Source organism: Clostridium vitabionis, from assembly GCF_015351765.1.
GTDB classification, from domain to species: domain Bacteria; phylum Bacillota; class Clostridia; order Lachnospirales; family Lachnospiraceae; genus Clostridium_R; species Clostridium_R vitabionis.
Window position 1 is genome coordinate 152196 of the sequence record NZ_JADKQA010000005.1, and the last position, 115343, is coordinate 267538.

General features: G+C 56.0%; 103 protein-coding genes, 1 tRNA gene, 1 pseudogene and 1 other annotated feature (1 of these 106 only partly in view). Of the genes and pseudogenes, 29 read left to right on the forward strand and 76 right to left on the reverse strand.

Annotated elements, in window-relative coordinates:
• Positions 1-303: 303 nt before the first annotated feature.
• The 15 genes from ISF27_RS10585 to trxA form a co-directional block, all read right to left on the reverse strand.
• A tRNA-Ser gene (locus tag ISF27_RS10585) sits at positions 304-392 on the reverse strand.
• 305 nt (positions 393-697) lie between these two features.
• Positions 698-1684, reverse strand: coding sequence for a glycyl-radical enzyme activating protein (locus ISF27_RS10590; RefSeq protein WP_194611449.1), 987 nt, complete (start codon positions 1682-1684; stop codon positions 698-700).
• Positions 1685-1817: 133 nt separating this feature from the next.
• Positions 1818-4232, reverse strand: coding sequence for a glycyl radical protein (locus tag ISF27_RS10595; protein WP_235986308.1), 2415 nt, complete (start codon positions 4230-4232; stop codon positions 1818-1820).
• A gap of 140 nt (positions 4233-4372) precedes the next feature.
• Positions 4373-4531 carry a hypothetical protein gene (locus ISF27_RS10600; RefSeq protein ID WP_194611450.1) on the reverse strand — a complete coding sequence of 53 codons (159 nt, stop codon included), beginning with the start codon at positions 4529-4531 and terminating at the stop codon, positions 4373-4375.
• A 127-nt stretch (positions 4532-4658) separates the two neighbouring features.
• Entirely contained in the window at positions 4659-5432 is a 774-nt protein-coding gene (locus tag ISF27_RS10605; RefSeq protein ID WP_194611451.1) for an SDR family NAD(P)-dependent oxidoreductase, read from the reverse strand.
• A gap of 100 nt (positions 5433-5532) precedes the next feature.
• Positions 5533-6813: a TRAP transporter large permease gene (locus ISF27_RS10610; protein ID WP_194611452.1), complete on the reverse strand. Its 1281-nt coding sequence runs from the start codon at positions 6811-6813 to the stop codon at positions 5533-5535.
• A complete protein-coding gene (locus ISF27_RS10615; RefSeq protein WP_194611453.1) occupies positions 6810-7307 on the reverse strand; it encodes a TRAP transporter small permease in 498 nt (165 codons plus the stop codon). The genes ISF27_RS10610 and ISF27_RS10615 overlap by 4 nt, the downstream gene beginning before the upstream one ends.
• 62 nt (positions 7308-7369) lie before the next feature.
• Positions 7370-8461 carry a TRAP transporter substrate-binding protein gene (locus ISF27_RS10620; protein WP_194611454.1) on the reverse strand — a complete coding sequence of 364 codons (1092 nt, stop codon included), beginning with the start codon at positions 8459-8461 and terminating at the stop codon, positions 7370-7372.
• Between the two features lie 49 nt (positions 8462-8510).
• Positions 8511-9269 carry an SDR family NAD(P)-dependent oxidoreductase gene (locus tag ISF27_RS10625; protein WP_194611455.1) on the reverse strand — a complete coding sequence of 253 codons (759 nt, stop codon included), beginning with the start codon at positions 9267-9269 and terminating at the stop codon, positions 8511-8513.
• A 4-nt stretch (positions 9270-9273) separates the two neighbouring features.
• Entirely contained in the window at positions 9274-10086 is an 813-nt protein-coding gene (locus tag ISF27_RS10630; protein ID WP_194611456.1) for a sugar phosphate isomerase/epimerase family protein, read from the reverse strand.
• Between the two features lie 301 nt (positions 10087-10387).
• Entirely contained in the window at positions 10388-11335 is a 948-nt protein-coding gene (locus tag ISF27_RS10635) for a LysR family transcriptional regulator (protein ID WP_194611457.1), read from the reverse strand.
• A gap of 78 nt (positions 11336-11413) precedes the next feature.
• Positions 11414-12193 (reverse strand): ZIP family metal transporter, encoded by a 780-nt coding sequence (locus tag ISF27_RS10640; protein ID WP_194611458.1) that lies wholly within the window; start codon positions 12191-12193, stop codon positions 11414-11416.
• A gap of 4 nt (positions 12194-12197) precedes the next feature.
• Positions 12198-12773 (reverse strand): MarR family winged helix-turn-helix transcriptional regulator, encoded by a 576-nt coding sequence (locus ISF27_RS10645; RefSeq protein WP_194611459.1) that lies wholly within the window; start codon positions 12771-12773, stop codon positions 12198-12200.
• Between the two features lie 3 nt (positions 12774-12776).
• On the reverse strand, positions 12777-13322 hold the full coding sequence (locus tag ISF27_RS10650; protein ID WP_194611460.1) for a glutathione peroxidase: 546 nt from the start codon (positions 13320-13322) through the stop codon (positions 12777-12779).
• Between the two features lie 304 nt (positions 13323-13626).
• Positions 13627-13944 carry a thioredoxin gene (gene trxA / locus ISF27_RS10655; RefSeq protein ID WP_194611461.1) on the reverse strand — a complete coding sequence of 106 codons (318 nt, stop codon included), beginning with the start codon at positions 13942-13944 and terminating at the stop codon, positions 13627-13629.
• Between the two features lie 102 nt (positions 13945-14046).
• Between trxA and ISF27_RS10660 the strand changes: the two genes are divergently transcribed.
• The 5 genes from ISF27_RS10660 to ISF27_RS10680 all read left to right on the forward strand — a co-directional run bounded on the left by ISF27_RS10660 (position 14047) and on the right by ISF27_RS10680 (position 17726).
• Complete coding sequence (locus ISF27_RS10660; RefSeq protein WP_235986311.1) at positions 14047-14463, forward strand: winged helix-turn-helix transcriptional regulator; 417 nt, start codon at positions 14047-14049, stop codon at positions 14461-14463.
• A gap of 14 nt (positions 14464-14477) precedes the next feature.
• Complete coding sequence (locus ISF27_RS10665; protein ID WP_407926085.1) at positions 14478-14642, forward strand: GNAT family N-acetyltransferase; 165 nt, start codon at positions 14478-14480, stop codon at positions 14640-14642.
• A 41-nt stretch (positions 14643-14683) separates the two neighbouring features.
• Positions 14684-15358 carry a uracil-DNA glycosylase gene (locus ISF27_RS10670; RefSeq protein ID WP_194611462.1) on the forward strand — a complete coding sequence of 225 codons (675 nt, stop codon included), beginning with the start codon at positions 14684-14686 and terminating at the stop codon, positions 15356-15358.
• A gap of 17 nt (positions 15359-15375) precedes the next feature.
• Positions 15376-16212 carry an undecaprenyl-diphosphate phosphatase gene (locus tag ISF27_RS10675; protein ID WP_194611463.1) on the forward strand — a complete coding sequence of 279 codons (837 nt, stop codon included), beginning with the start codon at positions 15376-15378 and terminating at the stop codon, positions 16210-16212.
• A gap of 185 nt (positions 16213-16397) precedes the next feature.
• Positions 16398-17726: a replication-associated recombination protein A gene (locus tag ISF27_RS10680; RefSeq protein WP_194611561.1), complete on the forward strand. Its 1329-nt coding sequence runs from the start codon at positions 16398-16400 to the stop codon at positions 17724-17726.
• Positions 17727-17910: 184 nt separating this feature from the next.
• Here the strand turns inward: ISF27_RS10680 and ISF27_RS10685 are convergent, their stop codons facing one another.
• The 3 genes from ISF27_RS10685 to ISF27_RS10695 all read right to left on the reverse strand — a co-directional run bounded on the left by ISF27_RS10685 (position 17911) and on the right by ISF27_RS10695 (position 20447).
• Positions 17911-18726 (reverse strand): ABC transporter permease, encoded by an 816-nt coding sequence (locus ISF27_RS10685; protein ID WP_194611464.1) that lies wholly within the window; start codon positions 18724-18726, stop codon positions 17911-17913.
• 15 nt (positions 18727-18741) lie between these two features.
• A complete protein-coding gene (rfbC, locus tag ISF27_RS10690) occupies positions 18742-19302 on the reverse strand; it encodes a dTDP-4-dehydrorhamnose 3,5-epimerase (RefSeq protein ID WP_194611465.1) in 561 nt (186 codons plus the stop codon).
• 197 nt (positions 19303-19499) lie between these two features.
• Positions 19500-20447 (reverse strand): glycosyltransferase family 2 protein, encoded by a 948-nt coding sequence (locus ISF27_RS10695; RefSeq protein ID WP_194611466.1) that lies wholly within the window; start codon positions 20445-20447, stop codon positions 19500-19502.
• Positions 20448-20711: 264 nt separating this feature from the next.
• Here ISF27_RS10695 and hisD point away from each other — a divergent pair, with 264 nt between their 5' ends.
• Both hisD and ISF27_RS10705 read left to right on the forward strand, forming a co-directional pair.
• Complete coding sequence (hisD, locus tag ISF27_RS10700; protein WP_194611467.1) at positions 20712-21980, forward strand: histidinol dehydrogenase; 1269 nt, start codon at positions 20712-20714, stop codon at positions 21978-21980.
• A gap of 150 nt (positions 21981-22130) precedes the next feature.
• Positions 22131-22850 (forward strand): DUF554 domain-containing protein, encoded by a 720-nt coding sequence (locus ISF27_RS10705; RefSeq protein WP_194611468.1) that lies wholly within the window; start codon positions 22131-22133, stop codon positions 22848-22850.
• Positions 22851-22861: 11 nt separating this feature from the next.
• On the opposite strand, the gene ISF27_RS10710 is transcribed toward ISF27_RS10705, so the two are convergent.
• The gene (locus ISF27_RS10710; RefSeq protein WP_194611469.1) at positions 22862-23269 is read right to left on the reverse strand and encodes a C-GCAxxG-C-C family protein; all 408 of its coding nucleotides are present in this window, start codon (positions 23267-23269) and stop codon (positions 22862-22864) included.
• Between the two features lie 223 nt (positions 23270-23492).
• On the opposite strand from ISF27_RS10710, the gene ISF27_RS10715 reads away from it, so the two are divergent.
• Entirely contained in the window at positions 23493-24158 is a 666-nt protein-coding gene (locus ISF27_RS10715; protein ID WP_194611470.1) for an SOS response-associated peptidase, read from the forward strand.
• Here ISF27_RS10715 and ISF27_RS10720 read toward each other — a convergent pair.
• Positions 24136-25326 carry an oxygen-binding di-iron domain-containing protein gene (locus tag ISF27_RS10720; RefSeq protein ID WP_194611471.1) on the reverse strand — a complete coding sequence of 397 codons (1191 nt, stop codon included), beginning with the start codon at positions 25324-25326 and terminating at the stop codon, positions 24136-24138. The two genes, ISF27_RS10715 and ISF27_RS10720, sit on opposite strands and share 23 nt — an antisense overlap.
• 254 nt (positions 25327-25580) lie before the next feature.
• Here ISF27_RS10720 and ISF27_RS10725 point away from each other — a divergent pair.
• Positions 25581-25838, forward strand: a pseudogene (locus ISF27_RS10725) (S24 family peptidase); the annotation flags it as partial.
• 74 nt (positions 25839-25912) lie between these two features.
• Here ISF27_RS10725 and ISF27_RS10730 read toward each other — a convergent pair.
• From ISF27_RS10730 to ISF27_RS10765, 9 genes are all read right to left on the reverse strand, one after another.
• Positions 25913-26437: a hypothetical protein gene (locus ISF27_RS10730; RefSeq protein WP_194611472.1), complete on the reverse strand. Its 525-nt coding sequence runs from the start codon at positions 26435-26437 to the stop codon at positions 25913-25915.
• A 215-nt stretch (positions 26438-26652) separates the two neighbouring features.
• Entirely contained in the window at positions 26653-27831 is a 1179-nt protein-coding gene (locus ISF27_RS10735; RefSeq protein WP_194611473.1) for an AAA family ATPase, read from the reverse strand.
• A gap of 217 nt (positions 27832-28048) precedes the next feature.
• Positions 28049-28408, reverse strand: a complete 360-nt coding sequence (locus tag ISF27_RS10740) for a hypothetical protein (protein WP_194611474.1) — start codon at positions 28406-28408, stop codon at positions 28049-28051.
• Between the two features lie 19 nt (positions 28409-28427).
• On the reverse strand, positions 28428-28562 hold the full coding sequence (locus tag ISF27_RS13465; RefSeq protein ID WP_268904265.1) for a hypothetical protein: 135 nt from the start codon (positions 28560-28562) through the stop codon (positions 28428-28430).
• Positions 28563-28913: 351 nt separating this feature from the next.
• Complete coding sequence (locus ISF27_RS10745) at positions 28914-29966, reverse strand: IS30 family transposase (protein WP_194609583.1); 1053 nt, start codon at positions 29964-29966, stop codon at positions 28914-28916.
• 97 nt (positions 29967-30063) lie between these two features.
• Complete coding sequence (locus ISF27_RS10750) at positions 30064-30717, reverse strand: hypothetical protein (protein ID WP_194611475.1); 654 nt, start codon at positions 30715-30717, stop codon at positions 30064-30066.
• 19 nt (positions 30718-30736) lie between these two features.
• Positions 30737-31138, reverse strand: a complete 402-nt coding sequence (locus ISF27_RS10755; protein ID WP_194611476.1) for a hypothetical protein — start codon at positions 31136-31138, stop codon at positions 30737-30739.
• A gap of 113 nt (positions 31139-31251) precedes the next feature.
• Positions 31252-32598, reverse strand: a complete 1347-nt coding sequence (locus ISF27_RS10760) for an MATE family efflux transporter (RefSeq protein ID WP_194611477.1) — start codon at positions 32596-32598, stop codon at positions 31252-31254.
• A 60-nt stretch (positions 32599-32658) separates the two neighbouring features.
• The gene (locus ISF27_RS10765) at positions 32659-33309 is read right to left on the reverse strand and encodes a trimeric intracellular cation channel family protein (protein WP_194611478.1); all 651 of its coding nucleotides are present in this window, start codon (positions 33307-33309) and stop codon (positions 32659-32661) included.
• A gap of 307 nt (positions 33310-33616) precedes the next feature.
• On the opposite strand from ISF27_RS10765, the gene ISF27_RS10770 reads away from it, so the two are divergent.
• Complete coding sequence (locus ISF27_RS10770; RefSeq protein WP_194611479.1) at positions 33617-34153, forward strand: hypothetical protein; 537 nt, start codon at positions 33617-33619, stop codon at positions 34151-34153.
• Positions 34154-34247: 94 nt separating this feature from the next.
• On the opposite strand, the gene ISF27_RS10775 is transcribed toward ISF27_RS10770, so the two are convergent.
• Positions 34248-35675: an IS5 family transposase gene (locus ISF27_RS10775; RefSeq protein WP_194608004.1), complete on the reverse strand. Its 1428-nt coding sequence runs from the start codon at positions 35673-35675 to the stop codon at positions 34248-34250.
• 239 nt (positions 35676-35914) lie between these two features.
• Between ISF27_RS10775 and ISF27_RS10780 the strand changes: the two genes are divergently transcribed.
• Together ISF27_RS10780 and ISF27_RS10785 are read left to right on the forward strand one after the other, a co-directional pair.
• Positions 35915-37222 (forward strand): hypothetical protein, encoded by a 1308-nt coding sequence (locus tag ISF27_RS10780; protein WP_194611480.1) that lies wholly within the window; start codon positions 35915-35917, stop codon positions 37220-37222.
• Positions 37223-37484: 262 nt separating this feature from the next.
• Positions 37485-38840 (forward strand): MATE family efflux transporter, encoded by a 1356-nt coding sequence (locus ISF27_RS10785; RefSeq protein WP_194611481.1) that lies wholly within the window; start codon positions 37485-37487, stop codon positions 38838-38840.
• On the opposite strand, the gene ISF27_RS10790 is transcribed toward ISF27_RS10785, so the two are convergent.
• Complete coding sequence (locus ISF27_RS10790; RefSeq protein ID WP_207727435.1) at positions 38818-39069, reverse strand: helix-turn-helix domain-containing protein; 252 nt, start codon at positions 39067-39069, stop codon at positions 38818-38820. The two genes, ISF27_RS10785 and ISF27_RS10790, sit on opposite strands and share 23 nt — an antisense overlap.
• A complete protein-coding gene (locus ISF27_RS10795) occupies positions 39014-39247 on the reverse strand; it encodes a sugar diacid recognition domain-containing protein (RefSeq protein ID WP_194611563.1) in 234 nt (77 codons plus the stop codon). Before ISF27_RS10795 ends, ISF27_RS10790 begins: the two co-directional genes overlap by 56 nt.
• A 132-nt stretch (positions 39248-39379) precedes the next feature.
• On the opposite strand from ISF27_RS10795, the gene ISF27_RS10800 reads away from it, so the two are divergent.
• Positions 39380-40528, forward strand: a complete 1149-nt coding sequence (locus ISF27_RS10800) for a glycerate kinase family protein (protein ID WP_194611483.1) — start codon at positions 39380-39382, stop codon at positions 40526-40528.
• 84 nt (positions 40529-40612) lie between these two features.
• Here the strand turns inward: ISF27_RS10800 and ISF27_RS10805 are convergent, their stop codons facing one another.
• A complete protein-coding gene (locus tag ISF27_RS10805; protein WP_194611484.1) occupies positions 40613-40972 on the reverse strand; it encodes a winged helix-turn-helix transcriptional regulator in 360 nt (119 codons plus the stop codon).
• Positions 40973-41165: 193 nt separating this feature from the next.
• Here ISF27_RS10805 and ygiD point away from each other — a divergent pair, with 193 nt between their 5' ends.
• Entirely contained in the window at positions 41166-41951 is a 786-nt protein-coding gene (ygiD, locus tag ISF27_RS10810) for a 4,5-DOPA-extradiol-dioxygenase (protein WP_194611485.1), read from the forward strand.
• A 166-nt stretch (positions 41952-42117) separates the two neighbouring features.
• On the opposite strand, the gene ISF27_RS10815 is transcribed toward ygiD, so the two are convergent.
• From ISF27_RS10815 to ISF27_RS10825, 3 genes are all read right to left on the reverse strand, one after another.
• On the reverse strand, positions 42118-43956 hold the full coding sequence (locus ISF27_RS10815) for a thiamine pyrophosphate-binding protein (RefSeq protein WP_194611486.1): 1839 nt from the start codon (positions 43954-43956) through the stop codon (positions 42118-42120).
• 240 nt (positions 43957-44196) lie between these two features.
• A complete protein-coding gene (locus ISF27_RS10820) occupies positions 44197-45153 on the reverse strand; it encodes a LysR family transcriptional regulator (RefSeq protein WP_194611487.1) in 957 nt (318 codons plus the stop codon).
• On the reverse strand, positions 45150-46064 hold the full coding sequence (locus ISF27_RS10825) for a DMT family transporter (protein ID WP_235986314.1): 915 nt from the start codon (positions 46062-46064) through the stop codon (positions 45150-45152). Before ISF27_RS10825 ends, ISF27_RS10820 begins: the two co-directional genes overlap by 4 nt.
• A gap of 456 nt (positions 46065-46520) precedes the next feature.
• Here ISF27_RS10825 and ISF27_RS10830 point away from each other — a divergent pair, with 456 nt between their 5' ends.
• The 5 genes from ISF27_RS10830 (at position 46521) to ISF27_RS10850 (ending at position 51069) form a co-directional block, all read left to right on the forward strand.
• Positions 46521-47423: a helix-turn-helix domain-containing protein gene (locus tag ISF27_RS10830; RefSeq protein WP_194611488.1), complete on the forward strand. Its 903-nt coding sequence runs from the start codon at positions 46521-46523 to the stop codon at positions 47421-47423.
• 23 nt (positions 47424-47446) lie between these two features.
• Positions 47447-48361, forward strand: coding sequence for a LysR family transcriptional regulator (locus ISF27_RS10835; RefSeq protein ID WP_194611489.1), 915 nt, complete (start codon positions 47447-47449; stop codon positions 48359-48361).
• A gap of 223 nt (positions 48362-48584) precedes the next feature.
• The gene (locus ISF27_RS10840) at positions 48585-49442 is read left to right on the forward strand and encodes a transketolase (protein ID WP_194611490.1); all 858 of its coding nucleotides are present in this window, start codon (positions 48585-48587) and stop codon (positions 49440-49442) included.
• A complete protein-coding gene (locus ISF27_RS10845) occupies positions 49442-50389 on the forward strand; it encodes a transketolase family protein (RefSeq protein ID WP_194611491.1) in 948 nt (315 codons plus the stop codon). Before ISF27_RS10840 ends, ISF27_RS10845 begins: the two co-directional genes overlap by 1 nt.
• A 5-nt stretch (positions 50390-50394) precedes the next feature.
• Positions 50395-51069, forward strand: a complete 675-nt coding sequence (locus ISF27_RS10850; RefSeq protein ID WP_194611492.1) for an aspartate/glutamate racemase family protein — start codon at positions 50395-50397, stop codon at positions 51067-51069.
• A 272-nt stretch (positions 51070-51341) separates the two neighbouring features.
• Here ISF27_RS10850 and ISF27_RS10855 read toward each other — a convergent pair whose 3' ends face one another.
• The 5 genes from ISF27_RS10855 to pruA form a co-directional block, all read right to left on the reverse strand.
• Positions 51342-52649 carry a lipopolysaccharide biosynthesis protein gene (locus ISF27_RS10855; RefSeq protein ID WP_194611493.1) on the reverse strand — a complete coding sequence of 436 codons (1308 nt, stop codon included), beginning with the start codon at positions 52647-52649 and terminating at the stop codon, positions 51342-51344.
• 110 nt (positions 52650-52759) lie between these two features.
• A complete protein-coding gene (gene pgeF, locus ISF27_RS10860; protein WP_235986322.1) occupies positions 52760-53626 on the reverse strand; it encodes a peptidoglycan editing factor PgeF in 867 nt (288 codons plus the stop codon).
• 327 nt (positions 53627-53953) lie between these two features.
• Positions 53954-55633: a 2-isopropylmalate synthase gene (gene leuA / locus ISF27_RS10865; RefSeq protein WP_194611495.1), complete on the reverse strand. Its 1680-nt coding sequence runs from the start codon at positions 55631-55633 to the stop codon at positions 53954-53956.
• A gap of 134 nt (positions 55634-55767) precedes the next feature.
• Complete coding sequence (locus ISF27_RS10870) at positions 55768-57114, reverse strand: MATE family efflux transporter (RefSeq protein ID WP_194611496.1); 1347 nt, start codon at positions 57112-57114, stop codon at positions 55768-55770.
• A 169-nt stretch (positions 57115-57283) separates the two neighbouring features.
• Positions 57284-57565 (reverse strand) — a binding site (T-box leader).
• 82 nt (positions 57566-57647) lie between these two features.
• Entirely contained in the window at positions 57648-59276 is a 1629-nt protein-coding gene (gene pruA / locus ISF27_RS10875; protein WP_194611497.1) for an L-glutamate gamma-semialdehyde dehydrogenase, read from the reverse strand.
• A gap of 233 nt (positions 59277-59509) precedes the next feature.
• On the opposite strand from pruA, the gene ISF27_RS10880 reads away from it, so the two are divergent.
• Positions 59510-60412: a LysR family transcriptional regulator gene (locus ISF27_RS10880; RefSeq protein ID WP_194611498.1), complete on the forward strand. Its 903-nt coding sequence runs from the start codon at positions 59510-59512 to the stop codon at positions 60410-60412.
• A 198-nt stretch (positions 60413-60610) separates the two neighbouring features.
• Here ISF27_RS10880 and rplA read toward each other — a convergent pair whose 3' ends face one another.
• The 12 genes from rplA to rpoB all read right to left on the reverse strand — a co-directional run bounded on the left by rplA (position 60611) and on the right by rpoB (position 77220).
• Positions 60611-61306 carry a 50S ribosomal protein L1 gene (rplA, locus tag ISF27_RS10885; RefSeq protein ID WP_194611499.1) on the reverse strand — a complete coding sequence of 232 codons (696 nt, stop codon included), beginning with the start codon at positions 61304-61306 and terminating at the stop codon, positions 60611-60613.
• Positions 61307-61372: 66 nt separating this feature from the next.
• Positions 61373-61798, reverse strand: coding sequence for a 50S ribosomal protein L11 (rplK, locus tag ISF27_RS10890; RefSeq protein WP_194611500.1), 426 nt, complete (start codon positions 61796-61798; stop codon positions 61373-61375).
• Positions 61799-61839: 41 nt separating this feature from the next.
• Positions 61840-62403, reverse strand: a complete 564-nt coding sequence (nusG, locus tag ISF27_RS10895) for a transcription termination/antitermination protein NusG (RefSeq protein WP_235986327.1) — start codon at positions 62401-62403, stop codon at positions 61840-61842.
• Between the two features lie 53 nt (positions 62404-62456).
• Positions 62457-62663: a preprotein translocase subunit SecE gene (secE, locus tag ISF27_RS10900; RefSeq protein ID WP_194611501.1), complete on the reverse strand. Its 207-nt coding sequence runs from the start codon at positions 62661-62663 to the stop codon at positions 62457-62459.
• Positions 62664-62708: 45 nt separating this feature from the next.
• On the reverse strand, positions 62709-62873 hold the full coding sequence (gene rpmG, locus ISF27_RS10905; protein ID WP_207727438.1) for a 50S ribosomal protein L33: 165 nt from the start codon (positions 62871-62873) through the stop codon (positions 62709-62711).
• Positions 62874-63325: 452 nt separating this feature from the next.
• Positions 63326-64525, reverse strand: coding sequence for an elongation factor Tu (tuf, locus tag ISF27_RS10910; protein WP_194611502.1), 1200 nt, complete (start codon positions 64523-64525; stop codon positions 63326-63328).
• Between the two features lie 140 nt (positions 64526-64665).
• Positions 64666-66783, reverse strand: a complete 2118-nt coding sequence (gene fusA, locus ISF27_RS10915; protein ID WP_194611503.1) for an elongation factor G — start codon at positions 66781-66783, stop codon at positions 64666-64668.
• Between the two features lie 15 nt (positions 66784-66798).
• Positions 66799-67269 carry a 30S ribosomal protein S7 gene (gene rpsG / locus ISF27_RS10920; RefSeq protein ID WP_194611504.1) on the reverse strand — a complete coding sequence of 157 codons (471 nt, stop codon included), beginning with the start codon at positions 67267-67269 and terminating at the stop codon, positions 66799-66801.
• Positions 67270-67461: 192 nt separating this feature from the next.
• Positions 67462-67881, reverse strand: coding sequence for a 30S ribosomal protein S12 (gene rpsL, locus ISF27_RS10925; RefSeq protein ID WP_194611505.1), 420 nt, complete (start codon positions 67879-67881; stop codon positions 67462-67464).
• A gap of 229 nt (positions 67882-68110) precedes the next feature.
• On the reverse strand, positions 68111-69400 hold the full coding sequence (locus ISF27_RS10930; protein ID WP_194611506.1) for an N-acetylmuramoyl-L-alanine amidase: 1290 nt from the start codon (positions 69398-69400) through the stop codon (positions 68111-68113).
• A 155-nt stretch (positions 69401-69555) separates the two neighbouring features.
• The gene (rpoC, locus tag ISF27_RS10935; RefSeq protein WP_194611507.1) at positions 69556-73230 is read right to left on the reverse strand and encodes a DNA-directed RNA polymerase subunit beta'; all 3675 of its coding nucleotides are present in this window, start codon (positions 73228-73230) and stop codon (positions 69556-69558) included.
• Positions 73231-73248: 18 nt separating this feature from the next.
• On the reverse strand, positions 73249-77220 hold the full coding sequence (gene rpoB / locus ISF27_RS10940; RefSeq protein WP_194611508.1) for a DNA-directed RNA polymerase subunit beta: 3972 nt from the start codon (positions 77218-77220) through the stop codon (positions 73249-73251).
• Positions 77221-77466: 246 nt separating this feature from the next.
• On the opposite strand from rpoB, the gene ISF27_RS10945 reads away from it, so the two are divergent.
• Complete coding sequence (locus ISF27_RS10945) at positions 77467-77979, forward strand: hypothetical protein (RefSeq protein WP_194611509.1); 513 nt, start codon at positions 77467-77469, stop codon at positions 77977-77979.
• 105 nt (positions 77980-78084) lie between these two features.
• Here ISF27_RS10945 and ISF27_RS10950 read toward each other — a convergent pair whose 3' ends face one another.
• Positions 78085-80124, reverse strand: a complete 2040-nt coding sequence (locus ISF27_RS10950) for a sigma-54-dependent Fis family transcriptional regulator (RefSeq protein ID WP_194611510.1) — start codon at positions 80122-80124, stop codon at positions 78085-78087.
• 336 nt (positions 80125-80460) lie between these two features.
• Between ISF27_RS10950 and ISF27_RS10955 the strand changes: the two genes are divergently transcribed.
• From ISF27_RS10955 to ISF27_RS10990, 8 genes are all read left to right on the forward strand, one after another.
• Positions 80461-81249 (forward strand): enoyl-CoA hydratase/isomerase family protein, encoded by a 789-nt coding sequence (locus ISF27_RS10955; RefSeq protein ID WP_194611511.1) that lies wholly within the window; start codon positions 80461-80463, stop codon positions 81247-81249.
• Positions 81250-81309: 60 nt separating this feature from the next.
• Positions 81310-82524, forward strand: a complete 1215-nt coding sequence (locus ISF27_RS10960) for a thiolase family protein (protein ID WP_194611512.1) — start codon at positions 81310-81312, stop codon at positions 82522-82524.
• Positions 82525-82562: 38 nt separating this feature from the next.
• Positions 82563-83411: a 3-hydroxyacyl-CoA dehydrogenase family protein gene (locus ISF27_RS10965; protein ID WP_456236840.1), complete on the forward strand. Its 849-nt coding sequence runs from the start codon at positions 82563-82565 to the stop codon at positions 83409-83411.
• A 24-nt stretch (positions 83412-83435) separates the two neighbouring features.
• A complete protein-coding gene (locus ISF27_RS10970) occupies positions 83436-84932 on the forward strand; it encodes a 4-hydroxyphenylacetate 3-hydroxylase family protein (protein ID WP_194611514.1) in 1497 nt (498 codons plus the stop codon).
• 17 nt (positions 84933-84949) lie between these two features.
• Positions 84950-86131 carry a hypothetical protein gene (locus ISF27_RS10975; RefSeq protein WP_194611515.1) on the forward strand — a complete coding sequence of 394 codons (1182 nt, stop codon included), beginning with the start codon at positions 84950-84952 and terminating at the stop codon, positions 86129-86131.
• Between the two features lie 36 nt (positions 86132-86167).
• A complete protein-coding gene (locus ISF27_RS10980; protein WP_194611516.1) occupies positions 86168-87445 on the forward strand; it encodes a 2-hydroxyacyl-CoA dehydratase subunit D in 1278 nt (425 codons plus the stop codon).
• Positions 87442-88560, forward strand: a complete 1119-nt coding sequence (locus ISF27_RS10985; RefSeq protein ID WP_194611517.1) for a 2-hydroxyacyl-CoA dehydratase subunit D — start codon at positions 87442-87444, stop codon at positions 88558-88560. Before ISF27_RS10980 ends, ISF27_RS10985 begins: the two co-directional genes overlap by 4 nt.
• Positions 88561-88686: 126 nt before the next feature.
• A complete protein-coding gene (locus ISF27_RS10990; RefSeq protein WP_194611518.1) occupies positions 88687-90042 on the forward strand; it encodes an acetyl-CoA hydrolase/transferase family protein in 1356 nt (451 codons plus the stop codon).
• A 115-nt stretch (positions 90043-90157) separates the two neighbouring features.
• Here ISF27_RS10990 and ISF27_RS10995 read toward each other — a convergent pair whose 3' ends face one another.
• From ISF27_RS10995 to ISF27_RS11100, 22 genes are all read right to left on the reverse strand, one after another.
• Positions 90158-90589 (reverse strand): DUF1934 domain-containing protein, encoded by a 432-nt coding sequence (locus ISF27_RS10995; RefSeq protein WP_194611519.1) that lies wholly within the window; start codon positions 90587-90589, stop codon positions 90158-90160.
• Entirely contained in the window at positions 90589-91647 is a 1059-nt protein-coding gene (locus ISF27_RS11000; RefSeq protein WP_194611520.1) for a D-alanine--D-alanine ligase family protein, read from the reverse strand. Before ISF27_RS11000 ends, ISF27_RS10995 begins: the two co-directional genes overlap by 1 nt.
• Before the next feature lie 357 nt (positions 91648-92004).
• Positions 92005-93294: a TolC family protein gene (locus ISF27_RS11005; RefSeq protein WP_194611521.1), complete on the reverse strand. Its 1290-nt coding sequence runs from the start codon at positions 93292-93294 to the stop codon at positions 92005-92007.
• A 10-nt stretch (positions 93295-93304) separates the two neighbouring features.
• Complete coding sequence (locus ISF27_RS11010) at positions 93305-94468, reverse strand: TolC family protein (protein WP_194611522.1); 1164 nt, start codon at positions 94466-94468, stop codon at positions 93305-93307.
• Between the two features lie 25 nt (positions 94469-94493).
• Complete coding sequence (locus tag ISF27_RS11015; protein ID WP_194611523.1) at positions 94494-97547, reverse strand: efflux RND transporter permease subunit; 3054 nt, start codon at positions 97545-97547, stop codon at positions 94494-94496.
• Between the two features lie 13 nt (positions 97548-97560).
• The gene (locus tag ISF27_RS11020) at positions 97561-98766 is read right to left on the reverse strand and encodes an efflux RND transporter periplasmic adaptor subunit (RefSeq protein ID WP_194611524.1); all 1206 of its coding nucleotides are present in this window, start codon (positions 98764-98766) and stop codon (positions 97561-97563) included.
• Positions 98763-99413: a TetR/AcrR family transcriptional regulator gene (locus tag ISF27_RS11025; protein WP_194611525.1), complete on the reverse strand. Its 651-nt coding sequence runs from the start codon at positions 99411-99413 to the stop codon at positions 98763-98765. The genes ISF27_RS11020 and ISF27_RS11025 overlap by 4 nt, the downstream gene beginning before the upstream one ends.
• A gap of 328 nt (positions 99414-99741) precedes the next feature.
• Positions 99742-100503, reverse strand: a complete 762-nt coding sequence (locus ISF27_RS11030) for a GntR family transcriptional regulator (protein WP_194611526.1) — start codon at positions 100501-100503, stop codon at positions 99742-99744.
• Positions 100496-101419: a 4-(cytidine 5'-diphospho)-2-C-methyl-D-erythritol kinase gene (gene ispE, locus ISF27_RS11035; RefSeq protein WP_194611527.1), complete on the reverse strand. Its 924-nt coding sequence runs from the start codon at positions 101417-101419 to the stop codon at positions 100496-100498. The genes ISF27_RS11030 and ispE overlap by 8 nt, the downstream gene beginning before the upstream one ends.
• A gap of 253 nt (positions 101420-101672) precedes the next feature.
• On the reverse strand, positions 101673-102479 hold the full coding sequence (locus ISF27_RS11040; protein WP_194611528.1) for a GNAT family N-acetyltransferase: 807 nt from the start codon (positions 102477-102479) through the stop codon (positions 101673-101675).
• Positions 102473-102994, reverse strand: coding sequence for a peptidylprolyl isomerase (locus tag ISF27_RS11045; RefSeq protein ID WP_194611529.1), 522 nt, complete (start codon positions 102992-102994; stop codon positions 102473-102475). The genes ISF27_RS11040 and ISF27_RS11045 overlap by 7 nt, the downstream gene beginning before the upstream one ends.
• 224 nt (positions 102995-103218) lie before the next feature.
• Complete coding sequence (locus tag ISF27_RS11050; RefSeq protein ID WP_194611530.1) at positions 103219-104943, reverse strand: AAA family ATPase; 1725 nt, start codon at positions 104941-104943, stop codon at positions 103219-103221.
• Positions 104940-106061, reverse strand: coding sequence for a metallophosphoesterase family protein (locus tag ISF27_RS11055; RefSeq protein ID WP_194611531.1), 1122 nt, complete (start codon positions 106059-106061; stop codon positions 104940-104942). Before ISF27_RS11055 ends, ISF27_RS11050 begins: the two co-directional genes overlap by 4 nt.
• A gap of 345 nt (positions 106062-106406) precedes the next feature.
• The gene (locus ISF27_RS11060; protein WP_194611532.1) at positions 106407-106967 is read right to left on the reverse strand and encodes a YgdI/YgdR family lipoprotein; all 561 of its coding nucleotides are present in this window, start codon (positions 106965-106967) and stop codon (positions 106407-106409) included.
• Positions 106968-107100: 133 nt separating this feature from the next.
• Positions 107101-108831 carry a serine hydrolase gene (locus tag ISF27_RS11065; RefSeq protein ID WP_194611533.1) on the reverse strand — a complete coding sequence of 577 codons (1731 nt, stop codon included), beginning with the start codon at positions 108829-108831 and terminating at the stop codon, positions 107101-107103.
• The gene (locus tag ISF27_RS11070; RefSeq protein ID WP_194611534.1) at positions 108828-109793 is read right to left on the reverse strand and encodes a glycosyltransferase family 2 protein; all 966 of its coding nucleotides are present in this window, start codon (positions 109791-109793) and stop codon (positions 108828-108830) included. The genes ISF27_RS11065 and ISF27_RS11070 overlap by 4 nt, the downstream gene beginning before the upstream one ends.
• Before the next feature lie 93 nt (positions 109794-109886).
• A complete protein-coding gene (locus tag ISF27_RS11075; protein ID WP_194611535.1) occupies positions 109887-110735 on the reverse strand; it encodes a LicD family protein in 849 nt (282 codons plus the stop codon).
• Between the two features lie 18 nt (positions 110736-110753).
• Entirely contained in the window at positions 110754-112112 is a 1359-nt protein-coding gene (gene rfbH, locus ISF27_RS11080; protein ID WP_235986336.1) for a lipopolysaccharide biosynthesis protein RfbH, read from the reverse strand.
• Complete coding sequence (gene rfbG / locus ISF27_RS11085; RefSeq protein WP_194611568.1) at positions 112109-113191, reverse strand: CDP-glucose 4,6-dehydratase; 1083 nt, start codon at positions 113189-113191, stop codon at positions 112109-112111. Before rfbG ends, rfbH begins: the two co-directional genes overlap by 4 nt.
• Positions 113192-113202: 11 nt before the next feature.
• On the reverse strand, positions 113203-113973 hold the full coding sequence (gene rfbF, locus ISF27_RS11090) for a glucose-1-phosphate cytidylyltransferase (protein WP_194611536.1): 771 nt from the start codon (positions 113971-113973) through the stop codon (positions 113203-113205).
• A 141-nt stretch (positions 113974-114114) separates the two neighbouring features.
• Complete coding sequence (locus ISF27_RS11095) at positions 114115-115167, reverse strand: aldose epimerase family protein (RefSeq protein WP_194611537.1); 1053 nt, start codon at positions 115165-115167, stop codon at positions 114115-114117.
• 8 nt (positions 115168-115175) lie between these two features.
• A protein-coding gene (locus ISF27_RS11100; protein ID WP_194611538.1) for an MATE family efflux transporter crosses the window boundary here: on the reverse strand, positions 115176-115343 show its 3' end. Its footprint extends 1281 nt past the window's final position; 168 of the gene's 1449 nt are visible here — the last part of the coding sequence; its start codon lies beyond the right edge, outside the window — the gene reads right to left on this strand; the stop codon is at positions 115176-115178.

Here is a 115343-nt window from a genome sequence, read left to right on the forward strand (position 1 = left end):
AATCCATCCGAAAACTTCATCAAGCAAACTCCGTTCGACTTGCATGTGTTAGGCACGCCGCCAGCGTTCATCCTGAGCCAGGATCGAACTCTCTCGTTAAAAGTTTGATCCGGTTGAAGATCAACATCTGTCGTTCTTAACCGTAATTACTGTTTTAGGTTTGTTCTTGAAAACTCTTGAACTTTGGCCTTTCGATGAAGGCCGCAGGCTCTACCTTATCGCCTGCTGTTCTTGGAATTTTCAGGGTTCTATATACTGTTCAGTTTTCAATGTCCTGTCGGCCACCCATTAAGGATGAGCCAGCGCAGAAGGAGGGATTTGAACCCTCGCACCGTTACTAGCGACCTACTCCCTTTCCAGGGGAGCCCCTTCAACCACTTGGGTACTTCTGCCTGTGACTGAATTTCTCTCTCGAGTTTTTCTTGCCTCGCCGTCCGATGCTCGGTTGCCCCTTGCAAGTGACGCTCGACTATATTATCAAATCGGGAAGCTCTTGTCAAGAACTTTTTTTGATTCCCGTGTCCCTGCGTATGTGTCCGCCGCAAGGTGCCTTAATAATATAGCGCACTGCGGCGGAAATTGCAAGGGGAATTTTATCGTTTTTATTCATATCCGTCTTTTTCACACGATGCGAATCCTTATATGGGGAGGACAAAATCTTTGCCACCCGCAATGATAACCCGATGCCGTTCCCCCTCTATCTGCCAAGCTCCTCCTCTGTGACAGGGATCTTCCCCCTCCCGGGATCGTAGACTGTCATCCCCGAAATCCGGATCCGGAACGGATATTTCCGGTCGCAGAGAAATCCCATCCTCCGGTAGACGTCCAGCCGGTTCATCGGTTTCCGGCCTTCCATCGGATATTCCCGCATCAGCTGGCGGTAAGCATGGGTTCCCAGCCGGTGATAGGGGAGGAATTCAAGCTCACTGCAGTTTTTCAGCATTCCGCAGAAATCCGCGCTGGCTTCCAGATTCGCGCGGCTGTCATTTACCCCCGCGATCACCGGGATCCGGATATGGATCGCGCCCGGCCTGCAGACCTCATCTGCCAGGCGGATATTTTCCAGAATGATCCGGTTATCCACACCCGTCCAGTGCTGATGCCCGAGCGGATCCATGCACTTGAGATCAATATAGGCCAGGCGCAGCCGGGGAAGGATCCGCCGCACATGCTCCGGCGAAGTGCAGAGATCCATCTCCGCCGCGGTGTCAATGCAGCACTCGTCGCAGGCATCCAGCAGCGCCTCGGCAAAATCCGTCTGACAGAAGATATCCCCGCCGGACAGCGTTACTCCGCCACCCGAATAATAATAGAAAATTTCATCCTTATGGATTTCCTCCATGACCTGGGGAACCGTCATCTGCCGGCCATACACCTGCTGGGCGCGGAAATTGCAGGCATCCACGCATTTCCCGCAGTTTTTGCAGGCGCGGACATCCCGGACCACCGCATTTCCCTCCGGGGAGAATCCGAGTGCTCCTCCCGGACAGGCGGCAATACAGGCACCGCAGAGCCGGCATCTCTCTCTCAGATAGTACACCTCCGGCTCACGCTTCTGGGATTCCGGCGTGGAACACCAGGCGCAGCGCAATGGACAGCCCTTGAGGAAAACGACGGTCCGCATGCCCTCGCCGTCGTTCAGGGAAATTCTCTCGATCCGAAGCACCGTCCCCGCCTTTTCCATAATCTCCTCCCTTCCGGAGCGCCGGCATACACCGCGCGGCAGACATTTCGCATAATGCGGGTCACCTGCCGCGGCCGCTGTCTTGCCTATTCTTCCCGGCAGCCCGGAAGATCCGGCAGAATCCCCCACCAGGTCATGCGATCGCCGAATGATTTGTCCGGGAAATAATATCGTCCTGTACCTCTTTCCCGAGCTCGGTGAAGTACGCGGTGTAGCCGGCGACGCGGACAAGCAGGCCGGTATACTGCTCCGGGTGCCTCTGCGCGTCCAGCAGTGTCTCGGTGTCCACGACATTGAACTGCGCGTGGAAGACGCCCAGGGAGCAGAGACCGCGGAGATAATTCATCATCTGTTTTGTCGAGTCCGGATTATCCCGGAAGGTCGTATCCATTTTCACATTGAGCAGCGTGCCCTGGTTGAATCTCCCGTGCGGGATATGGGAAATGGAATGCAGTACCGCGCTCATGCCCTCGGTGTCCGTCCCCTGGTTCGGGGAGAGGCCGTCAGCCAGCGGCTTCCAGGCATTCCGCCCCGACGGCAGCGCCCCGACCTCGAGGCCGAATGGCGTATTGCCGGAAACCGGGAGAATGCCGGGCGTCATTTTCCCGAACTTGCTGTGGAAGGATTCGATGTAATCCGCGATAAACGTGAAGAGATCCCCAGCCAGCTCGTTGGTCTCCCTGTCGTCGTTGCCATACTTCGGCGCCTCGTCACACATCTTTTTCACATCCTCAAATCCCCGGAAATCCGCATCCAGGGCATCCAGAAGCCGCTGCATGGTGACCTTCTTCTCATCATAGACGAGCCTCTTCACCGCAATCAGGCTGTTCACGAGGTCAGCAACACCGATCGCGTCAATGCCGTTCCCGAGATTGTACTTCGCACCGCCCCAGGCGTAATCCTTCGCCCTGTCCACGCACTCGTCAAAGGACATCGAAAGACACGGGACCACATTCTGGAAGCCGATATCGTCATTGACATTGCTTGACGCGACGGTCGCGCGGATCTCATACCTGATCTGCTCTTTGCAGGCATCCAGAAATTCGTCAAATGTCCGGAAGGTTCTCGGGTCGCCGGTCTTGATGGAAGCCTGTTTATGATATTTGCGGCTCATCCCGTCAAGAAGTGTATATTCCACGGCAGCGCCCAGGTTAAAGTCCGCATAGGCAGTATAGCAGCGCTGTTTTCCCGCGAGATTCGTCTCCACACAACCGCAGGGGTTCCAGTTGTAGGCCTCCTTCAGTGGAATCCCCTTATTGAGCACCATCTGGATGCCGATCTCGTCATTGTGAAATGCCGGGAAGCCGGTGCCGAGCTTGATGACCTCGACGATTTTCTTGAGGAAGCCGGCCGGATTCTGTGCCATATTGTAGCGGACGGAGAGGGACGGCTGATACAGCCGGACCTCCGCGGTTGCCTGCAGGATCATATAGGAGAGGTCATTAACCGCATCCATACCCCGCTCATCGACACCGCCGCAGCAGACATTCTGGAACATCGGATACCCGGCGGAAAATTCCGCAGTCACCCTGTCCTGAAACAGGCACTGCTCGGAGAATTTCACCCAGAGACAGTCCAGAAGCTCCTGTGCCTCATCCGGGGTGATCCTCCCGGCCTCCAGATCCGCCTTGTAATAAGGATACAGGTACTGGTCCATCCGTCCCGGATTGTAGCTGGCGGCATTCTGCTCCATGATCAGGCAGTTCTGGTAAATGTACATGCTCTGGATGGCTTCCCGGAAGGTTCTTGCCGGATACTCCGGAACCCGGTCGCAGGTGGCCGCGATCTCACCCAGCTCCGCGCGGCGCGCCGGATCCTGCTCCAGCGCCGCCTGGCGGCGCGCCTCGGCAGCGTAGCGGTGGCCAAGCTCAGCAACGCCCTGCGCCGCCATATCCAGGGCTTTCAGATACTCCATTTTCTCATAGTCCCCGGCCCTGCAGATATCGAGCGTGGCATAAACCTTCCGAATATGCCCGCGGATTCCCTTCATGCCTTCACGGATCACGGTCTCATATCCGGCAGTGGTCTCACCCCAGCCCCGAACCGCCTTCCGGTTGATATAGACCGCACCGCAGTCGCGGAGCACCGCCGCGAAATCCGGGCACTGCTTAAGCCACTGCTCATAGGTAGAGCGTCCCCTCCAGTACGGGCGGATAATCTCGTTAAATAGCTTTTTGTCCTCATCGGACAGGTCAAAAGGATCATATGGGCGGGTGCTGATGGTATCCAGCTCATCCTCCAGGACACTCCAGCACTTGTCCACGCTGAGCAGCGCGCCTCTCTGCCTGCTGCCCGCATTCCCGACAATCAGCTCATCCGGCCAGATGGGAACTGTCTTCTCCCGGCACTGCTTCCGGAAGGCATACGCCTTCTTCACGCAGAGCGGCTCCCCCTCCGCCTCCTGGAAGCCCCTGGTCAGAATCACCGCATCCTCAAGATCGATGGACGGCCTTGTATCCAGTACCCGCTTTTTCAGGCGGTTCACCCTGGCCATATAGGGCTTTTCCGCCGGTGCCGCCTGCCCCGCCTTCTTCATCGTCATGTTCATCTCTGCCTCCTGTCCGGATACGACCACTTGATCCCGTCTTTCCTATACCTTACCATCTCCTTCGGCGGCATGGTATAGGATACCGGAAAAATTAACAGATCCAGGCCGGCGTGGAAATGTTGCAGTCTGTCCGCTCCATTTCAGTAATCGCGCGGATGGTCGGCTGCAGCCAGGTGAGCAATTCTATCTCGACCTTCTGGAACACCATCGGCTGCGCCCGGCCGCATACCGGAAGCAACTTGTCGAGGCGAAAAATGGCGGCGATACAGAATGGCTTTTTTCATAAAAATGCTTTCCAAAGTCCAAAAAAACAAACGCCAAGTATAAAAACTTCCGCTGCCAAATTTTTCTCCGGCAGCGGATCATTACCAGTCTATGAGAGTTAAATATTCCTCCCGAAAGCAAGCTATGGTAAAAGATTTTCCCTCACAAAAACCACCCCCCAGTGATATTCATCACATCGCCTGTGACATATCCCGCATCCGGGGACGCATAATACAGAAAAGCCATAGCCACCTCCCGTGTCGTCCCAAAACGTTTCATTGGGATCAGTTTGCTGTGAAGCTCATTATAATAGCTGTTATTGGCAGCTGACATCGCCGTGGTGATCCGCCCGCCAGCCACAGCATTCACCGTAATATTATACGGCGCAAGCTCAAACGCAGTTGCCTTTGTCAGCCCGATCGCGCCTCTCTTGGATACAGAATAACAGGCAGAAGCCGGCCCATGCTCACTGTTCGTCAAACCGACAACTGAGCTCATATTGATAATTCTCCCATACTTCTGCCGGATCATTCCAGGAGCGACAGCTTTTTCAAAATAGAACATGGAGTTCAAATTTACGTCTATGACCTGTTGCCACTGGCTGTCTGAAATTTCCCAAAAAGGCAATTTCATCCCGCCTTCTTTTTTCGGGGAAATCCCCGCGACGTTTGCCAGGATATCCACACCGCCGAGAAACTCTTCTGCTTTTCGAACGACTTGCTGGCATTGCTCTGGATATTCGACGTCACATTGTAGTGCCTTAACACGAACGCCTTTTTCAAGCAAGGCTTGCTCTGAATTTGCTAACTTTTCCGCATTTCTGGCACAGATTACCAGATCAGCACCTGCATCCGCATAAACCTCGGCCACCGCGTAACCTATTCCGCTGTCGCCACCAGTGATCAGGGCACGTTTTCCTTTCAAAATTTGTTCCATAAAGCCTCCGTTTGTCGCCGCTATTGTTTGGCACATCTTGCTGCATCTTTCAAATCAACTGCTGAAGACCCCACTATTTTTCGCTTGCAACACTTTCCATCTATAGATAACCGAGAATATGTGGAATCCACGTTGTGAACGGCTCCCAGAGACAGCACAGCAACAGTGACGCAACATTGCACATAAGAAATGGTATGGATGCCTTAAACAGGTCAAAAATATCTTCTTTGGCAATTCCTGCAACAATAAACAGACAGTTACCCACCGGAGGGGTACAAAGCCCGATGCCTAAATTAATCGTCATCATGCATCCGAATTGAATTGGGCTCATCCCATACGCTTCAACAACTGGGAGAAAAATCGGAGCAAACAAGAGCATCGCCGGAACAAGATCCATGACACAGCCGACCATAAAGAGAATCAGATTGATCAGGATAAGAATAACCGCCAGGCTGTTAATATTTTTAGAAAAGAACTCCACGATCAGCATCGGGATCTGTTCCATATTGATAATATACGCAACGACCGTTGCCACGGCAACCGTGAGCAACGCAATTGCTGTTGTCACTGCCGACCGGATCATCAGATCCGGAAGATCTCTCCAACAAAATTCCTTGTAAACGAAAACGCCCAGAAAAAGTGCATACAATACCGCAATACAACCGACTTCCGTCGCCGTCGCCACGCCAAGCCCGCAACCGCCAAGAATAATCAATGGCAGAATCAGGGACATCCAGCTTTCTTTAAAAGCCGACCAGACTTCCCGACGGCTTGCCTTGGGATGCACTGGATATTGTTTTTTTCTGGCAATCCGGTTGACGACAAACATCATGGCAAAACCAACAAATAATCCGGGGAGAAGCCCAGCCATAAACATCGCCCCGATCGAAACCCCCGCCGTCAGAGCATAGAGGCACTGAGGAATAGATGGAGGAATCAGAATCCCGATTGTTGAAGCTGCCGTGGTGATTCCACCGGAATACTTGGTATCATATCCTTCTTCCGACATTGCAGGGATCACCATACCGCCAATCGCCGCAGCATCTGCAACCGCAGATCCACTTATTCCGCCGAAGAACATGCTGGCCATAACATCAACCAATCCGGTTCCACCCGGGATATGTCCGACGAGTGCTGAACAAAATCGGACAAGTCTTTTGGCAAGCCCTGTTTCTCCGCAAAGATTACCAGCAATAATATACAAGGGGACAGCAATCATGCTGAAGGAATTAATGCCACCAAGCATTTTCTGAGGCAGAGTGATCAAATCCAGATATTCCCCTCGCATGATTCCACACACTGCGCCCAATCCAAGAGCAAAAGCAATCGGTGTGCCAACAAACAGGAGCAGAAAAAATACAATCAAAGTTATCGCAGTCATCTGTTCTTCTCCTTTCTTTCCGACCGCTCCAGAAGAACCGAGGTCTGCCCCCAGAGCATCAGGATCCCGGAAATAGGAAGAATACCGTACAATGCGATGTATGGCCACTTCATGACTTCTGACAATGTGCTGCCATTTCTCACTGCAAACTGATAGCCATAAACCAAATAGATCAGTAAAAAAATATATACGGCGACATCAGAAATAAGATGAAACAAGGTCATTACTGGCTTCGGCAGATTCATTTTCTCTATTTCCAGCCGGACATGTCCGGCTTCACGCAATCCCAGTGCAGCCCCGAGAAAAACATCATATACTAGCATAAAGCAGCAAAATTCATTTCCCCACTTAATTGGCATACTGAGAATATACCTCATCAATACCTGCATGGTGGAGACAACCACCATCAGGACAGTGCAGAGAAAAACGATGCTTTTTACGATCCTGAAGATCAGACGGTCTGCCGCGAACCAGCCTCTTTTCCACGCAGCCAAGTTCTTAACCCCCCTTCGATTTCAGTATGTCAAGAATCACTGTCAAATAAGTTCAAATAAACTTATTTTGCAAGAGCCTGAATCTGTCCCACAATTTTTGCTGACAGTTCATCCTTGGTAAATGATGGATATACTTTCTCCTCGACAATCGACTTCATCTTTGCAAGATCTTCTGCTGGCATTTCCGTCACTTCCTCTTTAGTTTTAAGTGTCTCCAGAAGTTCGGCATTCCGTTTATTATTTTCCTCACCAGCCTGATCCGCAGCGTATTTTGCTGCTTCCCGAATGGCATCCTGGACATCCTGAGGGTATTTGTCAAAAACCACTTTTGAAAACTGAATCTCATCTGGAATGGTCGAGTGGTTGGTCACGCAGAGATATGGGCAAACCTCATAATATCCATTCGTCCAGATCAGCTGATACGGGTTTTCCTGAGCATCCACAACCTTTGTCTGCAATGCCGTATACAGATCGTTGATATCCATAGGTGTAGGGCTTGCTCCCCAAGCCTCGAACGAGTCCATCAGTACATCCGTATTTGGAGTGCGGATCACTAATCCGTTGAGATCCTTGAGCCCGGAGATCTTCTTTGTTGAAGTAATCTCCCGATTGCCAGCTTCAAACATTCCCAGCATGTAGATTCCCTGATCTTCGAAGCACTGTGCAATTTCCTCACGGATCTCTTTTCCCTCATCGCCTCGAAGAACTTTCGTCTGCTGCTCATCTGATGTAAAAAGAAACGGCAGGTTCAAGACTTCAAGGCGGGGATCAATCTGGGAATGGCGGCCAAAAGTAACCGCATCAAGCGTCCCCATCTTCAACATGTCGATCATCTCCGTCTGGCTCCCCAGGGTTCCATTTGGAAAGATCTTTACTTCAACACGATCAGTCCCAAGCAGTTCTGTCAGTTTACTCTTGAAAGCTTCCGCGCAATATTGGTAAATGTTCTCCTCCGAACCATTATGACCGAGTCGAATGGTAATCTTTTCTCCAGTAGAACCTCCGCCAGAAGCCGATGCTGCCTCAGCAGAAGAACTTGTGGAGGAGCCTGAAGCAGACGCTGCAGGTTTTACACCGGATCCGCAGCCAACTGTCATTGTTACGATTCCCATAGTGAGCAACAAACTAGTGATTTGCTTTTCAATTCGCTTCATAAATACCCCCTTGATCTTTCCGATCTCCTGTTTTAGTTTTCACATCTTATCAATGCCCATACATTAATCCGCCATTTACATCAAGAACCACGCCAGTTGTCCATCCGGCATCATCGCTCGCCAGATAGGCAATTGCCCCTGCGATATCGTCCATCTCCCCAAGTCTCTGAATCCGAGTTCCCGATTCCAGCCGTTTCACGTCTTCCGGTTTCATCGAGTAAAACATTTTCCCCTTCAGCGGCCCCGGTGCCACGGAATTAACAGTAATATTCCATGGTCCCAATTCGTATGCCATATTCATTGTCATGCCGACAATCCCTGCTTTGGCTGCCGCATAATTAGCGCCAACCCCAGGTCTTCCTGTTCGGCCACCGATTGAGGAAATAAAAATAATCCTCCCGTAATTCTGCTCCCGCATAATATGGGCAACACATTTTGCTGAATGATACACACCCGTAAGATTGATATCAATCACATCCTGCCAATCCTTCTCAGACAACTCTTCCAGTGGATGATGACGCAGAATGCCTGCCGTTGCAACCATGATATCTACCCTTCCATAAGTTTTTCTGGTGAACTCTGCCACGCGGAAGCAGTCATCCATGCTTCGGACATCCCCCGGAATTGTTTTTACCTGATCCTCATAACCAAGCTCATCAAATTCCTGTTTCACTACCTTCAGCCCTTCCTCAGAAAAATCCGTCAGGACAACATTGGCGCCCTCTTTTAAAAAGCGGCTTGTTGTTGCATGAGCGATATCTCCCGCCCCGCCGGTGATGATTGCTGTCTTGTTTTCAAATCGTTTCATGGACTTATTCCTCCCCGAAATATTCTTTTGCTGCGATCAGTGCCCGTCTTGCGTGTTCTGCGACACCATACTCATTTACCCGGACAAGATGGGGAACCTCAATTCCGCGGATCACTCCATCAGGGAGATACTGGAGCACCGACTTCATATCAATCGCCCCTTCTCCGGGATAAAGCCGTTCTTCACGCCCCGTGTGAATCAACGATTCCTTGTCCTCCGGGATTTCTCTTGGAGCATCACACAAATGAACAAAATTAAACCAGCCAATCGGGCATTTCTTCACCTCCTCAATCGTATCTTTTGATCGATAATAGTGTAGAAAATCAATCACAATTCCCGCGTTCGCACAATCCACTGCGTGCAGCAATTCTGCTGCCTCGCGAAGGTTTTTCACACTTGCCCAGGTGACAAATTCCAAATTAACCGTCAACCCATACTTGGCAGCAAGAGTGCATAACTCCCCAAATTTTTCTGTGTAGTATGCCTTGTCATCCGTCCAGATATTACTAAGAATATGATGCAGCCCCAGTTCCGCTGCAGCGGCAAGCGCTGGCTCATAATTTCGGATATCTACCCCGTCAAAAATTCTGGCATTTTCTGTGTCGTTAATCGTAATGCCCGTCTCTTTCGCTGCCCGCACCGTTTCTGAAAACAACTGGTGATCACGAGCGATATCATGAGGAATTTCTCCTGGAAGACCCATCGGAATAGTGCGCAGGCTGACACAATCATAGCCCGCTTTCGCTGCGGCACGAATAAAGTCGGGCGGCGGGCAATCAATCGCGGTCAAATGAACCAGTGAATACTTGTGTTCCATATTTGCCTCCGGATTCGTAAAATGAGTAATATATTTCGTTGTTCAAAGTTGTCTCCGTGAAATATCAAAAGAGAGAAGATGTTTTGTGTGATTTTTATGTATTTTGTCTTTTCTATTTCTATAAATTATTATATTTTGTGGCGTAAAAAATCTAAAGTTCTTTATAAACATACTATTATGTTGAAAAATACTGGCGTTTTCTCCTTATTTTGTAGCAAAAAAGCCATTTTACCCACACAATCTAGCATCATGTGAATAAAATGGCATCATTGTATCTATCCTGTCTTCTATTGTATATATTTCAGCAAAAATTTTGTGGTTCAATCTGGCCAGTTACAAATTTTCGAAATGCCTTTACCGCCGGATCCTGATGGCCACTTCGAAGCCAAACCATATACATCGGACGAAGCAGTTTTCCTCCCTCAAGACTTACCGGCACGACATGGTACATTGCGAGTTCTTCCAGGGCTGGAATAATAGCCACCCCTGCACCCGCCTCAACCTGGCTGATAATCAGTCTCTCCGTTGCTGCCTCAGAGAGTTTCTTCGGATTGATCCCATGGGTACGAAACAGTTCGTCAAGATAGTATCTTGTCCCACAAGTATATGGATAAACAACAATATTTTCCCGTTCTAATTCTCGATAAGAAACCTGTTTCTTTCTTGCCAAGGGGCTATGCTCTGGAACAATAAGTATCATGCTATCTGCCAAAACTTGAACGTACTCCAATGCTTCGTCTTCAATTTTGGCGCAAAACCCCAGATCAATTAATTTATCCTTTAATGCATCATTAACATATTTCGCCGTGAGTTCCTGAAGTTGAAATCGGATATTACCATTGGATGGGGTCGTAGCAAATTTTTTTATCAGCCCTGGTATATAGCTTAGGCTCATTGTACAGGAAAGTCCCAACCTTACCATACCCGTCCCCGGGTTTCGAGCTGCAACGAATTCTTGCTTTGCTTCCTCTAATTCCTCTAAAATTGCAATTACGTGTTTTTCAAAACGGTCTGCATAAGCGGTAGGGCACAGATTTCTATTATCCCACTCAAATAAAGGAAGCCCCAGCTCATTTTCCAAATTAGCGATAGAATGGCTCAGGCTCGATTGTGTAATCATGAGTTTTTTCGCCGCATGAGTATAATTGCAGACTCGATACATCATGTCAAAATAGTACAGTTGCTGTAAATTCATGCTCTGCTCCGTTCCTTTCAGCAGAAAAGGATCAGTTTCATTATTACTGTACATTATTTTTTGCAATACAGCAACTTCACCATATGCAAATTGTATACTATTCGCCCGTATATAGTATGATATTTCAGCAGTTTACCCCAGCGTCACATCAAGAATCATCATAATACTGAACCCGGCAGCGAAAGCGAGCACCCCGATATTGGAATGTTCCCCGTGGGACATCTCCGGGATCAGTTCCTCCACCACGACATACAGCATCGCGCCCGCCGCAAAGCTCAGAAGGTACGGCATCAACGGGATAACCAGCCCGGAAAAGAGGATCGTCAGCACCGCGCCGACAGGCTCGACGGCGCCGGACAGGACGCCGGACCAGAAAGCGCTCTTCTTGCTGCCTCCCTCCGCATGCAGCGGCATCGAGATGATCGCCCCCTCGGGAAAGTTCTGGATAGCGATCCCCAGGGAAAGCGCCAGCGCCGCGGAAGCGGTGAGTCCGGACATTCCGTAAAGATATCCCGCATACACCGCACCGACAGCCATCCCCTCCGGAATATTGTGAATTGTCACCGCCAGCATCATCAGCGTATGATTTTTCAAATGGCTCGCCGGCCCTTCCGGCTCATCAGAAAATTGATGGAGGTGCGGGGTGATGCGGTCCAGAAGCAGCAGGAACAGGATACCGGCCCAGAACCCCACCGCCGCGGGAATAAAGCTCAGCTTTCCCATCGCCCCGGCGCTCTCCAGTGCCGGAATCAGGAGGCTCCAGATGGAAGCCGCTACCATAACGCCTGCGGCAAACCCGGTCAAAAAGCGCTGTACCCGGTCAGAAAGATCGTTTCTCATAAAGAAAACACAGGCGGCGCCCAGGGAAGTCCCGAGAAACGGGATCGCAAGGCCAATTATGGTTTCTCTCATCTCATCAAGCGCTCCTTTCTGTTCCCGCCGGGCCGGTTCCTCTCTCCGACCCGCCCGGTTCTTCTCTCCAGCCGGCCTGGCCGCTCTCCCGCCAGTTTTTTCCGGCCTTCTGGCGTTTTTCCGGTTCTGCGGCTCCCGCGCACCCGTTGTTCAAAATCTCATACAGGATGCGGTAAAGGCTTTGGGCGTCCTCACCGGAGAGGGAAATGCACCCGCCAATCTTGCGGGGAATCTCCTCCGCCTTCTTTTTCAGTTCTTTCCCCTGATCTGTCAGAAATACAGTGACCCGGCGTTCGTCATCCTCGCTGCGCTGCCTCGTGACATAGCCCTCGTGCTCCATCTTCTTGAGCATCGGGGTGACGGTGCCGCTGTCCAGGTAGAGCCTCCGGCAGATTTCCCCGACGGTGATCCCGTCTTTCTCCCAGAGCAGCAGGAACGTAATGTACTGGGTATAGGTAATCCCGAGCGGCCTGAGAAACGGGGTGTAGCTCCCGACAATCCTGCGTGCCGCAGCATAGAGAGGAAAACAGAGCTGGTTATCCAGCTTCAGCGCCTCCCCCGGATCATACGGCTTCTCCATTGCTCAGAGCAGCTCGCGCACGGCTTCGCAGACTTCCTGCATATCCGCGGTCGGCTCAAAGCGGCGGACAACATTGCCCTCCCGGTCAATAAGGAACTTGGTGAAATTCCACTTGATCTCCGCATTATTCTGGTAATCCGGGTCAATCTTCTTCAGCATCACGCCCATGGCGAATGCCTTCGGCCCCTTGCCGAAGCTCTCAAAGGTCTTCTGGCTCTTGAGGTAGCGGTACAGATCCAGCGCATTTTCCCCGTTGACATCGCTCTTCTTCATCTGGTCGAACTTCGTATGATACTTTAATGTGCAGAACTCGTGGACCTCGTCATCAGTCCCCGGGGTCTGGCCGGCGAACTGGTTGCACGGGATGTCCAGGATATCAAAGCCCTGGTCATGGAATTCCTCATAGATACTTTCCAGATCCTTATACTGCGGGGTAAATCCGCAGCCGGTCGCGGTATTGACCACCAGGACTACGCGCCCAGCGAATTCCTTCATGGAAAGCTCAGAACCATCACGCTTTGTCACAGAATAATCATAAAAATTGCTCATCGCAGCCTCCTGCCTCAGTGAAAAAATCCGGCGGCCGATGTGTGCCGGCCGTTGCGGGTTATTTTTATTTGATTCAATTTTATTTTATCAAATATATTCGGGCTTGTCAAGCCATTCCCGCAAATATCATGGAAACAAATGCGAGAGCCGCCCGCTGTTCCGCCGGATCAGGAAAACCAGGCATCACCGCCCTGCCGGATCGCGAAAACCAATGCGGGTACCGCCGGGCGCACGCGCAGAAAACCGGGCTGACGTTTCCGCCGGCCCGGTTTCCCTGTCTGACTATTCGATTTTCCGCTTACGCTCAAAGCAGCTTATTCAGCTTCTCCTCGAGGACTGTCGCCGGCACCGCGCCGATCACGCGGTCCACCACCTCGCCGTTCTTGAAGAAAACCAGGTTGGGGATGCTCGATACGCCGTAGCGGACCGCAATCTCCCCATCGTCATCGGCGTTCACCTTGCCGATCTTCGCCCTGCCGTCATACTGCCCGGCAAGCTTCGAGACAACCGGCCCCATCATCTTGCAGGGACCGCACCAGTCCGCGTAGAAATCCACAAGTACCGGCTTGTCACTCTTTAATACTTCGCTGTCAAAATTTTCCTTCGTAAATTTGTATTCCATCCTTAACCTCCCAGAGATGAACCTCTGAACTTCTTGCTTTCGTGTTCTGATGAGTTTATTATATCTGATAAGGAAAATAGATCAAGTACGCAGATTAAACTTATGTGGTCAGAAAAATCTGAGCGCCGCCTATGGGAGACCACCTGGCGGGACAGTGAAGAGATTTTCCGGCAGGAAGGACAGGCTATGGCGAAGGATATCATCTGTGAGACGGTCGGCGGCGAGGGCTGCGGCCTCCGAAAGGTTCTGGAGATTATCGGCGGAAAATGGAAGATCCTCATCCTCTGCGCGATCAGCAGCCGTACCTCCATGCGCTACGGGGAAATCCGCCGGACCATCGTCGGGATTACCAACACGATGCTGGCGCAGTCTCTCCGGGAGATGGAGGAGGACGGCCTGGTGCTCCGCGAGCAGTACGACGAGATGCCGGTCCGTGTCGTCTACTCTCTGACCGGCAAGGCAAGGAGCCTGCTCCCGATCCTCTTCGAGCTGCGGGATTGGGGCTTAAAGAATATGTGATTTCGGAGGCAGAGATGAGCATAACCATTTGCAAAGTCACCCCCGGGGACGCGGAGAGGCTTCTGGACATTTATTCCTACTATGTAAAAAATACGGCGATCACCTTCGAATGGGAAGTCCCGTCCGTAGAGGAATTCCGGCCGCGCCATCGCACGGCCGGAGCTTTCTGTTTGCAATAAAGCCCTGCTTGCATTACAATATCTCCGGGGAGGGAATCGCTATGGGTGCAATCGCGAATGACTGGCTCGCTCCGCTGAGCCCGGAATTTAAAAAACCTTACTACCGGAAGCTCTACTATACGGTAAAACATGCTTATGAGACCTCGGTGGTCTATCCGCCGCCGGAGGATATTTTCAATGCCTTTGCGTTTACCCCCCTCGCCAAGGTCAAGGTGGTTATTCTCGGGCAGGATCCCTACCATGAGCCTGGTCAGGCGCATGGCCTCTGCTTCTCTGTACAACCGCAGGTGGACATCCCGCCCTCGCTCGTGAATATTTTCCAGGAGCTGCACGACGACCTTGGCTGTGCGATTCCCAATAACGGTTATCTGAAAAAATGGGCCGACCAGGGCGTCCTTCTCCTGAACACAGTGCTGACTGTACAGGCTCACCGGGCGAATTCCCACAAAAATATCGGCTGGGAAGAGTTCACTGACGCAGCGATCCGGATTCTCAACCAGGTGGACCGCCCGATTGTCTTTATCCTCTGGGGACGGCCGGCGCAGATGAAGAAGGCGATGCTCGACAACCCGAAGCATCTGATTCTCGAGTCGCCGCATCCGAGCCCCCTGTCCGCCTACCGCGGTTTCTTCGGGAGCCGCCCGTTCAGCAAGACCAACGAATTCCTCGCGAGGAACGGCCTTGCTCCCATCGACTGGCAGATTGAAAACATCTGAACACGAAGGAGAACTGCATGCTGCTCGAAATATTCAAAGTCATCATCCTCGGTATTGTTGAGGGCTTCACCGAATGGCTGCCCATCAGCTCAACAGGCCACATGATCCTCGTCGACGAGCTGATTCGCCTGAAGGTGAGCGATGCCTTCCGGGAGCTCTTCCTGGTTGTCATCCAGCTCGGAGCCATCCTCGCCGTCTGTGTCCTCTACCGGAACCGGCTGAACCCATTTTCCCCGCGGAAAACTATGCGCCAGAAGCGAAACACGCTGATCCTCTGGGCAAAAATCCTTGTCGCCTGTGTCCCGCCGGCGCTCATCGGCTTTTTCCTCGACGACTATCTGGATAAGCTGATGAACCCCTACGTGGTCGCCGCCATGCTGATCCTCTACGGTATCTTCTTCATCCTGATTGAGCGGAGAAATATCGGGCGGGTCTTCCCCATTACCAAGGTCAGCCAGATGGATTACCGGACCGCCGCCATCATCGGCGCGAGCCAGATTCTCGCGATGATCCCCGGCACCTCCCGCTCCGGCGCAACGATTCTCTGCGCCATGCTGGTCGGCTGCTCCCGCGGCGTCGCAGCAGAATTTTCCTTCTTCCTGGGCATCCCGATCATGTTCGGTGCAAGCTTCCTGAAAATCGTGAAATTTTTTGTTCACGGCAACATGTTCAGCGGCGCGGAGTTTATTTACCTCCTTCTGGGCATGCTGGTCGCGTTCTTCGTCTCCATCCTGTCTATCCGCTTCCTGATGCAGTACGTGAAGAACCACGACTTCACCTTCTTCGGCTACTACCGGATCGTGCTTGGCGTCATCGTGCTCTGCTATTTTGTCATCTCCGCACTTGCCGCCTGAGATGCCGCGCTTTCGTGGAGCAGAAAACCGGGACGCCCGTCCCGCCGGCAATCCCGCGCCGGGGCTGCCCGATTTTGCCGGCAATCCCGCGCTGATGCCGCCCCGGTTCTTAAGCCAATCTCGAACAATCATCTGCCCGGCGCTGGAGCCGGGCTTTTTTTCTTTCGGAGGGACATGCGATGGAGATGGATCTTTTTGACTATATGCGAAAGAATACGATGAAGGATGAGGCACCCCTGGCTTCCCGGATGCGCCCGAGGACGCTCGACGAGGTTGTCGGCCAGGAGCATATCATCGGGAAAGGCTGCCTGCTCTACCGGGCAATCAAGGCCGATCAGCTGGGATCCCTGATTTTCTACGGCCCGCCGGGCACCGGAAAGACCACGCTTGCGAAGGTCATCGCCCACACGACAAAGTCGGAATTTGAACAGATTAACGCCACCACTGCCGGGAAGAAGGACATGGAGGCGGTCATCACCCGGGCGAAGGACCGCCTGGGCATGTATCAGAAGAAAACCATCCTCTTCATCGATGAGATCCACCGCTTCAACAAGGGGCAGCAGGACTATCTCCTCCCCTTCGTCGAGGACGGGACGGTGACGCTCATCGGCGCTACCACGGAAAATCCCTATTTCGAAGTAAACAGCGCGCTGATCTCCCGCTCCCGGGTCTTTGAACTGAAACCCCTCTCCCGGGAAAATGTGGAAACCCTTCTCCGCCGGGCTGTCTCCGACAGGGAGAGGGGTATGGCAAGCTACAACCCCATCCTGGACGATGACGCCGCGTCTTTCCTCGCCGACGCAGCCGGCGGGGACGCAAGAGCCGCGCTGAACGCCCTGGAGCTCGGCATCCTGACGACCGACCCGTCGCCGGATGGGAAGATTCATATCACGCTCCCGGTCGCCGAGCAGTGCATCCAGAAGCGCGCCGTCCGCTATGACAAGGACGGGGACAACCACTACGATACGATCTCCGCTTTCATCAAAAGCATGCGCGGCTCAGACCCCGACGCCGCGGTCTACTACCTGGCAAGAATGCTGTACGCCGGCGAGGATATCAAATTTATCGCGCGCCGCATCATGATCTGTGCGGCTGAGGATGTCGGGCTTGCCGACCCGCAGGCCCTTGTGGTCGCGACGAGCGCTTCCCTTGCCGCCGAGCGCATCGGCCTGCCGGAATCCAACCTGATTCTCGCCGAGGCTGCCGCCTATGTTGCCTGTGCCCCGAAGAGCAACGCCTCGGCAAACGCGATCTGGTCCGCGGAAAGCTCGGTAAAATCCACACCGGCCGGCGATATTCCGCCGTATCTCCGGGATGCCCACTATAAGGCCGCCGGAAAGCTCGGCCATGGGACAGGCTATCTCTACGCCCACGATTTCCCCCACCATTATGTCCGGCAGCAGTATCTTCCGGATAACCTCGCCGGCACGCATTTCTACACGCCCAGTGACAACGGTTACGAGAAAACCATCCGGGAATGGCTGGATTTTCTTCACAGGGAAGCAGAAAAATAAACCGGCTGTCTTCTTCCTCATGCGCCTGTCCACCCGCGCTGGTCACCCCGGTGGCAGGCGCATTCCCCGGAGGTATCGGCTAAGCCGCAAGTCTCCCCTCTTTCGAGGGTTCTCCCCTGAGGTCCAAAAAAGCCTCCTTCCCGGCAGAAATGCCGTCGAAGGAGGTTTTTTGTTTGCCGCGCTCTCAGAGCACATCGGAAAAATGAGGTTTCAGCTTTTGGAAAACGTGCAGCCCGAGAACCAGCAGAATCAGGGTGACTGCCCAGTAATACAGTGTCATCGTCGGCCTGTTCCAGAACCCGGCTCCGGTCAGCATCGAATCGCGGTATCCCGCGGCAATATAGTAGAACGGATTGACCTTAAAGACATATTCAATCCAGGCATGACGGCTGGTGAACATCGACTCATCATACATGATCGGGGTCAGCCACATGCCAAACTGCAGGCAGATGCCGACAATCTGCTGCATATCCTTGAAAAATACCTGGATCGCCGAGGTAAAGTATACAATCGCAAGGCTCAGGACAGACAATGCAAAGGAATAGTACAAAATCTGCAGCCAGGAAATCATCGGTGCCCTGCCGTCCAGCAGGAAGAGGCCGAACATGATCACCAGGAAACAGGCGTGAACCAGGAAACAGGACAGGAGCTTGATCACCGGGAGAAGCTCGATCTTAAAAACGACCTTTTTTACCAGGAAACTGTATTCCTGCAGCGTCCCGGTCCCCATGTTCAATGCCTCGCTGAAATAGAACCAGGGAATAATGCCCGGGGCAAGCCAGATCACATAGGAGGCATTCGGTACCGGCGGCGAGTTCTTCATGCCGTGTTCGCCGAAGATGAAGGCGTAGATCGCGATCGTCACCATCGGCTGGACAAACATCCAGATCACGCCGAAGTACGAACCCACAAAACGCTTCCGGAAGTCTGAGGCGGAAAGCTCCGCCACCATCTTCCGGTTCCGGATGATCTCACGGATCAGGGAAATGAGTGCGCGCATGCTTGTCTCCCTCGATCAGAGCTGAAAATGGAAGGTTTCGGAGAGCCCGCCCCAATTTCTGTCCCTCTCATTGATATTGAGTTCCATCCCCTCCGGGATCGGCCATTTGACTCCAATCTCCGGGTCGTTCCAGCGGAGGCCGCCCTCATCACCCGGATGATAGAAGTCCGTCACCTTATAGGCGAATTCCGCCTCATCCGAAAGAACCAGGAAACCGTGGGCGAATCCCGGGGAAATGTAGAACTGCTTTTTATTCTCTGCAGTCAGTTCTACGCCAAACCATTTTCCATAGGTCTCCGAATTCACCCGGAGGTCAACCGCGACATCAAAGACAGAGCCTCGGATCGCGCGGACAAGCTTGCCCTGCGGGTACTGCTTCTGATAGTGCAGGCCGCGGAGAACTCCCCGGGTGGACATCGACTGATTGTCCTGCACGAAAACCATATCCAGGCCGGCTTCATGGAAATCTCTCTGATTGTAGGTCTCCATGAAGTAGCCCCTCTCATCATAGAACACTTTCGGCTCGATCACATAGAGGCCTTTGATGTCACAGGGTGTCACGGTAATCTTTCCCATAATTCTCCTCGTTTTCTTATCTGCATCGCATTTGTTCTCAAATTTTCTCATTTTCCGGGCAGCTGATCGGAAGGCTGTTTCCGGGCAGCTGATCGGAAGGCTGTTCCCGGGCAGCTGATCGGAAGGCTGTTCCCGAGCAGCTGCCCGAAAAGCCGAAGGCTATTCTAGCATTAACCCTGCCGCGGGTAAAGCCTTTTTCATCCCCTCTCCCAATAGCTCCGATTCATCGTAAGCCTGAGGATAAGCCATCGGGGAAGCTTCCGATAGTCCCGTCCCAGACGGAAGCCCAGATATTTGCACCCGCTCTGCCAGACCAGCTTCGGCAGAAGCAGAATGTCCCCATTTCGGAGGAGCCAGAACGCCGTCTTTCGGACCAGGCGGATTCCCTCCCCCTCGGAGCGGATCCCGCCGAACACCTCCGGGTGATCCACCTGGGAGACCGCAAGGTCAAAATTCCGGTGCAGCTGGGTGATCCCGCTGTAGTTATGAGAGTGGATCACCTCCGCGTCAGCCGCATAGCCAATCCGGAAGCCTGCCTTCACCGCATGCCCGGCATAGATCATATCTTCATTAAATATCGTCCTGGCAGTGAAGCCGCCGAGTTTTTCCCAGATATCCCGCCGGTACATAGCGCAGACATTAGAGCAAAAGTACGTCTTAATGCCAAGCTCCGGGAGATCGGCCTCCGACTTCACCCGGCTTTTCTCCGGGTAATTGAACTGCCTCGTATAGCGCTCGATCGTCCCGCAGCCGCGGCACGGCAGCTGCCGCCCGTAGACCGCCGCGATGTCCTCCGAGGAATCCAAAAGCCTCAGCAGATGCGCCGTCAGGCTCCTGTCCCGCGGGATTGCGTCCATCGTCATGCAGAGGAAAATATCTGCATCTGACAGCCGCACCCCAAGATTCCGCGACCCGCCATGGTCAAACTCGATCTTCCGGATGTGGTGTACACGCAGCCAATCCGGATTCTTTCCCACTTCGGCGATGAGCCTGGAAAAATGTTCCCCGTCCCAGTACTTCTCCTCGGTATTGACGACAACCACCCGGCGCACCGGAACCCTCTGCGCCGCCAGCCGCCGGAGAAGTTCGTCGAACGTCCCGTCCGGCTTGTAGACCGGGATCACCGCATCGATGACATGCCGCATAGCTGCATTTCCTCCTGTACGGACACTTCCGCCCGCAAATTGATCTGTTCCGTGCGCCTCAGCGCTTTTCCGCAGATCAGGGCAACTCAAAAACCGTGCGCAGGCGGTCTTTTGAGAATCACCCAGACACGTGCTGAACAGCTACCATTCTAGCACATATTGCTGCCGGATTCATCCCGAAAGTGCCTTTTCTCTTGCACCTCCAAGGTTTTCTGTTATATTATGGTATCGTTGCTGATCATATCGGCTGGAAAAGAGGTACCTATGGAATATTTAAAAAGAGCGGCTGAACGCCCCGCGGAGGAAACCAGTGCCCGCGACCGGAGCGTTGCCGAGATCATCCGCGCTGTCCGTGAGCGCGGCGATAATGCTGTCCTTGACTACAACACAAAATTTGACGGGAACACAAGAAAGCTTTTCCGCGTGACCCGCGAGGAGATCGACGCTGCCCGCGCGCAGCTGACTGCCGGAGAGCTCTCCGATCTCGAGGAAGCGCACCGCAATATCCGCGCATTTGCCGAGAAGCAGAGAGAATGCCTGAAATCCCTGGAAAATGTCTCCGTGATTCCCGGTGCCTATCTCGGCCACCGGGTGATCCCGCTCGCCGCTGTAGGCTGCTATGTTCCGGGCGGATCTTACCCGCTCTTCTCCACCGCCCTCATGCTAATCACCCCCGCCAAGGTCGCCGGGGTGAAGCGTGTGGTCGCCTGCGCCCCCACGGAAAAGGGGACGCAGCAGATCAATGCAAAGACGCTGGCCGCCATGGATGTCGCCGGCGCCGATGAAATCTACGCCGTCGGCGGCGTTCAGGCCATCGCCGCGATGGCCTGGGGAACGGAACAGATCTCTCCGGTCGATAAGATTGTCGGCCCCGGCAACCAGTACGTCGCCGAGGCCAAGCGCCAGTGCTATGGCCAGGTGGGCATCGACTTCGTCGCCGGCCCGAGCGAGGTGCTCGCCATTTGCGATGACTCCGCGGATCCGGAAATCGTCGCGGCGGACATGCTTGCACAGTCCGAGCATGATAAGCTCGCCAAGGGCATTGTCGTGACGACCAGCCGGAAGCTCGGGGAAGCCGTCATGGCCGCGGTAAAACGGCAGCTGGAAGTCCTCCCGACCCGTGCCATCGCCGAGGCATCCTGGAACACCTACGGCACCGTGATCCTGGCGGATGATCTCGATGAGGCAGCAAAAATCGCGAACGAGATTGCCCCGGAACACCTTGAGGTTGTCACCCGGGATACCTCCGTGGCGGACAAGCTCGTGAACTTCGGTTCGCTCTTTATCGGGGAGGAGACCGGCGAGGTTTTCGGCGATTACGCCTCCGGCACCAACCACTCCCTGCCGACACTCCGCGCTTCCCGGTATACCGGCGGTGTCTGGGTCGGCACCTTCCTTAAAGTCTGCACCTATCAGCACTATACCCGGGAAGCCATGATGGCTACCGCTCCCCTGGTTTCCCGAATGGCCGAGGGCGAGGGACTGATGGCGCATAAGAACGCCGCGGACATCCGGATGAAACGGCTGGGATAATCGTGGTGAGCCCTACCGGACAACCTAACATTTTATCTAAGTGGCGGCGAGGAAAGCGGTATGTCCTACCGTAGGAGATTGGTCTCGCTGACGTGTAAGCCAATGAGCTGTTCTTCGGAGCAGCTCATTTTTGCTTGGAGGAATAAACCTATGCCAGGACTTGGAACGATATTTAATGTGGCGGCGATTATTGCCGGCGGGGTACTCGGCTGCGCTTTCGGGAACCGCGTACCGGAACGTGTCCGCGGGACACTGCTGAACACCAACGCGGTTGCCGTGATCTTTCTGGGCATCAGCGGCGCTCTCGCCAAAATGCTGACGTTCTCCGATGGGCAGTTTGGCACAACAGGCACGATGATGATGATCGGCAGCCTGGCAATCGGCGGCCTGATTGGAGAGATCTTGAATCTGGAGGACAGATTCGAACAGCTCGGGGAATGGCTGAAAAAGAAAACCGGCAACGCGAAGGATCCCCGTTTCGTGGATGCCTTTGTCACGGCATCGCTGACCGTGTGCATCGGCGCGATGGCGATTGTCGGTTCCATTGAGGACGGGCTGTTCGCCAACCACGCCATCTTATTTGCCAAAGCCGTGCTGGATTTTGTCATCATTCTGGTGATGACCGCCTCCATGGGCAAGGGATGCGGCTTCTCGGCGATCCCGGTCGGCATCCTCCAGGGCTCGATGACACTGCTCAGCTCCCTGATGCGGCCAGTGATGACAGCTGCGGTGATCAATAACATCTCCTATGTCGGTTCCATCCTGATTTTCTGCGTCGGGATCAACCTGCTTTTCGGGAAGAAGATCCGGGTGGCCAACCTGCTGCCTGCCCTTGTCATCGCCGGGCTGTGGACACTTCTTCCCGCATAATCGTCTGAGGTTCAGATCTTTATCCCTCTCGCTGCAAGCATCTCCTCCACTGCTTCCACCGCCTCATAGACCATGCCATCGCAGTGCGGCTTTTTCTCCTGGGGGCTTCCAACTTCCGCTGCAAGAAGATCCCGGCAAAGTGTCCTGCCCTCATGGCTGCCTGCCATTCGCCGGATAAACTCAACCGCATCCGCGGGTTCGCCCACACCGCAAAGCCCCAGCGCCATAAGTCCGCCGGTGATTGCACCGCAGGTTCCGCCTGTCCGCATACCGCTGCCGAAATGCTCGGCAATCGCATTTGCCTGGTCAGCTGCCAGGCCTTTCTTTTCCGCAAACGGGGTGAACACCGCCTGGGCACAATTATAATGCCTGCTCTTGTCCTCCCGCATCTCGTGGCTTCTCTTTAACATTTCCCCCATCTTGCATTTCCTCCATGGTTATCCCGCCGCACACCGCCGGGGATTGTGTCATCCCCGACATTCCAGGCTGCTCAACTATCCTCCCCATTATACAGAAAAAAGAGTTCCTGTGCTATGATAGCCTTATCCCCCGTCATCACAAAAACCCAGACCGGCCTCCCCGCCATCGGCCGGCTCTTTACCAATCCATGTCACTGTCCAGAACCCACATGCGGAGGCGGAAATGTGCACCAGATTTTTCCTTGACACAGAACATTCACCAGAAATCCAGCCCTATATCGAAGCGGCGGCAGCTTCCCCGAGGAAAGCTGCCATGACCCGCACACTTGGAAAAGAAATGAAAACCTCCGGAGAAATCCGCCCGACCGACATGGTCGCGGCAATCGCCCCTTCCCCGTCAGGGAAGAAATCTGTTTATCCCATGGTCTGGGGATACCATATCGGAGGGCTGAACCGCCCGGTCGTGAATGCCAGGGCGGAAAGCGCCAGAGATAAGAAATCCTTTTCGAACGACTGGAAGAAGCATCGCTGCGTCATCCCTGCCTCGTACTACTTTGAGTGGGAACACCGGAAAACTGCCGAGGGGAAAACCATTCTCGGCAGCAAGTATGCCTTATGGCCGGAGAACGCAACGGCTACCTGGCTCGGCGGACTGTACCGGCTGGAAGCCCGGGACGGTTTTCTCTATCCCGTGTTCACCATCCTGACCCGGGCTCCGGGCCCCGCAGCGGCAAAAATCCACGACCGCATGCCGCTCATCCTGCCGGAGAATATGGTCGACGCCTGGATTCATCCGGGCAGCAATCCGGAAGAAATCCTCCGCGAAGCACTGACCGACACGGCCGTCCGTCCCCTGGTGCGTCCGCTCAATCTGCCAGCAGATTCCTGACCAGCGCCGGAATCTGGGCAAAATCCGCTTCCTCCGGATTCCACTGGGAGCGGACATTTTCTTCAATCACGGCAAATCCCGCTTCCTTCAGCTTTTCCTGCAGGATTCTGACGGATTCCCCGCTCCAGCCATAGCAGCCGAAAGCCGCCGCTTTCTTATTCTTGAACTTCAGCTGCCGTAAGAATTCCATCCACCCGGCGACACTGGAAAGGACGCTGTTGCTCACTGTCGGAGAGCCAACGGCAATAGCCTTAGATTTAAATACCTCGGTCATGACTTCATTCTTATCGCTCTTCGCGATATTAAACACTTTAACCACCGTATCCGGGCTCTGCAGGTGAACCTCGTCCGCGATCTTATGCGCGATCTTGGCTGTCCCCTCCCACATGGTATCATAAGCAATCGTCACCTGGTTCTCCTGATAAGCATCCGCCCAGGCCGCATATTTTTCCACAATCTGCAGCGGATTCTCCCGCCAGATCGCGCCGTGCGCCGGAGCGATCATCTCGATCGGAAGGTTCAGTCCGGACAGCTCCTCCAGTTTTTTCCGCAGGATGGGGGCAAACGGATTCAGGATATTGGCAAAGTACTTCATCGCCTCCCTGTTCAGCACACACTGATTAGCCTTGTCGTTAAACAGCTCTTCCACCGCGTAATGCTGGCCAAAGGCGTCCATGGAAAAGAGGATATTGTCGCCGGTCAGGAATGTTGCCATAGAATCCGGCCAATGAAGCATGCGCATCTCCACAAAGATGAGCTTTTTGCCATTGCCGATATCCACAGAATCCCCGGTTTTCACAACACGGAAATTCCACCCCCGCTTCCCATACTGGCCTTCAATACTTTTCACCGCATTTGCCGTGCAGTAGATCGGTGTTCCCGGAATCTCCTCCATCAGCGCTGTGAGCGACCCTGAATGGTCACATTCCCCGTGATTTGCCACAATAAAGTCAATTTTCTTCAAATCTGTTTCTTTCTTCAGATTTTCCACAAAATCGAACCGATGCGGCGTCCACACCGTATCCACCAGCACCGTTTTTTCTTCCTCAATCAGATAGGCATTCTGGCTCGAACCGTTCAGAATGGAATAATCATCCCCGTGGAAACGATTCAGTTCCCAGTCCATATAGCCAATCCAGCTCACGTCGCCCTTTACCGATTTTCTCATGTTCCTTCCTCCTCGTCTTTTGCTTACCATCGCTAGCTCAGACTATAGCAGAACACCGGGCAAAAGTATGTTGTCAGCACCACGAGAACGGATTTTTCCCTGAGAATGCGGCGCACCCTCTCCGCGGCGGAAGGCAGCATAAAAAAGCTCCGGCTGTACGACGCGCGAGTATCCGCCGGAACCGGAGATTTTCTGGATTCTGATGATTACACAACAATTGAGATCCCCGGAACAGACGCTGGGGGGCTGATTTCGCCGTCACCGTCAGCGGGGACAGCAGGGAACCGGTCTTTCACAATCACGACATGGTCTATGTGCACCGGCAGGAATCGCTGGAGGACGGGGAGATCGGCATCTTCTCCCTCAACGACAATGCCTACATTAAAAAGCTGAAAAATGACGCCGGCGGGACATTCCTGGTTTCCCTGAATCCCAAGTATCCGCCGATCCCGGTAGACCCGGAACGCGACTCCTTCCGCATCTTTGGAAAAATCTGCCGCACGAAAGCATAGAGAATTTTTCGTTCAAGTATTTGGCCATATTTTACTCGAGTATTTTCGAAATACATCTCTTTATGCAGAGAGCATTACTCGCCGAAAAACAAGTGCCGGACCTGCCTGTCGAAATCAGCTGCACTTTCACACTGCTTGACCACTCTGAACCAGTTATTTTCTAAAACCGGAGCGAATTCTTTATATATTTTCGAACTTTTTTTGTTTCCTCTGATTCTTATGCCATGGTATTCCTTACTTCGAGAAATAATGGTATTCCATGGATCCTTGATCTCTTCAGGATGTTCCGAATCGTTAAAGGCCGATACAACCCAGGCTTCCGTGCTATCGCAAGGGATCATAGTCATAATTCGAGTTCTTTCATTCTCTGTTTCTGATAATTGCCGAATCATTCCATCAAGATGAATGCGGTTCCCATTTGGTGTGTCTGGATGCGCAGGGCACGGAAGCTCAACAGGACACTCTCCCTTACTGATTTTGATGCAATCAATTGGAGAGGATGTATTTCTAAATTCACATGGAACCTTATCACACCAGCAGTGAGCTTCCTTTTCCTTTCTCGACACATCTCCATCTATGTGAATAACCAATGCATCCATACGGGGTACAATATCATTCAACAGTTGCGGAATCAGTTTCCGGCTTTTTTCACACCACTTCCAGACACCCTTCCACCCGTTGCCATACCTCCCAAGGCAGTCCTGTTCCGGCTGAATGAATCGAAAGTTGTTTTCTTCCTGCGATATATGATTGATCACAGCGCGAAGAACAATACGGTCTGTAGGTCCCTCACATATTAGCCCAATGCACTTTTTCATAACAGATCTGGAACGCCTCCGATGTAGCCATCAATCCACAGCCTCGATAAAGGCATTCCTGTTTCGGTCATCTCCTTACTGATCTGAATGCGTTCAAGAATCGTATATCCTTTACTATTTCGATTTACTGTAAATAAGCGGATACGGTCATCCAATAAATCAAGACCGTCCAGGACAAGTGGATTATGTGTTGTGAGAAATACCGTCTTTTTCCGCTTCAGTATCTCACCGCAGAATATCTGCGTTAACCGCTTAACCAGTCGTGGATTCAATGCATGATCAAAGTTATCAATGGAAAATACTTCCGGTGCCTCGGGATGCATGGCCAATGTCAGCATAAAGAGCACATATAAAGCACCCTCACTGGCATCATATCCCGTAAAATAAGCATTCTTCTTGAGATACCGATCCTCAAACTCAATGACCTGGCGCGTGGATGAAACACCAGCATTTAAGGTTGTCTTTTTGGGTGCAGTGATTCGAAATCCATCTGCCCAGTCAATTAATGACATGATATCGTCTTCATCCAGATTGCCGAATTTAATTTCCCCATCTTCCTCTGTCAAGATATCCTGAACTGCTTCTGCCAGGCGCCCTCCAGACAATCCAACAGGCACTGCGGGAACAGGATCTGAAGCATTGCCTCTAAGGATAGGTGTTTCTGGCTGGTAAATTCCATAGTCTGCCAGATGTTCTCCCATTTTCCTGCAGACAGTATCCTTCAGATTGTTGCTAAGCATAAAATATCCTATGTCATTTGCAATAGGCGCTTTTGTGCGATTGCTTCGCCCCATAACCTTCTGCCCATCTTCTGTCGCGACCTCCGACAGATATTTCCAGGCATCTCCAGATGCGGGTGGGGTCATATCCGCATTATAGGTACACTTGACGCCATCCTCGGTCCAGTCGACGTCAAATTCTGCATATTGTTTTGCCCGGGTGATTGTTTTAAACCGCGACTTATACATAGCGGAAGGACTAAGCCTTACTCCCTTCCGCTGCAGACTATTATCATTGACCCTGTCTGTCATTGCTGCACTCAGAATGCCTATGGATTCCAGTACAGTAGATTTTCCCGATCCATTTGCGCCTATAAGAACATTAACATTACCGGGTTCAAATTCTGTATCATACATTGATTTAAAGTATTTAATATGTATTTTATCTATTTTCATAATATTGAACCCCTTTCAAGGCCTCTTTGTGTTAATTGTATTACGAATTTGATATCTGATCAATAAACATCTTATTTATAGAGATTAGCATTAGTCAAGTAAGAAAAAAGCACCACCCTTTCTCCTATAAAGAAGATTGGATAGTGCTTATTTTTGTACCATGATTGCTTAACTTAATAGCATTGAGCTTTCTCCGGGCAGCTCTTTGCTTAAAACATTAAGCTTCTGAAAGATCATATCCCGCCAGCGCGGACCTTGACCTGAAATCAGCCTCATCCTTGATGCCAAATTCGGATGCCTTTTTGACTGCATACCGGATTGGGAACTGCTTGTCACGCATAAGCTCAAACAGCATCAGAAGCCGCCCTTCCAGTTTGCCTTCAGCAAAACCTTGTTTCAGCCCGTTTTCGTAGATTCCTTCGCTGAGATTACACATTGTATCCACCCCTTTCGAGATATTGCCAAAAACAGGAATCTTATCGAGGATTTCCTTATCCGCAAGCAGTTCCTTGACATAGGCATCATACTTCGCTTTAGCCTCTGCCACGGAAAATGTGTGCTGCAAATGAGTTTCCATTTTTGGGTGTTCTCCCTTCTTAAGCGGTACTTGGGAAGCTATATCGCTCAAACATGTCTTTCGCCCAGTCTCCCTGTTCGGCGTCGCCATAGTCCCGTGGCTCGGCGTCCTGTTTTCCCAAAAGGCTTTTAAACCATGATTTCTTCTCTGCCAAAGCCTGTTCCCCCTTCTGTTGATCTGGCGATCTGTATGATTACTATTCTAATTATGTGTCCCTATGTGTTCCGGGACCAAAAAGATTTTGTGATGACTGCTTCCTGCAGATGCACTTACTGTGGCAAATGATCGTAGCCTTCAAACGATTCCACAGGGTCAACGATGACATTTTTAAGCGCTGACAATGGCTGCCACGAAGCAATTCAGCCCGCTTAAGTTTGAACAAATTCCTTTATGTTCGATAAATGTGTTTAGCACGTTCTTGGCTGCATCCGTATGTGTCTTTTTATACGTATAATCGTATGTAAAATTCTTCGGTAAATTGCAATAACAAGTTGGACACCCTCCGCTAGGCAGTAGCCTGGTAGATTCGGTCGATTTCCTCCTCGAAGATTTCATCCGGGGTTCTGTAACCCAGGATCTTCCGTGGGAGGCAGTTACACCAGGTCTCCACATCGGAGATCTGCTGACCGGTAAAGTCATCAATCCGCTTACCCTTTGGTATGAACCTTCTGATCAGGCCGTTATGCCGCTCTACGGTTCCCTTATCGCAGGATGTGTAGGGATGGGCATAGTAGACAAGCGTATCAGCCATCTTCTCAAGTTCTGAAAGGTCGGCGAATTCCGAACCGTTATCGGTCGTAATCGTTTTGAACACTTCACCGAAGTGTTCGCTGTAAGTCTCCTGAAGCTGTTTAATTGCCTTCATGACACACGCTGATGTCTTGTTTGCAATAGGAAGCATCAGGAACTCACGGCTTTTGCGTTCAGCAAGAGTGAGCAGGACCTGATCATCCCGGGTTTTGGCACCCAATACGAGGTCACATTCCCAGTGCCCGAATTCCTCACGGGACTCGATCTCTCTGGGACGTTCCTCAATGCTGCGACCCAGCTTTTTCTTGTTGATCCGAACTCTATGTTTCTTGGACTTACGCTTCAGCTTTTCAGGAAGGTTATGGTTCCTGATGCCAAAGAGGCCAAGATCAACATAGCGGTAAAGCGTTTTTGTGCAGACGATCTGCTCTCTGGTAAATTCACCATCGAGAACAGCGCGTCCAGTGCAGGCGTCCAATGACCAGCCATCTTCTGTAAAGTGTTTCAGCACATACTCCAGAAACGCTGATCTGCTCAGGAAGTCATAATGCCGGCAACTGTGCTTTCGGTTGTCCTCATAGGCTTTCTGACCGGCAGACGCCTTATAACGGGTCACATGGCCGTTATACAAGGCAACGGAGCCACGTGCTATTTCGTTCGAGACAGTGTTCGGTGAGCAGCCGATCTCACGGGCAATTGCCCGGATGGAGTAGTGGTCTTTAAGACGAATCTGAATAAGAACCCGTTCCTCATACGAAAGATGTTTGCCTTTTATATGGGAAGATATGGTAGAATGAGAGTAGTCCATGGTGGCGATTCTCCTGTAGAAAGTTTGTTGTGGTGACTTACATTCTACCAAAGATCCTGCCATGGATCTTTATTTTATTCAGATGTCCAACTTCATTTTACAATCGGCGTGTAAAATTCTTCCCCATCCATGTCGAAATATAATCGGCCTTATCACGATCGGACATCCCCACGGTATCAGCCTTTGCTTTCTGAATAAACGTATACAGTGCTTTTAATTTCGCTGTCCTTTCCGCAATCAGCTCATCATTAGCGATACCATCTCCATCTTCTATCGGTCCGGCGAAAATTTTGCACGTTTTTGTATCATGACCTGCAACGTAACAGTATCTGAAAAAAAGATCATTTGAACAGTTTAATTTCCGGAAATCATCATAGCTGATTGTGCCGAGCACATAATACGTCTTTCCTCCTGCGTGATACTCTTCGGGCTTCCATGTGCCAAGGGCAACTCCCGCAGCATTTTTGATGATGTTTCGTATTGCCTCGCTGTCAACATACTGATAGATGCTGTTTGCCATATCTTCTGCTGACATATCCATGGATGAATCAGCCTGCGTCTCTTCTACCTGCGCGCCTGCCACCACTGGTGCATCCATACTTGCCGGCTCAATCGGAACGGTCACATATTCTGCCTCTGACTCCAATGTAGTATCTGGATAAGAAGCCGTAGCACTTTCACTTTCAGCCCATAAATCGTTAATCGTGTAAGGGGCGCCAATTTCTAAAGGTTCCCTGCGGAGGACGGTCAATCGCCTTTCCCACCCTGGATCATCTCAGGAAAATATTTAGACAGATCGATTTCCATTGTCTGCTGCAGCATACTTCCTTCATATTCCCCGAAGATTTCGAGTTTTCTTTTTCGAGCCTGATTCGTTCCGCCTTTAATCTCAGCATCCGCATTATTGTTGCTTCATCCATTTCTTCAAACTGTCTGTTCAGCCTCTTCTGATCCAGTTCTGATACTCCCTTCCCGTTTTCGAACATGCAGGAGAAGGCTTTCAAGCTTGGGCTTCCATCCTGCTCTAGGATCCCGTTTTCTTTTTCCCATGGAGTGATCATCTCATCGATTTCCTGCATTCTTTCCTCAATTTTTCTGATTCTCTCATCGCTTATGCTTTTTATCTCCGGCATCTGAGTCTCCTTTCGAGATTTTCCCTTTGTTTTCTCCATTACAATAGCAGGTTTCTCGTGTTTTATGATTTCCGCTGGCGGGACAAAAACAGGCCTCGCCGATGGCCCGTATATATATCCGCAGCCCTCTCACAAGCCGTCCCGGCACATCTTTACTGCCCGGATAAGTGAAAGACCAGCAGATTTTTCCGATGCCGCAGATAATACCCCAGGCCTGTCACATCCGCGAGAAACCATCCGATAGGGATGGACACCCATATTCCCGCCTCCCCCCAGGCCGGGGAAAATGCATACGCCAAGGTGACCCTGAGCCCCAGAGATACGATTGTCAAGATGACGGAGATTCCCGGCCGGTTCACCGCGCGGTAGAAACCATACCACAGAAAGAGACAGCCGATCCCGAGATAAAAAGCGCCTTCGATCCGGAGATAGCGCACGCCGGACGCGATCACCGCGGTGTCGTCCGCCCGGATAAAGATGCGCATCAGGTCTTCCGCCGCGAACACCACAAGAATGGAGAGCACCAGGGAGAAGGCCGAGCTGAACAGAACCGCTGTCCTCATCCCCCTGCGGATGCGTTCTTTCTCTCCGGCGCCGTAATTCGTCGCCACAAAGGTGGAAAAGGCATTGCCAAAATCCTGCACCGGGAGATAGGCGAAGGTATCGATCTTGACCGCGGCGGCAAAGGCTGCCATGGTCACCGCGCCAAAGCTGTCCACCAGCCGCTGTACCAGGAGGATCCCAAAATTCATGCAGGACTGCTGCGCGCAGGTGAGCACGGACAGGTCAAGAATCTCCTTCAGGATCTTCCTGTCAAGGCGCATATCCGCCCTCTCCGGGAGAAATTCCCGGTATTTTCGGAGAAACCAGGCAAGGATGCCCACCCCGGAGACATACTGCGCGAAGACCGTCGCTGCTGCCGCGCCGCCGATCCCGAAGGGGAAGACCATCACCAGCAGAACGTCCAGCGCGATATTGAGTACCGCGGAAATCCCAAGGAAGACCAGGGGTACCACGGAATTTCCCGCCGCCCTGAGCAGGCAGGAAAAATAGTTGGCCATGGATGTCGCGGGAATCCCGGAAAAAATGATGCACAGATAGAGCCGCATGAAGCCGCGGATTTCCCGGGGAATCTGCAGAAAGCCGAGAAGCGGGTCAAGAGCCGCGTAAGAAATCAGGTTTAAGAGCAGGGTAATGCCCATGATCAGGGCAAAGGACTGAAAAACCACCGAACGCAGGGATTTCCGGTCGCCTCTTCCGAGATAAATGGAGAACAGCGCTCCCGTCCCCATAGAAAGGCCGAGAAAAATCGAGACAAGGAAGGTCATCAGGGAATAGGCTGATCCCACCGCCGCCAGTGCCCCTCTGCCCAGCGCCTGGCCCACGATCAGCGTATCCGTAAGATTGTAGACCTGCTGAAGCAGATCCCCGGCGATCATCGGAAGCGCGAAGGCCACCAGCCCTCCGGCAATATTCCCTCTGGTGAGATCCTGATTCATGTGTTGATATCCTCCCGGAAACGGTGATCGGCCGAGGCAGAAACAGCCAGCGATGTCACATCAGTGAAACGACGGCAGATTCCAGCGGTAATGGATCGCCAGGATACGGATCGCCACCGTGACCGCCATGCTGAGGAACGCTGCCGTCACAACGGATCCCCTGCCGGCAGAAAACGTGGTGTATACGGCCGCCCCGGCAATCGCCGCGATCCCGTACACCCGCCGCCGGAAAATCAGCGGCATCTGTCCTGCCATCATGTCGCGCAGAATACCGCCGCCGATCCCCGTCACCGTTCCGACAAAGACCGTGAGAAACTGGTTTCCGCCGAAGCCGGCGTTCACCGCTGTCCGGCATCCGACGACAACAAAAGCGGCGAGCCCTACCGAATCCGCCGCGTTCAGCAGAAATTCCGTCCGGAGGAAGGTTTTTTCTCCCGGTTTCCTCCGCTCTGCCCGTTTTTCCAATAAAAACTGAACCAAGCAGGCGGCAACTGCCACCTCGGAATAAATGGGCCGGATAAACATCACCGGTGGGGTAATCCCCAAAAGCAGGTCGCGGAACACACCGCCGCCGACCGCTGTGGCGCAGCCGAGGAGAATCGCGCCAAAGAGATCCATCTTCCGCTCGCGCGCCACCATCACCCCGGAGACAGCAAAGGCTGCCGTCCCGATGATTTCCAGTGCAAAAATAAGGGAATCGAACGTCACCATGCGCCACCTCCAATCTTGCCGCCGTGTAACAGGCTCGATTTATCGTTCTCTATTGTGCCTTTAAGCATGATTTTAACAGATTGTCAGGCTTCTTACTATCATGAACCGGACATTAAGCAGGATTCTCCATCAATCGCGGCAAGGTAAAAGCACCGGTGTTGCCGAATCATTAAATACTTGAAAAATGATGGACTTTCTGCTATTATGCGATACGTTATTTTGTATACAGATTCAGAAGGGGATATGCATGTCTAAACCATGTGTATGTTCATGCCTATATCTTTCCTCATAACAAACGGAGATGCCAATGAGAAGGAAAAAAGCAAAAAAGATGGGGGCTTTAGCGCTCTCTGTGCTTCTAGCGTCAAGTTTATCCGCCCCAACAACTGCCATGGCGGCAGAGACAACCACTCTGGAAACAAATCAAACCGAAGCCCAGGCTGAAACAGGAACTGCATCTGCGGAACCGGCTTCCAATGAACAGCCTGCGGCACCCGCTTCCAGCGAACAGACTGCGATTTCAGTAGATGCATCCGCTTCTGAGCATCAGCAAACGGATGTATCCGTGGAAAATGCAGGCGCAGACGATACGCAGCCAAATGCCGGTGTGGATAGCAAAAGTGAAATCAGCAGCAATCCCGAAACCGTTGGGGAAAATGCAATTTCCAGTGAACCATCTCAAGAGCCAGTGGCAAATCCTCTTGATGTTCAGCAGGCGCCACAGCAGGATGAGAAAACCGGGATTGAAGAACCTCCCGTTGATCTGAAAACGACCGTAACGAACAATGTCGACACAGCAGCCCCGGACGAGGACAAGCAGGGTTCGAATATCTCGTATAATTAGTGTCTGCTCAACATTGGGTCCAATTTTAGCAAACTGCAAAGGTATCTGGACGGCTGCCAACCGTACAGTGCAGCCCGGAATTCTGGCGAATTGCTCACGTTGCATCGTCCATTTCGATGAACTGCGCTGTTTCCGGCCCGTATCCGCAGTCCGCAAAATAAAGCACAAAAAGATTCCCTGTAGGAATTGCGAAGAGGTTGGTGACATAGACTGATAATGCGATAGATGCCAGTGTTGTTTCAGCCAGTCTGGTCATAATGAGACCAGCGCCGTTACAACGCTTCTCCCTGCTGAAGAAGCGCTCTACCTCGATCCGGTCAGTGTTGTCTTTATACTCCTCCCGGTTAGCCTTATGATCGGCTGCGGGACGCCCCAGTCTCGGGCCGGAGATGCGGATGCCGTGCTCTTTACAGTAAGCACGGTTCGCCCTTGTCCTGTAGATCTGGTCAACAAGAACCCGTACCGGATAATGCCCGGTGCGTTCCTTATAACGTTCTACCGCATCCTGCAGGACAGAGCTCTCATTGTAAGGATCAAACTGGAGCTTCTCCAGGCGGGCGTGGCCCTTTTCGTCAATGCTGACATCATACTTGGCGCCAAACTCCACGGGAGACTTGGCTTTGCCGCGCACGATGGGACGGATATACGGCTGGCTGATGCTCACAATCCGGTCATCCACTCTGTGAGTGTTGTTATCAAACATGTACTTCTGCTGTTCGTACAGCTTCTGGACGGTCAGATAGCAGTCAATATACTTCTGTGGCAGGGCATAGCCTTCTGTCATGTATGCCTCCAGATACCGCAGATCGCGATTCAGGCAGCCAAGCTGCTTACGGATCAGGCTCCGGAGCTTCTTCGTCGGGCGTTTTTTGGCTTTCGCCATGGCAAGATATTCTTTTCTTGCGCGCCTCCGGTATGTTCTGGGCTTCGTCCATGGATGATACTGGTGATGGAAATAGTCAATCATCTCTTCGAGCTTCTCCCTGGCATCATTGAGAAGCACAAAGTCCTGAGGATACTTGATGTTGGACGGAGAACAGGTGGCATCCAGAATGAAAGTCCCCACGTTCTCCCCGTCGGCGGATTTTTCCGGTTTATCGCCGGCATGTTCCGGCGTGGCAGCGCCTGCAGCAAGGTATTCTTCATTCGCCATCATCAGAAAACGGGAATCCAGCCTGCGGCGAAAATACACGAGAACTGTCGGCTTGAACGGGCAGGTGTCCGAAAACCGGTCCATACCAATGAAGTACTGGTAATACGGGTTTTGGGCGACTTCCTTAACCAGCCTGCGGTCAGAAAGCCCCTCACGTTTCTGAATGATCAGAGCACCGAGAGCAACACGCAGAGGAAAGGCCTGCCGTCCTTCGTGTGAGGGAAAGAGAGAAGCGTACACTTTTTCCAGGCTTGTCCAGTCGATGGCATTTGCAAGCCGGACCCATTCATTGTTTTCATCCAGCGGTGTTCCACAGCTCTGGTTGAAATCAAAAATCGAAATCTGGTGCTCGGACGGTTTTTTGTACATGGCGGACTGCCTCGGATATATCAATAAGTGCAAAGAAATTAGGAGAAATTGCAAAAATCTTTGCACTTATTATACCGCAATCCGCCGTTATTGTCAGTAAATATTGCATTCTACGCTATTGAGCAGACACTAATTATGAAGGACACATATCCATTTTTGGACATGATTATTCCTTCACTGGCAAAAATAACGCCACAATCACGCCGGAAGATGCCAATATCGATGAGAAGCTTAAGGATGTGTCTGAGGACTTCAATGGCACCGATTTTGGAGAAGAAAAAGCCGGCAATCTTGTTGTGAAGGGTGATATGTCCATTGAGGGAGACACCACCAAAGATGCCGCGCATGATGTCGAGAAAGATTCTACGCACGATATCAAGGCTGATCTGGACGTATCGGCAATCCACACGTCTATCGAAAAGTCTCAGAGTATACTATTGAGCAGCAATGTAACGGCCGCGTATGTGAATCACTTGGAGACAGGCCTCCGCTCGACGTTTACCTTTGAGAACGGCCTGAACGGTGAGTTCTACGTTCCTACCTCACTGAAGGATGCCCAGGCGCACTACATCTTATCTTCCGCCGATAATGCCCCGCTGATCTACCGCATCAACTACGCCAAATCCTCATTTGCCAGAGACAAGGTCAGTATCCGCATGGATCTTGACCTGACACACGTAGACGAAAAAAATACTACCTATAAAAATTCCGACAAAAAGCTTTACGGTGAGAATGGTGTCATGGAGAACTTTAACCACGATGACACTGAAACTGAACATGGCAGCACATACGACACCAGCACCTTCGGAAATCTTAAGCAGCTCATCACGTCCTCTGCCAAGAAAATCAGCCTCATGCTTAAGGGTGTCCTGTTCCACTCGGCGACGGGAAACAGCACTACGACGGAAACTGATACAGAAACGAAAACCACTACGCAGGGCTCCATCAAAGGAACGTTGGTCGGCTACATGAAGGCTGATGTTGGCTATAGCACGGTCAAGGGCAATGTTTCTTACGTGTGGGGAGCCATGCAGGATGCAGACGGCAAGGATGTCAATGCTGCTGATGATCGGGTGATGCTGACCACACAATTTACAGAAGTAACCCCAAAGAATAATCCGAGCGCACCGGAGACACCAAGTACGCCGGAAACCCCGAGCACGCCGAACACAGCAGGCACAGAGAGAAGCTCAGGCAAATCGGGGAATTCAGGCAGCTCGAGAAGCTCAGGCAGATCAAACACGTCGAATATGTCAAGCGTGCCGGACAGCCTGGATACCTCGAACAGCCCGGACACACCAAACACGCTGAACATATCGAATGTGCCGGGCAGCCTGGATACCTCCAGCGATCCAAATGTCCATGCAAGTTCAGTCACTCATGGAAAAGATAATCAGGCCATGAGCGCCGTGACAACAAGTAAGACGGTGAAAAGTCCCCAGACTGGTGATGCAAGCCATCCTTATGTGTGGTTTCTTTCCATGATCGTCTCCGCCGGGATGTGTGGGGGAAGCATTCTTCATTTGAAGAAGAAAAACAATCGATGATCATTGGACAGAGAGTGCGACGTAACATCGCACTCTCTTTTTTGTATAAGCACTTCCCGCTGTTCCTCACGGCAGCATCCACTTGACATTGCCCCCGAATCTGGTAGAATGTGCCTTGTCTTATCAAGATCTTGTGAGATGCTCATTTAAGGTGGATGAGATCCGGAAACGGATTTTATCCGCCTTTTTTCTCTGTTCAGCCCAACCCGTGTGATGACAGCTATCTTTTTCATACACCAATTTCCGCAGGAGGCAACCACTTATGGAACAGGCCGATCTCACCACGGGAAATGTCCGGCAGAGGCTGCTGGAATTTGCCCTTCCGTTCTTTCTCGCCAACCTCATGCAGGCGACTTATGGCGCGATGGATCTTTTTACCGTCGGGCGGTTCACCTCCACCAGCGCCGTGAGCTCGGTCAATATCGGATCGCAGGCCATGCAGCTGGTCACCGTATTTGTGACCGGCATTTTCCTGGGGACGACCGTCTCGATCGGCGGCGCCATCGGCATGGACGACCGAAAGCGGGAAAAATCCGCCATCCTCAGTTCCCGGCGGATCCTGGCCGCAGCCGCGACAGCACTGACCGCGCTTCTCCTGCTCCTCATCCGCCCCCTCATCGGGTGGATGCAGACACCTGAGGAGGCGGTAAATGAAACAGCCACGTATCTGCACATCTGCGTCTTCGGCATCCCGTTCATTGCCATTTTCAACTGCTACGCGGCCATCCTGCGGGGTCACGGGGATTCCCGGCGTCCCATGCAGGCCGTGTTCATGGCCTGTGTGACCAATATCGCCGGCGACCTGATTCTGACCGGGGCGATGGGGCTTGGCGTCACCGGCGTCGCCATCGCGACGGTATCCGCCCAGGGGATGAGCGCCCTCGGGGCATGGATTTTCGCAAGGCAGGCAGTTCACGAAAGCAGCACAGCCCCCGATGCGGAAAATCAGCCGGGACTTTGCCGCCAGATCCTGAAAATCGGGATTCCGATCGCCATGCAGGACACGCTGATCAACATTTCCTTTATGATTCTGACGCTGGTAGCCAACCGCCGGGGTCTCGCGGCCTCTTCCGCTGTTGGTGTCGTCGAAAAACTGATCTCCTTTATGTTCCTGGTTCCGTCTGCCATGCTGTCTGCGGTGACTACATTTACCGCACAGAATCTCGGTGCCGGAAAACGAGATCGCGTGCGGGAGGCTGTCCGCACCGGAATTCTGGTGACTGCGCTGTTTGGTGCCCTCATGTGCCTCTCCAGCTGGTTATTCCCGTCCGCGCTGACCTCCGTATTCACCCGTGACCCTGTGGTCATCCGGGATGCGGATGAATACCTGAAATCCTACTCCGTCGACTGTATCCTTGTCTCGGTGACCTTCGCGCTGAACGGCTGCCTCTGCGGCTCCGGGCATTCTTTCGTCGCGTTCCTGCACAACACGCTGGCGATCTTCCTGGTCCGGATCCCGGCGGCTTTCATCCTGAGCTCCGCTTTCCCGGACAGCATGTTCCCGATGGGATTTGCCAGCCCGCTCGGATCCATCTTCTCCATCCTGTTCCTCTGCTGCTGGTTTCGATTTTGGAAAAACAGCAGCAAGAATACTCTCAGCGGACATTTACCAGCTTGAGCCCGATGTACAGGATAACAGCGTCACGAAATTTCCACGGATTGTACCCGGTGAGCTCATGGATTTTGTCCAGCTGATACTGTAGGATGTTTTTATGGATAAACAGGGCTCCTGCCGTCTCCTTGAGAGACATTTCCCAGGAAAAATATTCCTCGAGAATCTGCTTCTCCCTTTCAGACAGCCCGGCGCAGAACTGGGCAAGCCGCTGATAGGCGAGCAAGATAGCCATATTTGCGTACCTCGTCAGGATCCCCTGTGATCCCGATGACCGCCGCAGTCTCACCATGATAGGAAAATGGCATATTGATGCCCCTCCTGCTCCCATAGAAGGTATCATCCTTTGAAACTTCGAGCGTCTGTCCGGTTCGGGCCGCCTCAGCACCGATCTCGTGAAATAAGTCACATATTTCTTCTTAATAACGTATCTTTTTTCTTTCTGAACCGATAGGATAGATGTATCAGAAACACAGTCGGAGGCCGAAAATCCGGGACACCGCACAAATCCCGGACACATACACCGTTTCTATAAGGAGGAGTTCATGAAAGCAGTCATTGCTATTGATTCGCTGAAAGGCAGCCTTACCTCGCGCGAAGCCGGAGATGCCATCCGCGAAGGCATCCTTTCCGCATGCCCTGATGCGTCCGTTACGGTTCTGCCGCTCGCCGATGGCGGTGAGGGGACAGTTGAGGCGCTTACTCTTGGCATGGGCGGGACGATCCAGGACGTCCGCGTGACCGGCCCTCTCGGAGAGAAAATTAACACCCGGTACGGCATCCTCGGTGACGGGAAGACGGCGGTCGTCGAGATGTCCGCAGCCGCCGGAATTACGCTGGTTCCGGTGGAAAAGCGGAATCCGCTGGAGGCAACCACCTACGGCGTAGGGGAGATCCTCAGGGATGCCATCAAAAAAGACTGCCGGAACTTTATCATCGGGATCGGCGGAAGTGCAACCAACGACGGTGGCATCGGCATGCTGCAGGCTCTCGGCTACGGCATTCTTGATGAGAAAGGCAGGCAGGTTCCTTTTGGCGCAAAAGGCCTGCGGAACATCGCGGCGATCACCGATGATGACGTAATCCCGGAGCTTTCCGCCTGCCACTTCCGCATCGCCTGTGATGTGACCAACCCGCTGTGCGGAGAGCAGGGAAGCTCCGCGATCTTCGGCCCGCAGAAGGGCGCGGATCCCGCGATGATCGAGCAGATGGATCAGTGGCTCGCCAGATTTGCCCGGATCTGCCGGGAAAACCATCCGAAAGCTGACGCGGAACAACCGGGCACCGGCGCCGCCGGCGGCCTTGGTTTCGCCTTCCTGGCCTTCACGAACGCCGTGCTGGAATCCGGAGTCAAAATTGTTCTCGAGGAGACCCATCTGGAGGACTACGTCCGGGACGCGGATATCGTTGTCACCGGGGAAGGACGTCTGGACGGACAGACCGTGATGGGGAAAGCGCCGATCGGCGTTGCCAGGATTGCCAAAAAATATGGAAAGCCTGTCATCGCCTTCGCCGGAAGCGTCACCGCGGACGCAAAAGCCTGCAACACGCATGGCATCGACGCCTATTTCCCGATTCTCCGGAGGATCTTGACACTCCCGGAAGCAATGGACAGCCGGAACGCGAAAACGAATATGGCAGAGACGGTGGAGCAGGTTTTCCGGCTGTACCGCATAGCTGCGAAAATTTCATGATTTACGTTCTTCCGGCGCGGCAAGCCCGGCAGAATCGCCTCCCAAGTGGAGAAGCGGTTCCTGCCTTACTGGCGGCAGAATCGGCTATCTGCCCGCGCCGTTCTTTTCCCTGAGATACCGGATATACTGATTTCCCCAGACTTCAATACTTTTCAGCACCGGCGCAAATTCCCGGCCAATCTCTGTCAGCGAGTACTCTACCCGGAGGGGAACCTCGGGGTAGACGAGCCGGGTCAGAAGCCCCTCGCTCTCCAGGTTTTTCAGATGTGTGGTCAGCGTCGCCTGGGTGATATCGATCTCTTTCTGAATCTGATTGAACCGCTTCGGGCCATCCGCCAGGACATGAAGGATCAGGATCGCCCATTTTCCCGATAGAAGCTGCTGCGCCGTCACATAGGGGCACATCCCGAACTGGCCAGCCTTCTCGCACTTATCTTTTTTCATCATTCCTCCATACTAAAACCAAAGATACTTGGTTTCTCTCATACTCAAGCCAAAGATATTTGTTTTCTCTCATACTCAAGCGAAAGATACCTGCACAAGCAAAAAATCCTTCTTGACGACAGTATAGCATAGTCGTATTCTTTTTGTTAGTTGGAATTTTAAACTAACAAAGATTTTCAATGGAGGTCGGAAAATGCGTGATCAGAAAATGCCGGTCATCTTCTCCGGGCACGGAAGCCCGATGCTCGCACTGGAGGATACCGAGGTGACCCGGGGGCTCAGGACTCTCGGGAAAAATATCATCGAACAATTCGGAAAGCCCAGGGCGATCCTCGCGCTCTCGGCGCACTGGTACACCAGGGGGACCTATGTGCAGGGCACCGCAAATCCCCGTCAGGTTTATGATATGTACGGCTTTCCGCAGGAACTCTACGACTTCAAATATCCGGCCAAGGGCTCTCCGGAACTCTCCTCCCGCATCTTAACCCTGCTCGGGGATCAAGTGTCCGTGAACGATACCTGGGGAATCGACCACGGCACCTGGACTGTCCTATGCCATGTATTTCCGGACGCGGATATCCCCGTGGTCCAGCTGTCCATCGACGCGACCCTGTCCGCGGGGGACATTTACCAGCTCGGCAGGGCACTATCCCCGCTCCGCGAGGAAGGATATCTGATCTTCGCCAGCGGAAATGTGGTTCACAATCTCCGCCGCGTGGAGTGGGATAACCCGGGCGGGTCGCCGGAATGCGCAGCTTTCAATCAGGCGATCACAGCGTATGTCACCCGGCGCGAGGACGGAAAGGTGCTCGACTATCCCGCGGTTCCGCATGCCGTCTACGCCGTTCCGACGCCGGAGCATTTCCTGCCGCTCCTCTACGTGCTGGGCGCCGCCCAGGGAGAAAAGCCTCTGGTGTTCAACAATCACTGCGAGCTCGGTGCAATCGCCATGACCGGGTACGCGTTCGGGATGAACTGACCGGTTCCGGTCAAAGAAATTTTCCTGTGGCAGAATAGAGAAGTGACAGCGGGGCAATGCCGAATGCGCTCATTGCCAGCGCAGAAGGGGGCGGCTGCGGATTCCGAAGAATCCGCAGCCGCCCCTTACCCAGTTATATTTCAGGAAGATTGAATGGCTGTCAAAATTATTTGCTCTTGTGCGAATGAGAGTGATCCGGGGCAATCCAGTTGCCTTCCTTATCCTTCTCAATCAGCTTACCGTCGGAGACGAACTCGTTCGGGCTGTAGATATCGTTGATGTTCCAGCATCCCGGCGTCGGAACGACGATGTTCTCCATCGGCGCCTCAACCAGGAACGGCTTGCCGGCCTTGTTCATCTCCACAGCCTTCTTCATGGCCGGAAGGAACTCCTCGGCGCTGCTCACGCGGACAGCGTCAACACCGTAAGCCTTGGCGACATCTGCCCAGCAAGGAGAATAGGTTTCCCCGGCAGCGGTCTTGAACTTGGTGCCGAAGGTTGTGCCGTAGTTCGCATTTTCCAGTCCGGCGATCGTGCCGAACGCGGAGTTATTCATCACCACCCAGGTGCAGGCGATGCCCTGCTCAACCGCGGTAGCCAGGCAGGTCGGGTTAACACCGAAGCCACCGTCACCGGTCAGCGTAAGAACCATCTTGTCCGGGCAGGCGAGCTTGCCGCCGAGAACTGCGGAAGCGCCGAAGCCCATGGTTGCAAGGCCGGAGGAGTGGTGGATTGTTCCCGGAATCGTGATATCAAACTGCTGGGCGACACCGTTCTTGTTCCAGCCGACATCGGTGAAGATGACGGAATCTTCCGGAATAGCTTCCTTGACATCCTTCAGGATTCTCTGCGGGGTCATCGGGAAGCGGTTGTCGTTCGAAATCGCCTCATTGGACTTCTTGAAGTCTGCCTTCGCCTTCGCGATCTCGGCGCGGAGCTCCGGCCTGTCAATGCCGTTCGGGCAGATCTGCTTCACCTCGTCGAGAATCTGCTTCAGCGCAATCTTGAGGTCGCCGACAGCGCCGATCTCTACCGGATAGTTCTTGCCGATCTGATACGGGTCGATGTCGATCTGGAGGAAGGTGGTCTTGTCCGGATCAAAGGTTACGCCCTGATACCAGGAAGAGCTGTCCGCCTCGGCAAAACGGGTGCCGAGACCGAGGATGACGTCCGCATTTTTCGTCAGAGAGTGGGTGAATTCCAGGCCCCAGAAACCGGTCTGCCCGATCATCAGCGGATGTGTGTCGGAGATGCAGCCCTGGCCCATCAGGGTTCTGGATACCGGGATATCAAGGAACTCGGCAAGAGCCGCGAGCTCATCGGATGCCTGGGCGAGCAGGATACCGCCGCCGGCATGGAGCACCGGATTCTTTGCCTCGACCAGCTTCTTCGCGATCGCCTTCGCCGCCTCCGGGTCAATGCCCGGCTTCCAGGTGACATGGCTGTCCTTGTAGGTGCGTGCCCAGAGGTCTTCCTCAATCTTATAGGAGAACATATCCATCGGCATATCGATCAGGACCGGACCCGGACGGCCGGATTCCGCGAGACGGAATGCCTTGTCCATGATGTAGGGCAGGGACTCCGGATCGTCGATTCTCCACGCGCGCTTCACGACCGGCTCAAGCAGGCGGTACTGCGTGCCGTCGCCGTGCATATTGACTTCCTGGTGGGGATCACGGCCGAAATAGTAGCTCGGGACATCGCCGGCGATCACGACCATCGGGATGGAGTCAAACGAAGCGTTCGCAACGCCGGTCAGGACGTTCGTGATGCCGGGGCCGAGGTGGCACATCACCACCGAAGCCTTGTGTGTCAGGCGGGCATAACCGTCCGCCGCGGTGGAAGCTACCGACTCGTGGCGGTTGGAAATGTACTTTACCTTCTTGCTGCGGGACAGGGCGTCAAGCATCCCGATGACGGTATGCCCGCAGAGGCCGAAGACATACTTGACATCACGGCGCTCAAGATAATCCACCATGAGGTCGGAAACCAGTTTCTTGCTCATAATTTTTCCTCCGTTTCTCTATCTGCTCATAAAAACGATCAAAATTATGGACCCGCAGTCATCCCGGCGTTTCCGCCCTGCGGGGGTGGGTGGATAATGCGGTCTCTTTTGTGAAGTTTGCCGGATTTCTTGCAGTTATTTCTCTCCGCTTTATCCAATATTGACAATTTCATAGTACAAGAAAAGGAGGGAGAAGTCTAATAGTGAGTTTTCATCAATCAATCGTTATTTTTCATATTTTCACTCTTCACCGGAGCCTGGAAAATGCACGGTATCCCCGTATTTTCCCGCGCCGCGCGCCTCCAGAAATTCATCGAAAATCTTGCCGTTATCGATGATGAAATCCCGGAAATAGGCGGCAGCCGGCGGCATGTAGCGCTCACGGTTCCAGGAGAGGTAGATCTGCCGCTTCGGGATGTCATTTTTGATTTTCAGCACCTTCAGGCGGTCGGAGATCGGTTCCAGCGGATACGGCATAATCGCCGTGGCATGGGCGGCAGCGATCATGCCGTGCATCGTGGCATCCTGCGCTGTCTCCATGGAGATCTGCGGATGAATATCCAATTTGCCAAACAGCCGGTCGGTGAAGCTGCGGAGCTCACAGTTATTGTCAAATGCGATGAAGGGCTCTCCCTCAAGGTCGCGGAGATCCACCTCATCATGCTCCGCGAGCGGATTTTCCCTGGAGACGATCAGCGCCAGCGGATGCACGCCGATCAGCGCCTTCTCAATCTCCGGATCCTCAACGACGGTGGACAGCGCGAGGTCGACATCGCCGTTTAACAGCTGCTCGCGGAGCGCCGTGTAGTTGGCGGACTGGTTGAACTGGAAGCGGACGCCGACCCGGTTGGTCTCCGACATATAGGTCACGATCAGGTTGGTGATAAAGGAGGCCAGGGACGGAAAGCCGGAGAGCACAACGGTGCCGGTGTCCGGATTGACATAATCATTCAGGCAGGCCACGCCGTTGTCCAGGATTTTCAGCGCCTTCGTGGCATAGGGGAGAAACAGCTCGCCGTACTTGGTCAGCTTGATATTGCGCCCCTGCCGCATGAACAGCCGGACATTCAGCTCCTCCTCCAGCTCCTTGATGGAATGGCTGAGATTGGACTGGCTGACATAGAGCTTTTCCGACGCCTTGGTATAATGCTCCAGCCTGGCGATGGTGATAAAGTACTGAAGCTGACGAAGATTCATGTGCACTTCCTTTCTTTCCGGAAAGCGGAGAGGTCAAGCTGGCTGAGAAGAATATCCAGCGAAATCAGGATGAGCCCGATGAAGAAGAACGGCGTAAGTTTCTCGTTCAGGATAAAATAGCCGAGCAGCGCCGAGAAAATCGCCTGCAGCGGATAGAACAGGGAGCAGGTGCTCGCGGGGAGCATGGACAGTGTGCGGGTCCAGGTGAACTGGGCAATGCCCGAGCCGACAACCCCGAGGTAGATCACCGCCGCGATGGTTCCCAGCCCGACGTGGATCTCCAAGGCGTGCCGCACCGCGGCGATGAGCCCCACCGGAATGTGGCACACCAAACTGAACAGCATGCCAACCGTCGTCACCATGATCGCCGGATATTTTGCCGTCAGCTTCCGCATGAACACGGACGCCACGCCCCAGGTAGCCACCGAGATGGCGGCAATCACGATACCGCCCACTTCCGCCTGACCGCCGGCGCCGAAGGTCACGATCACCGTGCCGGCGATCGCGAGAGCAAGGCAGAGAATGGTCTTCGGGGTGATCTTCTCCCCCAAAAGCAGCGCGGCAAAGACCGTCACACTCACCGGGGAGGCGGAGTTGACCAGGGACGCCGTGGAGGCACCGGTCAGGCTGATCGCGGTCTGGATCAGGAAAATTGTCCCGAAGTAGCCCAGGAGCCCGACCCCCGCGAAATAGGGAAGATCTTCCCGGCTAATCCGGATCCCGCGGCATTTCCGTGCCATGAACCCCAAGGGAAATACCGCCACCACGCAGCGGAGCGCCGCGACCAGTGCGGCCGGCATGTCGCCGGCAACCATTTTCCCCACAACATAGACACTGCCCCAGAGAAAGAAGGTGATGAGCAGATATCCCCACGCTGAACCGCTGATTTTTTCCTGCATGATAATTTCCATTCCTCCCGCGGCTTTCCGCCGCATGTTGCCAAGCGCCGCAGGCGCCCGGGCCCCCACACCGGCGAAGCAATGCTCTGCGAGATGTGGAATCTGACCAGCAACCATATTTTACCTCGATTATAAATCCTTTTGCCGGCACTTACCAGTATGAATGATTATGCGGTTATCGCACGAACTTATGAAATTTATCCCTGTTCAGCACATCCGAGGAATGCGCGCAAAAGGCCGCTTGCGGACAATCTTGCGCGCATTCCTCGGATGTGACCAAGCGCCGCAGGCGCTCGGAACCCCATATCTCGCGAAGCGGGGCTTCGCGAGATATGGGGTCTGAACAGGGATGCCCTGGGATCCGAACAGAGCCGCCTGCGGCAAAAAGCCGCCTGCAGGCTGTCCTTTTGCCGAAATTTCCCTTATAATTAAGGCATAAACCTGTGTTTTGACGGAAAGGAGCCGGTTATGTGGCTTTACGATTACCAATCCCCCGAGGACAATCCCTGCAAAGGTTCTTCCTATGCCAAGATTAAGCATATGAGCTATATCGACAATCTGCCGCACTGGTCCTATCCCTGGCACACCCATGAATACTGCGAGATCGCTTTGATCACGGACGGCACCGGTTCTGTCTCCCTGGCCAACACGCCGGCGGCGCCCGTCCGCGCCGGAAGCATCATCGTGATCCCTGAAGGGATTCTTCACAAGTTCACCACCGGGGAGCAGGAGCATCTGGGCTACTATACGCTCCGCTTCGCCCCTGCCGAAGAAGCCTGCCCTCTGGTCGATTTTTTCCACAGCCTGGGATGCACCGTGGCAGACGGGGTGAGCTATCTTCGCTGGATACGGGAAACCCTGAAGCTTTTGATCAATATCCACAACACCAACGGGGGACACGCGGATGCTGCCTTCCAGTCCATCGCCAATGGGCTGCTCCGCCTTGTCCAGTCCCTCTGTATGAACGATGCCCTGCTGGTGCGCCTGGATGAGCATTACTCCGCGAGCGATATTCTAGAATATCTGGATACGCACCAGGCGGACCATATTACCCTGGATTCCCTGGCCAAGCGCTTCAACGTCAGCGCTTCCCACCTGAACCGGACATTCAACCGGGCGTTCCATACCTCGCCCATCAATTACCTGATCGACGCCCGGGTGACTTTCGCGACAGAGTATCTCCTGAAATCGAATTATTCTGTCGCGAAAATTGCCGAACTGTGCGGATATGACAATCCCGCGCATTTTACCAATATGTTCACCAAAAGAATCGGCTGCACACCGGCGGAATACCGGGAGCGGAACCAGAAGCCACCCGAAGACCCGGACTCGGGCAGCAGCCGGCAGGATCCCCCGGATCAGGACGGTTAAATCCGGAAAAAGAAAGGACCATCATGACTCTTCTCCAGCTGGAATATTTCCAGGCGCTTGCCGAAAACCTCCACTACACAAAAACCGCGGAGCAGCTCCATATCTCCCAGCCGGCACTCAGCTACACGATCCGGGAGCTGGAAAATGAGCTCGGCGTCAAACTCTTTACCACCAAGAACCGGAGGGTATTCCTCACCGATTACGCCCGCTGCTTCCTCCCTTATGTCGACCAGATCCTCTCCCTCGTCCGGGAGGGAAGCCAGGCGGTAAAAAACATGGCGGAAAATGCGCCTGAGACCGTGCGGATCGGATATTTTCACAGTATCTCCACCTCGCTGATCCCGACGCTCGTCGGCAGTTTTTCCTCCTCCGGGAAGGACGGGGATAAGATCAGCTTCCAATTTACCGAAACCTCCTCCTTCGATGTCCTGGCCAGGCTGAAAAGCGGCCAGCTCGACCTGGGTTTCAGCCTGCACCGCGCCGACTGGGCCGAGGCGGTGCCGATCATGCGCCAGCCGCTCTACCTCTGTGTGCCGTCGGGTCACCCCCTCGCGAAGAAGGGCGAGGTCTCCTTCCCCGAATTTGCCCGGGAGCCCCAGATCATGATGGAAACCGGGAGCAATGTCCGGGAAAATATGGACGCCCTCTATGCCGCGAACGGCATCACCCCGAATATCGTCTTTGAAGTGCAGGAGTGCAGCACTGCCCTCAAATATGTCGGCCTCGGCTTCGGCGTCTCGGTTCTTGCCGGGATTGACGACATTGACCGGAACCGGGTGGCTGTCCTCCCCATCGCTGACCGCGACCGGCGCTTCGTCCGCACCGTCTACCTGTCCTACCCGAAAAAGCGGCCGCTCAGCCGCGCTGCCAGGGCTGTCCTCGACTACATCCGGGAGCAGCACAGCCCGGAGAAGTTCACGGAAAGCCGCGGCGACTGATTCTCCGGAAAGCCGCGACGCCTGATTTTCCGGAAAGCCGCGGCGCCTGATTCTCCGGAAAGCCGCGGCGCGGATTTTCCAAACTTCTCGAGGCATCAGGCAAAATATATAAGGAATTCCTTATCTATCCAGTACAAGTCTTGTATTGGATATTTTTTATTATCCGGGATAGAATCAGGGCAGAAAGAACGAAACAGACCTGGCAGCACAAGGGGGTTTGCACATGAGTACAACAATCAGTCCTTACTATTTTACCGAAGACGATGTGAAGCGGCTGGAAAAACAGGCCATCCAGACGCGCACCGATGTCATCCATATGATCGCGAAGGCGGGAGCCGGGCATCCAGGCGGGTCGCTCTCCGCTTCCGATATCGTGACCGCCCTGTATTTCCACATTCTGCGGATTGACCCGAAGAATCCGCAGTGGCCGGACCGCGACCGTTTCATCCTGTCCAAGGGCCACTCCTGCCCGGCACTCTACTCGTGCCTCGCAAGGCGCGGCTTCTTTGACCCGGAGGAGCTTGAACATCTCCGCGAGTACGGCGCTGTCCTGCAGGGACACCCGGATATGCACAAGACGCCGGGAATCGACATCAGCACCGGTTCCCTGGGCAACGGCCTCGCCGTCGGTGTCGGGATGGCGCTCTCCGCCCGCCTGCACCACCAGGATTATATGACCTACGTCCTCATGGGCGACGGTGAGCTGCAGGAAGGCCTCGTCTGGGAGGCCGCCATGGCAGGCGCGCATCACGACCTGAAAAATCTGACCGCCATCGTGGACTGCAACGGCGTCCAGATCAACGGCTGGGTCAACGACATCATGACCGTGGAGCCGATCGGGGATAAATGGCGTTCCTTCGGCTGGAAGGTTGTCGAGGCGGACGGCCATGACATGAAGGATATTCTCACCGCCTTCCATGTGGCAAAGACGATGCGCCATCCGACCGTGATCCTGATGCGGACGGTCAAGGGACGCGGCGTCTCCTACATGGAGGATGAGTCCGGCTGGCACGGCAAGGCGCCGGATGCGGCCCAGGCAGAGGAAGCGCTCACAGAAATCAGCAAAGGAGGGATCATCTAATGGCAAAGGCAATGGCAGACCGGCATATCTTCGGTCAGGAACTCTGTGAAATCGGAAAGACCAATCCCAACTTCGTTGTCTGCAACGCGGATACCAAAGCCTGCAACCTGGAACATTTTGCCGATCTTTTCCCGGACAGGGCATTTTCCATCGGCATCGCCGAGCAGGATATGACCGATATCGCGGCAGGCCTCGCCGCCTGCGGCAATAAGGTCTTCATCTCCACCTTTGCGGTATTTGCCACGATGAGGGCCTGTGAGCAGGTGCGCACCTTCATCTGCCACCCGAACCTGAATGTGACCATCCTGGCGACGCACACCGGCCTCCAGGTCGGCGGCGACGGCGCGACCCACGCGGCGGTCGAGGATGTCGGCATCATGAGCTCCATGCCCAACATGACCATCGTCCAGCCGGCGGACGGCGTGTCGGCGCGCGCCATCGCACACTGGGCCGTGGACTTCAACGGCCCGCTCTATGTCCGGCTGCACCGGAATCCTGTTCCGGATTTCTATAAGCCGGGTGAGTTTACCTTCACCTTCGGGAAGGCCATCACCGCGGCGGATTACGGCAAAGATCTCACCATCATCTCCTCCGGAATCCTGCTTGCCAAGGCCTATGAGGCGGCCGGCATCCTGAACTCCCGCGGTATCGGCGCCCGGGTTCTCGATATGCAGACGATCAAGCCGCTGGACACCGAGGCGGTGATCCGTGCGGCAAAAGAGACCGGTGCCATCCTGACCGTGGAGGATCACAGCATCCTGAACGGCCTCGGCGCCGCCTGCGCGGAGACTGTTGTAGAAAACTGTCCGGTTCCCATGAAGCGGATCGGCATCCCGGACTGCTTCGGGGAATCCGGCGATCCGGAGCTCCTCTATAAGGCGCATGGCATGGATACGGATTCGATTGTAGAAAAAGCGATGGAACTGGTCAGGAGAAAGGAAGGCTGAGTGCGATGAAAGAGCATCCTCATGTAACAATTTTACAGACAAGCTTCGCCAAGAGGGACGATACTGTCCGTTTCCTCACGGAAAAGGTTCCCGGCGTTGATGTGGAATTTATCACGGACAGCACCATTCTCAAGGATGTGCGGAAGAACGGCGGCCCGACCCAGGCAGTCATCGACCGGATGCGCCTCTACGCGAAGGCGGCGGAGATCTCCGGCGCTGACCTGATCATCAATTCCTGCTCGACGGTCGGCGAGGTCGCGGACATTTACCGTAAGGATGTCAAGATCCCGGTCATGAAGGTTGAGGACCCGATGTGCCGTGAAGCCGCCTCCCTGGGCACAAAATTCGCGATCATCGGCACGGTGGAAACGTCCATGCATCCCGTTGGCCGCATCATCGAGCGTCTCGGGAAAGAGCAGGGAAAGACCATGGACTGCAGCTATTTTGTGCAGACAGAGGCATGGAATGCCTTAACCGCCGGCCACCCGGAGGAGCACAACCGGATCCTTCTCGCCAACATTAAGCAGCTCGACACGGAAGGCTATGATGCCATCGTCATGTCCCAGGTATCGATGCGCGCCCTGCTCCCAGAGCTCGGCGGGACGAAGACGCCGGTGCTCTGCAGCTTCTATTCGGGCTACGGTGCCGCCGCGGACTATCTGAACAAGCTGCGGACGTAGGGCTGAACGCCACCGGTTTACACGCCCTGTAAGACCTGTCTGGAAAAATGAACAACAGGCAAGATTCCGGATCTCCCCCGGAATCCGCGGAAACGAATAAGGACTGCTCCCCAATTTCACTCGAAATCATGAAATGGGGAACAGTCCCTCTTTTATTGGATTTATCCCGCAACCCGCCTTACAGCTAAATCACCCTTGAGAGCGGTCTCTCGGATGTCAGACCGCATCATCAGAAATCCTTCTGATTTTTCTTACCCGGCTGCGCCGATGATTCAGTCATAATCCACTTTCTTCTCCCGCGGCCTTTGCAGTTCCCTCTTGCCCCTCTTGACCAGGAAGACCGCCACCAGCCCAAAGAACACGGCAAGCGCTGTCATCAGGAGCAGGTAGGAGAACGCCCCACCGAAGATCCCTGCGGCGCGCACAAATGGCCGCGAGATCAGTGCGGCGAGAATGGCGGAAGCAACATAACCGGCAAATATCGCTGCCTTCCCCTCCATGACAATAATCGCATAGTAGAACAGGTTGATCAGCGCGTTCATGGCGCCGCCCAGGATGATCAGCAGGAGGGCCGGCCGGCTTGCCGCCAGCATGCCCCGGAGATTCGGATAGAGCATGGCAAGCACCGGAATCCCCAGAAAATAAGCCGCCCCCATCGCCAACACCGTCAGGGCGAGGATAATCACAAAGATTTTCCGGACAACCCGGGCAACCCCCTCCGGATCCCCGGTATCCCAGGCATCCGACATAGCCGTCACATACGGGCGGATGACAAAGCCGGCAACCAGGTTGATCACATTGGTGGGCATAAAAATCGCGGTAAAGAGCGCCTGGTAGCGGTCTGCCATGCAGGCGTTGATCGCATACTTTGCCGCAGAAAAAACATAAAAATCCAAAACCACAGAAAGGAAGAGGACGATATTTTCCCGGAAAAGCTGCACACAGCGGCCATCGCCGACCGTCATCACCGCCTGCGGGAGATACCGGATCACCGGACAGTCAAAGAGAACAATCCCCGCAATCTGGGCGAAAACCGCCGCAAGGCAGGCGACCGTCAGGCGGCCTGTCACGGCCAGCGTGCCGAGAAACACCGCGACGCTGAGTACCGTCCGGAAGGTGTTGGACTTCCCAGTGAGATAAAGCCTGCCGTCCCGCTGAAATTCAGACTCATAGACATCGGCAAAGCCGTCCAGAACCTTGTAGAGCACCATGAGCAGGATAACCGCCGCCTTGTGGGCGGAATAGCCACTTGCCGCAAGGTACAGGAGGGAAAATATCACTGCCCCGAGGCAGGTGATGATCCTCAGCCGCAGGTACTCACCGAAGGTGAACCGCATCCGGACATCCGTGATCTGGAACGGGCGCATCCCGAAATATGCCACCATGAACATATGCTGGCCAAAGGTGGAGAAGGCAAACGCAAAGATCCCGCCCTCATCTGCGCCAGCCATCTGCACGACGGCGATCGTGAGCAGCATGGAGGCCATCGCATAGCAGAAGCTGCCCAGGGTGTTCCACTCTACATTGCGCCGACCGATCTTCTCATCATTTCCGAGCAGCAGCTTTGCGAGAACTTGCATCGCGGACCATCACCTCCAGACTTTACTCAGGGTTAAAATAGCGGTTGTCTCCGCCGCACAGGATGCCCGGCAGCCAGCCGGAATGTTCCGGAATTTCCCGTATTCCGCTGTCATCCCGCGATCATCATGAACGCACCGAGATTTCCCCGCCTTCCATGGCTTGCGCGGTGGGAGAACATCAGCTCCGGGTTGCAGCAGGTGCAGATATCGGTGACCTCGATATGCTCCGGGCGTACACCTGCGTGAAGAAGGATATAGCGGTTGGCCTCCTGGAGATCAAGCTGATATTTTCCCGGATTTTTGCCCGGAACCATCATGCGTTCCGCGTCCGCGCCAAACTCCTTCCGGAAGGCGCCGGCGACATCCTCGCTGACCTCGTAGCAGTCCCGGCAGATCGACGGCCCGATGGCGCAGAGGAGATCCTCCGGCCGGCTTCCGAATTCCGCCGCGAACCGCTCGACGGTCACCTGTCCCATCCGGCGGACAGTCCCGCGCCAGCCGGAATGGGAGATTCCGACCGCACGCCGGACCGGATCCGCAAAGAGCAGCGGTACACAGTCCGCAAAAAACGCGCCCAGGATGAGTCCCGGCTCATCGGTCATCACCCCGTCAATGTCCGTGTAATCTCTCGGGCGGACAACGCCCTTCCCGGCATCCGCCGCCGTCACCCGCCGGAGGTTCACCGTGTGCGTCTGCTGGGTGGAGACCATGTGATCCGGCGTGGTGCCGAAAACTGCCGCGACCCGGCGGTAATTCTCCAGCACATGCTCCGGGTCATCCCCCCGGTCAAAGCTGAGGTTCATCGAACGGAAAATGCCCTCGCTCGTGCCGCCTTTCCGCGTTGTGACCAGGTGCCGCACAAAGGGAAGCTTCGAGAGCCCCGGAAAAGTGAGATAGAGCAGATCGCTGCCGTCTGTATTTGCCCAATGGTTCTCCTGAAGAACCGGAACTGCCGTCTTTCTCCTGAATCCTGCCAATCGTCCACACCTCGTTTTTCTGTCCGCCATCTGCCGGTGCCCTTCCGCCTGCCCCGCCAGTCCGGCGGCAAACGGGGTATTCCCGCGAATCCCGGATATCCATATGCCTGCTATTCTACCATGTTTTTCCTGCGGGGAACAGCCCCGCCTGCCGGGGAGAACACTCGATCCCCCGGCGGACATCGTGGGATTTGGCGGGAACAGCCATGCCGGCCGGGAACCCGCGGGAGCCGCGCGGGCCGAGGCCGGATGCCGGCGCAGCGCACAAAAAGGAACGGGCCGCGGCCCGGAAAACCCCTGGAGCCGCAGCCCGACTGCTGTCCTGATTTACTGTTCGTCCCTGTAGAAAAGGCGGTTCACCGCGCTGAAGATCCCGCGGAACGAAGCCCTCGTGATGTTGGAACTGATGCCGACGCCGTAGGTCGCCTCACCGGTATCCTGGTTCAGCAGGTGGATGTAGGAGGCCGCCTGCGCCTCGGAACCGGTGGTCAGCGCGTGCTCGCTGTAGTCGAGAACGCGGATGTTGATATGCAGCGCCTTCTCCAGCGCGCGCTGCACGGCATCGATCGGTCCGTTTCCGGTGCCTTCAACCACCCGCTCAACACCGTGGTCGGTGAAGGTCAGGGTCGCCGCAGTGGCGAAACCGCCGCCCTCATACTCGCGGTCGGTAATCTGGCACTTGCGGAAATGCATCGGCTCCTTGCGGTCGATGTAGTTCTTCTTGAACTCCTCCATAATCTGCGGCGGTGCTACCTCGCCCTGGCGCTCGGCGATGCTCTGGATGATGTCCGCAAATTCCTTGTGCATCCCCTTCGGCAGACGGAAGCCATAATAGGTATCCATGACGAACGCTACGCCGCCCTTGCCGGACTGGCTGTTGATGCGGACAACCGGCTCGTACTTGCGGCCGATATCGCTCGGGTCGATCGGAAGATACGGAACCTCCCAGATCCCGTCCGTGCGCTGCTTGAGCGCCGCCACGCCCTTGCTGATGGCGTCCTGGTGGGAGCCGGAAAATGCCGTGAAGACCAGCTTGCCGGCATACGGCTTTCTCGGGTCGGTCGGCATCTTCGTCACGCGCTCGCAGACCTCGACGATGTGCTTGATATCGCTGATCTCCAGCTGGGGGTCAATGCCCTGGGAGAACATGTTGTAGGCAAGGTTCAGGATATCCACATTGCCCGTGCGCTCGCCGTTGCCGAGCAGCGTCCCCTCGACGCGCTCCGCGCCGGCAAGCATCGCCAGCTCGGTCGCCGCGGTCGCGGTGCCGCGGTCATTGTGCGGATGAATGCTGAGGATGATGCTCTCCCGGTTCTTGAAGTGCTTTCCGCACCACTCGATCTGGTCCGCGTAGACATTCGGCGTCGTCATCTCGACCGTTGCCGGAAGGTTGATGATCACCTTGTTGTCCGGCGTCGCGCCCCAGCGCTCCACGACAGCATCGCAGACCTCAACGGCATAGTCCATCTCCGTCCCGGTGAAACTCTCCGGCGAATATTCCAGGATCACCTTCCCGTCATAATCGCTCATGTATTTCTTCACCATATCCACGCCGTCCAGGGCGATCTGCTTGACCTCCTCCTTGCTCGCGTGGAAGACAACCTCGCGCTGGAGGGTGGAGGTGGAGTTGTAAATATGGACAATCGCCTTTGGGATCCCCTGGATCGCCTCGAAGGTCCTCTTGATCAGCTGATCCCGGCACTGGGTCAGTACCTGGACGGTCACATCGTCCGGAATCATTTTCCTGTCCACCAGCTGGCGGAGGAAATCATACTCAATCTGGGAAGCTGCCGGGAAGCCGACCTCGATCTCCTTAAAGCCCATCTTCACCAGCATATTGAACAGCTCGATCTTCTCCTCAACCACCATGGGCTCCACCAGCGCCTGGTTGCCGTCCCGGAGGTCAACGCTGACCCAGATCGGTGCATGCTGGATTTCCTTGTCCGGCCACTCGCGTTCCGGATAGTGAAGAACCGGTACACGCTTATACTTGCTGCAATTCATCATTTGATTTTCCTCCATGCCGTCATGGCTTCAACCTTCGTAACCATTCAGAACCCCACACGCGGAGGAATACCCGCATGTGCTGGACAGTTACCGAACTTCCGCCGCGCCCCGCGCGGTCCCGACTCTCTGATACCTCACAACACGGAAAACCTGAGCCATCGCCTGCTGTAAAAACGCAGGCTGTACACCACCGACCGGATCATCCAGTCGATAAACATCCCGATCCAGACCGCAATCGGGCCGAAGCCCAGAGCCCTGGCCAGGTAAATGGCAACCGTCACTCTCGCCGTCCACATGATGATCGTGCTGGTGATCATGGAAAAACGGACATCCCCGGCCGCCCGCATCCCGTACGGGATGATGAAGGCGGGTACCCAGAAGATCGGCTTAAACACGGATATCCAGTCCACCAAGTTCCGGCAGATCGCCGCGCTCTCCGGCGTCATCCCGGCAAGCCGGGTGATCGGTCCCGCTGCCAGCCAGATGAGGGCGACCGAAATTCCGAGAAATCCATAGCCCCAGACGACAATCTTCTTGACGTAGTAGACTGCCTCATCCTTCCGGCCCGCGCCCAGGCACTCGCCGACGATCGTCATCAGCCCGATGCCGCAGGCGACGCCGGCAACACCGTTCAGATTCTCCAGGATCGCGGCCATCGCGTGCGCGGCGATTGCCGCTGTCCCCATCATGGAGACCGTGGACTGGATCACCAGCTTGCCGAACTGGAACATCGAATTTTCAATGCCGTTCGGAATGCCCATCGCCAGGATCCTCCGGATCTTATATCCGTCCGGGCGGATCGCGCGGTAGCCGGTCACATAGAGCTTCCGTCTCCTGTCCCGGAGCACCGCGAGGATTACCACCATGGAGAAGACCCGTGAAGCCAGCGTCGCGATCGCGGCGCCGGCGACCCCCATCCCGAGGCCCCAGATCAACACCGCGTTGCCCGCAATGTTCAGGGCGTTGGAGACGGTGGCGACGGCGAGCGGAATCCGCGTATTTTCCTGTGCCCGGAAGACCGCCGATCCGGCGTTGTAGAGCGAGATCGCCGGAAAGGATAATGCCGTCCAGAAGAAATAAACCGTTGCCGCATCCATGACCCCCTGGTCGACGCTCCCGAAAATCAGCCGCAGGAGCGGTCGGAGCGCGCAGAGGCAGAAAATCATGATCCCCAGGGAGAGCGCCATTACCACGAGAAGCAGCTGTTTTGCCGACGCTCTCGCGTCCTCCAGCCTTTTCATCCCGACATAGTGGGAGCAGACAATCGTCCCTCCGGCCGCCAGCGCCGCAAATGCCTGGATCACCAGGATGTTGATGGAATCCACCAGGGAGACCGCTGACAGTGCCTCCGGCCCGACGTTGCTGACCATCATACTGTCCGCGGTTCCCATCAGGCTGTTCAGCAGCTGCTCCGCGATCAGCGGAATCAGCAGGGCGAGAAGCTGGCGGTTGTCAAACATGTGTTTTGTTTCAGTTTTCATCGTGTCTCCTGCAGGGGCTTATGCATAAAGCAAATTTGCTAAGTTCGAACTGCGCTCACGCTTGTTCTCACTAAGCAAATTCGCATAGCTCGCACTAAACTCGCGCTTCGCCCGCTGGGCTCGCGCTTGTTAAGTGCTCTGCATAAAAAAACCCCTGCAGCTTATAAGCTGCAGAGGCGAATAAACGAAATCCGTGGTACCACTCTGCTTGCCGTTGATGCGGCCACTCATCTCCGTCAGGAAACCCGCTGATCCGATTGCTGCCGATTCCGTAACGGTTTCATCTGTAACGGGATTTCCCGTCCTCTCTTATGCACTCAGCCGGATCTGCTGAGGGTTCGGAGGGGAAGCTCAGGGGGGAGATCGCCGCATTTCCTCCTGCCGTCTCGCACCAGCCGACGGCTCTCTGAAAGGATTCCGCTGCGGGAGTTGTCCCCATCAACGCTTATAGCAAGAGTTCTACCATGAAATCCGAAAACTGTCAAGCGAATCTCAAATGGCAAATCGATTTACTCTCAGCCGGCAAATCCGGATTACTCCATGTGCGGCATGAGAATCTTGGTCTCGGGAACCAGGACTTCCTTCACTGCTCTCTGGGTTACCCAGCGGGCCATGTTGGTGGATGTTCCGGCCTTATCGTTGGTTCCGGAAGCTCTGGAGCCGCCGAACGGCTGCTGGCCGACTACGGCACCGGTCGGCTTCTCGTTGATGTAGAAGTTGCCTGCCGCCTGGCTGAGCTTGTGGGAAATATCGTTGATGGCCTTTCTGTCCTCCGCGTAGAGCGCGCCGGTCAGGCCGTAAGCGGTGCTGGTGTCGCAGAGCTCGATGGCTTCCTCTTCCTTCTCGTCCTCATAGACATAGACGGTGAGCACCGGACCAAAGATCTCCTCGATCATCGTCTTGTAGGTCGGAGTCTTCGCAAGGATAACCGTCGGCTGGATGAAGTAGCCGACGCTGTCGTCGCACTGGCCTCCCTCAACGACCTCAGCATCCGGAGAGTTCTTGGCCTCTTCGATGTAGCCGGAAATCTTCTTGAATGCGGCAGCGTCGATCACCGCGTTGCAGAAGCACTTCGGATCGCGGATGTCGCCGGCGTAGATGTTCTTCATTACCTCGTGCATCTTCTCCTTGAGCTCCGGCCAGATGGATGCCGGAACATAAGCTCTGGACGCTGCGGAGCACTTCTGTCCTGCGTAGGAGAAGGCTGCGCGCATCATGCCGGAAAGAAGGGCATCAACATTTGCCGACGGATCAGCGAAGATGAAGTCCTTGCCGCCGGTCTCGCCGACCAGGCGCGGATAGGAGTGATAGCGCTCAATGTGGCTGCCGACCTCACGCCATACACTGTTGAATACGCCGGTGGAGCCGGTGAAGTGGAATCCGGACATTCTCGGGTCGGTGATGACATACTTGGAATAGTCGGTTCCCTTGGACGGAACGAAGTTGATCACGCCGTCCGGAAGTCCGGCTGCCTGCAGGACCTTGAAGAAGTAGTAGTTCGCAAGGCTCGAGGTTGTGGACGGCTTCCATACGGACACGCCGCCTGCGATCGCCGGTGCGGACGGAAGGTTTCCGCCGATGGAAGTGAAGTTGAACGGGGTCAGAGCCGCAACGAAGCCCTCAAGAGGACGATACTCGAGGCGGTTCAGCGCGCCCGGGGTCGGTCCCGGCTGGCCCTTGTAGATCTCCTGGAGCCCCCAGGAATCGAAGCGCATGAAATCGAACAGCTCGGCGATATCGATCTCGGCTTCCCACATGTTCTTGGACTGTCCGAGCATGGTCGCCGCAAGCAGCTTATTCCGGCACGGGCCGTTCACGGACATCAGCTCGGCTGCTCTCAGGAAAATGGCCGCGCGGTTCTCCCACGGCATATCCGCCCATTCCTTGGCAACCTTCTGGGTGCCGTCGATGGCGTCCTTCAGCTCTTTCTCGCCGCCGCGGTGAAGATGGGCGATCACGTGGCTGTGATTGTGCGGTTCAACGATATCGATCACATCATCGGTAAAAATCTCCTTGCCGTTGATGATGACCGGGATCTCGACAACTTCCTGGGACTGTTTCTCAACCTCAGCCATGAGAGCGATCTGCTCCGGACTGCCGGCCTTGTACAGTTTGCAGGGCTCGTTCTCGGGTCTTTCCATCTTGAAAAATCCTTCGTTCATCTGCTCTTACCTCCTGTAATCATTTCTGACTGGATTTTGTACAGCAAATCTTTTATAGTTTCTTATAGCAGTATTGTATTTTTCTTTTCTTCTAATGTAAAATATTCGTCTTCAATAAACTATAAATTTATTTTATGATTGCAGGATCCAAAGCCCGCGCCTTGCATGTCCGCATGCCGATGCTGATGGCGCAGGGCTTACGGACACCCCTATCGATGGACAAGGAGGCACACATGGAACTTCGCCAGCTCAAATATTTCGCGGCCGTCAGCCGCTGCCGCAACTTCACCAAGGCGGCAAACGAACTGCACGTGACCCAGCCTACGGTCACGACGGCGATCCGCAACCTGGAAAATGAGCTCGGCGTCGCCCTGATCGACCGGGCGACCTGCTCTCCGACCACTGCCGGCGACGAGCTTCTCCGGCGGAGCGCCCTCATCTTCCGCAACCTGGACATCATCAAGGAGGAAATCCACCAGGGAAGTTTCGGCAAGGAGAAGCTGTCCGTTGCCATCCCGCCGATCTCCTGCTCGGCCATGTACCCGATCGTGCTGGGCAGCTTCGTCTCCGCCCATCCCGAGATCGATGTCACCGTCCAGGACATCTGCAACGGCGAGGTTCTCCATCACCTTCTGGGCGGCGACGGGGAACTGGACGGCGGGTTCGTGGTGGGATCCTCCGTCACCAGCCCGAACGTGGATTATGTAGATCTCGCGAAAGGCACGCTGAAAGTCCTGGTCTCCACCCGCCATCCCATCGCTGCCAAGCCCGCGGCGGAACTCCGCGACCTGGTCGGGGAGAAGATCCTGATGTACGAAAAGGGGACGTCCTACACCGAGCTCAGGATCGCCGAGGAGATGAGCCAGCAGGGGCTGCCATTTCAGATTAACCAGTACTTTCACAACATCTCCACCATCTTCGACCTCGTCTCCCAGAACTACGGGATCTCCTTCACGATGGACACAACCTCCCCTTCCCTGACCCACGTCACGGGGGTTGCCGCCATCCCGTTCCGCGAGCCGCTGGATTACCGGGTGAGCTTCATGTGGAACCGTGCCAGCGGCAAGCGGCAGGGCATGAAAAAGCTGATCCGCTTTATCTGCGATTACTACAAGGCAGGCGGAGCCGGCGCGTGACTATGACGGCGATACCTCACAGCCTGCCCGATGAGCAATCTGTGCTGCTGGACGGCCGCAAAAAGCTGTGCCTGTTCGGAGCCCTGCGCCCGCCGGGCGCACCCAAAAAGACACCCGCGGAGAACATGTCCCCGCGGGTGTCTTTCTCTATCTATGCTATTTTGCCTGATGGTTCACAGCCTGCCGGGGCCATTAAGGTCAGCCGGCGATCTTGGCAACGGCGAGCTTCACGCCCGGACCCATGGTTGTGGTCAGAGTCGCGCTCTTAATATAAGCACCCTTGAGGGAGCTCGGCTTTGCCCTGAGAACTGCGTTCATCAGCGCCTGGAAGTTGTCCGCTAACTGCTCCTCTGTGAAAGAAGCCTTACCAACCGGAACATGAATGATGTTGGACTTGTCAAGTCTGTACTCTACTTTACCGGCTTTAATATCCTTGATGGCCTTAGCCACGTCCATGGTAACGGTTCCTGCCTTCGGGTTCGGCATTAAGCCCTTCGGGCCGAGGATACGGCCCAGACGTCCTACAACGCCCATCATGTTCGGTGTTGCAACAACAACGTCGAAATCAAGCCATCCCTCGTTCTGGATTCTCGGGATCAGCTCCTCAGCGCCGACATAATCCGCGCCTGCGGCCTGCGCCTCATCTGCCTGCGGTCCCTTGGCAAATACAAGAATCCGGACACTCTTGCCGGTTCCGTGAGGAAGAACAACGGCACCACGAACCTGCTGATCCGCATGACGGGAATCGCAGCCGGTTCTGATGTGAAGCTCGACGGTCTCGTCGAACTTTGCGGAAGCGGTCTTCTTTACCAGGGAGATCGCCTCTGCTGCGTCATACTGAATGGAGCGGTCTACTAATTTAGCAGCCTCTTTATATCTCTTTCCTCTTTTCATTGAAAAAACCTCCTGTGGTCTTGTCGGGATTGCCCTCCCACTCGTGGAAAATTACTCTTCGGTCGATCACTCGGCAACAGTGATGCCCATGCTTCTTGCTGTGCCCGCGATCATGCTCATGGCAGCTTCGATGGAAGCGGCGTTGAGGTCAGGCATCTTGGTCTCCGCGATCTTCCGAAGGTCTTCCTTGGAAATCTCGGCAACCTTGGTCTTGTTCGGAACACCGGAGCCGGACTTGATCTTGCATGCCTTCTTCAGGAGAACAGCTGCCGGCGGAGTCTTGGTGATGAAGCTGAAGCTCTTGTCCGCATAAACCGTGATGATTACCGGGATGATCACATCACCCTTATCCGCAGTCTTTGCGTTGAACTCCTTGGTGAACTGTACGATGTTGACGCCGTGCTGGCCCAGGGCCGGACCGACCGGGGGAGCCGGGGTTGCCTTGCCGGCAGGAATCTGTAACTTGATGTATCCAGTAACTTTCTTAGCCATTTTCGTAGACCTCCATTAAATTCTGATCTTCGGCCGGCACATCACTGTACCGCCCTGACGTCATCGACGCTGAGCTCGACCGGGGTCTCCCGGCTGAACATGCCCATGGTAATGGTCAGCGTCCGGCCATCCTTGCTGATGGACTTGACAACACCTGTGTTGCCCTGGTAAATTCCCGCGATAATCTCGACAGCGTCGCCGACCTCGATTCCGGAAACCAGGACTTCCTCATCATCTTCCTTCTGGCAGAGACTTGCGTACTCCGCATCGGAAAGCGGCACAGGCTCGGAGCCCGGTCCGACGAAGCCGGTGACTCCGCGCGTATTCCGGACCACATACCAGGTGTCCTCGTTCTTGATCATGCGGACAAGGACATAGCCGGGAAACATCTTCCTCAGGCCTTCCTTCTTCGCACCATTCTTCAGCTCGGTCACCTTCTGCAGCGGAACAACGACCTCGACGATCTTGTCCTCCAGATGACGGTTCGCTACCGTCTTCTCCAGATCCATCTTGACCTTGTTCTCATAGCCCGAATAGGTGTGGACAACATACCATTCCGGCTTGCCCTGCGGTTCAGGTCTTCCCTGCATTTCATCATCCGGCATAATCTCACTCCTGACTATTCTCCGCGTCCGTCTCCAGCTGCAACCCGCCTGTCTCAGATCACATAATGCAGAAGGAACACAAGCAATGTGTCCAGTCCGGCGATAATGAGTCCAAGCGCGATGGATGCCGCGACGACAGAACCAGTTTCCTTTGCCACAGTTTCCTGGTCGGGCCAGACAATCTTGTTGAATTCAGACTTGAGCCCCTTCCAGTAGCTGGTCTTCTTGGCAGATTTTTGGTTTTTCTCCGTGTCAGCCATCCTTTTCCTCCAGAGCTGTGAGGCAAGACCGATGTCTAAACGACATTATCTCGTCTCTTTGTGCAGCGTGTGCTTTCTGCAGAATCTGCAGTACTTCTTGACTTCCATTCTGTCCGGATGAGTCTTCTTATCCTTGGTCAGATTGTAATTGCGCTGCTTGCATTCTGTGCATGCGAGTGTAATCTTTGTGCGCACGACTTCCACCTCCATTTGATCGATGTTGGCGTCCTTCTTTTCTGTGAAAGTTCCCTGCCCCACAGGTGGGTGCGGCCGTCGCCGCAAAACTATGGTGAAGCGGGGAGACAGCGGCGGCAGCCGCCAAGGGTTGGGGTAAACAGCTTGCCGCACCGCACACCGGACTTCACAGATCCGGGGTGCCATATCCGCCCGGAGGCAGATATCATTTCTCCACACAAAAAAGAAGAACCTTGGTTCTTCCATAGCTTATTAAGAATAGCACGGGGAAATGCCCGCGTCAATAGGCTTTTCCGCTATTTCTGCCTGTCCAGTTGTAGGATCACGATCCTGAGAAGCACAACGGCGATCCCCGCCGTTTGGAGTCATTCCAGACAGCCCGCGGGTATACCGTCTGCCGGATATGACGAAAGCCGGCCGGCAAGACGAACTTGCCGACCGGCGATCAATTCATTTATCAGGCAGAATTACTCAAGAATCTTTACAACTCTGCCGGAACCAACGGTTCTGCCGCCCTCACGGATGGCGAAACGAAGGCCCTCTTCCATAGCTACCGGGTGGATCAGGTCAACTTCCATCTCAACGTTGTCGCCCGGCATGCACATCTCAACGCCCTGCGGCAGCTCGCAAACGCCGGTAACGTCGGTTGTACGGAAATAGAACTGCGGACGATAGTTGTTGAAGAACGGAGTATGACGGCCGCCTTCATCCTTGGTCAGGACGTAAACCTGGCAGGTGAACTTCTTATGGCACTTTACAGAACCCGGCTTGCAGACAACCTGGCCTCTCTCGATCTGGTCACGGTTGATACCACGGAGAAGGGCACCGATGTTATCACCGGCACGAGCCTCATCCAGGGTCTTACGGAACATCTCGATACCAGTAACAACGGACTTCTCTGTCTCCTCGCTGATACCAACGATCTCAACTTCATCGGAAACGTGAAGCGTACCACGCTCTACACGGCCGGTAGCAACGGTACCACGGCCAGTGATGGTGAAGACATCCTCAACCGGCATAAGGAACGGCTTATCCGTATCGCGAACCGGCTCCGGAATGTAGGTGTCGACAGCATCCATGAGCTCCATGATCGCGTCAGTCCACTTGTTCTTCTCGCCCGGATTCTCCAGAGCCTTGAGAGCGGAACCGCGGATAACCGGAACATCATCGCCCGGGAAGTCGTACTCGTTGAGAAGGTCTCTAACCTCCATCTCAACCAGGTCGAGCAACTCTTCATCGTCAACCATATCGCACTTGTTCAGGAAGACAACGATAGCCGGAACACCTACCTGGCGGGCAAGCAGGATGTGCTCACGAGTCTGGGCCATAACACCGTCGGTAGCGGCAACAACGAGGATTGCGCCGTCCATCTGGGCAGCACCGGTGATCATGTTCTTTACATAGTCGGCGTGTCCTGGGCAGTCAACATGCGCGTAGTGTCTTTTGGCAGTCTCATACTCCACGTGTGCGGAGTTGATTGTTATACCTCTTGCCTTCTCTTCCGGTGCCTTATCAATCTGATCGAACGGAACAGCCGGATCAATACCAAGTCTAGCCGCCAGAACAGCGGTGATGGCAGCTGTCAGAGTGGTTTTGCCGTGATCGACATGGCCGATAGTACCAATGTTGCAATGCGGTTTTGTTCTTTCAAACTTCTGCTTAGCCATTTTGCAATTCCTCCTAAGGTTTATCAGGTTTACTTATGCGCTTTATGTCGGGACTGCTTCTGCCCCTGCGGACGCAGCAGTCCCGATAAGCTTTATTTTAGCATCGACTCGCTTAATTAGCAAGTCATTTCCTTACTTCATTACTTGTTCTTGTCGTTCAGGACCTTCTCCTGGACATTCTTCGGAACCTGCTCATAGCGCTCGAAGAACATCGAGAAGTTTCCGCGGCCCTGGGTTCTGGAACGAAGGTCGGTCGCATAGCCGGCCATCTCCGCCAGCGGAACAAGGGCTTTTACCATCTTGCCGCCGCCGATGTCTTCCATACCCTCGACACGGCCTCTTCTGGAATTCAGGTCGCCGATCACATCGCCCATGTACTCCTCCGGCATCGTGACATCGACCTTCATGATCGGCTCAAGGAGAACCGGTGCAGCCTTTGCCATTGCCTGCTTGAACGCCATGGAACCCGCGATGTGGAAGGCCATCTCCGAGGAATCGACCTCGTGATAAGAGCCGTCGTAGAGGTTCGCGTGAACGCCGAGTACCGGGAATCCGCCCAGAATGCCCGCGCCTGCTGCTTCACGGACACCGTCCTCAACAGCGGGGATGAATTCCTTCGGGATCGCGCCGCCGACTACGGTAGACTCGAAGGAGAAGGTCTCCTCCGCGTTCGGATCGGTCGGCTCGAACTTCATCTTAACGTGACCGTACTGGCCCTTACCACCGGACTGCTTCGCGTACTTGACCTCGACCTCCGCCGGCTTCGTGAAGGTCTCCTTGTAAGCAACCTGCGGGTTGCCGACATTTGCCTCTACGTTGAATTCGCGGAGAAGTCTGTCCACAATGATCTCCAGATGGAGCTCGCCCATGCCGGAAATGATCGTCTGGCCGGTCTCCTCGTCTGTTCTCACGCGGAAGGTCGGATCTTCCTCAGCCAGCTTCGCGAGGGCATCGGTCATCTTGCCCTGGGATGCCTTGGTCTTCGGCTCGATCGCAATGCTGATAACCGGCTCCGGGAACTCCATGGACTCCAGGATAACCGGGTGCTGCTCGTCGCAGATCGTGTCACCGGTGGTGGAGTTCTTGAAGCCTACAGCCGCCGCGATATCGCCGGAGTATACTTCCTCAAGTTCGTGTCTCTTGTTGGCGTGCATCTGGAGCAGACGGCCGACACGCTCCTTCTTGTCCTTGGTCGCGTTCAGCACGTAGGAGCCGGACTTGCAGATACCGGAGTACACGCGGAAGTAAGCAAGCTTTCCTACGAACGGGTCTGTCATGATCTTGAAGACCAGGGCAGAGAACGGCTCGTCATCGGAGGACTTTCTGGTCACCGGGTTGCCGTCCAGGTCGGTTCCCTCAACATCCGGGATATCCGTCGGTGCCGGCATGAAGTCGATAACCGCATCCAGAAGCTTCTGAACGCCCTTATTTCTGTACGCGGTACCGCAAAGGCACGGGATCGCGCGGTTTTCGATGGTTCCCTTGCGGAGAGCCGCCTTGAGCTCTTCCTCGGTCGGCTCCTCGCCGTCCAGGTACTTCATCATCAGATCGTCATCCAGCTCGCAGATCTTCTCGACCATCTCGGTCCGATAAAGCTCAGCGTCATCCTTCATATCATCCGGGATGTCTGTGATCTCAATCTGATCGCCCTTGTCATCCTTATAGTAGTAGGCTTTCATCTCGAACAGGTCGATGAGGCCCTGGTAGGTGTCCTCAGCGCCGATCGGGATCTCAATCATAATCGTATTCTTGCCGAGACGGTCGTGGATCGTCTGTACAGAGTGGAAATAATCCGCCCCGACAACATCCATCTTATTGATGAAAGCAAGTCTCGGTACATGGTAGGTATCGGCCTGGCGCCATACATTCTCAGACTGAGGCTCAACACCGCTCTTGGCATCGAATACGCCGACAGCTCCGTCAAGGACACGGAGAGAGCGCTCAACCTCTACGGTGAAGTCTACGTGTCCGGGGGTATCGATGATGTTGATTCGATATTCCGGAGCTCCCTCAATCTTCTTGTGGAACTTCTCGTGAGTCCAGTGGCAGGTGGTCGCGGCGGAGGTGATGGTGATACCTCTCTCCTTCTCCTCTTCCATCCAGTCCATGGTAGCGGTACCCTCGTGGGTATCGCCGATCTTGTAGTTGATGCCGGTGTAATAAAGGATACGCTCTGTCAGTGTCGTCTTGCCCGCATCGATGTGGGCCATAATCCCGATATTTCTGGTTCTTTCCAGCGGATACTGTCTGTCAGCCAAAGCTATTCCTCCTGATTAGAATCTGTAATGCGCAAATGCCTTGTTTGCCTCGGCCATCTTGTGCATGTCTTCTTTTCTCTTCACCGACGCGCCGGTGTTGTTGGAGGCATCGATGATCTCTCTGGCCAGTCTCTCCTCCTGGGTCTTCTCCCCTCTCTTGCGGGAGAACATGGTGAGCCAGCGGAGAGCAAGCGCCTGGCGTCTGTCCGGCTTAACCTCGATCGGCACCTGATAGGTGGCACCGCCGATTCTCTTGGCCTTAACCTCGAGCACCGGCATGATATTGTTCATGGCGGCCTCGAACACCTCTACGGCATCCTTGCCGGTCTCGTCAGCGACGCGGCCGAATGCGCCGTAAACAATCTTCTGTGCAACTCCCCGCTTGCCATCCAGCATGATGTTGTTGATCAGCTTGGTGACAACCTTGTTCTGGTAGATCGGGTCTGCTAATACGTCTCTCTTGACATTACGTCTCTTGCGTGGCACGTTACTTCCCTCCTTAATCACTGCTTCAGCAGCTTGACGCCGAACCGAAGCTTCTCATTAGATCTCAGGTACTCATCTGCCGGGATCTCTCTGCGGGGTCCCGCAAATGTTCGTGTCCGGTTCTATGATCCCTGCAACCCACAGGTCAATATCAAAGTCCGGTACATGTTACCCGTATGGATGATCTTTAAATTACTTCTTTGCCTTCGGTCTCTTGGCGCCGTACTTGGAACGGGCCTGCTTGCGGTCAGCAACACCGGCCGTATCCAGCGTGCCGCGGATGATGTGGTATCTGGTACCCGGAAGGTCCTTTACACGGCCGCCGCGGATCAGCACCACGCTGTGCTCCTGTAAGTTGTGGCCCTCGCCCGGAATATAGGACGTAACCTCAACTCCGTTGGACAGACGAACTCTCGCGATCTTGCGGAGTGCCGAGTTCGGCTTCTTCGGCGTAGCGGTCTTTACGGCTGTGCATACGCCTCTCTTCTGCGGTGAAGAAACCTCAATCGCTTTCTTCTGCAGGGAGTTGTACCCTCTGTGCAGAGCCGGAGCGGTCGGTTTTTTCACAGATGTCTGTCTTCCCTTTCTTACCAGCTGGTTAAATGTAGGCATCTTTTTCACCTCCTGTGATATTGTCTGTGGTTGCTTACATACAGATTTTGCGCGCAAAATGCCCTCAGCGCGCACCATAAAATTATAATGATGCGCCCGGGGGCTGTCAAGCAATTTTCTGAATTTCTGCAGTTTTCGATCCGGTTATCGCCGCTGTTTAGCCCCCGCATCCCGTGAAGCAAAGCCTCGCTCGATGTGAGCTTCCGGGCGTCTTTAAGTTCCGTCCGGGTCAGTCACCGAAATACAGGCTGACACCACGGCAGAGCCCGTCGGCAATTTTTTCCAGGGAGGCGTCAGCATGGCTGCTGGCCTTGTCCCCGACCTCAATGTCGACACTCGGGATGGTCGAGTACGACGTCTGGGTAAGATCCATATCCATCGACCCGCCGGAGAAGATCTTCACCCCCGCATCCTTAAGTCCCGAAATCAGGGACTCGCCGAGCTTCTCATGCTGCTTCCAGTGCGACGCCACCGGCTCCATGGATTTGTAGGAGCCGTCGGGAACGCTCATGAAGAATGCGCCCTTATCGCTGGACGTGGAATCGTAATGGATGGCGATGTGACAGTCCGCGCGATTATTCGCAATCACCGTCCGGGCAATATTGTCGAGCTGGACATCATCGCCGTCCCTGATCATCAGCACATCGTAGCCCGCGGCGAGGAGCTTGTCCCGTAGCTTTCGCGCAACCGCGAGATTCACCTTCGCCTCCGGAGTGCCGTCATCAAACTGCATTCCCCCGGAAATCGCCATGGATTTCACCGCGCCGGCGCTGTTCGTGCCTCCGGTGACCTTCGGGCTTCCGTCCGGATGGGAGAGCGTCTTTTTGCTCTCGCCGCCGGAGCAGCCGTGGCCCGCGTTCACGCAGACCGTGATTCCCCTCCGGTTTGCGGAAGCTTTGCAGAGCACAGCCTCACCGGTGTGGATCGCGGAATTGCCGGCGTACGTCCAGGAAGGATCGAGGGAAATCCTCGTGCCGTCCGGAATCTCTGCACTTTTCCCGCCGGCAGCGGAGCCTGCTCCATTGGCCGCGCCATCGGCGGTTTTTGCGCTCTCCTCAGCGGCATCCCCGGAGCCCCCAGCGGAATTGCCCGCCGCAACAGCCTCCGGCTTTGTCTCAGAGATATACTCTTTCGCGATATACGCTTTCTTTCCCTTGCGGAGAACCTGCACCCAGCGGTTGTCAATGATGGTTCCGGTCGCATTGACCGCATCCCCCGTATTCAGCGTGCCGATGACATTTTCCCCGTCTTCAGCAGAAGACCGCAGATTCACGCCATCCCGGAGGACATACCGTACCGCCGCCCCCGCGGATTCTGCGACCGCAGAGTTCCCCGAGATCCCCGCTGATGCGGAACCCTCCGGCTGCGCGGTTCCCGCAGCGGAGCTGTCCCCTTCCGCCAGGGTCGCTGCCTCTGCTGACGGCACGGTCTGCTCAGAAGCTTCCGACACCGAGGGCGCGCAGGCGGATACACTGAGTGCCGCAAAAGCCGCCAGAAGCCATATCATTTGACTTCTCATCTTGTCACCTCCCTGCAGATACAGCAATCCTGCAGGAAATTGCTTTCCTGCAGGACACTGATTATTCCTGTTCAGCACATTCAGGGTTCTGAACAGTTCTCACAAATTGTCTTGTTCCCTTCCCTGTTCAGAAGCGTAGCTCACGGAAATCAGGATCAGTCTTCCTGGCCGCCGTCCTCCGGCGCGTCCGTGCTGTCCTCAAAACTGTTCACGGCCTGCGGTGCCGGCGCGGGCTGCGGATCGAACTCCGCGTCATCCTGTTCCGGAACTTCCCGCTCCGGCATCTTGGTATTCAGAGCCAGCGAACGGTAGCGCTTCATCCCGGTACCTGCCGGAATGAGTTTACCGATGATGACGTTCTCCTTCAGGCCGACCAGCTTGTCGGTCTTGCCGTAGATCGCCGCCTCGGTCAGGATCTTTGTGGTCTCCTGGAAGGAAGCCGCGGACATGAAGGACTCTGTCGCCAGAGAGGCCTTAGTGATTCCGAGAATCGTGCGCTCGCCGGTGGCCGGTTTCTTTCCCTGTGCCTCCAGCTCCTCATTCATCTCCTCGAACCGCAGGTACTCCATATTGCTGCCCGGAAGTGCATCGGAATCGCCCGGATCGTCGATGCGGACTTTCTTCAGCATCTGGTGGATGATCATCTCAATATGCTTATCGTTGATTTCCACACCCTGTAGGCGGTATACACGCTGGACTTCCTTCAGGATATAATCCTGGACGTCACGGACACCGCGGATCCTCATGATGTCGTGCGGGTTAAGGCTTCCTTCGGTGAGCGGAGTGCCCGCCTCGATGGTCTCGCCGTCCTGCACCAGAAGTTTGGCATTGAACGGGATGACATACGTCTTGGTCTCGCCGGCCTCATTATCTGTCACCAGAACCTCGCGCTTCTTCTTGGAGTCCTTGAGGGTAACCACGCCGCCCTTCTCCGCGATGGTGGCAAGGCCCTTCGGCTTGCGCGCCTCGAAAAGCTCCTCGACACGGGGAAGACCCTGTGTGATATCGCTTCCGGCAACACCACCGGCATGGAAGGTTCTCATGGTCAGCTGTGTGCCCGGCTCGCCGATCGACTGCGCGGCGATGATACCGACCGCCTCACCAACATGAACCGGCTGGCCGGAAGCCATGTTGGCCCCGTAACATTTCGCGCAGACGCCGCTGTGCGAACGGCAGGTAAGCACCGTGCGGATCTTCACGGAATCGCGCCCCTGCTTCTTCAGCACAGCCATGATCCTCTCGGCTCTGGACGGCGTCACCATGTGGTTGGCGGTGATGATTGTCTCGCCCGTGTCCGGATCCACAATATCCTCCGCGATGAAGCGGCCGGTCATTCTCTCCTGAAGGCTCTCGGTTACCTCGTTGCCGTGCATGAACGCCCGGATCTCCATATACGGGATCTTATCCTTCCCGGCGCAGCAGTCATCCTCACGGATCACCAGGTCATGGGAGACGTCAACCAGACGCCTGGTCAGGTAACCGGAGTCCGCGGTACGCAGCGCCGTATCGGACAGGCCCTTGCGGGCGCCGTGGGCGGAAATGAAGTACTCCAGTACGTCAAGGCCCTCGCGGAAATTCGAGCGGATCGGCAGCTCGATCGTGTGGCCCTGGGTATCAGCCATCAGTCCGCGCATCGCGGCCAGCTGCTTGATCTGCTTATCCGAACCACGGGCACCGGACTTCGCCATCATGGAAATATTGTTGTACTGATCCAGGCCATCGAGCAGGACCTTAGTCAGCTTCTCGTCCGCGCTCTTCCAGGTCTCGATAACTTCCTTGTACCGCTCATTGTCGGTAATCATACCGTGGCGGTAGTTCTTCGCGATCTTATCCACAACAGCCTGGGCATCGTCCAGGATCTGCTTCTTCTCCGCCGGAACCGTGATGTCGGCCATGGAGACCGTGATTCCGGAGCGGGTGGAATAGTGATAACCCATCGCCTTGATGTCATCCAGGGTGATTGCTGTCTGGATCGGGCCGTGAACATTGATGACCTTCTCCAGAATCTTCTTCAGCATCTTCTTGTCAACCAGCTGGTCTACCTCGAGGGCAAGCTCATTGCCCGGAACCGTGCGGTCAACAAAGCCGAGATCCTGCGGGATGATCTCATTGAAGAGGAAACGCCCGACCGTGGACTCCACCGTCTGCTGGAGAACCGTGCCGTCCGGCCTCTTCTTCTGCAGTCTCACCTTGACCTTCGACTGGAGCTTCACATAGCCATTTTCAAAAGCAAGAGCGGCCTCGTTGATGCTCTTGAAGATCATGCCTTCCCCCTTGGAGCCCGGCCTCTCCTGGGTCAGGTAGTAGATACCCAGAACCATATCCTGGGACGGCACCGCAACCGGGCCGCCGTCAGAAGGCTTCAACAGGTTGTTCGGGGAGAGCAGCATAAAGCGGCACTCTGCCTGGGCTTCCACAGAGAGCGGCAGATGGACAGCCATCTGGTCGCCGTCGAAGTCCGCGTTGAAGGCCGTGCAGACAAGCGGATGCAGGCGGATCGCGTGGCCCTCAACGAGCACGGGCTCAAATGCCTGGATGCCCAGCCTGTGCAGTGTAGGCGCGCGGTTCAGCATAACCGGGTGCTCCTTGATGACATCGTCGAGGACATCCCACACCGGGGCTTCCAGGCGCTCAACCATCTTCTTGGCATTCTTGATGTTGTGTGCGGACCCGTTGGCCACCAGCTCCTTCATGACGAACGGCTTGAACAGCTCGACCGCCATTTCCTTCGGAAGGCCGCACTGGTAAATCTTCATCTCGGGGCCGACAACAATTACGGAACGGCCGGAATAGTCGACACGCTTGCCCAGAAGGTTCTGGCGGAAGCGGCCCTGCTTGCCCTTCAGCATATCCGAGAGCGACTTGAGCGCGCGGTTGCCCGGGCCGGTCACCGGCCTGCCGCGGCGGCCATTATCGATCAGGGCATCGACAGCCTCCTGCAGCATCCGCTTCTCGTTTCTCACGATGATATCCGGGGCGCCCAGCTCAAGCAGGCGCGCCAGACGGTTATTTCTGTTGATAATCCTGCGATACAGGTCGTTCAGGTCGGAGGTGGCGAAACGGCCGCCGTCCAGCTGGACCATTGGGCGGATATCCGGCGGGATGACCGGGACAACCGTCAGGATCATCCACTCCGGCTTATTTCCGGACTTCCGGAACGCCTCCACAACCTCGAGGCGCTTGATGATCTTCGCCCGCTTCTGCCCGGTTGCGGTCTCCAGCTCTGCCTTAAGCTCTTTGGAGTCCTTCTCAAGGTCGATCGCCTGCAGAAGCTCCAGAACCGCCTCGGCGCCCATGCCGACACGGAAGGTGCCCGGATCGTCCATCTCGGCGATCTTCGTGCGGTACTCCGCCTCGGAAAGCACCTGCTTGTATTCCAGGCCGCTGTTGCCCGGATCGAGGACGATGTAGGAGGCAAAGTAGAGAACCTTCTCCAGGATCCTCGGGGAAATGTCCAGGATCGTTCCCATACGGCTCGGGATTCCCTTGAAATACCAGATATGGGATACCGGTGCCGCGAGCTTGATGTGCCCCATGCGCTCACGGCGGACGCTGGATTTGGTTACCTCAACGCCGCAGCGGTCGCAGATGACGCCCTTATAGCGGATCTTCTTATATTTGCCGCAGTGGCACTCCCAGTCCTTTGTCGGGCCGAAAATTCTCTCACAGAACAGGCCGTCCTTCTCCGGCTTGAGCGTCCGGTAATTGATGGTCTCCGGCTTCTTCACCTCGCCGTGGGACCACTCCAGGATACGCTCGGGAGACGCCAGTTTGATCTGGATGGAATCAAATGTGAGCGGCTTGTAAGATGTGCTTGTTGTCTCTGCCATGAAACGTACTCCCTTCTATCACTCATTATCCGGATTGCTGTCGTCGGAACCGCCGACGTACCCGTCCATACCGCCCAGATCATCCGAATCCAGGCTGGAATCGTCATCGGCATAGCCGTCATCCTCGCTGTAGGTGTCCGCCTCGGCGAGATCGCTATCCGTCGGCTCCCGGTCAGCGTCAGCGTCATCGACATTTTCCAGCTGGCCGTTCTTCCACTCCTGTTCCTGGTAGCCGTAGCTGCCGAAGGCCTCGTCGCTCTGCCTGTAGCGCTTCTGGTCGCTCTCCAGGACAGAGCGGAAGCTGGTCTCAGGCTCGTCGATATTCTCGGACATATCGACCTCGTTGCCATCCTCGTCCAGAACCTTCACATCAAGCGCAAGCGCCTGCATTTCCTTGAGAAGTACCTTGAAGGACTCCGGAACGCCGGCCTCCGGGATGTTCTCGCCCTTGATGATGGCCTCGTAGGTCTTCACACGGCCGACCACATCGTCCGACTTGACGGTGATGATCTCCTGCAGGGTGTAGGCGGCACCGTAAGCCTCAAGGGCCCAGACCTCCATCTCTCCGAAACGCTGGCCGCCGAACTGGGCCTTGCCGCCCAGAGGCTGCTGCGTAACAAGGGAGTATGGGCCGGTGGAGCGCGCGTGGATCTTATCGTCGACCAGGTGGTGCAGCTTCAGGTAGTTCATGTGCCCGATGGTTACCGGCGCGTCAAAATACTCGCCGGAGCGGCCGTCGCGGAGCAGTACCTTTCCGTCACGGCTGATCGGGACGCCCTTCCAGAGCTTTCTGTGCTCCAGATGGCTGCCGAGGTAATCCATCACCTCAGGAAGCACACGGTCCTTATATTTTTCCTGGAAATCTTCCCAGCTTGTATTCACGTAATCATTGGCCATCTCGAGGAGATCGCCGATCTCGGTATCGGAGGCACCGTCGAAAATCGGGGTGGCCACATCAATCCCCAGAACCTTTGCCGCCAGGGAAAGGTGGATCTCCAGGATCTGCCCGATGTTCATTCGTGACGGCACGCCCAGAGGATTCAGCACGATATCCAGCGGACGGCCGTTGGGCAGGAATGGCATATCCTCAACCGGCAGGATGCGGGAAACGCAACCCTTGTTGCCGTGGCGTCCAGCCATCTTATCGCCGACGGAAATCTTTCTCTTCTGGGCAATATAGATGCGGACAGATTCATTTACCCCCGGCGGAAGCTCATCGCCGTTCGACCGGAGAAATACCTTGGCGGAAACGACAATTCCGTACGCGCCGTGCGGAACCTTGAGGGAGGTATCGCGGACCTCGCGGGCCTTCTCGCCGAAGATCGCCCGGAGCAGCCGTTCCTCGGCGGTCAGCTCGGTCTCCCCCTTCGGGGTGACCTTGCCGACAAGGATATCTCCTGCGCGGACCTCGGCACCGATGCGGATGATGCCGCGCTCGTCCAGATCCTTCAGGGCATCATCGCCGACGCCCGGAACATCCCTGGTAATCTCCTCCGGTCCCAGCTTGGTATCGCGGGACTCTGCCTCGTATTCCTCGATATGGACAGAGGTGTAGACATCATCCCTGACCAGGCGCTCGCTGATCAGGACGGCATCCTCGTAGTTGTACCCCTCCCAGGTGGAGAACCCGATCAGCGGGTTCTTGCCCAGGGCAATCTCGCCGTTGCAGGTGGACGGGCCGTCGGCAATCACATCGCCGGCCTCCACGTGCTCGCCCTTATCGACGATCGGCTTCTGATTGTAGCAGTTCGACTGGTTGCTGCGCATGAACTTGGTCAGGTGATAATCATCGATCGCACCGTCAGAGTCCCTGCGGACGCGGATTTCGTTGGACGCGGACATTTCCACGACACCGGCGTTCTTCGCCACGACGCAGACGCCGGAGTCCACCGCCGCCTTGGCGTCGATTCCCGTGCTGACCGCGCACCGCTCGGTGGTCAGCAGCGGAACCGCCTGTCTCTGCATGTTGGATCCCATCAGGGCGCGGTTCGCGTCATCGTTCTGCAGGAACGGGATCATGGCCGTCGCGACAGAGAAGACCATCTTCGGGGATACGTCCATGAGGTCAACCCGGGAGCGGTCGTAGGAGGACGTCTCCTCGCGGAAACGCCCGGATACCGTGCGGTTCTCGAAATACCCCTCGTCGGTCAGCGGCTCATTTGCCTGAGCAACGACAAACTCATCCTCCTCATCGGCGGTGAGATAAACCACCTCGTCCGTGACGCGCGGATTCTTCCGGTCTGTCTTGTCCACCTTGCGGTACGGTGCCTCGATAAAGCCGTATTCATTCACCTTGGCAAATGTCGCCAGGGAGTTGATCAGTCCGATGTTCGGGCCTTCGGGGGTCTCGATCGGGCACATGCGGCCATAGTGCGTATAGTGGACATCGCGAACCTCGAATCCGGCACGGTCTCTGGAAAGGCCGCCGGGGCCGAGGGCGGAGAGACGCCTCTTGTGGGTCAGCTCGGACAGCGGGTTGTTCTGGTCCATGAACTGGGACAGCTGGGAGCTTCCGAAGAACTCCTTCACCGCCGCGGTGACCGGCTTGATATTGATCAGACTCTGCGCCGTCACCTTGTCTTTATCCTGGGTGGTCATTCTCTCCCGGACAGTTCTCTCCATACGGGTCAGGCCGATCCGGTACTGGTTCTGCAGAAGCTCGCCGACAGAGCGGATGCGGCGGTTGCCCAGGTGGTCGATATCATCGGTAAAGCCGATACCGCCCTCAAGGTGCATATTATAGTTGATGGAGGCGAAAATATCCTCCTTCGTGATGTACTTCGGAATCAGGTCGTGAATCCTGTCCCGGATCAGCTTTTTCAGATCCTTGGAATCGTCAGCCTCAGCCTCGGCAAGGATCTCCCGGAGAACCGGATAGTAAACCTTCTCCCGGATGCCCAGCTCCGCGGGGTCAAAATCCACATATTTCGCAAGGTTGACCATCATATTGGAGAGAACTTTGTAGTTCTTCCTCTCGCCCTGGATCCAGACATACTCGACGCCGGAATCCTGGAGCATCTCCGCGGTGTCACGGTCAAGCACCGTGCCGGCGGCAGCGAGGATCTCCCCCGTCTCCTTATCCACAGCGTCCTCCGCCAGGGTATGGCCGGCGATGCGGGTGCGGAAATTCAGCTTCTTGTTGAATTTATAGCGGCCGACCTTCGCCAGGTCATAATGCTGCGCGTTGAAGAACATCGTGTTCAGCAGTGATTCGGCATTCTCCTGGGAAACCGGCTCGCCGGGACGAATCTTGGTGTACAGGGCTTTCAGGCCGCCGAGATAGGTGTGCTCGGAGTCCTTCTCCTTCTCGAAGCTCTTCTCCAGCTTGATCTCGTCGCCGAAGAGGTCAATGATCTCCTGGTCGGTGCCGACACCGAGGGCACGGATGAGCACCGTCACCGGAACCTTTCTCGTGCGGTCCACGCGGACATAGAAGACCTCATTGGCGTCCGTCTCATACTCGAGCCACGCGCCGCGGATCGGGATGACCTGGCAGCTGTAGAGCTCCACCCCGCTCTTATCCTTCTGAATATCGTAATAGATACCGGGGGAACGCACCAGCTGGCTGACGATAACACGCTCCGCGCCGTTGATGACGAAGGAACCGGTATCGGTCATCAGCGGGAGATCCCCCATAAAGATCTCGTCCTCCCTGACCTCGGCATCTTCTCCCTTGCCGCTGGCCAGGCTGACCTTGACCTTCAGGGGCGCAGCGTATGTCGCGTCACGTGCCTTGCACTCCTCGATGCTGTACTTGATATCATCGGTGCAGAGTCTGAAACTTTCAAAGCGAAGGCTGAAATTCTGCTGATAGTCCGTGATCGGAGAGATATCGTCAAAGGCTTCCTTCAGGCCCTCTTTGAGGAACCAGTTGTAGGAATCCTTCTGAATATCAATCAGATTCGGAATATTCAGAACTTCTTCGTGTCTTGCAAAGGTCATCCTTGTTCCCTTACCAGATTTCACCGGATGCATTCTGCATTTTTCCATTAGACGTTTCACCCCTGTATCTTTCGTCTGCTTGATTTTTGGGCATACTTCACCTATTAAGCCCAAGTTTCCACAATAGAGCATCTTTCATAATATCAAAGGCATTTCAAGATGTCAACAACATTTTCAAAGAAGTTCTTGCCTTTCATTTTGCCGAATGGTATAATTTATCTCCGTATGATTTATCCAAGAAATCCGGTCCGCCCGGCGGGAAATTCCGGAAAACTGCACAGCGCGGAGGTAACGATGAGCACACTTCAAATTGTCCTTCTGGTCATTCTTGTCATCCTGATCATCGCACTGGTTCTCCTCTACCGTTACGGCAACAAGATGCAGAAACTGCAGGCCGAACAGCAGGAGATGCTGGATGCCACAAAACAGCTGGCGACCATCCTGGTCATCGATAAAAAGATGATGAAGCTGAAGGATGCCGGCCTTCCGAAGGAAGTCTGGGAGCAGACCCCCTGGTACGGCAGGCGCTCCAAGGTTCCGATCGTCAAGGCGAAGATCGGGCCGCGAATCATCAATTTTGTGGCAGACGCCAGAGTTTACCAGCAGCTGCCGGTCAAGGCGGAGGCCAAGGTCATGGTCAGCGGCATTTACATCTCCGAGGTGCGCAGCGCGCGCGGCGGCTTGAACCCGGTGGAACAGCCGAAGGGCATCCGGGCACGGATCGCCAGAAGGCTCGGACGGGCGGCATCGAGGGCGGAAGCCAATATCGAGGCCAATGACGCGAAAGCGAAGAAAACCAAAAAGTGAACCAACTCCTGCAGAAAAAGGCCAGGCGCGATTTCCTAAAAATGGAGATCGCGCCTGGCCTTTTTTCTGTATTGTATGCCTGCCGTATGCACTATCGCGGTTAGCTCATCTTTTTCCGCGGTCCAGATGATACCGTTTGATCCTGCGGTAGACGGTTGCGCGAGTGATTCCCAGCATCTCGCTCGCGAGCGTAATGTTCCACCGGCTCTGCCGAAGTACCCGGAGAAGATCGGCCTTCTCCATCTCCTCCCGGGATAAGGGTGTGTCCATTTCTTCCCGTTCACTCCGCTCGCGGGATTCCCGTCTGCCATAATCCTCCGCTTTCCCGGAGCCGGCACTTCGCTTTCCCCCGGGAAGCACAATCTCCCGCCGTTCATCTCCCCGAAGGTTCGGCGGAAGAAGCTCCTCCGTGATCGTCCTCCCTTCGGAGAGGGCAACGCAGCGCTCAACACAGTTCTGGAGCTCCCGAACATTGCCCGGCCAGGAATAAGACAGCAGGAATTCCATGGCTCCGCTTGAAAAACCGGCGACCATCTTCCCATACTTTTCGTTCATCTGCCTGAGAAAACTCTTCACCAGCATTGGAATATCCTGACTTCGCTCCCTGAGCGGCGGAATCCGGAGTGAGAACACATCCAGGCGGTAATAAAGGTCCTGTCTGAACCTCCCCTCCTGCACCTCCTGGTACAGGTCACGGTTGGTCGCCGCGATAATCCGCACATTGAGCGGAATAAAGGTTTTTCCGCCGATCCTCGTGATCATCCGCTGTTCAATCGCCCTGAGGAGCAAAGGTTGAAGATCCAGCGGCATCTCGCCAATCTCGTCAAGAAAAATCGTTCCTCCGTTGGCAGCCTCCAGCTTGCCGATAGAACCGCCCTTCCTGGCTCCGGTAAATGCCCCTTCCTCATAGCCAAACAGCTCGCTGGCGATCAGTTCCTTCTGAATTGCCCCGCAGTTGATCGGAACAAATGGACCGTTCCGCCGGGAGCTCGCATTGTGAATCGCCTGCGCAAATACATCCTTGCCGGTTCCGCTCTCGCCAAGCAGGAGAACATTGGAATCTGTCTCAGCGATCTTCTGCGCGCTCTCAAATATCTTTCTCGACGCATCCGCCCTTGCCACGATATTATCGAACGTAAATTTAGCCTGCGGATTGCGGATCTTATCCGCCAGCTTCCGCACGCGTGCCATAGGACTCAGGATCAGGATCGAATCATACTCATTCCCCAAAATCACCGGGCTGTGCGTGACCGTACAGGAAGCCATCCCCGTCGGCGCGAGAAAACCGGTCATCTCATCAGTGAACCGCTTCTTGTCCAGAATTTGCCGGACTACCTCCGGATCTTTCAAAAATTTCCGGATATCCCTGTGAATCAGTTCCTCCTCCTTCATGTGGAACTGTTCCAGAAATGCCCTGTTCACCATCGAAATCTCGCCAGTGTGATCAAGCACCAGGAGACACTCTGACATAAAATCAAGCACACCGCTCAGATGCTCGTTCACAGCAGCCAGCTTTCTGGCATACAGTCTCTCCTTTAATTCCAATTCAATGGAATAAGCCGTCATAACGATCATCGCCAAAGTATGAGGATGCGGATTTTTCGTGACATGCGTAATGGAAATCGCCCCGATGATCTTCCCATCAGGGTCATGAATCGGCGTGCCTGCCCCGCTGAAATGATGCGGGAACCGGCAGTAATGCTCATAGCCGGAAACCTGGAGCGGCTTCCCGCTGTAGAGCGTCGTGCCGATCGGGTTGTTGCCCATCTTCTGCTCACTCCAGCAGGTATAGAGGATCTCGTTCTCCGGATCAATCGCCGTTGTATCCCCCTGCACATTGAGAAGATAGCCGTCCACATCGCTGATCGAGACAAACAGGCTTGCATCCCGAAGGAATTGGTACAGATACTCCACCGCGGGGACGGCAACTTCAAGCATCTCCTCGTTCCTCTCCATTCTTCGGTGGATCTCCTCTGTGTCGATAAGCCTCTCCGGCACAACCAGCAGCGGATCCACCCCAAGATTACGGCAGCGCTTCCAGGAAGCAAGGACTTCCGTACGAACCTTCCCGTTAACCGGTCTTCCACAGATAAAATCCTTCCATCCCTGTTTGATTTCCTCCTGCTGTAGATTTCTTTCTGTCATAAGGATACTGCCTTTCTTAAAACCGTGAAAAATATAAAAATACTTGCATTTTCAACGAAGTATTTTTATTTTATCATACTATATATACAATTTGTGTTTAATTTTGTATCATTCTGTCAAAAGAAGTCATTCATTGCTACAACATTATACACCGTATTTTTTCGGAATGTTTTGTCAATATTTTCGATTTTTCTTCTTAATAAAATTTTGTTGTTGTCATAATGGCTGATTTTCCGTGCTTTTATTCTCCTGTTCTGTCTATTTTTTCTTTATCTTGGATAGTTTGGCACGGTTCTTGTTTTTTATATGGGCAGAACAAAGAAAGGAGATACCCCTATGAATCCAACCGAAGCTGTCACCCTGTCCGTCGAGGGACGTGTTGCCATCATCACCATTCAGAATCCCCCCGTAAATGTTCTGACCGATGCGGTGCGGGACGGATTATATGCGTGCGCCCGGAAAGCCAATGAGGATCCGACGATCGCCGCAGTGATCTTCACCGGTTCCGGAGAGAAAGCCTTCATGGCCGGAGCAAATATCAAGGGATTTCCCGACATGATCGGGAAACCCGGCGCCGCCTACGGCTACGCAAGAACCATCTATGAGGTCTGGGATTACATCCGGACGATGAATAAGCCGACAATCGCCGCAATCCGCGGGTACTGCCTCGGCGCCGGCATGGAACTTTCTCTGGTCTGCGACCTGCGGGTGGCTGATACGGACAGCCGGTTCGGATTCCCCGAAATCGCCCTCGGGCTGTTCCCCGGAGGCGGAGGAACCCAGCGAATGACGAAAATCGCAGGACCGGCTCTTACCAAGGAGATGATCTTCACCGGGAAGCCCATTTCCTCGGAGCGGGCGTATGAGGCCGGATACCTCAACTATGTGACGCCGAAGGGGGAAGCACTTAAGAAGGCGAAGGAAATCGCCGGACAGATCGCAAGCTTCTCCGTCCCGATCCTCGCCCTGGCCAAGACGGCAATCACCGAGGGGATCGGAACCACGGACAGGGAGGGCATCAGTCTGGAGGCTGAGTACTGGCAGGATGCCTTCATGACGGAGGACATCCAGGAAGGTGTTTCCGCCTTTCTTGAGAAGCGCAAGCCTGACTTTCATGACTGCTGACCTATTTTCCAGCGGCCGCAAAGCAGCCATTAAATCCAACCAGCAAGGAGGAAATCATTCATGAGAAAATGCGTTATTACATCTGCCGCAAGAACTGCCGTCGGCGCCTATCTTGGAAGCTTGAAGACCGTGGAAGCGCAGACGCTTGGCGCCGATGTCATCAAAGAAGCCGCGAAGCGCTCCGGCATCAGGCTGGACCAGCTGGAACAGGTCGTCATGGGCGATGTGTACGGCTATACGCCGAACGTATCCCGCTGCGCCGCCCTGATCGCCGGTGTCCCGGAGGAAGTCCCCGCCTACACGGTTGATCGCCAATGTGCGTCATCCTTGCAGGCGGTCGTCAGCGCCATGTACGAGATACAGGCGGAGGAAGCCGACATCATCGCCGCGGGCGGTGTCGAGACCATGTCCCGCCTCACCTATTACCTGCCGCCGTCTGCCCGGTATGAGGGATTCCGGATCGGCGACTCGATTCTCTACGATACCTTCAACCACGGCGTGACCATGGTTCAGCCGCCGGAACTCTACCCGCACCTCAATATGGGACTCACCGCAGAGAATGTTGCCGCCAAGTACGACATCAGCCGCGAAGCACAGGACGAATTCGCCCTGGACAGCCAGCACAAAGCCAAGACCGCCATGGATGCCGGAAAGTTCAAGGATGAGATCGTTCCGGTCGAGGTCAAGCTCAAGAAGAGCAGCTTTATCTTCGATACCGACGAGCATCCGCGTCCGGAGACAACCCTGGAAAAGCTGGCGAAACTCAAGCCGTGTTTCAAATTTGACGGAACCGGAACGGTAACCGCCGGCAATTCCTCCGGCATGAACGACGGCGCATCCGCGGTCATTGTCATGAGCGAGGACAAGGCAAACGAACTAGGGGTGAAACCGCTCGTCCGCATCGTCAGCAGCTCAAGTGTCGGCGTTGATCCGCGGATCATGGGCATCGGACCGGCTTACGCAATCCCGAAAGCACTCAAAAAAGCCGGGCTTTCCCTCCAGGATATCGGCCTCATCGAGCTGAACGAGGCATTTGCCGCACAGAGTGTCGCCTGCCTCCGCCTTCTCGGCATGGCTCCCGGAACAGAAATGTATGAGCGGGTCAACGTCAACGGTGGCGCGATCGCCCTCGGCCACGCCCTCGCCAACAGCGGCACCCGCCTCCTCACCACGCTGATCTACGAAATGAAGCGCAGACATGTCCAGTACGGCCTTGCCTCCCTCTGCATCGGCGGCGGACAGGGCATGGCTATGGTTGTCGAAAATATCGAATAAGCAGGCTGCAGGACAGCCGGGAAGGATAAACTATGGAAATCAAAAAAGTCATGGTCGTCGGTGCCGGTACGATGGGAAGCGGAATCGCCCAGGTCTGCCTCACCGCCGGTCTCAACGTGGTGATCTGCGATACCTTTGCCCCACAGCTCGACCGGGCAAAGGCAGGTATTGAAAAAGGTCTGGGAAAGCTCGTCGCAAAGGAAAAGATGACCGAAGCCGAAAAAGCCGCCTGCCTCACGCGCACCAGCTATACCACGGATATGGCGGACGGCGCAGACGCGGATCTCGTGATCGAGGCGGTTCTCGAAAAGCTGGAAGCCAAGCAGGATGTCTTCCGCAAACTCTCCGATCTCGTCCGCGAGGACGCCATCCTGGCGAGCAACACTTCAACCATCTCGATTTCCTCGATCGGTTCAGTCATCAAGAATCCGGAGAGATTCCTGGGAACCCACTTCTTCAACCCGGTTCCGGTCATGAAACTCCTGGAAATTATCCGGGGACTCAGGACCTCAGGAGAAACCATCGAGACAATCAAAGCCTTCGGTAAAAAGCTTGGGAAGGTCTGCATCGTCTCCAAGGACAGCGCGGGATTCATCGCGAACCGGATCGGCAGCCCGATGCTGAATGCCGCGGCTAACGCCTACGACCTGGGGATCGGCAGCAGGGAAGATATCGACGCGGCGATGCAGTTCGGATGGTCCCATCCGATGGGGCCGCTCGCCCTGATTGACCTGGTTGGTGTCGATGTACAGGTCGCCGTCATGGAAGTCCTCTATGCAGAATATGGGGATCCTTACTATAAGCCCGCACCGATCCTGAAACGGATGATGGCCGCCGGAATGCTCGGAAGAAAATCCGGCAAAGGTTTTTATGACTATACCAAATAATCCCTTTGTAAAGGAGGCACAACTATGCTGATGACGCCAAAAGAATATATCGAAAGTCTCCGCAAGCTGAAAACCCGGGTATATATGTTCGGGGAAAAGATCGACAACTGGGTGGACAATCCGATCATCCGCCCGTCCATCAACAGTGTCGCCATGACTTACGCGCTCGCGCTGGATCCGAAATATGAGGACACTATGACGGCAACGTCCATGTTCACCGGGGATAAAATCAACCGATTCACTCACATCCATCAGTCTGCAGAGGATCTTGTCAAAAAAGTCAAAATGCAGCGCCTGCTCGGCCAGAAGACTGCAGCCTGCTTCCAGCGTTGTGTCGGCATGGATGCGTTCAACGCAGTTTACTCCACCACCTACGAAATTGATGCGAAATACAAGACCCACTACCACGAAAATTTCCGCAAATTCCTGATCATGGTCCAGCAGCACGATCTCACGGTTGACGGTGCCATGACTGACCCGAAGGGTGACCGAAGCAAGGCACCCCATGAGCAAAAAGATCCGGACATGTTCGTGCATGTGGTGGAGAGACGCCCGGATGGCATCGTTGTCTGCGGTGCGAAAGCCCATCAGACCGGCTCAATCAACTCCCACTGGCACATCTTCATGCCGACCATCGCCATGAAGAAGGAGGACGCGGATTGGGCGCTCTCCTTCGCCTGCCCGACCGACGCGGAAGGCCTGTACATGATCTACGGCAGACAGAGCTGTGACACAAGGAAGCTCGAGGACTGCCCAATCGACCTCGGCAACGCAAAGTTCGGCGGACAGGAAGCGTTGGTTGTTCTCGACCACGTCTTCATCCCGAACGAGTACATCTTTATGAACGGTGAGTATGAATTTGCCGGGATGCTGGTTGAACGTTTCGCAGGTTATCACCGCCAGAGCTACGGCGGATGCAAGGTCGGCGTCGGCGACGTCCTGATCGGTGCCGCAGCTCTCGCCGCCGAATACAACGGTGTCGAGAAGGCAAGCCACATCAAGGACAAGCTGATTGAAATGACCCATTTAAATGAAACCCTATACTCCTGCGGCATTGCCTGCTCCTGCGAGGGCTGCCCCACAAAGGCAGGGAATTATCAGATTGACCTGCTCCTGGCGAACGTATGCAAACAGAATGTCACCCGCTTCCCCTATGAGATTGTCCGTCTGGCGGAGGACATCGCGGGCGGCCTGATGGTTACCATGCCTTCCGAGAAGGATTTCCACTCGGATCTGCCCGTCGCGAAGGACGGATCCACAATCGGGGAAATCTGCAATAAGTACTTCGCTGCGAGGGACGATATCCCCACAGAAGACCGCGAACGCATTCTCCGCTTCCTGGAAAATATGTGCCTCGGCGCGGCAGCTGTCGGCTACCGGACAGAATCCCTGCACGGTGCAGGCTCTCCACAAGCGCAGAGAATCATGATCGCGCGGCAGGGCAATATTGAGGCCAAGAAAGAGATGGCAAAGGAAATTGCCGGAATTACACACATCTCCGATACGGAAAAGAAGTCCTGAGGACAGAAAGGAACTTTATGGAATCCAAGGTTAAAAAGGTCGGTTTCGCAACCATATTTTCCATCGTATCTCTCTGGTTCAGCACTCACGCCGGGGGCGGATTCGCATCCGGCAACCAGGCCACCCACTATTTCGTCCAGTACGGCTGGACCTGCGCCATCGCGCCGATCGCGACGTTTGCTTTCCTCGCCTTCTGCTACCGGCAGGTTATCGTCATGTGCAACAATCACAACTTCAACAACTACAAGGAACTCTTCCAGGAACTCTGGAATCCTTTTCCAAAGCTGGAAATCCTCTTTGAAATCTATTTCTTCGTAATGCTGATCTGTGCCGTAGGTGCCGCAATTGCCGGCGCAGCACAGCTGCTGACGGACATGATCGGTGTTCCTTATGTCCTGGCCATCCTTGTCGTTTCTATCATCCTGCTTTTGCTCACCATCTTCGGTCCCACTCTGCTCGCCAGGGCAGCAACGCTGATGACGATCGTTATCTTGTTCTGCTGCTTCATTATTTACTTTATTGGCATTGCTGCAAAGGGTGATGTCATCATGGATGTCCTGAGTAACTTTAAAAACTCGCCGGCAGACGGTTTCACTGCCCACAGCGGAATGACAATCTTCAAGAACATTGTTACCTACGCCGGTTTCCAGTGCGGTGTCGTTCCCGCCCTTGCAAGCTGCGGAACAGCGCTGAAAACCAGGAAAAACGCGACGCTTGCCATGATCGGCGGCGGCTTCATCAACGCCCTTGCGCTCATTCTCTCCTGCCTGATGCTGCTTGGCTGGTACAGCGAGACCAAAGGGAATCCCCTTCCGCTCCTTGCTGCCTGCAATGCGATGGGCGGCGGCATTCTCACCTGGCTGTACGCGATCGCCCTGTTCATGTGCTTCATCTCCACCGGCGTCTCCCTGATCTACGGCCTGGTTCCCCGCTTTGAGAACACTGGTGTTCTCAAGAAAATCGATAACCTTTATGTTCGCCGCTCGGTCATTTCCATCCTGGGCATGGTAATTCCCGCCCTCTTCTCTCTGGTTGGCCTGACCAACGTGGTCAAATACGGCTATCAGTTCGCAGGGCTTCTCGGATTCTTCGTTCTTCTGCTCCCGCTGCTCTTCATCGGAACCTACAAGAACTGGAAATATTCAAAAGATCATCCGAACGGCAGCCCGATGGAAGAGGAATACCTGAACGCGATCTGAGACTCGTAAATCTTCCCGGAAAGGAGACAACGAATTATGGAAGAATTAACGCTGGAACAGCAGAAAACCATGAGCTCCCGCGACCTTCTGAATTACTATCTGGGCAAATCCTATGATGATGCCCGCCACGCCCACGAGAACGGTAAGCTGGTCTGCTGGTCAACTTCAATCGCCCCGTCGGAGTTCTGTGAGACCATGGATGTCTGCCTGGTCTATCCGGAAAATCACGCGGCGGCGATCGGTGCCAAGAAAGGCGCTCTGGACATGATCGATGCCGCGGAAAAGCTGGGATATAACCCTGATATCTGCTCTTACGCACGGGTCAATCTTGCCTATATGGAACTTCTCGCCGAGGAAGCGAGAACCGGCGTCACCCCGAAGGAGCTGGCGGACTGTCCCGCCGAGCGGATCCCGCTCCCGGACTTCATCCTCGTCTGCAACAACATCTGCAACACCCTGCTCAAGTGGTATGAGAACATTGCGGCGGAGCTCGGCGTCCCCTACATCATCATCGACGTCCCCTACAACCACACCATGCCGGTGCCTCAGTACTACAAAGACTACATCCGCAGCCAGTTCGGCTACGCGATCCACCAGCTCGAGGAGATCTGCGGAAAGCCGTTTGACTATGACCGCTTCCAGAAGGTAATGGAGCAGACACAGCGATCCGTTGCGGCTTGGGACAAGGCGATGTCCATGGCCGACGTCAAGCCGTCTCCGATGAAGGGCTTCGACATTTTCAATTATATGGCCTTGATTGTATGCGCACGCAGCAAGAAGGATTCCGAGATTGTCTTCAACCGGTTCACCGAGGAGATGGAGGCCAAGATTGCCGCCGGCGAGGATGCTTTCAAAGGAAATGAAAAACACCGACTGACCTGGGAGGGAATCGCCTGCTGGCCTTACCTCGGCCACACCTTCAAGGCGCTCAAGAATCTCGGCATCAACATGACCGGGTCTACCTACCCGGGCTCCTGGTCGATGCATTACCATCCGGGAAATCTCGATGAAATGGCGACGGCCTACGCGACCGTCTATGGCAATACCTGCCTGGAGAACAAGGTGAAGGTCATCAGCGATGTGGTCAAAGCCGGAAAATGTGACGGTGTCGCCTATCACCTGAACCGCAGCTGCAAGCTGATGAGCTTCCTGAATGTGGAGATCGCCGATCTCGTCAAGAAGGAAACCGGGACACCGTTCGTGAACTTCGACGGCGACCAGACTGACCCGCGGAATTTCTCTGAGGCACAGTTCGACCTGCGCATGCAGGCGCTGTCCGAAGTCATGGACTCCAGGAAGGAGGAAGACAAATGAGCGACATCAACCAGCTTCTTGACGAATTTCACCAGATCGCGGCAGACCCAGCCGGCGCGGTAGCCCGATGGAAGAAGGAGACCGGCAAGGGCGCGGTCGGCATCCTCCCCGTCTACGCCCCGGAGGAAATGGTTCACGCAACCGGATTTCTTCCCGTCGGCATCTGGGGCGGACATGTGGAAATCTCCGAAGCCCGCGCTTTCCTTCCGGCCTTCGCCTGCTCGATCATGCAGTCCATCATGGAATTTGCGATCAAGGGCGTCTACGACGACCTCACTGCCGTCCTGATCTCCTCCCCCTGCGACACGCTGAAGTGCTTCGGCCAGAAGTGGAAGGGGAAATGCCCGGCCATCCAGTTCGTCCAGCCCCAGAACCGCGTCCTCGACGCCGCAAATGTATTCCTCGCCGAGGAATACCGCGTTGTCCGCGCAAAGCTGGAGTCTGTGACCGGTGTAGTAATCACCGATGAAGCGCTGGAGAACAGTATCCACATCTACAATGCTAACCGCGCGGAGATGCGCCGATTCACCATCCTTGCCCGGAAGCATCCGGAGCTGATCTCCCCGGCTGCACGCCATGATGTCATCAAATCCCGCTACTTTATGGAAAAGAGTGCCCACACAAAGAAAGTCCGCGAGCTGAACGATCTTCTCTCCCAGCAGCCGGACAAAGTATGGCCGGGAAAGAAAGTTGTCCTCACCGGGATCACGGCAGAGCCCACAGAAATGCTGAATATGTTCGCCAAAGCCGGATTTGCGGTTGTCGCTGATGACCTCGCCCACGAATCCCGCCAGTTCAGCCACGATGTTCCCGAGGGCGGATCACCGCTTTACCGCCTGGCGAAATGGTGGACAACACTGGAGAGCTGTTCCCTGGCGACCGACCGGCATAAGCGCCGCATTGACACCCTGATGGACACCATCTACTCCACCGCTGCGGACGGCGTAATCGTCTGCATGATGAAGTTCTGTGACCCGGAGGAATTTGATTACCCGATCATTTTCAAGCGCCTCCAGGCTGCGCACATTCCGGTCCTCTATCTGGAAATTGACCAGGCTGCGGACAGTTTTGAGCAGATCCGCACCAAGATCCAGAGCTTTACCGAGATGCTGTGACTTTTCTTCGGCATCCGGAGCCTGTCCGGATGCCGAAACCCCCGGGAGATTGAAATCCCACACACACATATCCCGGATTTTCCAACTTGCTCTGTTTCCCGTTTCAGGGAAAGAAAGGAGATTTTTATGAGCTTTACCTCTTTTGAAGAAGAATACAAGCAGAAACTCACCACACCGGCAGAGGCTGTCAAGGTTGTCAAGGATGGCGACTGGGTTGTCTACGGAGAATTTGTCACCACGACGCCCGCCCTGGACAAGGCTCTCGCCGCCCGCAAGGATGAGCTCCATGACGTACACATTGAGGCATGCACGCTTCGCTTTAATACTGCTGTTTATCAGGTGGATCCGGAGCACAAGGTATTCGACATCAACGACCGCTCGCTCACCCCGTACTCCCGCAAGCAGGGCGCCTACTACATGGTCGGCAGCTACGAGGAGAACATCAAGTCCATGACCATGGGGCATCACCGGAATGTCGCCTTCATCTCCGTCTGCCCGATGGACAAGCACGGCTTCTTCAACCTCTCCCTGACCTGCTCCGACTCCCAGGCTCTGATCGACACCTGCGATTACATCATCGTGGAGGTAAACAAATCCCTCCCGTACTGCTGTGGCGGCGGTGAGGCTTCTTTCCACATTTCCCAGGTGGACGCGATTGTCGAGGGCGACAACCAGCCGCCGGAATCCCTGCCCGCCGTGCCCTCCGCGGACGAGGACACCCAGATCGCAAAGCTGATCATGAACGAGCTCGAGGACGGCTGCTGCCTCCAGCTGGGCATCGGCGGCATCCCGAACAAGGTTGGCGAATTTATCGCAGACTCCGATATCAAGGATCTCGGCGTGCACACCGAGATGATGATGGACGCCTTCATGAAGCTGTACAAGACAGGGAAGATCACCAACCGCAACAAGGCAATCAACAAGGGGAAAATGGTCTACACTTTCGCGATGGGCTCGTCGGAGCTGTACGACTTCCTGGATCACAATGAGGCTGCGCTGAAATTCCCGTCCAACTATACCAATGATCCGTATGTCATCGCCAAGAACCCGAAAGTATTCGCCATCAACAACTGCCTCCACGTTGACCTCTTTACGCAGGTCTCCTCAGAATCCGTCGGCTTCAAGCAGATTTCCGGCGTCGGCGGCCAGTGGGACTTCCTCTACGGCGCATTTCTTTCCGAAGGCGGCAAAGGATTCGTGTGCATGCACTCGACCAGCCGGCGTAAAGACAAGGATGGCAACTGGAAAGTAGAATCCCGCATTGTCCCGACATTCGCTCCCGGCACCTGCGTATCTGTTCCGCGCCATCACACCTTCTACGTTGTAACCGAATATGGCTGCAAGAATATGAAGGGGCTCTCCACATGGGAGCGTGCCGAAGCGATTATCTCTCTCGCCCATCCGGACTTCCGCGATGAGCTGATCAAAAAAGCTGAAGAAATGAAGATTTGGCGCCGCTCGAATAAGACTGACTGGTTCTGATCCCTCACACCCCTTGTGATCAGGAATCATCAAAATGAGCTGATGTCATCCCGCCCGGATGGCACCAGCTCATTCTTTTGTTTCTTTCAGTCTTCCTTTCAAGAATATAGATGATTTACGCCACCGCCGCTTTCGGCTTCGCCTCGACCGACGCGTGTACCTCCGACGCCGCCCCCTCATTCATCTCCACCGTATAATCAATTTCCAGGCGGTATTTCTCCTCCGTCAGGGTGAAAGAAACCCCGAACGTGTTGATCGTGAGATACAGCGGTCCGTAGGGCGTGGAATAGCAGCACATCGTGGTCTTCCCTGCCTCAAACTCGAGGCGGCCGCTGCTGCCGCGGATGATCTCCGCGCGCCGGCCGTCCCCGGACACCAGGACCGTGCAGCGGACAGGATCATTTTCCCCCTCCACCAGCTCATCGTAGATGAGGAAATATTTCCCGTTCTTCTCAAAATAGCTGCCCGGCGCAACGAGGGAGATCTGATTGCTATCCCCGTCGATGCTGTGAAATCCGGTCACGCTGACCACCACGTCCCTCTTCATCAGTACCTCCCGGCGCCAAGCTCGATGAGTTTCGTCATCAGGGCTTTCTTATCGATGCCCGCGCCCTCCGCGATCATCGGGTACATGCTGATCGCCGTGAAGCCGGGCATGGTGTTGAGCTCATTGAAAATAACCGTTCCGTCCTCCCGGACAAAAAAGTCGATGCGGGCAAGGCCGTAGCCGTCCACCGCGCGGAAGATGTCGACGGCGTCCTTCATGACTTTCTCCTTTGCTCCCGCCGGAAGCTCTGGATCGACAACCGTCCGGGATTCCGGATTGTTGTACTTGGCGTCATAATCGTAGAAGTCCGCGGCTGCCTGCACCTCGCCGACGCCGAAGGCACGGATCTCCTCGCTTCCGCCGCCGAAGACCGCACACTCGACCTCACGGCCGACGATCATCTCCTCGACAAGGATTTTTCGGTCATGCTGCGCCGCGAGACGAAGGCCGGAGACAAGCATTTCCCGATTTTCCGCCTTTGTCACCCCGCAGGATGAACCCGCGCGGGACGGCTTGATGAAGACCGGGTAAGCAAAACGGCTTTCCACCCGGGAGACCACCGCGTCCATATCGACGAGCTGCTCCGCGAGAACCGGGACATAGGCCGCCTGGCGCACGGTGCCAAGGCTGTCCACAATAATCTTCGTATAGAATTTATCCATAGAGACTGCCGAGGCCAGGACGCCGCACCCGACATAGGGGAGCTTTGCCAGCTCAAAAATCCCCTGAACTGTGCCGTCCTCGCCGTAGAGGCCGTGGAGGACCGGGAACGCGACGTCCACCGGGATGCGGCGGAATGTACCGCCGTCCTCACAGAGAACCGCCTTCTCCTCCGCGTCCGGAAGAAGCCATGCCGATTTTCCGGTCTCCCGCCAGGTATCCTGCTCAATCTCCCCGACAGAATCCACGAGCAGCCAGCGGCCGGACTTGGTGATCCCGACGAGAACGGTGTCATAGCGCTCCGGATCGATGTTCCGGATCACATTGACCGCGGATTTGCAGGAAACCTCATGCTCCGAGGACTGTCCCCCGAACAGAACCAGTACTTTCTTTTTCATCTCTATCCTTTCCGCGGCGCGAAGAAACCGCCGCCCGGCAATCTTCCGATCATCGACTTTTTGATTCGGCCTATTATAGCACAGAACTGTGGCTTCTGCACGGGAAGAAGGAAAATACCTTCCGGGGGCAGGTCAAAGTCCTCCGCAGGAATAATGGCTCCGCCGCCCCCAGGGACAAAAAGAGCCCCGGAGGCGGAGGCTGACCTCCGGAACCGGGGTTCCTGAACGGAGAACAGAGCTATTATACCGCGATTTGCGGTGGAAGGAAACCGGGAAACCCGCCGCGGCGGATGACACGCACTCCCGCCTCGGACGGCCACGGCAGGCTTGCGCGGTTACCCGTGGCGGATTCCCTTCTCAGGACACAGTCACCCCGGAGATGTACCCGCGCATCGCGAAATGGTAATTCTCGATCGCCTGCTGCAGGTTCATGTCCGCTGTCGCCGCGCTCACCTGTGCGGAGAGCAGGGAAACCTGCTGGCCGAGGTAAGCCAGGTCGGTGACCATGCCCAGCCGGCGCTGATTTTCCACCGCGGACATCTTCTTCTGCTCGGTGGCGAGAGCCGCGTTCGCCGCCTCGAGTGCCGTCCTGTCGGTCACACAGGTATTATACAGGGTGCGGACCGTGGAGCGGACGGTCGCCTCCTGGTTGGCGATCGTGCGCTGCCTGTTCTTATACTCCGTGGAGCCGGCTGTCATATTGGCAAGGCAGGCGCGGCTGTACTTGAGCGCGAGGTTCTGATCAAGCGCCGTCGCGGTGTCCGCGTCCGGATTCATCGCGTCCACCTGCGACGGGTCAGACGCCGGAAGTTCCCGGATCTCCGGCTGGTCATTGTATTTCCAGCCTGTGGCGATGCAGAGCGACTGGCGGAGCTGTTCCACATTTGCCTTTGTCGACGTCAGGGAAGATTCAACGGACTGTACCTGGTTCTGCGCCTTGAGCACGTCCGTCGCCGTGGCGAGTCCCTGGGCCGCGCGGCTCTGCGCCCCCGCGAGGGAACGCTTCGCGACCTCGAGGTTCTCCTCGAGCACCGAAATATTTTTCTTTGCCAGGTTGTAGGAGGCAAACAGGGACTTCGTCTGTGCCTTCAATCCGAGCTGGGTGTTCTGGTGCTCATAATTTCTCGTCTTCTGATCCTGATAGGATGCGTCCGCCGACTGCTGCGTACGCAGGGCGTTCTGCTCGAGCATCGCGGCTGCAGAGCTCAGGGACGCATAGCTGGATGCCAGGTTCATGTAATTTTTCGACATCGCGTTCGTCCCCGCCGGCATATAAGCTGCCGCCTGGCTGATCCCGTCGATCGTGTCCTTCAGCGTATCCGCCGTATCCCGGAGGCTATCCGCCTGGTCGAGCATATCCTGGGCATTGTCGTAGGACTGCTGCCTGAGCTCTTTGTTGTTCTTGCCGTCCAGGTCCTGCGCAAAGCTGCTCTGATTGTTCAGGTAGGTCGGATTATAGGTCTCGACAAGCATTTCCAGCTCGTCATATTCCATCGTATTGTCCCGGAGCCTTGCCCAGGTCGCGTCATCGTAGGCAAACTTCGGTGTGTCCGCCATCGCCGGCACAGCCGCTGCCGCAGCCATAGCGAGGGCAAGAAAAAGCGCCGCGGAGCGTTTCCCGCCCGCAATTCCAAGATGTTTTCTCATAACTTCCTCCTCAGTTTCCTGTGGATATCAGTCCGCCGACAGCCCACTCGTAATCGTTGACCGCCTTGGTGAGGGAAAGTGCCGCGCTCTCCCTGGATGCCTTCGCCGACAGATAGCTGGCCTTCATGCCGAGATACGCGCTGCTGCTCAGCATCCCCAGCGATTTTTTGCGGTCGGCGGAAGCCATGTCCTTCTGCGCCGCCTGCCAGTTTGTCTCCGCCGCCCGGTAAGCCTCGCGGGCGGAAAGGACATCCTGATACATCTTCTCCATCTCCGCGGAGATCGTCTGCTCCCCGGAGGAAATATTCCTCTGCTTCTGCCTGCGACTCGCCGCGCCCTTCGCCCCCGTCTGCTTTGTGGTATTCAGTGTAAAATTCGCCTGGACCGCGGTTTTTGTATCCTCCGCCAGGTTCATGGCATCAATTTTGCTAAGATCCGGATCGCCGAGCGGGGCGATCGTGACATCCGACCCGGGATCATAGCCGCAGAGGATCAGGATGTTGGATTTTAATGTGGAAAGGCCGGCGCTCAGCTGCTGTTGGTTTTCCTCGGCGCCGAGGAGCTGCTGCTGCGCGGACAGGACATCGGCTTCAGACGCCATTCCCTGCGCGAGCCGGTTCTGTGCGGACCTGAGGTTCTGCGCGGAGAGCTCGACACTCTGGTTTACCGTGTCGAGATTGGCCCTGGTGCTGTCATACCGGATCACCAGATCCTCAACTGCCTTCTGGAGATTCTTCCGCACATGGGCCAGCGTCGTCTTCTGCGGGGTCTTGAGTTCCTTGGCCGAAAGCTTCCCCGCTTCCTTCCGGAGAGCCCGGGACATCGCCTTATACTGCTCAAACAGAACCCTGTCCCCGTCATCCTTGATGTCGTAGGCCTCGTCCATCAGGTCCGCGGCTTCCTCCGCCATCGTCCGTGCTGCCGGCAGGTTCAGGTAAGCATTCAGCATCGTGGACTTGGTATTGTTATAGGTGACATTATAATTCTCAATCCGGGCCGCGATCTCGTCGAATTCCAGCGTCCCGTCCGTGAGGCGCGCCTTCTGCTCCTCCGACAGCGCATTTTCCTCCGCCGTCGAGCCGGGTCCCGCCCAGGCGGTCAGGGCTCCCGCGGGAGCGGCGAGCGCCAGGGACAGGGAGAGAAGCACGGACACGGGCATTTTCCAGGATCTCATCAGAAAAAGCCTCCCTTCTCCAGGATCAGTCAATATCTTCAAATTTCGGATTTCTCTTATTGCTCATCAGTTTGTAGTAAACCGGCAGCATGAGCAGGGAGAGGATCGTTGACGCGGTGAGGCCGCCGACATTGACGACCGCCAGGCCCTGCATGATCTCCCCATTATCCCCGAAAGCCAGCGCCATCGGGATCATGGAGACCACGGTGGTCAGGGTGGTCATGAGGATCGGCCGAAGCCGGGTCGCGCCGGCCTCGACCAGCGCATCATCCTCATTCATGTGCACCTGGTACTGGTTCGCCGTGTCGACATACAGGATCCCGTTGTTGACAACGGTGCCGACCAGCATCAGGAATCCCAGGATGGAGGTCATGCTGACCGAGACATCCATCAGGAACAGCAGGCCGAAGACACCGATCAGGCTGAATGGGATGGTCGTCATGACCATGAGGGAAAATTTCGGCGACTCAAACTGTGCCGCCATGACGACGAAAACCAGGAAGACGGCAATCAGGATCGCCCTGCCGAGGGCGGCAAATTCCTCGTTCATCATCTGGTCGTTCATGTTCTCCCCGCGGGTTACGCCGGACTCCAGCATAGGCTGCACGGTATCCATGAAAATGGTGTCCTTGAGCTTGCTCTTTTCTTTCTTGGTGACGCCGTCCGCGTAGGAGGCACTGACCGTCACCTGGTACTGCTTGTCATTTCTCGCGATGCTCTGCGGGCTGTCCTTGAAATAGACATCCGCCACATCGGTCAGGGCAACGCTCGAGCCCTTCTGGGTCGGCAGCATGATGCCCCGGATTTTCTCAATGTTATCGTACTGTCCGTCCGGGTATTCCACCCTGACCTCGATATCGCTGCCGTTCACATCCAGCGTTGCAGCCTTGTCCACACCGCTGAGCATGGCATTCACCGACGCGCCGATCCCCGCGGGGGTTAACCCCTCCGCCTCGGCCTTCGTCGGGTCAACCTCGATCTGCAGCACGGGCGCCGAATTTTCCAGCGTGGAATGCACCTTCGTCAGCCGGGAATCCTGCTTCAGCCTTTTCACGATCGCGTCCGAGTTCGATTTCAGCTTGTCATAGGTTGCCGACTGAAGGATATACTGCACATCGCCGTTAGATGTGGAGCTCATCGCCGTTGCCGAACTCATCGCCACCGTGATATTGGTGTCCGGAAGCTTCGTCAGCTCCGGGCGCCAGGCATTGGCCACCTCCCGCGTTGTGCGGCTCCGCTTGTCCTTGAGGTAAGCCGTCAGCGTGGCACTCGATCCGGTCGAATAGGAGAGGCCGGTAGACCCGTAGGAGAGCAGGTAGTGGTCCACATCAGGATCCGCCTTCACATAGTCCTCGACCTGAGAGAGAACCTCGCTGGCGTGGTCGGTATCGATGCCCGGGCGCATCTCCACGGTGACCGCAATCTGTCCCTCGTCGGTATCCGGCATCAGCTCGACCCGCAGCTGCGTAGCCAGGAGGATGGAAACCGCCAGCAGGGCAGCACTCGCGATCATAACCAATGCCTTATGCCGGAGCAGCCTGCGCATGACGCCGCGGTAAAAATCCTGCATGGCGCGGACCGGTCCGGAGAGCGGCGCCGTTGTGCGCTCCTTCGGCCGGTAAAGCACATAGCAGAGCGGAACTACGGTCATGGCAGAGATCAGGGACGCCGTCATACAGAAGACGATCGTAAAGCCGAGGGGACCGAACATCTGGCCGGAGAGGCCGGAGAGGAGCCCAAGCGGAAGGAAGACTACGCAGGTCGTCAGCGTCGAACCGATGATCGAGTTGAGCACCGTGCCAGAGCCCTCGAGCGCCGCCTTATGGAACTCGTCAAATCCCTTGCCCTTTGTGGCGCGGAAGCAGCTCTCCAGGACGACGATCGAGTTGTCCACCATCATCCCGACGCCGAGAACCAGGGAGCCCATTGTGATCATGTTCAGGGAATAGCCGACGGCGCGCATCAGGATCAGGGCAGTCATGATCGAGAGCGGGATCGAAGTCCCGACGATCAGCGACGCCTTGACATCGCCGAAGAACAGCCAGAGGATCACCATGGAAATGATGACCGCCATGATCATGGTCTGCTGCACGCTCTGGAGGGAAGACTGGATCTGCTCGCTATTGTCGTTCACCACAACCATCTGCAGGCTGCTGTTCTGGGAGGTCAGCTCATCGATTACCTTGTGAAGTTGCCTGGAAACCTCGCCGGCAGAGCTGCTCTCCTGCATGTGGATGCCCAGCGCGATCGTGTCCTTGCCGTCATAGCGGCCGATGCCGGAGGCATCCGCGTACGTCGAGTAGATCTTCGCGACATCCTGCAGGTAAATGGTACTGCCGCTCGGCAGGGTGATCGGGATATTTTTCAGGCTCTCGAGCGTATCGAAGGTTTCCCCGGTCGTCACCGAGAGGGACTGGCTCCCGAGCGTCGTCTTGCCCGCCGGGTAGGAGAAATCCGCGCCGGAGACCGCCTGCGCGAGCGACTGCAGGCTCAGCTTGTACTGGGCAAGCTTCTCCGGGATCGCTTCAACCTTGATGTAATTCTCGCGTCCTCCGCTGACATCCACGCTGGCCACAGAGGAAAGCTTCTCAATCTCGGGGACGATATTATTGTTCACATAGTTATAGAGATTTTCCTGGGCGTCATTATTGACCGCGATCGTCATCGTTGCCGCGTCGTTGATGTTAAACTCCATGATGTTCGGCGTATCCACATCGTCCGGGAGACTGCCCTTCACGCTGTCCAGGGACTTCTTGAGGTCCGTGTATGCCTTGTCCATGTTGGTGCCATACTCATACTGGAGCAGGACAAAAGCCATATTCTCATTTGAGTAGGAGGTGACCTGCTTGACGCTGCTCAGTGTCTCAACCTTGTCCTCGATGGGCTTTGTAACCAGGTCATTCACATCCTTAGGGCTTGCGCCGGGATATACCGCCGTGACAACCATCATGGGCATTTCCATATTCGGGATCAGTTCCAGCTTGGAACCGAAGAGGGAGGAAATGCCGAAAACGATCAGGCACAGGATCACCAGGAAGGTTGTGACCGGGCGCCTGAGGACAAATTTGGTTATTCCCATGAATCACGCCTCCTCACTGTGCGGCAGCCGTGCTGCCTGCCGCCGCGGCATCCCCGGCAGCGCTACCAGCCCCGCTCCCCGCGTCCGTGCTGTCCGCTGCATCCGTGCTGCTCTCCGCGCCTGTGCTGTCCGCATTGCCGCTGCCATCGCCGCTCTCCGCCACGGAGGTCTCGGCATTCTCCGACTTCTGCACCTTTGCCCCCTCATAGAGCTCGGAGCTCCAGCTGGTAATGATCTCGTCGTCCGCCGTGATCCCATCTGTGATCTGCGTCTTCTCTGCGGTGTAAATGCCCGTGGTGACCGGTTTCACATGAACGGTATCGCCATCCAGCACATAGACCTCCGGCTGGCCTCCTTCATAGTACACCGCGTCCGAGGGCACGAGGAGGGCATGATCCGCCTTCTCGGAAGTCACATAGACCTCCACCGTCACCCCGGTGGGAAGCGCCTCCACATTGCCCACGGAGGCCTTGACCTTGAACAGCGCTGTCGTGGAATCCACCATGGAATTCTTCTCCGTGATGGTTCCCGGATAGTCCGTGCCGTTCTTCGTGACGGTCACCGCATCGCCGGAATTGATATTCTGGATGATGCGGTCCGGCACATAGAAGGTGACTTCCTTGCCGCCCTGCCCGGAAATGACGCAGATTACGCTGCCCTGCGCCACATTGTCATGGAGGGCTGCGCTGACACTCTCCACCGTGCCGGAAATCGGCGCGGTCACATCCGCATATCCGATCTGGTTGTTATAGTTGATCTTCGCCGAATCATACTGGAGCTGTGCCTGACGTGCCTGCGACTGCGCATTCTCGAGCTCCTGCTGGGAGACATCCCCGGTCGCGGCGAGCGCCTGCATCCGGGCGAGATTGCGGTTTGCGTCCTGCACGCTCACCTGCGCGGTATCCATGGCGATCTTTGCGCTGTCCACCATCTTCGTGTCGATGTGCACAAGCTTCTGCCCGGCACTCACCTGGTCACCGGGCTTCACCAGGAGCTCGGTGATCTCCCCGCCTGCCTTCGGGATGACGTATGCCATATCCGCCGGTTCCACGGTACCGGTCAGCTCGGTATCCACCGAGATGCTCCCGGTCTCCGCATGACCGGCCACCACAGTGGGAAGGGAGGCCGGCGTGTCCTTTGCCTCCGGCTGCACCAGCCGGAAGATCACCAGAGCGGCAATCGCGGCAGCGACAACAATCCCAATCACTCTCTTTTTCATGTAGTATCCCCTTTCTTTCTCTCCACACTCCTGCGCAGAAAATTCATCCGGACGGCAAAATCCCTCTTGATCTCGCCTTCCTCTGTCCCCTTGATCGCGTCCGTCACGGCTTTCCCCAAAGAAAACTTACAGAACTCCTTGAAGGTATCCATTTCCCGGCAGGTCAGGGAGATCAGCCCGCCATCCCGGGCACTCCGCTGATAGGCTTTGTCAAATTCCTCGTCAAATTCCCTTTCTTTCCCATTGAAATACTTCGGGGAAAAATGCCCGTCCTTCAGGATGACATCCGCGGTCCCTACGGAACTGCAGAAATTCCGGATAAATTCCAGATTCTCCGGAACGCGGAAAAATTCGAGAATTCCCTCGAACAAACCGTCCAGCCACTCCCAGATATCGGCATGCTTGATCACCCGCTTAACTGCCGCGCTATTCTGGATGCTCATCTGCATCGTGCCGAGTAGATAATCCAGCAGGTCCCATTTGTCCTCAAAGTACGTGTAAAAGCTTCCGCGGGAAATCTCCGCCTCCTGGATGATCCGGTTGATCGAGACCTTATCCATCTTCGTCCGTGAAAATTCATCGAACGCGGCTTTCCAGATCGCCCGCTTCTTTGCCTCGGGAAGGCGCATAAACCTCTCGGTCGGCATAGTTTTCCTCTCCTCTCTGTCCAAAGCGAATTTGCTAAGTTCGAACTGCGCTTACGCTTGTTCTCACTAAGCAAATTCGCATAGCTCGCACTAAACTCGCACTTCGCCCGGTGGGCTCGCGCCCCGCTCCGCGGATAGCCACTCCACTAAACTCGGACTGCGCTTTCGCTTGTCCTCGTTAAGTGGCTGGTTATTGTTCAGTGCCCTGCGTAAAAAAAGCGCCGGCACCGCCCTTTTCCTGCTGTTTAGGGACAGTACCGGCGCAAATGTCAAGTATTGCACCGTCAGGTGACGACATGTCACATTATAGTGACAGTCTGTCACATCGTCAAGTTCTCGCGCATTCAGTTTTTCCTGACTTTTTCATATCTTTTTTGTGAACCCTTTTCGCCGCGGCGCCCTCCGCCTCCTGCGCTTCGCGCTCGCGGATGATCGCGAGGATGGTCTTCTCCTGATTGCCGATATGCTCACGGATAATTTTCCTCGCCGCCGGGATATCCCGCTTCTCCATCGCCTCGATGATCATCCGGTGCTCATTCTTGAGGCGCTCCCAGCTCCCGGAATCCCGGATATATTCCAGCCGGTACCGGTACATCTGCTCACGGAGATTATTCAAAATCTGCACCAGCTTTTCGTTTCCGGTGGCATTATAGAGGACATCGTGGAAAGCCTCGTCGCTCTCAGCGATCTTCAGGGTGTCGCCGCCGGAAACCGCTATCGTGAAGGCTGCCTCGGCATCCTTAAGCTTCTGCAGGTCATCGTCTGTCATTCTCCGGCAGGCGAGCCCGCTCGCCAGCTCTTCGAGCGAGGTGCGGACCTCCAGCACGTCCTGCATATTTTTTGCCGAAATTCTGGCTACCTCCGCGCCCTTCCGCGGGATCATGAGCACGAGTCCCTCCAGCTCAAGCATCCGGATCGCCTCGCGGATCGGTGTCCGGCTCACGCCAAGCTTGTTCGCCAGCTGGATCTCCATGAGGCGCTCTCCCGGCTCGAGCTCCCCCTTGAGGATTGCCTGACGCAGCGTGCGGAAAACCACATCCCTCAGCGGAAGATACTCATTGTTGTAATTGGACTCGATGTTCTCAAGCATTGTGCTTCCTCCTGCGTGCAGGCCGGTAGGGCCTTGTGACATAGATCTGCGCGGCCATCCGGCCTGCACGGAGCCTTGCCGCGGTATCGGCGGCAGCCTCCTCCTCCCGGAACAGCCCGAACACCGTCGGGCCGCTCCCGCTCATCATGGCGGCGTCCGCTCCGCCTTCCCGCATCGCACCGCGGATCGCGGCGATCTCCGGATGAAGCGGGACAGTGACATTTTCCAGGATATTCCCCATACAAGGGAGCATGGCCTCATAGTTCCCGGCGCGGATAGCGCCAAGAAGCCCGTCGATATCCGGCAGTTTTTCCGTAAAATATCTGCCCCGCTCCTCACCCGACGGCGGCATGATGCCGTCAAGCCGAGTATAGACGTCCCTGGTGGAGACAGAGAAGGACGGCTTGGCAATCAGAATAAAACAGTCCGGCATGGCAGGCAGCGGAGCCAGGATCTCCCCGATCCCCTCGGCGAGGGCAGTCCCGCGGAGCAGGCAGAACGGGACATCCGCTCCGAGCTTAAGACCCCGCTCCATCAGTTCTTTCCTCGTGAGGTTGAAGCCGAACAGGCGGTTGACCCCGAACAGAACAGCCGCCGCGTCGCTGCTTCCGCCCGCCATGCCGCCGGCCACCGGGATATGCTTGTCGATAGCGACATGCACGCCTTTTGGGACGGCAAATTCCCGCATCAGCAGGTCTGCCGCCCGCCAGGCCAGGTTTTTCGGCCCAGCCGGCAGAAACCGCAGGCTGTTCTCCAGGGTGATGCCGGGCTCCTCCGTCATCGTGATCGTCACACGGTCATAGATGCCCACCGACTGCATGACCATCCGGACCAGGTGATAGCCATCCTCCCGGGTTCCGGTGACGTCAAGCCCGAGATTGATTTTTCCGTATGCCCTGAGGCTGATGGATTCCATTGGATCAACTCCTTCGGCTGTGTGATTCCGAGCGTCTGCGGCGCTTGGCTCGTGCCCCGCTCCGCGGATAGCCACTCCACTAAACTCGGACTGCGCTTTCGCTTGTCCTCGTTAAGTGGCTGGTTATCATTGGATAGCCACTCCACTAAACTCGGACTGCGCTTTCGCTTGTCCTCGTTAAGTGGCTGGTTATTGTTAAGTGCTCTGCATAAAAATATTGTAGAACTGTATACTTGTATACAGTTCTACAATATTATAAGAGAATCCTGTAGGAAATGCAATTGGCATTTTCCGTTTTTTTGTCCCCGGAACCGCCGCTCAACGTCCGGTTCTCCGGCTTCCCCGGCGGGCAGATTCCCGGCCTCGGGGATAATTCCGGCTCCTCGCCCGGACGCATTTCCGGCCTCGGACATAAGGCGGTTCCCGGCTCCGGGCAGGGCCGCATCCCCAGCTTTTCGGCGAGGCGGCGGGACGCAAGGTTATCCGCCCGGATCCATCCCCTGAGCTCCGTCATCCCGAGCTCCCGCTTCGCATAGGAGAAAACCGCCCGGGATGCCTCCTCCGCATAGCCCTGCCGTCGGAACCCCGGGAAAATATGGTAGCCGAACTGCCGGTCAATCCCGCATTTCCCCACCATCCTGCCATCCGCCTTACGGACGACAGCCCAGATCCCGTACTCGGCAAACCGGTACTGGTTCCGGATGTAGCTGTGCCGCTTTTCCCAGTTACTGAAGACGCCGTCCCCGTCATGCTCTGACGGCTCCTCCAGGGGATCGCTGTCCTGAAATTCCCGGATGATGAGCCGCGGGGTCCCGGCGATGATCCAGGGAAGGACCGCGGTGCGGCGGACCGCCCGCTCGAGAAGCCTCGGCGTCACCGCCTCGGGTGAATCCACGAGATAGAGGCAGCGGGAAAATCCCGGCCCGCCGGCGCCCTCCCGGAAAATGCCGATCACGGTCTTTCCCGCCTCCGCCGCCGTAAGCAGCGCCTCCCCGTCGTCGGAAATGACCGCGGGGAGAAGGCGTCCCTCGGCCGGGACAAGGACCTCCCGGATCAGCACTTCTCCGGTTCCGGATAGTCCACGCCGAAGGTCTCCACCGTCATTTTCCGGATCTTCTGATCCTTGAGCGGCCGGTCTCCCCAGTCGGTGCGGACTGCGGCGATCCGGTCCAGCACGTCCAGCCCTTCCGTCAGCATGCCAAACGCCGCGTACTCGCCGTCCAGATGGGGCGCGTCGTCGTGCATGATGAAGAACTGCGAGCCCGCGGAATCCGGAACCATGGTTCTCGCCATCGACAGGACGCCCTTCGTGTGCTTCAGGTCATTCTGAAAGCCGTTGTGCGTGAACTCGCCCCGGATGCTGTAGCCCGGGCCGCCGGCACCGGTGCCCTCCGGGTCTCCGCCCTGGATCATGAAGCCCTTGATGACACGGTGGAAAATGAGCCCGTCGTAGAAGCCCTTCTTCACCAGGCTGACAAAGTTGTTCACCGTGTTCGGCGCGACATCCGGATAGAGTTCCGCCTTCATGATGCCGCCGTCCTCCATCTCAATCGTGACCATCGGATTTTTGTTCATCGCTGTTTCCTCCTCAATCATTGTCCGGTCTGGCGGGCGCAAACTGCCCACGCTGCCAGCATCCGGAATCTGCTCTTCGCGTTTTCTTTTATTCTACATCACGGCGGCGTCCCTGTCACCGGAAAGCGCAGGAACCCTAACCGCGCCGGGAAATCCGCCTCAGCTGCCCGGGGATGCGCCCAGCCGCGCAATAATCCGGCGGACTGAATCCGGGATGCGCCGCCTCAGCGCCCGGCGCGGCTGCAGGTAAAATAGATCACCTGGCGGCCGGCGGAGATATTTTTCAGAAACTGCGCTGCCCGGATCTTCTTCTCATCGTCCAGGCTGACGAAAGGGTCGTCAAAAACCACAAAGGGCTTCTCATTCGGGTACATGGCCTCCACCAGCGCCATGCGCATGCAGAGCCCGGTGAGATCCCGCAGCCCGGCGCTCAGCGCGGCGCTGTCCCGGAGAGTGCCGGCGCTCACGACCTTGAGGCCGAGATCCACATCCACCCGGAAGCTGTCCGGCTCCTCGCCGGTCATCATCCGGTAATACCGGGCAAATGCGTCCGTCACCGGCCGGACATACCGGGCGGAAAATCCCTGCATCGCCTTTTCCAGGTAGAAGGAGGTATCCTCAAGGACACCGAGCCGGTGGGAAAGCTTCTCCCTCTCCTCCCGCTTTTCGGCTGCCTCCGCCTTCGCCCGGGCAATCTCCGCGAGGCTGTCCCGGGCTTCCCCGAGCGCCGCCTCCGTCTCCCGGATATGGGCGAGAAGCTCATCCCGCCGCCCGGCCAGGCTGTCCCTGTCCCGGCTTGCCCGGATGAGTTCCCGGGAGAGGCTCCCGGGCGTTTCCCCGTGATGCCCCCCTGCCTCCGGCTCCGCTGACTGCTCCCGCTTTCCGCCCCGAAGCCAGCGGACGGCGCCGAGAAGCGCCGCGCCCCCGCATACGGCCAGGGTGGCAGAGAACAGGATTCTCGCTGCTGCCGGGTCTTTGACAAACCAGAGGATCAGCGCGGTGGCGGCACAGGCCGCGAGGAGCGCCCCGGCGAGGAGCCCCGCTCCTGATGCGCCTGAGGGTCTGGCAGCACCTTCCCTGCCGCCCGCGGAACCTCCGCCGGCGCCTTTCCTGCCGCCCGCAGAACCTCTGCCGGCGCCTTTCCTACCGTCCGCAGAGGTTCCGCTCCCTGCGTCTGAAGCCCCGCCGCCGGCATCCAGCCGGGCGGCCAGGTCCGCAGCCATGCTGTCGAGCCCACGGATCTTCCCGTTAACCTGATCTAACTCCTCCCGCTCCGCGGAAAGGCTCCGGGACAGCTCATCCGCCTCCCGGAGCAGCTTCTCCTCCCCGGGAAGAAGTGCCTCAAGCTCATCGATCTCCCGGCTCAGGATGCTGATCCTCCCGGTCTTCCGGTCAGGCGTTATGCGGTTGACCTCCTGGCGGATCCGCGCCTTCGCATCCGTATAATTTCCCGCGTCTCCGGCGGGCATGAGCCTTCCCCCGAGCTTCGCGTGAATCCCGTCAGTCGCCCCGGTGGGGGCGTCCATCTGGCCGGTGAACACCGTCCGCGCAAAGGATTCCGCGTCGATGCGGAACAGTTCTTCCCCAAGATTGGACGAGTAATCCCGGCTCTCGAGGCCGGTCCGCTCATCATAGAGGGCGAAAGTGTCCTCCTTCGGGCGGGCGCCGAAGCTCCGGACCGCCCGATAAATGTTCCCGCCGGCCTCAAAGATCAGATACCCGCCGTAGATCCCGCCGCCGTTCCACGGGCGGTAGCGGCGGCGCTCATTTTCCCGCTCCCCGCGGCGGCCTTCCCCGAGAAATCCGTAAAACATCACCCGGATCAGGGCGGCAGCCGTGCTCTTGCCCCAGCCGTTGCCGCGGCAGAGGATGTTCAACCCGTCCCGGAAATCCAGCGTGAGGTCGTGGAGACAGCCGAAGCTCTCCACATGCAGGCGAATCAGTCTCATGTCTCCCCTTTCAGCATCTCCATAGCGCAGCGGATAATCTCCGCCTTTCTCTCCTCCGGAAGGCTGTCCTCCGCGCTGAGAAGGCGGACCAGCTCTCCCCGGAGCGTCGGCTCATAGCGGAAAGCGGCGTAGTCCACGGTGAATTTTGTCTCATCCCGGAGCGTGAAGCTTCTGTACTTATCGGCAAATGCTTTCCGCAGATAGACCGGATTTTTCTCCGCCTCCACGTCCAGGTTCCCGGCAAGGACGACCCGGAGGAAATCCCCCTCCCGGTACGGCCCCGATGCCAGCCGGCTCGCGATCCGCTCCTCCATCTCCGCGGAATCCGTGCAGCCGGTGACATCCGCCCGCACCTCATAAAACCGGCTTCCCGGCGCCGGGATGAAGCTGCGGTGCATTTTCCCGGTCTCCGTGTCGATATCGATCAGGACGAAGCCGTGCTCCCCCTGCTCATCAAAGCCGCGGCCGAGGAGGCAGCCCGGGCAGCACCAGATTCCCCGGCCGTCGATCCTCCCCTGCTCAAGCTGATGCACATGTCCCAGGGCAAGATAATCAATCCCCTTTCCCCTGAACAGGTTCAGCGGGATCGTGCCGGAGCCCCCGTGCTCTGCCTGCTGCCCGTGGAGCATCACGAGATTCAGGCGGTCCTCCCGGAGGTCCAGCGTCCGCGCCGCCTCGGCGCCGCCATCCTCCGGGATCTCCCGTGCGGTCAGGATCACCGGTATCCTGCGATGTCCGTCCTCCTCATCCGGGAGGCGGAAGGAGGACCAGCGGTCCGTAAAGGTGAGGACATTGTCCGGAAGATCCCCTCCGAAGATCACGTCCTCCGCCGGGCGGATGCCCGCCCCCTCGTGGTTTCCGCGGAGATAGGCGAAAATGATCTCCGGATGACGGCGGACCGCCCTCCGGACCGCCGCGGCTGTCGTCGCGGAAATCTTCGGGGAGTCAAAAATGTCGCCGGCGAGGAGAATGACCGACACGCCCTCGCCGCCGGCATAGTCAATCATATCCAGAAACGCTCGGAGAAGCTCCGCCCGGCGCTCCGCGGCCAGCTTCTCCGGGAGATTTGCCCTCATGGGGGAATCCAGATGAATATCGGCACAGTGAAGAATTTTCAAGACACACTCCTGTTCTTCGGGGTTCCGGAATCATGCACACCGCCGGCACACGCCTGAGAAGCAGATTTGCCAAGTTCGGACAGCGCTTTCGCTTCTCCTCGTTAAGCGGCCGGTTATTGTTAAGTGTTCTGCGAATAACAAAAGACCCCTCCAGCAGTGAGGGGTCTTTTAATAAGGGAGGAGAGCCAAACCTTTCGGTCAGGCATTATGAAAAAAATGAAAGCAAATCCTTGCTACGATTATGAGTATAGGAAAGACCGATGAAGATTCAATGTTCTTTTTGTAAATGAGTTTTGAAAGAATTATGAACGTAATATGAACACATTCCGGTCAAAACCAGCGCACTCAGCCTGCCGTGCCCGCCTCCGCAGCTGCCCCTGACGATGAAGATGACGCGTTCGGGAGCTGGAAATCCTGCCCCGCCGGGATATAGGCGTTCAGGAACCAGTCGTCGGTGTTGTCACCGGATGTCCCCTCCGGGATAATCCCGAGAGAGACGCTGTAGGTCTTCCAGAGGCCGCCGTAGGAGGTATCTGAGGATTTTTCAATGCTGAAATCCTGGGTTGCCACCACATCGTTGAACTTCTTCAGGAGATCCTCCGCATAGGATTCAACCTGGTCGCCGGGCATATCCTTGGAAACGATCCAGAGCAGCTGGAGCTCCTTGTTCTCCGGCTCCAGATAGAGCATGAAGTCCTTCGCGTAGGGGTATTCCGACGTGTCCTTGAAGATTTCCGAGGCATCGTCCTTCACCTGGTCCCAGTCGATCTCCACATTTTCCACAGTTCCCTGATAGGGGGTGCCGGTCACTGTCTCCCCGTCCATATTGTTGACAATGGTGCTTTTCGTGCATCCGGCAAGAAGCACCATCATGGCACAGCCCAGCATCAGCAGAAATTTCTTCATAAAAACCTCCGAAGGCCGGCCGCCGTCCCGGCGGTCAGCCTGTGTTCTTCGTTTCAGCGCAATGCACGTATTATATCCTATCGTCCTGGCGATTTACAGTACATTTCGAAAATGTTAAATAATTTTTAACTGTTCAGTCTTTCTCCGCCGGTGCTTCCTTTGCCTCGGGCTCGGCGGCCTTCTCCGCCGGCGTTTCCTGCGCCTCGGGCTCGGCGGCCTTCTCCGCCGGTGCTTCCTGCGCCTCGGGCTCTGCGGCCTTCTCCGCCGGCTTTTCCTGCGCCTCAGGCTCGGCGGCCTTCTCCGCCGGCTTTTCCAAACCTCCGCGGTTCCGCACCCGGTTCACCATCCTGGCAAATTCTTCCTCGCTGACCCCGCTCTCCTTGAGGCGCTGCTTTCTGCGCTCCTTCGACGCGGTGAGATACCGCTGTTCCGCGTTTTTCCGCCTTGCCCGGAGGATGGCGAAAATCACGGCAGCGAGAACCGCCGCTGCCGCCCCCAGGATACCGGCAAGCTGCGCACGGCTAAGGTTCAGGGAGCGATACCAGGCTCCGGCGGCTGAGGCCGCATCGGTCACCGCCCCGTAGACCGCGCCGAACGCCTCGCCCAGCCGGCTCCAGAGGCCGCTGAACCCCCCCGAGGAACCGGACACCTGGGAGCCTGTGGCCGTCTCCCCGTCCTTTTTCCCGCGGATCCGGACCACCGTGTTCTTCGCCTTCTCCGCAGCCTCCGCACTGACGATCGCCGCCCTGCCGACCTCCCGGTCATCGTAGGTATAGACCAGCATAGCCACTGTCCCCGCCGGGGCGTCCGCCGGAAAGTCCTTCGTGACCAGCTTCTCCTCGGCGTCGGAAAATTTCGCGTCATTCGGCAGGGTCACAGCGGCATCCTGATCCAGCGTGAGGTCGCTCCGGGCGTACTTTTTCTTCCCGAGCTTCACCGGATCGCCGTCCGGGAGGCTGGCATTTTCCGAAATATTGATATTTTTGAAATTATTGAAACCGAAATCAAGCATCGTGACCGTGTCGGCGTAGTGGGTCCTCTGCGTGCTTTTCAGGGTGACCGCAATCTCCTGCCTGCCGTCCTTCGCGGCGTAGGTCACGAGCGTCTGCCCGGCGATCGAGGTATAGCCGGTCTTTCCGGCCACCGCGTAGGGATAATAGTTCGGATCCGAGGGATTGGCAGTCACGAGGAGCTTGTGCTCCATGGTCACGGTGGCGCCGTTCGGATTGTTCTTTGTCGCCGGGATGTCATGGCTTGTCGTGGAATCGATCTTCAAAAGCTCCGCATCGTCCATAGCCGCCCTGGCGATGAGCGCCATATCCCAAGCGCTGGTCAGCTGCGTGCTGTCGTTCAGCCCCGAGGGGTTGGCAAAATGGCTCTCCTGGCAGCCAAGCTCGTCGCACTTCCGGTTCATCAGGTCGACAAACTGATCAATACTCCCCGCGGTGTGCTCGGCAAGCGCATTTGCCGTCTGGTTCGATGAGGCAAGGAGCAGGAGGTAGAGCGCGTCCTCCACCGTCAGCTCGTCGCCCTCGGCCATATTGTACTTGTTGCCGCAGCCCGGTTCCAGCCTGGTCATCGCCTCGTGGGAGTATGTCACCTTCTCGTCCAGCGAGCAATTCTCCAGCACAATCAGCGCGGTCAGGAGCTTGGTGATGCTGGCGGGCGCCTGCTGCTGGTGGACATTCTGCCCGTAGAGCATGGCGCCGGAATCCTCGTCGATGACGATGCCGGACTCCGACGCGATGACCGGGCAGGACGGCCAAGTCGGCTTCGCCAGCACGGTCTGCGGAATCATGGCGAGGATCAGCACCGCGCCGAGAAGGGCGGCCGCCCCCCGCCGGAAAATCTGCTTTGCGCTCATGATTTCTCCTTCAGCGGTTTTTTCTCACAGTTCACCGTATCGCGGACGATATAGACAGGACGGTCCTTCAGCTCCGCGAAGAGAACCGCGATATACTCACCGATAATGCCCAGGAGGAAAAAGAGAACCGCGAACATAAAACAGAGGACCACCACGATCGTGGCATAGCCGTTGGGCGTCCCGGTGACGATATGGCTCCAGATGGTGTAAATCATCAGGATGATCCCGAGAAGGCCGACGAAAAAGCCGGTGTAGATGCCGAGCCTGAGCGGCATATCCGAAAAGCACAGGATCGTGTTGACCGCAAGCCTCGCGAGCCGCCGGATGCTGTACTTGCTGTGCCCGGCGACGCGCGGCCTCGCCTCGTAGGTGATCGCCGTCCGCCGGAAGCCGATGTTCTGCACATACCCGCGGAGGAACCGGACCTTCTCCCGGTAATCCACCCGGAGCACTTCCGCCGCCTCCGCCGAGAGGGCAAAGAAATCCGACGCATTTTCCAGCATCTTGACATCCGAGATGCGGTTGATCAAATGGTAAAATGCGGACGAGGTCACATTTTTGAGCCAGCCCGCCGAGGTGTTGCTGGTGCGGACCATATTGACGACCTCGTACCCCTCGCCGAGCTTCGCGATGATGTCCCGGAGAAGCTCCGGCGGATGCTGCAGGTCCGCGTCCATGCAGACCACGCCGTCGCCGGTGCTGTAATCGATACCGGCGATCATCGCCGCCTCATGCCCGAAGTTCCGGGAAAATTCCACCAGGCGGATTTTGGTGTTCTCTGCCGCGAAGCCGCGGAGAATCTCCCCGGACTTGTCAGAACTCCCGTCGTTCACGAAAATCAGCTCGTAGTCCCAGGAAAGGCTCTCGAAAATCGGCCGCGACACGCGATAAAATTCCCGAAGCGCGGCCTCCTCGTTGTAGACGGAGACCACGATCGAGAGTTTTCTGTCTTTTTCTTCCATCCTTCTGTCCTGTGACCGGTCAGAAAATTCCCGATGGGGAACCCCAGGCTTTCCTGTTGGCTCCTCACCGCTAACCTGTCTCTCCTGACCCGGTCATTTGGTCTGCCCGAAATGAAATCCCACATGCCCCGGAACCCGCTTTTCCGCGGGCGGAAGCTTCCGGTAATCTCCGTAGAGCTGCCTGAGCATGGGATCATAGGCGCGGGGAACCAGCAGCCTCGTGTCCTCAAAGGGCACGGCGACCGTGTCCTCCGGCCACCGGCTGTCCAACGTCACATACATCCAGTCCGGCGCATAATTGGTGTAGTACAGGTGCTTCGTCTTCCGGTTCCGGTACGCGGACGCCGCACGCTCCTGGAGCCGGTAGATCGCCGGCATAGGAATCCGCCTGCCGATCCCGGCGAGAATCCGAATGGCGGCGCGCTGCACCGCCGGGTAATGGGAATAGTCCAGCGTCCGGCGGTGCCCCATGGCAAGGCCGTACACGGCCTTCTGCACCCCCCGGGCGAGACGGTCCGCGAGAGCCCCGTCCGGCACCCGGTCGAGCAGGAAAATGTCGATCCACAGATGATTCAGCTCACCGCCGTAATAGCGCATTTCCTCATCATCCGGCCCCCGCCGGCTATCCCGGTAGAGAATCCGCGGGGTGAAATCATAGAACACCTTCCCGTCCCGGATGTCCTCCGGGCAGAGCAGGGAGATATCCTCCGGAAATTCCGCCGGGGCGGCTTTCCGGAACCTTTCCCAGTTCTCCCTGGTCATCGCGATATCCACGTCGTCATCCCAGGGAATAAAGCCATGATGGCGCACCGCCCCGAGAAGCGTGCCGGAATCCAGCATATAGCGGATCCCGTGCTTCCGGCAGATGCGGTCGATCTCCTTCAGCATGCGGAGATTCGCCGCATGCACCTCCGTGAGGTCGTATGTCCTGCTTTCCCCCATGATCTCCTCCTCGACGGTTCAGGCCTTCTCCGGCGCCTCCCGGAGAACCTTGGCCATATAATCGATCTTCTCATCAGTCATGCCCGGATAAACGCCGACCCAGAAGGTGTCCCGCATGATCCGGTCCGTATTCTCCAGGGAACCGGCAACGCGATAGCCCTCACCGGAGGCGCGCATCTCATCGAAGCACGGGTGGCGGGTCAGATTGCCCGCGAACAGCATCCTCGTCTGGATGCCCTTGCTCTCCACATACGGGACAATTTTGCTCCGGTCCGCGTCACCCCGGCAGGTGATCAGGAAGCCGAACCAGTCCGGATCAGACCCCGGGCACGGCTCCGGGAGCAGGTAGGATTTCTCCATGCCGCGGAGCGCCGCAAGGAGGCGGGCATGATTATGACGGCGCCTCTCCGCGAAATGCGGCATTTTCTCCAGCTGCGCGCAGCCGATGGCTGCCTGCATGTCGGTCGCCTTGAGGTTATAGCCGAAATGGGAATAGACATACTTGTGATCATAGCCCCGCGGGAGGTCGCCGTACTTTCCGTCAAACCGGTGGCCGCAGGTATTGTCCTTTCCGGGCGGGCAGACACAGTCACGCCCCCAGTCCCGGAAGGAGCGGATGATCCGGGCAAGCAGCGGGTCATTCGTGTAGACCGCGCCGCCCTCGCCCATCGTCATATGGTGCGGCGGATAGAAGCTGGACGTGCCAATATCGCCGATCGTGCCCGTATAGCGCATTTTCCCGTCGATGTCATAGCGGCTGCCGAGGGCGTCGCAGTTGTCCTCAACCAGCCACAGGTTATACCTGCGGCAGAAGTCGCGGACCGCCCGGAGGTCGAAGGGATTGCCGAGCGTATGGGCGATCATGACCGCCTTGGTCTTCGGGGATCTGGCCTCCTCCAGCTTCGTCACATCAATGTTGTACTGCGGGATCGTGACATCCACAAACACCGGAACCGCGCCGTACTGGATCATCGGGGTCACCGTGGTGGGAAATCCGGCGGCCACGGTGATGACCTCATCTCCTCGCTTAACCCGCCGCTCCCCGAGCAGCGGGGAGGTCAGCGCCATGAACGCGGTGAGATTCGCCGAGGAACCGGAATTGACCAGCGCCGCGAAGCGGACGCCGAGATAGTCCGCGAGCCCCCGCTCGAATTTCTCCGTCCAGCGGCCCGCGGTCAGCCAGAATTCCAGGGCGCTGTCCACGAGATTGACCATCTCCGCGCTGTCATAGACCCGGGAAGCGTAGGGAATCCGCTGTCCCGGCGTAAACTCCGGGTTCTGATTATGATAGGTCTCGCAGTAGTTCTTCACAAGGTCAAGAATCTCCTGTCTCGCCGCCTCCTGCGCCTTGTGCATCGCCTCATCCTGATTTGTCATCCGCTTGTCTCCTCCATTGATTTTTCGATCCATCCGCGGATCTGCCGGTCGGTAACCTCACGCATATCCTCCCCGCGAAGCCATGCCTTCGACCAGAGGACCGTCGCCTCGACCGCCTCCCCGGCGTGCATTTTCGGTGCCCATCCGAAGACCCGCTTTGCGTGCGAGCAGTCGAGCTTCAGGAAATTTGCCTCGTGCGGCCCGTCCGGGTTGCCCGTGACCCAGGTCTCGCCGCCGCCCCACGCCCGGCAGAACATGTCCGCCAGGACGCCGGTGGCCACGCAGTCCCGGTCATCCGGCCCGATATTGTAGCTCCCGGCAAATGCGGGATCCTCGGCCTGCTCCTTCGCCACCCGGAGATAGAAAAACAGCGGCTCCAGGACATGCTGGTACGGCCTCGTCGAATGGGGATTTCTCACCTCGACCGGCTTTCCTGCCGCCGCCGCCCGGATGCAGTCCGGGATGATGCGGTCCGGGGCAAAATCCCCGCCGCCGATCACATTTCCGGCCCGGCAGGTGGAAATCGCGCATTTCCTTCCGCCCTCACCGAAAAAGCTTCTCCGGTAAGAGGCGGTCACAAGCTCCGAGCAGGACTTGCTGTTCGAATAGGGGTCAAAGCCGTCCAGGCGGTCATTTTCCCGATAACCGTACTCCCACTCCCGGTTGAGATAAACCTTGTCCGTCGTCACATTGACAAAGGAACGGACGCTCTCCGTCTCACGCACACATTCCAGCACATGGACCGTGCCCATGACGTTGGTGCCGAAGGTCCCGACCGGATCCCGGTAGGACGCCCGGACGATCGGCTGCGCGGCCAGGTGGAGGACGACCTCCGGCTTAACCCGGGCAAATGTCTCCCGCAGGCGCCCCAGGTCGCGGATATCCCCGGTCACCGAATCCATCGTGTGCGCGAGGTCCAGAATCCCGAACAGGGACGGGTCCGTCGGCGGCTCCAGGGCATAGCCGGTGACCTCCGCCCCCAGAAGCTCCAGAATCCGCACGAGCCAGGATCCCTTAAAGCCGGTATGCCCGGTGACAAGAACCCGCTTTCCCCGATAAAACTCCATCCATCCGCTCATTTTGCCCTCCGTCACCAGATCTTCCACGGTGCCTCATTCTTCGCCCACATGGCCTCGAGCTGCCGGTGATCCCGCTGCGTGTCCATGCACTTCCAGAACCCGCTGTGCTGGTACACCATCAGCTCGCCGTCCTTCGCCAGATTTTCCAGGGGTTCCTTCTCAAACACCGTGTCATCGCCAGCGATATAGTTCATGACCTCCGGGTTCATGACCATGAATCCGCCGTTGATGATCTTGCCGTCGTCGTCATTCTTCTCCCGGAACTCCTTGATCTGCCCTTTCTCATCGGCCACCATGACGCCGAAGCGCTGGCCGATGTTGACCCCGGTGATCGTCGCGATCTTTCCGTGACTCTTGTGAAACTTCACCAGGGCGTCCAGATCCACCGTTGACACCCCGTCGCCGTAGGTCAGAAGGAACGGCTCATTCCCGATATACGGGGCAATTCTCTTGACCCTGCCCCCGGTCATCGTATTGAGGCCGGTGTCGATCAGCGTCACCTTCCAGGGCTCCGCGTGGCGGGTATGAACCTCCATCGAATTGTTTGCCAGGTCGAAGGTCACATCCGATGTGTGCAGGAAATATTCGGCAAAATACTCCTTGATGACATACTGCTTGTAGCCCAGGCAGATGATGAAATCATGGTAGCCGAACTGGGAATAATATTTCATGATATGCCAGAGGATCGGCTGGCCGCCGATCTCCACCATGGGCTTCGGCTTAAAATCGCTCTCCTCGCTGATCCTCGTGCCGAAACCGCCCGCCAGAATAACAACCTTCACGGAATACCTCCTTTGGCGCCGTGCCCCGTCCCCGGCGCACGTCCTGTATACATAACGAAACCATCTTAGCCGCAATGCCGGCCGCCTTCAAGTAAAACTTTTCTTAACAAACCGCGCCGCCCGCCGGCGGCACCAGGGCATTTACACGGAAAAGCGGAAAATGGTCTCCGCCGCGTAGATCTGCCCGGCCGGCAGGATGCTGCTCTGGAACCTCGGTTCATTGCAGGCATTCGGGAAATACTGCGTCTCAAAGCAGATCCCCTCGCGGGACGTGTACGGCCGGCCGCATTTCCCCGGCATCTTCGTTCGGAGCCCGTTGGCCGTGTAAATCTGGATACCCGGGAGGTTCGTCAGCACCTCCATGCGGATGCCGGTGCGCGGGCTCACGAGAGACGCCGCCGGGATCACCTTCCCCGGCGCGGCATTCAGCGCGTAATTGACATCGTAGCCGCGGCCCTGGCGGATCGCCGGGAAATCCGCGTCGATATCCTGGCCGACCCGCTTCGGGGTACGGAAATCCATCGGCGTCCCCGCAACATCCGCGAGCTCACCGGTCGGGATCAGGTCGTCCCCGGTCGGCGTGTAGGCGTCCGCAAAGACCGTCAGCACCTCATCGGTGATCTCCCCGCTCCCCTCGCCGGAGAGATTAAAATAGGAGTGATTGGTCATGTTGCAGACCGTGTCCTCCGGGCAGGCCGCCTCATAGTCGATCGCCAGCTCCCCCGCCTCGTTCAGCGAGTAGGTGACCGTCGTGTCCAGATTTCCCGGGAAACCCTGCTCCATATCCCGGAGCACCCGGGAAAATGCAACCGCCGCGATGTCTTTCCCGGCCTTGTCCGCCGCTTCGAAAACCATGTGCGCGGTGCGGACACTCCCGCTGTGCAGGTTGTTCTCCCCGTCATTTTTCTCCAACGCGTAGGTTTTCCCGCCGATCACCACCTTTGCGCCACCAATCCGGTTTGCGTTCCTGCCAATAAAACAGCCGATGCTTCCGGTATTGTTCACATAACCGTCCACATCCCGATAGCCGAGAACGCAGTCCACCGGCTTCCCGTCCCTGTCCGGAACGACGACGCTGACGAGCGCCGCGCCGTAATCCGTGACCGACACCTTCATGCCGCGGGAATTTTCCATCGTATAGAGGCGGCTCATGCGGCCGTCCGCCATGCCGAAATCACTGACTGAAATCTTCATTTTTTCTCCTATCCCCGGTCATCCCGGGGGCCCACCCGCCCCGCCGTGCCGGAAACATCATCTTTTCTCCCCGCAGGAGCCGGGAGCTTTCTCACATAGACCAGATACATCACGACCGCGAGGCCCAGCGAAAGTGTCTCGGCGAACGGCGTCGCGAGAACGACGCCGAGGGCGCC

Coding starts and splice junctions, on each gene's coding strand:
- rplK (WP_194611500.1), bottom strand. CDS start 61,798: ATGGCTAAGAAAGTTACTGGATACATCAAGTTACAGATTCCTGCCGGC.
- ygiD (WP_194611485.1), top strand. CDS start 41,166: ATGCGTGATCAGAAAATGCCGGTCATCTTCTCCGGGCACGGAAGCCCG.
- ISF27_RS10945 (WP_194611509.1), top strand. CDS start 77,467: ATGAGCACACTTCAAATTGTCCTTCTGGTCATTCTTGTCATCCTGATC.
- ISF27_RS10805 (WP_194611484.1), bottom strand. CDS start 40,972: ATGAAAAAAGATAAGTGCGAGAAGGCTGGCCAGTTCGGGATGTGCCCC.
- ISF27_RS10710 (WP_194611469.1), bottom strand. CDS start 23,269: ATGGGGGAAATGTTAAAGAGAAGCCACGAGATGCGGGAGGACAAGAGC.
- ISF27_RS10635 (WP_194611457.1), bottom strand. CDS start 11,335: ATGTACAGTAATAATGAAACTGATCCTTTTCTGCTGAAAGGAACGGAG.
- ISF27_RS10770 (WP_194611479.1), top strand. CDS start 33,617: ATGAGAAGGAAAAAAGCAAAAAAGATGGGGGCTTTAGCGCTCTCTGTG.
- ISF27_RS10930 (WP_194611506.1), bottom strand. CDS start 69,400: ATGAGAAGTCAAATGATATGGCTTCTGGCGGCTTTTGCGGCACTCAGT.
- trxA (WP_194611461.1), bottom strand. CDS start 13,944: ATGGAATACAAATTTACGAAGGAAAATTTTGACAGCGAAGTATTAAAG.
- ISF27_RS10825 (WP_235986314.1), bottom strand. CDS start 46,064: ATGGAAATTATCATGCAGGAAAAAATCAGCGGTTCAGCGTGGGGATAT.
- ISF27_RS10980 (WP_194611516.1), top strand. CDS start 86,168: ATGGAAGAATTAACGCTGGAACAGCAGAAAACCATGAGCTCCCGCGAC.
- ISF27_RS10610 (WP_194611452.1), bottom strand. CDS start 6,813: ATGACTGCGATAACTTTGATTGTATTTTTTCTGCTCCTGTTTGTTGGC.
- ISF27_RS10670 (WP_194611462.1), top strand. CDS start 14,684: ATGGGTGCAATCGCGAATGACTGGCTCGCTCCGCTGAGCCCGGAATTT.
- rpoB (WP_194611508.1), bottom strand. CDS start 77,220: ATGGAAAAATGCAGAATGCATCCGGTGAAATCTGGTAAGGGAACAAGG.
- ISF27_RS11025 (WP_194611525.1), bottom strand. CDS start 99,413: ATGCCGACCGAGAGGTTTATGCGCCTTCCCGAGGCAAAGAAGCGGGCG.
- ISF27_RS10880 (WP_194611498.1), top strand. CDS start 59,510: ATGGAACTTCGCCAGCTCAAATATTTCGCGGCCGTCAGCCGCTGCCGC.
- ISF27_RS11005 (WP_194611521.1), bottom strand. CDS start 93,294: ATGAGAAAACATCTTGGAATTGCGGGCGGGAAACGCTCCGCGGCGCTT.
- ISF27_RS11070 (WP_194611534.1), bottom strand. CDS start 109,793: ATGGAAGAAAAAGACAGAAAACTCTCGATCGTGGTCTCCGTCTACAAC.
- ISF27_RS10985 (WP_194611517.1), top strand. CDS start 87,442: ATGAGCGACATCAACCAGCTTCTTGACGAATTTCACCAGATCGCGGCA.
- ISF27_RS10870 (WP_194611496.1), bottom strand. CDS start 57,114: ATGAAAACTGAAACAAAACACATGTTTGACAACCGCCAGCTTCTCGCC.
- ISF27_RS10820 (WP_194611487.1), bottom strand. CDS start 45,153: ATGAATCTTCGTCAGCTTCAGTACTTTATCACCATCGCCAGGCTGGAG.
- ISF27_RS10970 (WP_194611514.1), top strand. CDS start 83,436: ATGCTGATGACGCCAAAAGAATATATCGAAAGTCTCCGCAAGCTGAAA.
- ISF27_RS10960 (WP_194611512.1), top strand. CDS start 81,310: ATGAGAAAATGCGTTATTACATCTGCCGCAAGAACTGCCGTCGGCGCC.
- ISF27_RS10675 (WP_194611463.1), top strand. CDS start 15,376: ATGCTGCTCGAAATATTCAAAGTCATCATCCTCGGTATTGTTGAGGGC.
- hisD (WP_194611467.1), top strand. CDS start 20,712: ATGGAATATTTAAAAAGAGCGGCTGAACGCCCCGCGGAGGAAACCAGT.
- ISF27_RS10845 (WP_194611491.1), top strand. CDS start 49,442: ATGGCAAAGGCAATGGCAGACCGGCATATCTTCGGTCAGGAACTCTGT.
- ISF27_RS10730 (WP_194611472.1), bottom strand. CDS start 26,437: ATGGATGCATTGGTTATTCACATAGATGGAGATGTGTCGAGAAAGGAA.
- ISF27_RS11015 (WP_194611523.1), bottom strand. CDS start 97,547: ATGGGAATAACCAAATTTGTCCTCAGGCGCCCGGTCACAACCTTCCTG.
- ISF27_RS10640 (WP_194611458.1), bottom strand. CDS start 12,193: ATGAGAGAAACCATAATTGGCCTTGCGATCCCGTTTCTCGGGACTTCC.
- leuA (WP_194611495.1), bottom strand. CDS start 55,633: ATGATGAATTGCAGCAAGTATAAGCGTGTACCGGTTCTTCACTATCCG.
- ISF27_RS10680 (WP_194611561.1), top strand. CDS start 16,398: ATGGATCTTTTTGACTATATGCGAAAGAATACGATGAAGGATGAGGCA.
- rfbH (WP_235986336.1), bottom strand. CDS start 112,112: ATGACAAATCAGGATGAGGCGATGCACAAGGCGCAGGAGGCGGCGAGA.
- rpsL (WP_194611505.1), bottom strand. CDS start 67,881: ATGCCTACATTTAACCAGCTGGTAAGAAAGGGAAGACAGACATCTGTG.
- ISF27_RS10950 (WP_194611510.1), bottom strand. CDS start 80,124: ATGACAGAAAGAAATCTACAGCAGGAGGAAATCAAACAGGGATGGAAG.
- pruA (WP_194611497.1), bottom strand. CDS start 59,276: ATGAACGAAGGATTTTTCAAGATGGAAAGACCCGAGAACGAGCCCTGC.
- secE (WP_194611501.1), bottom strand. CDS start 62,663: ATGGCTGACACGGAGAAAAACCAAAAATCTGCCAAGAAGACCAGCTAC.
- ISF27_RS10990 (WP_194611518.1), top strand. CDS start 88,687: ATGAGCTTTACCTCTTTTGAAGAAGAATACAAGCAGAAACTCACCACA.
- ISF27_RS10650 (WP_194611460.1), bottom strand. CDS start 13,322: ATGAGCAATTTTTATGATTATTCTGTGACAAAGCGTGATGGTTCTGAG.
- rplA (WP_194611499.1), bottom strand. CDS start 61,306: ATGAAAAGAGGAAAGAGATATAAAGAGGCTGCTAAATTAGTAGACCGC.
- ISF27_RS10625 (WP_194611455.1), bottom strand. CDS start 9,269: ATGAAACGATTTGAAAACAAGACAGCAATCATCACCGGCGGGGCGGGA.
- ISF27_RS10855 (WP_194611493.1), bottom strand. CDS start 52,649: ATGCAAGTTCTCGCAAAGCTGCTGCTCGGAAATGATGAGAAGATCGGT.
- ISF27_RS10800 (WP_194611483.1), top strand. CDS start 39,380: ATGAAAGCAGTCATTGCTATTGATTCGCTGAAAGGCAGCCTTACCTCG.
- ISF27_RS11020 (WP_194611524.1), bottom strand. CDS start 98,766: ATGAAAAAGAGAGTGATTGGGATTGTTGTCGCTGCCGCGATTGCCGCT.
- ISF27_RS10775 (WP_194608004.1), bottom strand. CDS start 35,675: ATGTACAAAAAACCGTCCGAGCACCAGATTTCGATTTTTGATTTCAAC.
- ISF27_RS10630 (WP_194611456.1), bottom strand. CDS start 10,086: ATGGAACACAAGTATTCACTGGTTCATTTGACCGCGATTGATTGCCCG.
- ISF27_RS10720 (WP_194611471.1), bottom strand. CDS start 25,326: ATGAGAAAATCGGTAAAGGGCGACGTGAGCTGGATTGGCTATATGGAC.
- ISF27_RS10595 (WP_235986308.1), bottom strand. CDS start 4,232: ATGAACATGACGATGAAGAAGGCGGGGCAGGCGGCACCGGCGGAAAAG.
- rfbG (WP_194611568.1), bottom strand. CDS start 113,191: ATGAGCGGATGGATGGAGTTTTATCGGGGAAAGCGGGTTCTTGTCACC.
- ISF27_RS10705 (WP_194611468.1), top strand. CDS start 22,131: ATGCCAGGACTTGGAACGATATTTAATGTGGCGGCGATTATTGCCGGC.
- ISF27_RS11030 (WP_194611526.1), bottom strand. CDS start 100,503: ATGCTTGAGAACATCGAGTCCAATTACAACAATGAGTATCTTCCGCTG.
- ISF27_RS10785 (WP_194611481.1), top strand. CDS start 37,485: ATGGAACAGGCCGATCTCACCACGGGAAATGTCCGGCAGAGGCTGCTG.
- ISF27_RS11060 (WP_194611532.1), bottom strand. CDS start 106,967: ATGAAGAAATTTCTGCTGATGCTGGGCTGTGCCATGATGGTGCTTCTT.
- ISF27_RS10830 (WP_194611488.1), top strand. CDS start 46,521: ATGTGGCTTTACGATTACCAATCCCCCGAGGACAATCCCTGCAAAGGT.
- ISF27_RS11095 (WP_194611537.1), bottom strand. CDS start 115,167: ATGAAGATTTCAGTCAGTGATTTCGGCATGGCGGACGGCCGCATGAGC.
- ISF27_RS11065 (WP_194611533.1), bottom strand. CDS start 108,831: ATGAGCGCAAAGCAGATTTTCCGGCGGGGGGCGGCCGCCCTTCTCGGC.
- ISF27_RS10760 (WP_194611477.1), bottom strand. CDS start 32,598: ATGAATCAGGATCTCACCAGAGGGAATATTGCCGGAGGGCTGGTGGCC.
- ISF27_RS10620 (WP_194611454.1), bottom strand. CDS start 8,461: ATGAAGCGAATTGAAAAGCAAATCACTAGTTTGTTGCTCACTATGGGA.
- ISF27_RS10645 (WP_194611459.1), bottom strand. CDS start 12,773: ATGGAGAAGCCGTATGATCCGGGGGAGGCGCTGAAGCTGGATAACCAG.
- ISF27_RS10685 (WP_194611464.1), bottom strand. CDS start 18,726: ATGCGCGCACTCATTTCCCTGATCCGTGAGATCATCCGGAACCGGAAG.
- ISF27_RS10605 (WP_194611451.1), bottom strand. CDS start 5,432: ATGGAACAAATTTTGAAAGGAAAACGTGCCCTGATCACTGGTGGCGAC.
- ISF27_RS10740 (WP_194611474.1), bottom strand. CDS start 28,408: ATGGAAACTCATTTGCAGCACACATTTTCCGTGGCAGAGGCTAAAGCG.
- ISF27_RS10735 (WP_194611473.1), bottom strand. CDS start 27,831: ATGAAAATAGATAAAATACATATTAAATACTTTAAATCAATGTATGAT.
- ISF27_RS10695 (WP_194611466.1), bottom strand. CDS start 20,447: ATGCGGCATGTCATCGATGCGGTGATCCCGGTCTACAAGCCGGACGGG.
- ISF27_RS10975 (WP_194611515.1), top strand. CDS start 84,950: ATGGAATCCAAGGTTAAAAAGGTCGGTTTCGCAACCATATTTTCCATC.
- ISF27_RS11050 (WP_194611530.1), bottom strand. CDS start 104,943: ATGAGACTGATTCGCCTGCATGTGGAGAGCTTCGGCTGTCTCCACGAC.
- ISF27_RS10850 (WP_194611492.1), top strand. CDS start 50,395: ATGAAAGAGCATCCTCATGTAACAATTTTACAGACAAGCTTCGCCAAG.
- ISF27_RS10715 (WP_194611470.1), top strand. CDS start 23,493: ATGTGCACCAGATTTTTCCTTGACACAGAACATTCACCAGAAATCCAG.
- ISF27_RS10665 (WP_407926085.1), top strand. CDS start 14,478: ATGAGCATAACCATTTGCAAAGTCACCCCCGGGGACGCGGAGAGGCTT.
- ispE (WP_194611527.1), bottom strand. CDS start 101,419: ATGGAATCCATCAGCCTCAGGGCATACGGAAAAATCAATCTCGGGCTT.
- ISF27_RS10590 (WP_194611449.1), bottom strand. CDS start 1,684: ATGGAAAAGGCGGGGACGGTGCTTCGGATCGAGAGAATTTCCCTGAAC.
- ISF27_RS10840 (WP_194611490.1), top strand. CDS start 48,585: ATGAGTACAACAATCAGTCCTTACTATTTTACCGAAGACGATGTGAAG.
- ISF27_RS10660 (WP_235986311.1), top strand. CDS start 14,047: ATGTGGTCAGAAAAATCTGAGCGCCGCCTATGGGAGACCACCTGGCGG.
- ISF27_RS10835 (WP_194611489.1), top strand. CDS start 47,447: ATGACTCTTCTCCAGCTGGAATATTTCCAGGCGCTTGCCGAAAACCTC.
- ISF27_RS10995 (WP_194611519.1), bottom strand. CDS start 90,589: ATGAAGAGGGACGTGGTGGTCAGCGTGACCGGATTTCACAGCATCGAC.
- ISF27_RS10815 (WP_194611486.1), bottom strand. CDS start 43,956: ATGAGCAAGAAACTGGTTTCCGACCTCATGGTGGATTATCTTGAGCGC.
- ISF27_RS11075 (WP_194611535.1), bottom strand. CDS start 110,735: ATGGGGGAAAGCAGGACATACGACCTCACGGAGGTGCATGCGGCGAAT.
- ISF27_RS11045 (WP_194611529.1), bottom strand. CDS start 102,994: ATGAACAAAAATCCGATGGTCACGATTGAGATGGAGGACGGCGGCATC.
- ISF27_RS11010 (WP_194611522.1), bottom strand. CDS start 94,468: ATGAGATCCTGGAAAATGCCCGTGTCCGTGCTTCTCTCCCTGTCCCTG.
- ISF27_RS10790 (WP_207727435.1), bottom strand. CDS start 39,069: ATGGCTATCTTGCTCGCCTATCAGCGGCTTGCCCAGTTCTGCGCCGGG.
- ISF27_RS10755 (WP_194611476.1), bottom strand. CDS start 31,138: ATGGAGAAAACAAAGGGAAAATCTCGAAAGGAGACTCAGATGCCGGAG.
- rpoC (WP_194611507.1), bottom strand. CDS start 73,230: ATGGCAGAGACAACAAGCACATCTTACAAGCCGCTCACATTTGATTCC.
- rpmG (WP_207727438.1), bottom strand. CDS start 62,873: ATGGAGGTGGAAGTCGTGCGCACAAAGATTACACTCGCATGCACAGAA.
- ISF27_RS11000 (WP_194611520.1), bottom strand. CDS start 91,647: ATGAAAAAGAAAGTACTGGTTCTGTTCGGGGGACAGTCCTCGGAGCAT.
- rfbC (WP_194611465.1), bottom strand. CDS start 19,302: ATGGGAAAGATTACCGTGACACCCTGTGACATCAAAGGCCTCTATGTG.
- ISF27_RS10955 (WP_194611511.1), top strand. CDS start 80,461: ATGAATCCAACCGAAGCTGTCACCCTGTCCGTCGAGGGACGTGTTGCC.
- ISF27_RS10765 (WP_194611478.1), bottom strand. CDS start 33,309: ATGGTGACGTTCGATTCCCTTATTTTTGCACTGGAAATCATCGGGACG.
- tuf (WP_194611502.1), bottom strand. CDS start 64,525: ATGGCTAAGCAGAAGTTTGAAAGAACAAAACCGCATTGCAACATTGGT.
- ISF27_RS10745 (WP_194609583.1), bottom strand. CDS start 29,966: ATGGACTACTCTCATTCTACCATATCTTCCCATATAAAAGGCAAACAT.
- nusG (WP_235986327.1), bottom strand. CDS start 62,403: ATGCCGGATGATGAAATGCAGGGAAGACCTGAACCGCAGGGCAAGCCG.